Source organism: Collinsella aerofaciens (genome assembly GCF_015561195.1).
GTDB classification, from domain to species: domain Bacteria; phylum Actinomycetota; class Coriobacteriia; order Coriobacteriales; family Coriobacteriaceae; genus Collinsella; species Collinsella aerofaciens_AC.
This window is the reverse complement of the sequence record NZ_JADMSU010000003.1, coordinates 1-115,343: the sequence shown is the minus strand read 5'-3', so window position 1 is coordinate 115,343 and position 115,343 is coordinate 1. Positions and strand designations below refer to the sequence as shown.

Genomic DNA, 115,343 nt, shown 5'->3' with positions numbered 1-115,343 from the left:
AGATGAGCCAGGGGTGCACGTGTCCGCCGGAGATTCCGGTGTGCGTGTGCGGCAACGTGCCGATACTCAAGGTCATCACCCGCAAACCCTTGGTTGCCCAGCCTGATGAGGTTGAGCGCAACCCTCGGGCGAGATCAGCCAAAATCCGCGTGGCGCAGCGTCTGTAGGCGCGACCGCGCGATATTGGACCTCCCGCTCGCACCATAAACGAAGCTTAAACACACTACCAACGTACTCGGGATGGGAGGCGGCATATCATGGGCTACAACACTTCAAGCGCAGCACTCGCCTATGATATGAACGCCATGCCCGCCTATCGTGAGACGCCGCAGGCCCCCGTTGCTCCCCGTGAGCAGCGCACGCCGCGCTTTGATGTCTACACGGGCGCGGGCCGTCAGGCAAACCAGGCGGTAAGCCCGGTTTTCATGAGCGTTCTTAAAACGTTTTGCATCATTGCGGCTATCTTCATGACGATCGGCGTCGCCCGCGTGGCGCTCGCCGGCGTTACGGCCCAGGTGCTCAACAGCAACGCCGAGCTTACCAACACGCTCGAAAAGGCGACCGATGAGAGCTCCGACCTGGAGGTCATGCATTCGGTCTATGGCGCCGACACGCGCATTCGCGACCTTGCGGGCGCTTATGGCATGGTGGAGCCCAGCGAGAGCGTTACACTTGACTTTTCGCAGGATGCAGCCGCGGGCGCCAACGCGACCGCGACCGCTCAGTAGCAAGACGGTAGCTGAGTATGACAAATGACTATCGCCGCGGTTCCGATGGGGGCCGCGGTTCTGGACGTCCCTCGTCGCGGGGACGTTCTGGTTATCAAGGAACGGGTCGGCAATCTTACAACGCCGGGCAGTCCCGTGGCAACGACCCGGCGTCGCGACTTCGCGGCTCGGGCGGCCCTCAAGTGCATAACACCAGGTCGCGCAAGAGTTCATCGACCGAATGGCTCACAGGCACGCCTCTGCCTCGCCGCAAAGCCGTCATGGGCTTCATTGGGCTTGGCTTGGGCTTGGGCGTCTTTCGCCTTGCCGACTATCAAATTGTCGAAGCCGATAAACTGCGCGAGCGTGCCGATGCGCGCCGCCTGCTTGCGCAGACCCTCTATGCCAAACGTGGCACCATCTACGACCGCAACGGTAACGTGCTGGCGTCGTCGGTCGAATGTCGCAACATCGCCGTGAACCCCCCGCTTGTCGAGGATGTTGACAAGACGGTGTCGGCGCTGGTCAAGGCAACTGGAATCGATAAAAAGACCTGCCGCAAGCTCGTTGAGTCCGATGGAACCTGGGTGTATATCAAGCGCCAGGTGGACGAAGACGACGCTGCGGCGCTGGAGAAGAAGAACCTGCCCGGCGTGCTTTTTGAGCAGGCCATGAAGCGCGTATATCCATACGGCAATCTGGCATCGCAGGTGCTGGGTGTAGTGAATGTAGACAACGACGGCTTGACGGGTCTCGAAAAGCAATACAACAAGCTTCTGACCGGCACGAACGGTTCCCTCGTACGCGAGCGCGCGAGGGACGGCAGCTATATCGCGGGCGGTGCCTATAAAAAGGTGGCTGCGGTCGACGGCGTTGATATCGTGACGACGCTCGACGTCAATATCCAGCGTGCGGCCGAGGATGCCCTGGCAGAGGCTGTCGAGAAGACAAAGGCCAAGAACGGCTCGGCGCTGGTCACCGATCCTACGACAGGCGAGATCTTGGCAGCCTGCTCGTATCCGACCTACGACCAGACCAATTTGGAAAACGCCAAGACCGAGGATATGAACCTGCGCCTGGTCACCGACGCCTACGAGCCCGGCTCGGTCTTTAAGACGCTCGTGGCGGGCGCCGGCTTCGACTTGGGTGTCGTGCGGTCGAGTACGTCGTTTGAGGTGCCGGCGAGCATCAAGGTGGGCGACGATACCGTCACCGATGCCGACAAGCGCGACTACGCCATGACCATGGATGTGCGTGAGATGATGCGCCGTTCGTCCAACGTGGGATTTGTCCTGGTGGGGCGCAAGATCGGTGCCGACGACTTTGCCGCCTATGTGGACAAGTGGGGCATCGGTCACAGCTCTGGTGTCGATTTTCCGGGCGAGAGCCTGGGCATCGTCAAGGAACGTGACCAGTATGACGGCGCCACGCTGGGCTCGATGAGCTTTGGACAGGCGCTGTCTGTCTCGCCGATTGAGATCGCACGTGCCGTGGGCGGCATCGCCAACGGCGGCGTGATGATGACCCCGCACTTCTATAAGTCCAGCAAAGGCGACGAGAAGGACTGGGGCGAAGGCGAGCGCGCGATTTCGGAGGACGCCGCATCCCAGGTGGCATCGTGCATGCAGACGGTCGTGTCGGAGGGAACGGGCGTTGGCGGCGCGGTTGACGGCTATGACGTGGCGGGTAAGACCGGTACGGCCGAACGTGCCGACGAGAACGGCGGCTACCTCAAGGAGAACTACATGTCGTCCTTTATGGGCTTTGCACCGGCACAATCGCCCAAGGTGCTGTGCTATATCACGCTCGACGGAACGCCGAGCGGCTCAGATGCCGCTGCGGTGCCGTTCCAGTCCATTATGGCCAACGCGCTCGACGTGCTGGGTATCCCGCACACGAAGTAGGGGGTTACAATCTTTGGGGCGTGGTTTGTTGTCCCATATGAGGGGTGTTCACATGCCCTGCACCACGCATGCGCGGCGCTGGGATACAATACGCCGATAGCATTATTAGGTTTACAGGGGAGCTGCAATGATAGAGATCGCCGTCAACAACCTCGCGGCCGCAACAGGGGCCCGAACCGTGACGGGAGAAGTCGATCGGGTATGCCGCGGGTGCGTTATCGACTCGCGCCAGGTCGAGGAAGGGACGATTTTCGTCGCCTTTCCCGGTGAGAACGTCGACGGCAATGATTTTGCTTCCCGTGCCGTCCAGTCGGGTGCCGGCGCCGTCGTGATGACGCGTGAGCCCGAGGCCGAGCTGGTCTCGCTGGCGCAGGACAAGGGCTGTGCCATCTTGCTGACCGATGATCCCGAGGAGTTTCTGCTGCGTTTGGCGCACGCGTATCGCCTGGAGCTTGGCTGCCTGGTCGTTGGCATTACCGGTTCCATCGGCAAGACGACGACCAAGGACGTTCTCGCCGCTGTGCTCTCCAAGCGCTATCGTGTCTGGGCCACCAAGGGCAATTTCAATAACCTGATCGGCATGCCGCTCACGGTGCTTTCCGCTCCGGCCGATACCGAGGTCCTGGTGCTCGAGATGGGCATGAACCATTTCCACGAGATCGAGCGCCTGTCTCTGTCTGCCAATCCCAACCTTGCCATCGTGAGCAAGATCGGCACCTCTCATATCGGCATTTTGGGCAGCCGCGAGAACATCGCCCGCGCTAAGGCCGAGATCGTACAGGGCATGTGCGCCGCCGGCGACAATTTGCCGCTGCTGGTTTTGGGCGGCGAGGACGACTTTACGCCGTTCATTCGCGATACGTTCGCCCAGCCTGCTGGTATCGACGTGATGCTGGCCGGCGTCTCGGACGATGATGAGGTCCGTGCCCGCGACATTCGCGTTGATGACGAGGGCCGTCCGGTCTTTACGCTCGATTTTGGCCAGGGTGAGACGATCGATACCATGCTTGCCATCCCCGGCGTGCAGTCCGTTCCTAATGCCGTTAAGGCCGCCGCGGTTGCCTATCGCCTGGGCGTGACGCCCGAGCAGATCGATGCTGCCTTTAGGGGTCTCACGATCACCGGACACCGCCAGGAGATCAAGCGCGCCAAGAGCGGTGCACGCGTCATCGATGACTCCTATAACGCCAGTGCCGAATCCATGGCTGCTGGCCTCGATCTGCTGTGCTCGCTTTCGTGCACGGGGTCTCGCTTGGCGATCCTGGGCGAGATGGGCGAGATGGGCGATGAGGCTCCTCGCATGCATGAGCTCGTGGGCGCCTATGCCGCCGCCAAGAAGCTCGACATGCTGGCGTGCGTGGGCGGTGAGCTGGCCCAGCTTATGGCCGATGCCGCACGCATGATGGGCATGGACGAGGACCGCATCCAGGTGTTCTCCGATTATCAGCAGGTGCTCGACCGCATGGGCGGCGCGCTTGAAAAACATGATGTTGTACTGGTCAAGGGTTCCCGCTTTGTTGAGCTCGACCGCTTTGTGGAAGGTGTGTGCTAGCCCATGTTCGGCAATCCCTCGTATCCAACGTATCAGGCTTTTTTGGGGCTTGGCATCGCCGCAGCCATTGCGCTGCTGCTCATGCCGTGGTGGATCAAGCTGCTCAAGGTCGAGGGTATCGGCCAGCAGGTTCGTGCCGACGGCCCCAAGCGTCATTTGGTTAAGCAGGGAACGCCCACCATGGGTGGCGTTGTCATCCTCGTCGCGATCTCGCTGACCTGCCTGCTGATGGGCAAGCTCACCACCGAGCTCGTACTCGTGCTGCTCGCCACGCTGGCGACCGGCGTGCTGGGCCTGATCGACGACCTGACCTCCGTTACGCATGGGCGCTCGCTCGGTCTGACGCCCCATGCCAAGATGATCGGCCTAACCATTATCTGTGTCACCTTTACGGTACTTGCCGTCAACTGGTGCGGTGTCGCCCCCGAGATTCGTTTTCCCGGTGGGTTGACGATCGACCTTGGCGTGCTTTCGACCACCATCTGCGGCTATTCGTTCCCGTGGCTCTATATTGTCTTTTGCTGGCTGATGATTGCCGGTCTTTCTAATGCCGTGAACCTGACCGATGGCCTTGACGGTCTTGCTGGCGGCACCTCCATGATCGCCATGCTCGCCATGGCTGCCATGGCGTTTTTGCATGGAGACGTGAACCTGTCCATCTTCTGCACCGCGTGTGCCGGTGCCTGCTTGGGCTTTCTGTGGTTCAACTGCTATCCGGCGAGCATCTTTATGGGTGATACCGGCTCGCTTGCTCTGGGCGCCGCGTTTGCCTGTACGTCCATCATGACTAACACCGAGGTCGTCTCCCTCATCATCGGCGGCCTGTTTATCGTTGAGACTCTGTCGGTCATGATTCAGGTTGTCTACTTCCACTTTACGCACAAGCGCGTCTTCCTTATGGCGCCCATCCATCATCATTTCGAAAAGAAGGGTTGGGCCGAGACCAAGGTCGTCATCCGTTTTTGGATTATCGCTGCGGCATTTGGTGCCGTTGGCCTTGCTCTGTTCTTCCAGTTGGGATAGTGGTCTTTCATGCCTCTTGCTGATGTCTTTAGCCTGCTCGTTTTGGGTCAGGGCAAATCCGGTCTCGATGTCGCCCGCTGGGCGCTGGCACATCCCGAGCGCGTAAGCGCCGTTACCGTGTATGGCGGCGGCACCTCTGAGCCCAATGACGCCACGCGTGCGCTCGAGGCTGCTGGTGCGTCGTTTGTCTATGGGACCGAACAGGTCGAGGGCGCCTATGACGTATGCGTGACGTGCCCGGGCATCTCGGAGTTCTCGGGCTTCTTTAAGGCCGGACGCGAACATGCCGCTCAGATTATGGGTGAGCCAGAGTTTGCCTATCGTCTGTCGCCCGATAACTGGATTGCCATCACGGGCACCAACGGCAAGACGACCACCACGTCGCTGACTGATTATCTGCTCAAGGCTGCCGGCGAGGCCAGCGTAGCTGTCGGCAACATCGGCGAGCCGCCGGTCAACGAGATTGACGGCCGAGCCCACAACGAGTGGTTTGTGGCTGAGCTCTCGAGCTATCAGATTGCTACGACCACCGAGCTCCACCCTCGTGTGGCTGTGCTGCTCAACATCACTCCCGACCACTTGGGCTGGCATAAGAGCCATAAGAACTATGCGCTTGCCAAGATCAAACTGTTTGACAATATGGTCGATGACGATCTGGTGGTTGTCGACGTCGAAGACGCCGGCATTCACGAGTTTGATGAGTACATCTACACGCCGGGTCGTCGCATCTGCAAGGTTGCCTTTGACGAGCCAAAGGGTGAGGATGTCGCCTTTGTGCGCGATGGCAAGATGATCGTGCGCCTGAAGGGCGTCGAGACCCCGCTCATCGCTACATCCGAGCTCAAGATCTCGGGCCATCACAATGTTATCAATGCCCTGTGCGCTGCCACGGTTGCCCTGGCAGTCGGTGCCGATGTCGATGGTGTCCGCCGCGGTCTGGCCTCGTTCCAGCCGCTCGAGCACCGCGTGGAGCCGTGCGGCGAGATTGACGGAGTGCGCTACGTCAACGATTCCAAGGCGACCAACACCGACGCGGTCGAGAAGGCACTGACGGCATTTCCCGATGACGACGTGATCTTGCTGCTCGGCGGCCACGATAAGGGCACGCCGCTCACGGACTTCGCGCGCGTTGTCATGGATAACGTGCGCTCGGTCGTCTGCTTTGGCGATGCGCGCGAGCGCTTCACCGCCGCTATGGACGAGGCCGATGTCGATGGCGATGTGGATATCGCCCAGGCGGATGACCTACGCGATGCCGTGGACGTTGCCCGTTCGCTGTCGAGCCGTGGCGACGTGATCTTACTTTCTCCTGCCTGCTCTTCGTTCGATGAGTTCTCGGGCTATGAGGAGCGCGGACGCGTGTTTAAGGACTATGTGGCTCAGCTTGCCGCTGCAGCGAAATCGCAAATGGAATAGGGGTTGCCGGTGAGAGAGGAGAGCCCCCGACAAGGTATGAGGAGGCCCGACTCGGACCGTGCTTCCTCGCGGCGCAGCACACCGCGTTCCGGTCGCGGCGGGCAGTCGTTTAGCGAACGCTATATTGCCGGCGTTCCCGCCCGCATCATGCGCCCCCGTTTGATATTCATGGCTTGCCTGTTTACTTTGGTGTGCTTTGGTCTGCTGATGGTGTACTCGGCGTCTTCGGTCGAGGCGCTGCACGAGAATGGCTCGGCGACGTTTTTCCTGGGTCGACAGGCCGCGTTTGCCGTGGTTGGTGTTCTGGCGCTGATTGCCATCGTGCGCGTTTTGCCGGACAGCTGGTTTGGGGAGGATGTGCTTAGGATCTTCCTTATCGGCATGATGTTCTTGCTTCTGCTGGTGTTCTTGGTGGGCAGCGGCAGCCGTGGCGCCACGCGCTGGCTCAACATCGCCGGCATTCAGTTCCAGCCTTCCGAGTTTTTAAAGCCATTTGCCATTGCGTATTCGGCCATCATGCTCGACCGCTTCTTTTCGCCCGGTGGCAACATCAACGAATTCCTTCGCAAGATGGGCATCTACCTGGGCATTTCACTCTTTCTGATCTTTATCCAGCCCGATTTCGGTACCGTTCTGATCATCCTGTTGACCCTCATGTGCATGGCGTTGTTTGCGGGTCTCGACCCCAAATTTATCATCGGCGTGATAATCTTCGGCATTCTCGTGATCGTGATTGCGCTTGTTGCAGAGCCGTACCGTATGGTGCGTATTCAGGTTGCGTTGAACCCTTGGGCCGACGAGTATGGTGACGGCTATCAGGCCACGCTTGCCATCATGGCCTTTGCCTCGGGCGGTCTGTTCGGCCGTGGCATCGGCAACTCAACCATGAAGTACTCGTATCTGCCCGAGGCGCACAATGACTACATCCTGGCCATCATTGGCGAGGAAGTCGGTTTTGTCGGAACCGTGCTGTTCTTCTTGGTGTTTGCGATGCTGATCTACTCGGCGTTTCGCATTGCCGAGCAGGCGACCGATCGTCGGGGCGCGCTCATGGCGTCTGGCTCCGCGGTCATTCTCGCGGTGCAGTTTTTGATCAATGCGCTGGGCATCCTCAACGTGTTTCCCATGACGGGTAAACCGTTGCCGTTTATTAGCTACGGCGGTTCGTCGATTATTGTGTCGCTCATGCTTGCCGGGTTGATCCTGCGCGTTTCGTACGAGAGCGCCCGCCGCGATGAGTATGACCGCCGCCGTGAGAGCTTTGCCGTTATGGACGAGAGCACCGCCGGCGTAGCCCATGTGCGCGGTGAACGACCTTCGCGTAGCGGCTTTACCGTTCTGGATGGTTCTGCATCCGAGCCGGCAGCTCGTCCACGTCCGCGGACGACTCCGCAAGGTCGTCCTCAGCGCCCCAGCCCTCGCAACGCGGGCGGCGGATATAATCGAATCGATTTGAACTCGGACCCGTCGGCGCGTCTGCGCACCGACGACCAGGGACCGCGCGTACGAAGGGACTACCATGACCGATAAAATGACCGTTGCTATTGCAGCCGGCGGCACGGCAGGACACATTAACCCCGCGCTCGCCCTGGCCGAAGAGCTGCGTGACCGTGGCCACCACGTTGTGTTCGTGGGCCAGTCGCGCAAGCTCGAGGGTCGTCTGGTCCCCGAGGCTGGGTTTGATTTTGTGCCCATTACGGTCACGGGCTTCGACCGCTCCCGTCCTTGGACGGCGCTGACCTCGCTGTGGCGTGTCAACAAGGCCAAGCGTGCGCTCGCCAGTCATTTCTCAAAGGTCGGCAAGCCCGATGCCGCCATCGGTTTTGGTGCCTATGTCGAGGTTCCGCTGCTGGGGTGGTGCAAGGGCGCGGGCGTTCCGTATCTGCTGCATGAGCAGAACTCTGTTCCGGGCCTGGCCAACAAGATGATGAACTCCCATGCCGCCCGCGTGTGCATCTCGGTGCCGGCAGCGCGCTCGGTCTTTGAGCGCGAAGGTGACCCTGACCATGTGCTCATGACGGGCAACCCTGTTCGTCGCTCGGTGATCGAGGGCGATCACGCTCGCGGCCGCAAGGCACTTGGCGTTCCCGAGGACGCTACGCTGCTGCTCGTCTTTGGCGGTTCACTTGGCGCCCAGCACCTCAACGAGCGCGTGGTTTCGCTCAAAAACGAGCTGCTTTCGCGCAAGAACCTCTATGTGTTGCATTCGACGGGTGCCGATGGCTTTGAGGACACCGAGTGCGCTTTGGCGCTGACGCCCGAGGAGGCGAAACGTTATCGCGTCCAGCCTTACATCGACAATATGGGCGATATGCTGGCTGCTGCCGATTTGGTGCTCTCGCGTTCGGGCGCATCGAGCGTGGCCGAGATCGCTGCGCTCGCCGTGCCCTCGGTGCTCGTGCCGTATCCGCATGCGACGGCCGACCATCAAACCACCAATGCCCGTTATCTGGTCGACGCCGGGGCCGGCGTGCTCTGCGCCGATGCCGATATCGACGGTTCTGCCTTTGCCGATGAGCTGCTGCACCTGGTCGATGACGCGGCGGCGCGCGACGCCATGCGTCAGGCGGCGCGTGGTCTGGCTCAGGATAGGGCCGCCGCTCTTCTGGCCGATGCGGTAGAGGGTTTGCGTTAGTTAGACGGGATATCGTCGGTCGCCCTCGCGCTGATGCGGTAGGTGCGGTACAGTTAACGGGTTACAGGCAGTGTTTACGCAAGGAGTACACGAGCACATGGCTGATTCCCAGACTGCAACCTCCGCGCCCGAGTTTAAGAGCGCCCACTTTATCGGTATCGGCGGCGCCGGCATGAGCGGCATCGCTCTCGTTCTGCACGAGCGCGGTTATGCCGTTACCGGTTCCGACCTTAAGATGTCACGTTATATCCGCCAGCTTACCCGCGCTGGTGTGAAGGTGTACGTGGGCCATGAGGCCGCCACGATCGACGAGGTCAAGCCCGACGTGGTTGTTGTCTCCACCGCTATTCCGGAGTCCAACCCTGAGCTCGTGCGCGCTCGCGAGCTGGGCATTCCCGTGTGGCCCCGTGCCAAGATGCTCTCTGCTTTGGGCCACGGCTACACTACCGTCGCTGTTGCCGGCACGCATGGCAAGACCACCACGTCTTCGATGTGCGCCACCATGCTCGACCGCATGGGTCTGGATCCGAGCTTCTTGATCGGCGGCATCGTCGAGGGCTATGACACGAACGGCAAGAACGGCTCGGGCGACTACTTTGTCGCCGAGGCCGACGAGTCCGACAGCTCCTTCCTGTTCCTGAACCCCAACGTGGTCATTGTGACCAACGTCGAGGCCGACCATCTCGATCACTACTCGGGTATCGAGGAGATCGAGGCAACTTTCGCCAAATTCATGAGCCTGGTGGGCGAGGACGGCACCGTCATCGTCTGCGGCGAGGACCCGCATCTGGTCGAGCTCGCCAAGTCGACGGGCCGTCACGTGCTTTCCTACGGCTTTGCCGAGAGCAACGACATCGTCTGCGTGCACCCGGATGTCAAGGGCATCCAGAGTGACTTTATCGTTCGCTTTGAGGACGGCACTGAGCACGCTGTGGAGATCAAGAGCAACCCCGGTCGCCACAACATGCTCAACGCCACGGCGGTGCTCACCGTCGCCCATGTCTTGGGCCTTGACATCGACGCCGCCGCCAAGGCGCTCTCGAGCTTTGAGGGCGTCCGCCGTCGCTTTACCCACGTGGGCGATATCGATGGCATCACCGTGGTCGATGATTACGGCCATCACCCCACCGAGATCAAGGCGACGCTTGCTGCCGCTTCGTCGCTGGGCTACAAGCACGTCGACGTCGTGTTCCAGCCGCACCGCTATTCGCGCCTGCAGGCCCTGTGCGACGACTTTGCCGATGCATTTGCCAATGCCGATAAGCTGCTGCTGATTGATGTGTTCTCGGCTGGCGAGATGCCCATTCCGGGTGTCACCTCTAAGATGCTCGCCGATACTGTGCGCGCCAAGCATCCTGGCAAGGAGGTCGTGTACTGCTCCAGCCGTCTTGAGCTCAATCGGGAGCTCGAGCAGATGGTGGGCGAGGGCGACCTGCTGCTCACCATGGGTGCCGGTGACGTTACGACCGTCGGTCCCGAATTTATCGAGTATCTGACTGCCAAGAAAGACGCTTAAGACTAATGGGTCTGTTTAACGCCGTCATGGCGCTCTCGGGCATGATCGACACGGATGTGATCGAGGACGAGCGCCTTGCGCGTCATACGAGCTATCGTATCGGCGGCAAGGCCGACCTCTTTGTGACGTGCCATAGCTATCATGCCCTCCGCCGCGCCGTGGCGGTGCTCGATCGCGAGCAGGTGCCGTGGGTCATCATCGGCAAGGGCTCCAATCTGCTGGTTGCCGATGGCGGTTATCGCGGTGCCGTCATTTCGCTCGGACGTGAGTTTCAGCGCACGGTTGTTGCCGATGACGGTTGTACGCTGACGGTCGGTGCGGGCGTGATGTTTGCGCGCCTGGTCAACGATGCCCTGTCGCGTAGCCTCTCGGGCCTTGAGTTTGCCGTTGGCATTCCTGGTTCGGTCGGCGGTGCGATATCTATGAATGCCGGCACACGGACCGAGTGGATTGGCTCGCTGGTTGAGGATGTCGTAACGTTTGACCCGGCATCCGGTATCAAGCATTATGCGGGGTCCGAGATCACTTGGGGCTACCGCGAATGTAGCCTTCCCCGCAATGAGATCATCCTCGAGTGCGTGCTCAAGCTTAAACCGGCGCCCAAGGCCGACATTCGCGAGCGCATGGAGCGGTACCTGACGAGGCGCAAGCGTACGCAGCCCATGGGACGCGCATCCTGCGGGTCGGTCTTTCGCAATCCGCCCGATGCGAGTGTGGGCAAGCTTATCGAGGATTGTGGATTAAAGGGTTTTTCGATTGGCGGCGCGGAAGTTTCGCCCGTTCACGCTAATTTTATCGTTAATAACGGAACTGCCTCGGCCGATGACGTTGCCGCGGTTATCAGACATGTGCACGGAAAGGTGAGGGAGGCGTATGGCATCGAGCTCAGACCGGAAGTTAAATTCCTCGGCTTCTAGAGCATCGAAACCCACCTTCCGCCGCGCCGGAGGGCGTTCCGGCGCGCCTGCCAAGCCTCAACGCAATACCGTCGCGCACTCTAAGTCTGTCGGGCATGCTCGACAGACCAGTCGACCGGTCGTCGGCTCGCAGCTCGGTAATCGTCCGGCCGCAAAAAAGTCCTCGCGTCCCTCGGTGACGTCAAAGCCTGTTATGGGCGCCAAGCCTGCCCGTCCCATGGCAACTCCCAAGCCCTCGGCGGGAACTAAAGCGGCGCGTCCAGGTCGCACGCTGGGCGCATCGAAACCGCGCTCGCTGACATCGATGCCGGCTACCGCCAAGAAGCCTTCGAGTAAAAAAGGTTTCAACCCGTTATCTTCACTTGGAGCGATGGCAAATAAAACATCAGACGCCGCTTCTGTCGTTACAGGCAAAGGCAAAATCGTGGGCGGTGTTCTGGCCGTCTTGGCCGTGCTCGTCGTCGTTGCCATCGTGGTGATCAACTCTGGACTGTTTACTGCCACTGATATTCAGATTCAAGGCAGCGAGCATGTGACGAAGCACGATGCTATCCAGCTGATCGACTTGCCCGAGGGAACGTCGCTTTTTAACGTCGACCCCGGCCAGATTACCGAGGATCTCAAGCAGAACCCGTGGGTTTCGGGCGTGGATGTCCAGCGCCAGTTTCCCCATACGCTTATCATCACGCCGACGGAGCGTAAAGTTATCGCCATTGCGTATATCAGCTCCGACGACCTTGCCTGGGCTATCGGAGACGATGACACCTGGATCGCCCCGCTGTCGACGTCGGTCGAAGTGGACGACCAGGGCAACGTCATCACGACAGGGCAGGGCTCAAATACCTTGACCGGAATCGATGCCGCGCTGGCGCTCGCCAAGCATTATGGCGCGGTGTTGTTGACTGATGTCTCGGCGGATGTCGCTCCGGTTTCCGGCCAGGCGGTGAACTCCAAAGCCGTTAAGGCCGGCCTGGATTATGTGCGTGGTTTTTCGAGCGAGTTCTTGGGACAAGTCAAGGATATTTCCACGCCTTCGGTCGAAGCCATCTCGGCAAACCTCAATAACGGCATTGAGGTGTCGCTGGGCGATTCGGACGATATCGCCAAGAAGGAACGCGTAGTCACCAAGTTGCTTTCGCAGGTAGAGGGCGTAACGTATATCAATGTGCGCTCTCCGGGCAACTACACATTTAGGAATGCTCCGACCTCGTAGCGCTGGTTGATGCTTTGTTGAGGGGCCATACCACGCCGTTTATCTGGTTTGTTTGGTTTTCACGGTCAATTATTTGACTGATACGTTCATAATGTGCAAACATAATACGGTTTACCTTTGCATTTACTTTCAACCTGAAGGTTAATGTGCGCAGGGGTCGACCCATGCTATGGCTATAACCTTTGTTCGGAGGACCGACATGCACGAGACAGAGATCAACAACTACCTTGCCGTCATTAAGGTGGTCGGCGTCGGCGGCGGCGGTACCAACGCGGTCAATCGAATGATCGAAGAGGGCATCCGCGGCGTCGAGTTTGTCGCCATCAACACCGATGCTCAGGCACTCGCGATCTCTGATGCCGATATCAAGGTGCACATCGGCACCGACCTTACCCGCGGCCTGGGCGCCGGCGCCAACCCCGAGGTTGGCCGCAAGGCTGCCGATGAGTCCCGCGACGACATTGCCGAGGCGCTCGCCGGCGCCGACATGGTGTTTATCACCTGCGGTGAGGGCGGTGGCACCGGTACCGGCGCTGCTCCCATCGTTGCCGATATCGCGATGAACGAGGTCGGCGCACTGACCGTCGCCGTCGTGACCAAGCCCTTCACCTTCGAGGGCCGCAAGCGCAAGAAGAGCGCCGAGGAGGGCATCAAGACCCTTTCCGATTGCGTCGACACCATGATCGTCATCCCTAACGATAAGCTGCTCGACATCGCCGAGAAGAAGACCACCATGCTCGAGGCCTTCGCGATCGCCGATGGCGTTCTTTCTCAGGGCACCCAGGGCATCACCGACCTCATCACCGTCCCCGGTATCATCAACCTGGACTTCGCCGATGTTAAGACCATCATGAAGCAGGCCGGTACCGCCATGATGGGTATCGGTACCTCTTCTGGGGATACACGTGCCGTCGACGCTGCCCAGCAGGCCATCTCCAGCCCGCTGCTCGAGAGCTCCATCGATGGTGCCACGCGCGTGCTGCTCTCCATCGCTGGTTCCAAGGACCTGGGCATCCAGGAGATCAGCGACGCCGCCGACGTTGTCGCCAATGCCGTCGACCCCGAGGCGAACATCATCTTCGGTACCGTTGTCGACGAGTCCCTGGGCGATCAGGTGCGTATCACCGTCATCGCTACGGGCTTCTCCGATTCCAACGTCAACCGTCAGGACGAGCTCTTTGCTGCTCAGCAGTCTCAGAGCAAGGCCGCTGCCTCCGCTGAGCCGCAGCGCACCGCTCCGGCTGCCAGCCCAGCTCAGGCCGCTCCGACCCGCAACGTTGGTGGTACCGAGCTGCCCAACTTTGGCAACGACCAGTTCGAGCTTCCCGACTTCCTGAAGCGCGGTAGCTTCTAGTTCGTTTTTCTCAACGACCTGCAGGGGGTGTGTCCATTTGGATGCACCCCGTTTTGTTTCTCGTTTGTAAACGAAAGCCTCCAATCTCCTTACGTTCCCTTTACGTTTGGTCCCTACCGCTGCGGGTATCCTTTTAGGGAAGTATGACAGCCGTATAAACGCGGACTGCGCGGCGACGCCGCGGTACTTGTGTTATTAGGAGGCTTTAGTATGGCAGCACGTGCGGACAACGTTTCGCGTGTCGACCATGATGGAGTTACGTTGGTGGAGGGCGCGACATCCGATGTCCGTTTTGCCTTTACCGAGCGCACCGGTGGCGTTTCTGAAGATGCGTACTCCTCGCTCAACCTGGGCTCGCATGTAGGCGATGACCCCTTTGCTGTTCAAGAAAATCGTCGTCGAGCGCTCGAAGCTATGGGCGCCACTGAGTGCGAGCATAATCTGCTCGTGCCCAATCAGGTACATGGTGACCATATCGTTACGGTGACTTCGAACGGCGCCGACGATCTTGAGGCTGTTCGCGAGCAGATTGCCGAGGGCTGCGATGCCATCGTCTGTACGGCCCATGACGTGCCCGTGCTGCTCTGCTTTGCCGACTGCGTTCCCGTGGTGCTGGTGGCCCCCGGCGGATTTGCCGTGGTGCACTCCGGTTGGAAGGGCACGATTGCACGTATTTCTGCCAAGGCGTGCCAGGCGCTTTGCGATGCTGCCGGCTGCGATGCGAGCGACGTTTCCGCCTATATCGGCCCCCATATCTTGGCTGACGAATATGAGGTATCCCAGGAACTCATGGATCGCTTTGCCGTCGAGTTCTCTTGCATCGATGCGAGTGCCTCTCGCATGCTCGATCTTTCCGCTGCCATTTGTGAGGCGCTGGTAGATGCCGGTGTGGACGCGGATAATATCGTGGATACCCAGCTTTCGACTGTGCGTCAGAACGACCGCTTTTATTCCTACCGTAACGAGGGCGGCACCTGTGGGCGCCATGCTGCGATCGGCGTGATGCTATGAGAAAGATCGTATCGGTCCTGAGCGCCGCTGTGCTTATGCTTACGCTGTGTGCCTGTTCTTCGGGATCTTCTACCTCTTCCATTACCGTGGCCGGCTCCACGACCTGCCTTCCTATCGCCGAGATTGCGGCAGAGGGCTTTAAGGAGGAGACCGGCATCGACGTGCTCGTTTCCGGTTTGGGCTCTTCCGCTGGCATCGAAGCCGTCAGCGCTGGCACGGCCGATATCGCCAGCTCCTCCCGTGGACTCAATGCCGACGAACAGGATCTGGGCCTGACTCCCATCGTCATTGCCCACGACGGTATCGCGGTCATCGTGAACGAAGGCAACCCCGTCGATAACCTCTCGACCGAGCAGCTCCGCGATATCTATGCCGGCAAGATTACTAATTGGAAAGAGGTCGGTGGCGAGGACCTGAAGATTCAGGTCATCAACCGAGACGAGGCGTCTGGCACGCGTGAGGCCTTCCGCACCATCGTGATGGACGGCACCCCGTTCGATCGCCGGTCCGCCGTTCTTTCGGGCACGGGCCAGGTGCGCGACGTGGTATCTCGTTCGCGCGGTGCCATCGGCTACATTTCGCTGGGCTTCGTCGATAGCCTCAACGCCAAGACCTCGGTCAAGGCCGTCTCGGTCAATCATGTTGAGGCGTCCGAGAAGACGGTCGCGAGCGGCGGCTATCCCATCTCGCGCGACCTTTACTTCTTTGTGAAGGGTGCGCCTTCGCAGCAGGCGCAAGATTACATCGACTACGTGACGTCCGAAAAGATGGACAAGCAGATTCGTGAGGCGGGCTTTATTCCCGTCACCAACGACGAGAAGGGGAGTGAGTAGCATGGAAGCACAGGAAAACTCCCAGACTGAGCAGAATGGTCAGGCGCCCAAGAAGCGCGAGCTGGCGCTCGTATCGCGCAGCACCTATATCAAGGAGAAGGCGCTGCAGTGGATCTTCTTTGCCTGCGCGTTCTTGGCGGTTGTTACCGTCATCCTGATTTTTGTCTTTACCACGTACTCGGCGCTGCCCGTCTTTACCGACATCGGTCTGGCGGATTTCTTTAGCTTTACGTGGGCGCCCTCTGAGGGCCACTACGGCATCGTGTCGCTGCTTGCCGGCTCGGGTCTGGTGACCGTCGGTGCGCTCGCCATGGGTGTGCCCCTGGGCGTGGGCACGGCCGTGTATCTGGTCGAGATCGCCGGCAAGCGCGTACGCAAGCTCATCAGCCCTGCCGTTGACCTGTTGGCCGGCATCCCTTCTATCATCTATGGCTTCTTTGGCATGATCATCATCCGTCCGTTTATCGCGCAGGTGACCGGTGGTCTTGGTTTTGGTGCGCTGACGGCGTGGTTCGTGCTTGCCATCATGATCGTCCCTACCATCACCACGCTCACCATCGATGCCCTCAATTCCATTCCCATGGGTATTCGCGAGGCATCGTATGCCATGGGTGCTACTAAGTGGCAGACCATCTATAAGGTCGTGCTACCTGCCGCCAAGCTGGGTATCGTGGATGCGATCGTGCTGGGTATGGGCCGTGCCATCGGCGAGACCATGGCCGTGCTCATGGTCGTGGGTAACGCCCCGGTTATTCCCGACAGCATTGCGAGCCCCATCTCGACGCTCACGAGCCAGATCGCGCTCGATATGAGCTATTCCTCGGGTCTGCACCGCTCGGCGCTGTTCGGCATGGGCGTGGTCCTGTTTATCATCTCCGCCACGCTGGTGGGCGTCGTCCGTTTGATTTCCAAGAAGAAGAGGGGGTAGGCTATGTCCGATTCCGTTGACACGACGGTCGATACGACCTCGTCGCGCGAGCGCATCAAGCGTGCCCTTTCCCACGGCAAGAAGGGCCGCATCAACAAGGACCTGTCCAACAAGATCATGCTTGGCGTATTCCGCGCGGCTGCCTATATCACCACGCTGGTGCTGGTCGCTATCATCGCCTATGTGGTCATTAACGGCCTGCCGCATATCTCGTTCGACTTTATCTTCGGTTGGCCCCAGGGCGTCAACGCCGAGGGCGGAATTTGGCCCACGATCGTCTCGACCGTCTATGTGACGGCGCTCGCCATGCTTATCTGCACGCCGATTGCTGTGCTGGCAGCCGTCTATCTGGCCGAGTACGCCAAGCAGGGCAAGGTCGTCGAGCTCATTCGCTACGCTGCTGACGCTTTGGCCTCGGTGCCCTCTATCGTTATGGGCCTGTTTGGCTACGCCTTGTTTGTCGAGGCCATGGGTCTGGGCCTTTCGATGGTCTCGGCCGCTCTGGCACTCGCGCTCTTGATGCTTCCCATCGTCATGCGCACCACCGAAGAGGCCATTCGCGCCGTTCCGCGCTATATCCGTTGGGGCGCGTACGGCCTGGGCGCCACCAAGTGGCAGGTCGTCTCCAAGATTGTGCTTCCTTCTGCCTTTGGCCGTATTGCCACGGGCATCGTCCTCGCCATCGGCCGTGCCATTGGCGAGACCGCGGTGGTGCTCTACACCATGGGCCAAGCCATCAATCTGCCTATTTCGCCGCTCGATTCCGGCCGCCCCATGACGGTTCACCTGTACCTGCTTGCCAACGACGGCATCAACATGAACGCAGCCTACGGCACCGCGCTCTTGCTGATGGTGATCATTCTGGCCTTCAACCTGTTTGCGCGCTTCCTGTCGCGCAAGCGTCGCTAGTTAAGGAGTCCCATGTCCGTTTATCAGTCCGCTCCCACGCTGGAGCAAGCGGCCATCACGGCCAAGGATTTCAACTTTTGGTACGGTGACTTTCATGCGCTGACGGGGCTTGACCTCAACATCGCCAAAAACGCCATCACCTCCTTCATTGGCCCTTCGGGCTGCGGCAAGTCGACGTTTTTGCGCTGCATCAACCGCATGAATGATCTGATCGAGGGTACGCGCGTTGAGGGCACCATGACGCTCGACGGCAATGATATCTATGTCGAGGGCGTCGACCCGGTCGATCTCCGTCGTCGCGTGGGCATGATCTTTCAGCAGCCCAACCCGTTTCCCAAATCCATCTACGAGAATGTCGCCTTTGGCCCTCGTCTGCAGGGCGTGACTAGCAAAAGCGACCTCGATGACATCGTGGAAGAATCGCTCAAGCGCGCCAACCTCTGGAAAGAGGTATCCAATCAGCTCAACAAGGATGGTTTGGCGCTCTCGGGCGGTCAGCAGCAGCGTCTGTGCATCGCGCGCGTGCTTGCGGTGCAACCCGATGTTCTCCTGATGGACGAGCCCTGCTCCGCCATCGACCCCACGTCCGTCTCTAAGGTCGAGGATCTGATGGCCGAGCTGGCGCCCGAGATGACGATCATCATCGTCACGCATTCAATGCAGCAGGCAGCTCGTATCAGCGACTACACCGCATTCTTCTTGCAGGAAGTTGCCGGCGAGCCCGCCACGCTCATCGAGTATGGTCAAACCGACGCGATCTTCACCAGTCCGGTGGACTCGCGGACGGAAGACTATATCACCGGCCGCTTTGGCTGATCGGTGCGACTAGTCCCAAGCCGATCGGACCTGGTCCGGTGCGTATTCACTGTGCGGGCGGCATGACCGCACCCAACTGATTGGAGTGAACCATGCGCAAACTGTTTTCCCGTCAGCTCGTCGAGGCCCGTCACGAGATGCTGAGCATCTATGAGGCCGTCGATCTGGCCCTCCACGATGCCGTGAAGGCCTATGTGACCGACGACCGCAAGCTCGCCACCAAGACCAAGAAGCGCACGCTTTCGATTGACGCGCGCTGCGCCAACCTGGAGGCCGTCTGCTACAACCTGATCGCCACGCAGTCACCGGTCGCCTCCGACTTCCGCCTGCTTCAGACGATCATCTACGTCGACTTTAACCTGCAGCGCATGACCGATAAAGTACGTCAGATCTGCCGTGCCACGCGTCATATGATCAAGGCCGACATCTCGCTGCCCAAGGAGCTTGTCGGCACGGTCGAGGCCGAGGCTGAGGCCGTCTACCAGGTGCTGGGCTCTTCGCTTTCTGCGCTCGTCACCAATGACATGTCCATCATCTGCAACCTGGCCGTCGAGGACGAGCCGGTGCACGCCGCCTACGAGAAGTTCTTCCGCACCTTTAACCGTATGGATACGGGCGACTTTATGGACGATGACAGCAACTATGACGACCTGCGCCGCGCCATCATGGTTTCGCGCTACCTCGATCGCATCGCTTCGATTTCCATCGATGCCGCTTGCCGCCTGACCTTCCTTTTGACCGGCCAGCGTATGAACGTCGGCGATATCGCCCGTGTGGACGAGGATGAGCTCGAGAGCATGCGCGTGCCTTCGGGCGAGGGTGTTATCATGAGGCCCGCCGTCGACGCGCGCTACGTTGCCAAGGTGCCCGTTAACGAGGTCAGCGAGGGTCTTCGCTACCTGCTCGATCATCTTGAGGACGAGGACGATGGCGAGGACGACGAGGAGTAAGTAATCCCGTTCGTCGAAAGATTGTAAATACCTAAGTGAGCGCGGCCTTGCACATGCGGGGCCGCGCTCTTGCGTTAGCATGGGACTACTTGTTTGGCTGTCAGCGGAGGCGATTAGCAATGGATAACTATTTGGACTTGATGCGCGCTCGCCGCGAGCAGATTCTGGAACGTTTTTATGCGGCGCTCGATCGCGCGGGCCGCCCCCACGACGCCGCGCGCCTCATTGCCGTGTCCAAGACCGTTGGTGTCGATGAGACCGTTGCCGCCATCCAGGCGGGGTATCGCCATTTTGCCGAGAACCGCCCGCAGGAGCTGGTTCGCAAGCTCACGGGTCTGGCGGAGCATCCGGAGCTGCCCGAGGTGCGCTTCGATATGATCGGCAACCTGCAGACCAATAAGATCAATGCGGTGCTGGGCTCAGCCGAGCTGATTCACTCGGTGGGTTCGCTGCATCTGGCGCAGGCGATCTCGAGCCGTGCTGTCCGCAAGATTGAGGCAGGCGAGCTCGCCGGCCCTCAGCGTGTGCTCATTGAGGTCAATGTGAGTGGTGAGGAGTCGAAGGGAGGCTTTTCGCCCGATGAGATTCGCGCCGCCGCGGGCGAGCTTGCGGAGCTCGAGGGAATTTGCGTGCAGGGGCTTATGACTATGGCGCCCCGGGGGAATAAGGATGTGGCACGCCGCACCTTTGCGGGGCTTCGTGAGCTGAGGGATGAGCTGGAGGCGGCGCATCCCGATTTGAACCTGCCTGAGCTTTCCTGCGGCATGAGCGAGGACTTTGAGCCTGCCCTTGAGGAGGGCTCTACGCTCGTTCGCCTGGGCAGGGTAGTATTTAGCCCGGAGTTTGCAGTAAAATAAGGCTCTGAAGTGCGCACTGATTATCGGGGCGCCTGCACTAAACCGCGAGAGGACACAACCATGGGCTTCCTTGACGAGATTAAAAATAAGATGCACCTGGGCGGCCAGCAGGGTTACGACCAGGGTTATGGCCAGGACGACGACTACGGCTACGATGACGGCTATGACGATGGTTATCAGGGCAACGGCTACAGCGGTGCTTCGGGCGAGGGCTTCTACACCCAAGACGAGCCGAGCAACGGCCTGCTTGGTCAGACGCGCCGTGGTGAAGCTGAGTCGGTTGCCGTGTATACGCGCTCCGGTCAGCTAGTCGGCGATGACTCCCGCCATGCCACGACGTATAACCCGCCTTCGCGCTCGCAGGACAGTGTTGCGAGCGGTTATCGTCCTGGTGCCTATGACACGCCGTCGAGCTACGCCGAGAACACCCGCGCCCGTGCCGCCGCTGCACCCGCGCCTGCATCGAGCGATGCCTCGGCCTATGCGAGCAATATCATCAACGCCACGCCGCAGCTGCCGGCCTATGTCCTGCGCCCCGAGAGCTATGACGACGTGGAGACTGTGGTGCGCCGCGTTCGCACCAAGCAGCCTGTCGCACTGATTTTTGTGGGCGTACGCACCGAAGTTGCCAAGCGCGTCTTGGACTTCTCTTACGGCTTTGCCTGCGGTCTGGGCGCCACGGTCAAGGAGGTAGGCGACCGCGTGTTCATGGTGCTGCCCGCCGGTTGCGAGGTCAAAGATTCCGATCTCAAGAAGCTTCGTGCCGACGGCTACCTTAAGTAAAGACAAGACGAGGAGATTCCCATCAACATCTACACTATCGTCCAGCTGGTCAACACGCTGTTCAACTTCTATTCCACGCTCATTGTCGTCTACTGCTTTATGACGTGGATTCCCATGAAGCAGGGTGGTTTGCTTCAGGATATTGCCGCGGTGCTTGATAGCGTGTGCGGTCCGTGGCTCAACCTGTTCCGTCGTTTCATCCCGCCGATGGGCGGTATCGATTTTTCGCCGGTCGTTGCGATTATTGCGTTGCAGTTGGTGCAGAGGCTGGTTCTGCAGCTTCTTATAGGTATACTCGTGTAGAACTGACTTAGTAACTTACGTCGGGCGTGTAGCGCCGAGGCGATGAAAAAGGAGACTTGTTATGGCTATTACCCCTGCAGACATCCAGGCTCAGACTTTCTCTGAGGCCAAGCGTGGCTACGATCCTGCTGAGGTCGACGTCTTCTTGGAGACGCTGTCCTCCGAGGTTGACGCTATGCTCGCTAAGATCGTCGACCTTAAGGGTCGTCTGACTGCAACCGAGCAGCAGCTTGCCGATGCACAGGCTCAGCTTGCCCAGGCTCAGGATGCCACCGCCCAGGCCGTTCCTGCCGCCCCCGTGGCTGCTCCCGCCCCTGACTTCTCCGCTCAGGAACGCCAGATTTCCGCTGCCCTGATCGCTGCCCAGCAGACCGCTGAGACCATCGTCAACGATGCCAACGAGAACGCTGAGCGTATCCGCAACGAGGCTGACGCTAAGGCCCGCGAGGTTATCCGCCAGGCTCTGACCGAGAAGCAGGCCGAGCTCGAGGAAATCGATCGTCTGAAGGCCTCCCGCGAGGAGTTCAAGGCCGAGTACCTCAAGCTCATCCAGCACTTTATGGACGATGCCCAGAACTCCTTCCCTGCCGACCTCATGGCCTCCACGCCGGTCGGTTCTGCCGCTTCTCCTGCGGTGACTGTTCCCGCCGAGCCGCTGCCCGTCGCTGACCCGGTTGTCCCCGTGGCCGATCCCTTCGCCCCGATCGACAACTTTGCCGCCGACGACCTGGACTAGCATCAGAGCTACAATCTAGTGTCCTTAAGAGGAGCTCGCACCTGCGGGCTCCTTTTTTGTGGCTGTATACGGGTTGGGAAACAAAACGCCGAGCTCTGCATGCGATAGGACAGAACTCGGCGAAGGGCGCGTGGTAAAAGGTAGATTTTAAGGTATGTCTAAAAACTACTTGAGGAGGAAGTTGGAGAGGGGAATGGTGCGGGCCTCGCGATGCTCGGGATCGGCGATGTGGTCGGCGGGATAGCCACAGACGAGCATGTGATAGGGATAGACGCCCTTGGGCAGATTGAACTGCTCCTGTGCCACCTCAGGCTTAAAATGGCATACCCAGCACGTTCCCAGGCCCTGCTCGGTGGCCTCCATCATCATCTGGTCGCACACGATGGACGTATCGATTTCACTGGAATTCATCTGGTCATACGGGCGCACCCAAGCATCATCGGTAACGCTGCAAATAAGGAAGACAAGCGGAGCCCCAAAGATAGACCCATCACGAGCAAACCGAGGCTGACAAGCAGCAGCCTTCTCCAACAGCTCAGGTGTATCCAGCACCATCACACGGGTTGGATGATTATTACAAGCAGAAGGAGCAATCCGCCCCGCCTCAACAATGGCATCCACCACAGCCTGCTCAACAGAACGATCCTCAAACTCGCGACAAGAATACCGAGACCGAGTCAGATCCAAATAAGACATACAAGCCCTCCAACAATTAAAAATCAAACAAACCCAAAGTAACCCAAACAGTACCCAAAACAGCAATCAGCCAAACGCTCATCAAGGGCCAAAGTGTCCGAACGGATACCAAAGGTCCCTTCAGCCAAACCCCCATTGCACCATAACTATCAGTCAAGGTTCCCAATGGTGGTACCTAAGGCGAAGGCCCGACACCTATTTACTTTCGAACGACTCTGCCATGCAGCCGGAGTGAGAAAGCAAATAGGTGCCGGGCCTTCGCCGGTGGGACGGGTGCCCCCAATTAACTGTTCTTCATGACAATCGAATCCACGACATCGGCCACATTCTCACAGCAGTCAGCGCAGTACTCCAGGAAGGCGTACACGTCACGCCAAGCGATGACCTCGAGCGGGTCCTTGCCGTTAACGTGCAGGTTGCGCATGGCGTTGATGTAGAGCTCGTCGGCCTCGGACTCGATGGTGTTGATCTGGATGACCAGCTCGCGCAGGGTCTTGGACTTGCGGTAGTTGGGCAGCTCGACCATCAGGTCCTTCATGGCGCGGCAGGCGTCGGTCACCTTGTGAGCGATGACGATGGCATCGGGGTGGATGCTCTGGATGTTGGTGAAGTAGACGCGCTGCACGACGCCCTCGATACGATCGAGCACGGTGTCGAGCGAGCAGCTCATCAGGTCCAGGTCCTCACGCTCAAGCGGGGTGATAAAGGCGGTGAGCAGGGCGTCCTCAAGCTCATGGTGCTTCTTGTCCGCCGCGTGCTCAATCGCATGCATCTTATCGAGCATATCGTGGATCTGCGCGGGGTCAAAGTTCTCAAAAATCTTGGTGAGCAGCTCTGCGGCCTGGACGGCGAGGTCGGCGCAGGCGACGTAGTTGTCAAAGTAGAACGAATCGGGTTTCTTTGCCATGAGTGGTCCTTTCGAGGCGAAGACGGGTGGGCGAGGTAATGCGGTCCGGATGGACGTTCGGTTTGACTAGAGGAACATCATGAACAGCTTGGCCATGACAAAGCTGATGAGTCCGCAGGCGGGGAAGGTGAAGAACCAGGTGAACATCATGTCCTTGACTACGCCGAAGTTGATGGCCGAAAGGCGCTTGACGGCACCGACACCCATAATGGCGCAGGTCTTGATGTGCGTGGAGGACACGGGGATGCCGGTAAGGGTGGCAAGCAGCAGGTTTGCGGCGCCCGCGAGGTCGGCGGAGAAGCCCTGGTACTTTTCGAGCTTGACCATGCTCTGGCCAACGGACTTGATGATGCGCTCGCCGCCCACGCTGGTGCCGATGCCCATGGTGGCCGAGCACAGCAGCATAATCCAGATGGGGATGCCGGCATCGCCGACGCTCGTCTGGCCGCTGGCAAAGGCCACGCCTAAAAAGAGCACGCCGATGAACTTCTGTCCATCCTGCGCGCCGTGCATAAAGCTCATGGCCGCAGCGCTCGCGATCTGGGCGTATTTAAAGAAGACATTGGCACGTCGCCTGTTGGCGGCGGCGAAAAGAATCGAGACGAGCTTGCACAGGACCCAGCCCATGACAAAGCCCAGGCCGATGGAGAGCGCCAGGCCGTAGATGACCTTCATCCACTCGTGGACGTTGACGCTGCTCGCACCGCCGAGGGCGATGGCGGCACCGGTCAGGCCGGCGATAAGGCTGTGGCTTTGCGAGGTGGGGATGCCAAAACGCGACGCTGTGGCGCCGTAGACGACGATGGAGAACAGCGCCGCGCACAGGCACGCGAGCGCCATGGTGCTGTTTCCGCCAAAGTCGACAATATGGGAGATGGTGTTGGCGACGCTCGCGTTAAAGTGCGTCATGATGAGCACGCCAAGGAAGTTGAATGCGGCACTCATGAGAATAGCGGCGCGGGCGGGCATGCAACGCGTAGTGACGCAGGTCGCGATGGCGTTGGGTGCGTCGGTCCATCCATTGACGAAGATGGCGCCGAGCGCGAGGATCACGGTGACGGCAAGGACTGGGTTCGACACAAGTTGGCCGAGGAAGGTTGAGAACGTTACGTCCATATATGGGCTTTCTCGAAGTTTGCAGGCACGTTACAGAAACATGATAAATCGTATCACCTCCTGCGGGTTTCTTTACCGAGTTCTGATGGGAGCAGTGAATTTTTTGGCACTAAAAATGAATATTAGCCCTGTTGACCGCGGGTGTTCTTTTTGCTAACACACCATGAGGACACGTGCGCGCGCCCCAACACCCCAAAACCACAGTCTGTTCGCTTTACAATATGCAAACATGCGTTCGATAATAGGAGGCATGGAATATCGACAGACAGACGGCAAAACTCGGCGCGTGCACAAGCAGTATGTGGACGTCGTGACCCGCATCCTTGCGGGCGGACAAGTCGTGCCGGTCACCGTCTGCTGGGTCGACGGCCGTTGCTTTACGATCGACGAAATTATCTCGACCACCGGTTTTGGCCTGACGGTTCACGGCATTCGTACGGCAACCTATAAGGTACGTTTTGGCGGGCATGCGACCGAGTTGTATCTGGAGGACCAAACGCGTGAGCGGGCGGATGGCTCGCAGACGCATGTGATGCGTTGGTGGGTATGGGCGTTTGACCGCACGCTTGAGGGCGAGCGCCGCAGGTAAGAGCGCACGGCATTCGGGTACAATGGCAGGGATCTTGTCACCTACGGCGCTGTCGTGGCGCTTTTTGAAAGGACGAAGTATGAACGATATCCAGGGCTATCAGAATGGCCCCATCGAGACCGGCGCAAGCCGCGCCAAGGAGATGTCGCCGCGCGCGTACAATCTCGCCATGTCCGCCCTCATCTTCTTGGGCTTTTGCGCCATGGGCGCTGGCGCCTACTTTACGAGCACTATGTCGTTTGCGCGCATGATGATGAGCGGCGCCGCCCTACCGCTGGTCTTTGGCTCGTTTATTTTAACCATCGTCGGCATGGTCATGATGTCGGCTGCTGCGGGCAAGCAGTCCATGGGTCTGTCCCTTGTGGGCTACGTAATCTTTGCGAGTACCTTTGGCCTGACCGCGTCGTTTGGCCTTGCCAACTACGACCTGCCTACCATTAACACCGCCTTTATCGCCACGGCCGCCATCACCTTTGTCTTTGGTGCGCTGGGCGTGACCTTCCCCAAGTTTTTCCAGCGCGTATATGGCATCGGCTTTGGTATTCTGCTTGCCACCATTTTGGTTGAGATCGTGCTGATGTTTATGGGCGTTTCGCAGACCATCACCGACCTGATCGTGATTGTGGTGTTTGCCGGCTTTATTGGCTACGACACCTATGTGGCCACGACGGTGCCGCCTACGCTGCCCAATGCGGTGCTCATGGCGTCCAATCTGTTCGTGGACATTATCAACGTGTTCCTGCGCATCCTGAACATCCTCGGTCGTCGCGACTAGCGCGGAGGATTGCAGCGTTTCTTGTCGGACGCGGTAAAACGATGTGAAAGGCGGTCCTGCGGGGCCGTCTTTTTTGTACGCGGCGGGGTATCATGGATGAGAAAAAGCCGATGGCGGCAGCGACAGGAAAGGTGACCACTTATGGCAGACGTCGACAACAGGAACCGTAACCGCAGGTCCAACCGAGCGGGTCAGCCCAATCCCAAGCGCGAGGCCCGTGCCAAGGCCGCCGAGCGCCATGTGATGACTGTGTCCGAAGCGTGCGCCAGGGATATCGAGCGTTCGCTTGCTGGTGTTCGCGAGTTTGACGGCATGCCCACCGGCTTTGTCGCGGCGATGAAGGCCAAGGTTCAGACTACTGTGGCCCCCGAAGAGCAGGTCGCCGAGGACGTCGAGAACGCGGAGACTGCCGAGGTCGAGGCAGCGCCCGAGCCCGTCGAGGAGCCTGCCGAGGAAATCGCCGAAGCTGAGTCCGCGCCTGCTGAGGAGCCCGCTCCGGTTCTGCCCGAGGTCACCGTGCTCGATGCCTCCGCCACGCAGGCCATCTTGGACAACGGTCGTGGCTATGCGCAGTTCTGCGACATGGCCGTGCTCGCCTTTGCCTCGTTTACCAATCCGGGCGGCGGCTATATCCAGGGCTACCTGGGCCAGGAGGCGACGCTCTGCGCCGATTCGTACCTGTACAACGTGCTCGACAAGCAGCGCAAGTGGTACGGTGAGAACCGTCGCCGCAACATCAACTGCGAGCTGTACCGCAATCGTGCGCTGGTGGTGCCCGCCGTGCGCTTCGACCGCAACCACGTGCACGCATATGCCGACGTGATCGTGGCCGCCGCGCCCAACGTCAAGCGTGCCCGCCAGGAGTACCGTGTGAGCGACGATGCTCTGCTGGATGCCCTGCGCGACCGCATCCGCTTTGTGCTCGCCATCTGCGACGAGTTGGGTCGCGAGAAGCTCGTGCTGGGCGCATGGGGCTGCGACAACAACGGCTTTGATGCCGAGGCCGTGGCCGAGCTCTTCCGCAAGGAGCTCGCATCGGGCGACTTCAAGGTCAAGCAGGTCTTCTTTGCCGTGCCCTCTACGCGCTGGGACGAGGACTTCGCCAAGTTCGAGCACGTGTTGGCAAACTTCCCCGAGCGCAACGAGGAGTCCTATGCCCAGGTTGCCGCCCGCGCCGCAGCCGCCCGTGCCGCCGAGCAGGCTCAGGCCGCTGCCGAGGATGACGAGGATGACGACGACTGGCACAAGTACCTGTAAACGGTGCGCGTGATGCGATATACCGAGCCGACGGGGGCTGCTCCCGTCGGCTTTTTATTGAGTGGGGAGCTTACGATGAAAAACGTTCTGTGCTTTGGTGACAGCAACACCTATGGCTATGATCCGGCTGGTATGCGCGATGGCACCGCGGTGCGCTATGCGCAGGATGTGCGCTGGTGCGGCGTGGCCCAACGTGACTTAGGCGAGGGCTGGCATGTAATTGAAGAAGGCCTCAACGGCCGCACGACGGTACGTGACGATATGTGCCATCTGGACACCAATCTTAACGGCATCCGCGCGCTGCCGATGCTGCTCGAGGCTCATAAGCCGCTGGATGCGATCGTTATTATGCTGGGAACTAACGATTGCAAGACGGTCTTTAACGTGACAGCTTCCGATATCGCCCGTGGCGCCATGGCGCTGATTCGCGCCGTCCGCGCGTTTCCGTGGACCGACGCTGCGCCTTGCCCGCGCATCCTGCTGATGGCTCCTATCAAGATCAAGCCGCAGATCGCCGATGTGTATATGACTGACTTTGACGAGCATTCCGTTGAGGCATCTGAGCATTTTGGCGAGTACTATGCGCACGTGGCCGAGCAGTTTGGCTGCGACTTTTTGAATGCCGCCGAGTTTGCCGAGCCGGGCGATATCGACTATCTGCATATGATGCCCGAAAGCCACGAGAGCCTGGGTCACGCCGTGGCAGCCAAGCTCCAAGAGATGCTCGGTGAGTAGCGCGACCCCAAGCCACCGCAAAGGGGACAGGCACCTTTGCGGTGGTTTTGCCCGGGTAAACGAACGGATTGGCTGCCATATGGGCATGGACGAGCTCATCGACCTCTTTGCCGAGGGCGATGAGCTCGTCTCCAATACCGCTTTTGAGGATTTGGATCTTGCCTACGACGTGGCGAACGGCGCGACCTTCGATGGCGTCGTGTTCCGATCTTGCGAGTTCGATAGCGTTGACTGGAGCGGCTCGACGTTTCGCGACGTGGTGTTTCGCGGTTGCCGCTTTATCCGCTGCAACATGGAAGGCTGCTGGCTCAGCCGCTGCGACTTCGTTGACTGCTCGGCACCGGGACTCAACTTGCTCAAGGCGCGCCTGTCGAGCGTGTCGTTTGGATCGTGCGATTTGAGCTACGCAAATCTTTCGGAGGGGCGTATTGGCCCTATGACAGCATGCGATACGCGTCTGAGCGAGGCAGCGCTTCAGGGTGCCAAGCTGGGTCAGATACGCCTGGATGGCTGTGACCTGACGCGTATGGATGTGTTTAAGACGTCGCTTTCCGGCGTGGATGTATCGCGTTGTACATTCGCGGCGCCCGTTGTTTCGGGCGATTACCATGAGCTGCGTGGCCTGACGGTCAATGCCGAGCAGGCGCTGGCACTCTCGGGTTTGTTGGGAATTCAACTCGCCGACGACTAGACGCCCCAGCCCTTTGCTCGACCGCTATCTAAAATCAAACCGTCGCAACATCCGATGATTTTTCGCGTTTGCACGATTTTCATCGAATGTTGCGACGGTTTTTGGTGCAAGGGAGCCTGTCTCTTTTTGGCAGGTTACTGGCTATTTAGTACTGCCACATGTGGTTGACAGGGCCGGAGCCTTTGCCCATGTTCAGGCCGGCGGCCAGAGCGCCTGTCAGGTATGCCTTGCCCGCATTGACGGCGTCGGCAAGATCCATGCCCTGGGCCAGCGCGCAGGCGATGGCGGACGAGAGCGTGCAGCCGGTGCCGTGTGTGTTGCCGGTCTCGATGCGCTTGTGGCGGAACCACGTGGTGAGTGGATCTCCAAGATGGTTGCCCTCGTCATCGAGTGGCGCGGGTTCGGCCAGTACATCGTTGGCCTCGTTGACAAGATGCCCACCCTTAACGAGGGAAGCGCAACCAAAGCGGCGGGTGAGGAGCATGGCAGCATTTTGCTGCGTGCGCTCGGAGTCGACCTCGTAGTCGAGCAGGGCCATGGCCTCGGGAATATTGGGCGTGATGACCGTTGCCAACGGGAACAGGCGGCGGGTGAGTGCCTCGGAGGCATCCTCGGCAATCAAGCGCGCACCCGAGGTGGCGACCATAACGGGGTCGACGACCACGTTCGTTGCGTGCCACGCGCTCAGGCGGTCGGCGATGACTTCGATAATCTCGACAGAGGAGACCATGCCGATCTTGACGGCGCTGGGGCGGATATCGTCAAATACGGCGTCGATCTGCGCAGCGACGATATCAGGGGAGATATTCTGCACGGCGGTGACGCCCAGTGTGTTTTGCGCTGTGATGGCGGTGATGGCCGTCTCGGCATACAGACGGTGCGCCGTGATGGTCTTGATGTCGGCCTGAATGCCGGCACCACCGCTGGAATCGGATCCTGCGATGGATAGAACGGCAGGTACCTTACTGCGATCCATGTTCGCTCCCTTGTTCGGTCGGATTCAAATGGGTCTTTAAGCCTGCATTATAAAGTTGCCCGGGCCAGCTGTATGCCGATCCCGGGCGGGTAGTGCAATCTTTACGCAAATGCAAGCAAATGTTCACATGTCAACAATTGACGAACACCTTGTGGCCGTTTGTGGCTCCGGTGACGAGTTAGTCCTCCATGCCGAGGTCGATCGTCGTGCCTTCGAACACTTTGTTGACGGTACGGACGGCGCACATCTTGCCACACATGGTGCAGGTGCCCTCGGTGGCGGCGGGGGATTCCTCGTAGCGCTTCTTACCGGTGACCGGGTCGAGAGCACACTCCCACATGGCATCCCAGTCGAGTTTGCGGCGTGCCTGGCCCATGTGGTCGTCGGCGTCGCGCGCGTGCGGCACCTTCTTGGCGATGTCGGCGGCGTGCGCGGCGATCTTGGTAGCCATGAGGCCATCGAGCACGTCCTGGGCGTTGGGCAGGCACAGGTGCTCGGCCGGCGTCACGTAGCACAGGAAGTCGGCGCCGGAGCTGGCGGAGATGGCGCCACCGATGGCGGCGGTAATATGGTCGTAGCCCACGCCGATATCGGTCACCAGCGGCCCCAGCACATAGAACGGTGCGTTGTGGCACAGGCGCTTTTGCAGCTTCATGTTGGCGGCGATCTCATCGAGCGCCATGTGGCCCGGGCCCTCGACCATGACCTGGACGCCAGCTGCCCAAGCGCGCTTGCACAGCTTGCCCAGCTCAATCATCTCGGCGGTCTCGGTAGCGTCGTTGGAGTCGTAGAGGCAGCCCGGGCGGCAGGAGTCGCCGAGCGAAATCGTCACGTCGTACTCGTGGCAGATCTCGAGCACCTCGTCAAAATACTCGTAGAAGGGGTTCTCGTTGCCGGTGACCTCCATCCAGCCAAACAGCAGCGAGCCGCCGCGGCTGACGATGTTCATAAGGCGGCCGGTCTCCTTAAAGGTCTTGGTGACCGACTTGTTGATGCCGCAGTGGATGGTCATAAAGTCCACGCCGTCTTCGGCGTGTGCGCGCACGACCTCAAACAGATCGTCCTTGGTAAGCTTGACCAGCGGCTTTTCCATGTAGCCGATGGCGTCGTACATCGGCACCGTGCCCACCATGAGCGGCGTCTCGTCGATGAGCTGCTGGCGGAACTGGCGCGTCTTGCCCGAGTTGGAGAGATCCATGATGGCGTCGGCACCGTAGTCCTCGGCGATCTTGACTTTCTTCCACTCCTCGGCGGCATCGGCCTTATCGCCCGAGATGCCCAGGTTTACGTTGACCTTGGTGGACAGGCCCTCGCCGACACCAAAGGCGCGCATACCCTTTTTGATGTGCACGATGTTGGCGGGAATGGCGATGCGGCCATCGGCCACGCGCTCGCGGATGTATTCGGGGTCACGATGCTCGCGCTCGGCGACCTCCTTCATCTGCGGCGTGATTTGCCCGGCGCGGGCGAAGTCGATTTGCGTGACGAGCTTGGGCTCGGTCTGTGTGCTCATTGGCACGGCTCCCTTCGTTGGCATTACCCATATCAGGTTTGCGGGTCAGGGCGGGCGCGCCCAATCTCAGCCTGCCGTCTTGTCCTGCAAGCTCCCCGTTATGTCATGGGCTCAAGTATAGCCTGAATGGGTACGATTGGGCCAACGAGCGTGCCTGTGGGGAGGCGAACATGGAAGACAAGCATCTATATCGAGAGACGCAATGGGATGTATCGGCCGAGGAAAGCCGTGCGCACCATGGCCTTGTCGCGATTGGTTTTGCGGTGCTTGCCGTGCTGGTGATTGCCTTTTGTATTTGGACGTTTGGGGGTCGCGGCGGCGCTGCCTGGGAGTTTGAGGCCGACGATGCTCTGCCGATCATGACGGTGAAGGTTACGGGCGGCAATACCGTTGCCGCGCCGGGCGACTATTGGTATCCGCGCGATGAGTTTGTGCAACTGCAGCTGAGCGGTGGGTCTATTCCAGGTGTGGAAATCGAACGTGTGACCTTCGATGCGTCGCTCAAAACGCTCACGGTGAAGCTCAAAGATCAAGGAGATGTGCCCACGACCATGGATATCGCCCTGACGGAATGGCGTCTGGAGCCTCCGTCGGGCGTCAAGGTGTCCGAGGTGGAGCACGTTAAGATTACCTACCAAGATGGCTCGACGAGCGAGATCGCAAAGGCCGATGGCTTGGCGGAGTAACGGGGGGGGTGGAAACGGCGGGCCTATTGTGCCTGCGCGTTCATGAAAACCAGGGTGTTTTCGTCTGAAAGCTCGGGGATGTGACGATAGCCGATGTTGAATGCGGTAAGTCCGCTTGCATCCTCGAGCTCGTTTTCTGCCATCCACCGCACCATGGAACCGCGCGCCTTTTTGCTGGCGGTCGACCGTTGGATGGGCTTCCCGTTGCGGATACCCTCGCCAAAAAGGCATGTGACGGCCGTGGCGTCGCCCGCGAGATGGGGCAGAACGGCTTTGGCATACTCTACGCTGGCGAGGTTGACGATCGTGGTGTTTGAGCCTGCCGGGGCGATAGCCCGCGCGAGTTTGTCGCTCCAAAACGCGTAGAGGTCTGGGGCATCGTCAACGGCGAGCTTCGCGCCCATTTCCAGCCGATACGGTTCGACGGCATGAAAGGGGCGTACGCATCCGTAAAGGCCCGAGAGGATCCACAGATGGTCTTGCAGCCATGCGAGCTGCGCGGAATCCATCACCTCGGGCGCCATGCTCTGGTATTGAATGCCGTGATAGGACATGACGGCAGGGGAGAGGTGACGGGCGAGTGCGGGATTGTCGAGATCGCCGTTTTCCAAGATGGGCCCGAACTCATGCAGGGTGTTGAGGCAAGGCCCCAGCAGTTTGTCGCTCACGTTCCATAGCGCCTGCAGACCGCCGCTGCCTTCATTCCGCTCGATATCTAGCAGTGCGCGGTGGAGGCGAGCCGTTTCGTGCACAAAAGGTGGAATGCCCAGGACTTCAAAAGCATCCCTGGCCGCGCGCATTTGCTTGGCGGGCGAAATGATGACCTGCAGCATGGACTCTCCTCTGCCAAAAGGGAAGTTGCGGTGGAATACGGTCTGTTTTGGCCGGTTATGGGCCAGTTTGGTCCGTATTTCACCGCAACTGATGAAGGGTTGGTTAGGCGCGCTCGAGGAAGGCCTTGTAGCCGCGGTAGGCCTCGTAGACATCGGCCTTGTTGGCGACCTCCCACAGGGCGTGCATGGACAGGACGGCAACACCGGAGTCGATGACGTTCATGCCGTACTTGGCCATGATGTAGGCGATGGTGCCGCCGCCGCCCGCGTTGACGCGACCGAGCTCACAGGTCTGGAAGTCCACGCCGGCCTCGTCCATGATGTCGCGGATGAGGGCCACGTACTCGGCGTCGGCGTCGTTGGAGCCGCCCTTGCCGCGGCTGCCCGTGTACTTGTTAAAGCACAGGCCGCGACCCATGAAGGCTGCGTTCTTGGTCTCGAACTTGCCGGCGTAGCCCGGGTCGAAGCCGGCGGACACGTCAGAAGAGAGCATGCGGCTGCGGGCGAGTGCGCGGCGCAGGGCCAGCGGGCTGTCCTCGCCGGCAAGCGTCATGATCTCGGCGACGGTGTTCTCGAAGAAGCGGCTCGTCATGCCGGTGGCGCCCACGGAACCGATTTCCTCCTTGTCGACGATGAGCGTGATGCTCGTGCGCTCCACGTTGGCGACGTTGATCTGGGCGAGCATGGAGGGGTAGGCGCAGACGCGGTCGTCGTGGCCATAGCCCAGGATCATGGAGCGGTCGAGGCCCATGTCGCGGGCCGGGCCAGCGGGCACGACCTCGATCTCGGCGGAGAGGAAGTCCTCCTCCTCGACGTCGTACTGCTCCTTGAGGATATCCAGGAACATCTGCTTGACGGGCTCCTTGGGGGCATCCTTGTCGTCCTCGTCAAACTTGACGGGGCGGCCGCCCACGATCACGTCGAGGATCTCGGCGTCGACAGCGTCCTTGGCGGGCTTGGACATCTGCTCGCTCGAGAGGTGGATCAGCAGGTCGGAGATGGTAAAGACCGGGTCGTCCGCCTTGTCGCCGATGTTGATGTCGACGGTGGTGCCGTCCTTTTTGCAGATGACGCCCACGAGCGCGAGCGGGGAGGCCACCCAGTGGTAGCTCTTGACGCCACCGTAGTAGTGTGTGTCGAGGTAGGCCATGTCGCCGGCCTCGAAGGCGGGATTCTGCTTAAGGTCCAGGCGCGGCGAGTCCACGTGGGCGCCAAGGATGTTAAAGCCCTGCTTGAGCGGGGCGGTGCCCAGGTTGACGAGCATAAGGTCCTTGCCGTGGTTGGCGGCGTACACCTTGTCGCCTGCCTTGAGCTCGCGGCCCTCGGCAATCACGGTCTCCAGGTCGACGTATCCTGCCTCCTCGGCCATCTTGATGCCGGTCTTGACACACAGGCGCTCGGTCTTGTTCTCGCTCAAAAACTGCTTATAGCCGCGGCAAAGCTCCTCGAGCTCCTCGATTTGCTGTGGCGTGTACTTTTTCCATGCGCAGGGACGCTCCATGACGCAGGCTCCTTTCGGATCGATCGTACTGGTTGATGTACCGTGAGCCATCGTATCACGCGCGGGCCCGCGGCGGCAGGGAAGCCTGATGTGCGGTGGCCGTGGGGCGGGGAGCGTGTAAACTGGTGTGAGCAAACTGTGCCCAGCCCAAAGCGAGGTATTCAATATGTCTGACAAGCGCCGTACCTTTGCCGTCATCGACGGCAACTCGCTCATGCATCGCGCCTTCCACGCCGTGCCGCCGACCATGAACGCGCCGGACGGTCGCCCCACCAACGCGATCTTTGGTTTTCTGAACATGTTCCTCAAGATGATCGATGCCTTTAACCCCGACGGTGTGGTCGTGGCGTTTGATAAAGGCAAGCCGCGCGTGCGCATGGAGATGCTGCCGCAGTATAAGGCGCAGCGCCCGCCCATGGACCCCGATTTGCACGCGCAGTTTCCGATGATCAAGGAGCTGCTCGGTGCGCTCAATGTGCCGATTCTGCAGTCTGAGGGCTGGGAAGGCGACGATATCCTGGGAACCATGGCGCGCCTGGGTGAGCAGGCCGGCTGCGACATGCTGCTGGTGACCGGCGACCGCGACATGTATCAGCTCGTGACCGAGCACGTCAACGTGGTCTCGACCCGCAAGGGCCTGTCCGACGTGGCGATCATGACGCCCGAGAGCGTGGACGATCTGTATCACGGCATCACGCCGGCGCTCGTGCCCGACTTTTATGGCCTGAAGGGCGATACGTCGGACAACATTCCCGGCGTACCGGGTATTGGCCCCAAAAAGGCAAGCGCGCTCATCGCGCAGTACGGCAGCCTGGACGAAGTCATCGCGCATGCCGACGAGGTCAAGGGCAAGATGGGCGAGAACCTGCGCGCACACATCGACGATGCCCTGCTGAGCCGCAAGGTCGCAACCATCCGCACCGATGCGCCCGTTGAGCTCGATTTTGAGGCGACGTCCTTCCCGGCGTTTTCTGCCGATGAGGTGTCCGCAGCACTGGGTACGCTCGGCATCACCGCCATGCAGAACCGTTTCTTGGCACTGATCGGTGACGAGGGTGGCGCTGCTGCCGCTGCTAGCACGTTTGAGATGCCCACGATTGAGCGCACCGCTGCCGGCGATGCCGAGGCGCTTGCTGCCGTGGCGTCCGAGGTTGCCCGTGCGATCGAGGCAGGCGAGTGGGTCGCCGCCGTGGTGGACGACGACAAGGAAGAGGGCGCGCTTTTTGGCCTGACGCGCACGCTTTGGCTGGCGACGTCTAAGGGGCTGCTTGCGTTCGAGGAGGGTGACGGCGGTGCTGCGGCTGAGGTTGAGGGCTTCAACTTCGTCCACGGCGTGATTGCCGGCGTGCTCGCGCGTCTGTTTATGGAGGGCCGTGTGACGAGCCCGGATATGAAGGCGCTCCTGCATGAGCTTTCGCCCATCGATTCTTCCGAGCCCGAGCTCATGGACCCGTTGTCAGTCGATTCCACGCGCATCTTCGACACCGTGGTCGCGGCCTACCTGTTGGATTCCGACCGCTCCGAGTTTGACGAGGCGTATCTTGCCGATACGTATCTGCAGATGGCACTGCCTGCGGCGCGCGGCGCTGAGGGTACCGGCGAGGACGCTCCTGCGCCCGCCGCTCGCACGGCGGCCTTGACGCTGGCGCTGGTCGCACCGCTGCGTGACCGCATGGCCCGCGAGAACGCCGCCAACGTGTTCGATGGGATCGAGATGCCGCTCGTGCCGGTGCTTGCCAAGATGGAGCGCGCGGGCATGCTCGTGGACCCCGACCGCCTGCACAGTCTGTCCGAGGGACTTGCTACCCAGATCACTGAGGTCGAGCGCAGCATTCGTGACCTGGCGGGTGACGAGACCTTTAACATCGGCAGCCCCATGCAGCTCTCGCACGTGCTGTTTGATGTTATGGGGCTTCCGACCAAGGGCCTAAAAAAGACCAAGCGCGGCTATTATTCGACCAACGCCAAGGTACTGAGCGACCTTGCCCGCGACCACGAGATCGTGCGCCTGATTTTGGACTGGCGTGAGAAGTCCAAGATTAAGTCGACCTATCTGGACACGCTAGGTCCGCTGCGCCGTGGTGACGGGCGTGTGCACACCACGTACAACCAGACCATCACCGCGACGGGGCGCCTGTCTTCGAGCGACCCCAATCTGCAGAACATCCCGACGCGCTCGGAGCTGGGCCGTACCGTCAAGACGGCGTTTTCGGCAGGCGAGGGCAGCGTCTTTTTGGCGGTGGACTACTCGCAGATCGAGCTGCGTCTGCTGGCGCATCTTTCGGGCGACGAGCACCTGGTACGCGCCTTCAACGAGGGCGAGGACTTCCATGCCGAGACGGCCGCGCGCGTGTTTGGCGTGCCGGTGTCCGAGGTAACGCCCGACCTGCGCAGCCGCGCCAAGGCCGTGAACTTTGGCATCGTGTACGGTCAGCAGGCCTACGGTCTGTCGCAGTCACTGCACATCTCGATGGTCGAGGCGCGCGACATGATCGACCGCTACTACGAGGCCTACCCGGGTGTGCGTACGTTCCTCGACAACGTGGTGGTGCGTGCCAAGCAGACGGGCTACGCCGAGACCATGTACGGCCGCCGGCGTCATATTCCGGAGCTCAAGGCCAAAAATCCGCAGCTCCGCGGCTTTGGCGAACGCACGGCCATGAACCACCCCATGCAAGGAACCGCAGCAGACATCATCAAGATCGCGATGGCCCGCGTAAGCCGCCGCCTGGAAGAAGAGGGCTTTGCCGCCCACATGATCCTGCAAGTACACGACGAACTTGACTTTGAGTGTCCCGTCGACGAAGTCGAGCGCCTCACCGCCATGGTCCGCGACGTCATGGAACACGTAGTAGACCTTCGCGTACCGTTGATCGCCGAAGCCAGCACCGGCATAACCTGGGCCGACGCGAAATAGGGAAGCACTCCGTAAGGCAAGCTCGCCCAAGACGCAAGCCCTCACATACTTAAGATTTGGGACAAACACTACTGATTAATTTGTCCCACAGTAACCAAAACAGAGGGGAGCCCCTTCCAACAAGGAGCTCCCCTCTGCTCAAATCATTTCAGCTAAGTATCTAGACGCCAAGACGCCATCCAGGCGGCAGACAAGTAAACCTAGGACCTGGCCGGGCGAGGCGGGTAAGTTTTTCGTAGATTCCGCACGAGCCGGAAAGCACTTAATGTGCTTTCCGAGCGAGCCCAGGACCTGACCGAACGAAAAACTTACCCGCCTCGCCCGGCCAGGTCCGACAAGCTACGTTAACGAGCCGCCAAGATGGCGTCGATGAGCGTCAGTACGCCCCCGTCGTTGTTGCTCGGAATGCGCCACTTGGCGTGCGCGTTCATGTGCTCCTCGGCATTGTCCACGATAAAGCTATGCCCGACGCGCTCCAGCATGGGGATGTCGTTGTACGTATCGCCCACGGCAGCGGCGTCGGCGATATCGATGTCCAGGCGCTCGCAGAGATGAGCCACGCCCGACCCCTTGTCGACGCCCAGATTCATAAAGTCGATCCACTCGCGGCCCGCATTGGTGACGTAGAGTCGGTCCGAGAATGCCGGGTTGTAGTCCTCGCGAAACGCCGGCTCGGCATCGTAGGCGGGGAAAAAGATTGAGATCTTATTGGACTCGATATCAAGGCCCTCAAAGCTGTCGACGTAGTTGATTGTGTTGTAGTAGACGCTGATCTCGTCGTGGTACTGATGGTCGCGGGCGAGCACATAGAACTCGTCGTAGCAGCACAGGACGGGAACGGCGCGCGGGTCCTCCGAGGCACGAGCGAGCACCTGCTGATACAGCGCCACATCGATGTTGCTCTTATAGATATAACTGCCGCGATAGATGACGCAGGCTCCGTTGTCGGGACAAAAAGCAAGGCGGTTCTTAATGCTCTCGAACATTTCCTCGAGTTTGGGGGCAGGGCGTCCGCTGGCGGGGCAGAATACAATGCCTGCGTCGGCGAGCTTGTCCAGGCGCTCATCAAGACCCTGTGGCAACACGCGCTCGTCGGTGAGTAGCGTCTTGTCCATGTCGACGGCGAGAATCTTAATGTTTCCGATATTGGTGTCCGATTCGTAAATTTGCATAAAAGCGCGCCTTTCGTTTCGAAATTGTTTCAGACGTTATAACCATCAACCAGTAACTGAGCGTATTTTCGCAGGAATGGAGCGCGTTTGCACTCCAATTCACAAACTAATGAAAAAACTTTTCAGAATTTTGAATTTGTCGCTTGCGCAGTGTGCACTTTAGCGTAATATAGCGACCATCGAAAACGGAGACGGAAAAACAACCGCTTACCGAGGAAAAGGTACCGTTTACGATATTAGAATTGCGCCCGGCGATAGGTGAAAGGAGAGGCAGATGCAGTTCGTAAAGATCATCACTACTGCAGACAATGCCATCCGACGCCAGCGCGCAATTTCCCGACGACGATAACAATCGTCTCTGTCCCCATGGGGCGAATTGCCTCAACAGAGTCATTTTGAGGTCGTTGGGTTTTAGCACGATATTGCTGCATGTTTCTAGGGCATGTATGTGCTGATTTTTGCTATTTAACCTGATATTGCACGGTATTCGACCTTGAAATGACTTGCAACTGACCGATGTTCTAACTAGCTACCAAGGGCGAAAGGAAACAGCCATGAGCAAGGAAAAAGTCGTTCTCGCATATTCCGGTGGTCTTGATACATCCGTATGTGTCAAGTGGCTCCAGGACGAGAAGAATCTCGATGTCGTTTGCGTCTGCGGCAACGTGGGCCAGGAGGAGACCGGCCTGGATGCCAAGAAGCAGAAGGCGCTCGACCTGGGCGTTCTTGATTGCCAGGTGCTCGACCTGCGTGACGAGTTCTCCGATGAGTTCCTGACCAAAGCCATCGCCGCAAACTCCATGTACGAGAACAAGTATCCGCTGCTCTCCGCCCTGTCTCGCCCGCTGCTTGCCAAGAAGCTTGTTGAGGTCGCCCACGAGTTTGGCGCGACCTACGTCGCCCACGGCTGCACCGGCAAGGGTAACGACCAGGTCCGTTTTGAGGCCGCCGTCAAGGCCCTCGACCCCGAGCTCAAGGTGATCGCCCCGGTTCGCGAGTGGGACCTGAAGTGCCGTCCCGACGAGGTCGCCTACGCCCACGCCCACAACGTGCCGGTTCCCGAGGGTGCCAACGACAACCCCTACTCCATCGACGACAACCTGTGGGGTCGTGCCATTGAGTGCGGCCACCTGGAGGATCCCTGGAACGAGCCGCTCGACGACGCTTGGGTTATGACCAAGAACCCCGAGGACACGCCGGACACTCCGACCTACACCGAGATTGAGTTTGAGGCCGGCAAGCCTGTCGCCGTCGACGGCAAGAAGATGAAGCTCTCCGAGATCGTCATCGCCCTCAACAAGATCTCCGGCGACAATGGCTTTGGCCGTCTCGATCTGGTCGAGGATCGCCTGGTGGGCCTTAAGAGCCGCGAGTGCTACGAGGTTCCCGGCGCCCTGACGCTCATCACCGCCCACAAGGCGCTCGAGGACATCTGCGTCGAGGGCGACCTGCTCAAGACCAAGATCAAGCTCGAGCAGGATTGGGCCACCGCCGTGTACAACGGCCAGTGGTACAGCCCGCTCAAAAACGCGCTCGATGCCTTTATGGCCGATACCCAGAAGTTCGTGACCGGCACTGTCCGTCTGAAGTTCTTTAAGGGCAACTGCCATGTCGTCGGCCGCAAGAGCCCCTTCAGCCTCTACGACTACGGTCTGGCTACCTACGACCGCGACACCACGTTTGACGAGAAGGCCAGCGCCGGCTTTATCGAGATCGATACGCTGTCGCTCAAGACGTGGGCTAAGGTCCAGGGTCCCAGCTCTGCTGCCGCCCAGGCTTAAGGGCCCTTTCCTTGGTATCCGCGCGGCCCATCCGCGTGATACATAACGGGCGCACGGGGTCCCTACCTTTCGTTATGCTTGCTGACACTTCTTAACATCGGTGGCCCCTACGTTCCGCCCGCATATATGACGTCGCATCTGCGGCTGAGTCCGAGCCCCGCCGGGGTTGTCCGGCGGGGCTCCTTCTATCAATTTGGCGGCTCTGTGCCTATATATATGAGGAGTATTCATTATGTTCAATGCTATCGCGCATGCTTTACTTGCCCTCGCGCCCGAGTTCGATGCTGCAAGGGTCGAGGACGTCCCTATGAGCCTGAAGGCCTGGATCGATGGTTCGCAGGGCAACATCCGGAGGGAGACGTTGGGCGCCAAGTGCATGGCGCGTCACTTCTTTGCAAATTAGCTATATGGCTTCGCACATGGTGGGGAATATGCAAAACTAGCGGTTGAGAAATCGCTTTAGCGACAGGGCGCATTGCTTTGGGCGCTTGTTTTGGGATTTGATGAAAGGGGACGGTTCCATGGCTCTTTGGGGCGGTCGTTTTGAGGCGGGAGTGGCCGAGGTCACGCAGGAGTTTGGCGCGTCGCTGCCGGTCGACAAACATCTCTATAAGCAGGATATCGCCGGTTCTAAGGCGCATGCCAAGATGCTGGCGGCCCAGGGCATCATCAGCGCCGAGGACGAGCAGGCGATTGCTGAGGGCCTGACCGGAATCGAACAGGATATCGATGCCGGCAACTTCACCTTCGATATCAACGATGAGGACATTCATATGTCCATCGAGAGCGAGCTGACGCGTCGCATTGGCGAGGCCGGTAAACGCTTGCATACCGGGCGTTCGCGCAACGACCAGGTGGCGACCGATACGCGCCTGGGCGTCAAGGCGCTGGCCAAGGAGCTCATGGAGGCCAATCTTGAGTTGCGCCATGTGCTGGTGGATGCGGCCAAGAAGTACGACAAGGTGATTCTGCCGGGTTACACGCACATGCAGCATGCTCAGCCCGTGCTGCTGTCACATCATCTGCTGGCGTATTCCTGGATGTTCGCGCGCGACTTTACGCGCCTGAAGGCCGCCTTTGATGCCGCCGACAACTGCCCGCTGGGTGCTGCCGCGCTTGCCGGTACGAGCTATCCGCTCGATCGCCAGATGACGGCTGCCGAGCTTGGCTTTGCGGGTGTGATTCCCAACTCGCTCGATGCGGTTTCCGACCGTGATTTCCTGCTCGATCTGCATTACGCCGGCTCCGTCATGGCCATGCACCTGTCGCGTCTTTCCGAGGAGATCGTGTTGTGGTCGAGCTCCGAGTTTGGCTTTATTACGCTTTCCGACTCGTACTCCACCGGCTCGTCCATCATGCCGCAGAAGAAGAACCCCGACTTTGCCGAGCTTATCCGCGGCAAGAGCGGCCGTGTGTATGGCAACCTGGTGCAGCTGCTTGTGACCATGAAGGGCCTGCCGCTGGCCTATAACAAGGACTTGCAGGAGGACAAGGAGGGCGCGCTCGATACCGCCCACACGCTCATGCAGTGCCTGTCGGTTATGGCCGGTATGATTTCGACTTGGACCGTCAACGAGGATGCCATGGCGCGCGAGTGCGGTGTGGGTCATCTTGCCGCCACCGATGTTGCCGATTACCTGGCCAAGCGTGGCCTGCCGTTCCGTGAGGCGCATGCCGTGGTGGGCCATCTGGTCCTGATGTGTGAGAAGCGCGGCTGCAATCTTGAGGACCTGCCGTTTGAGGTGTTCCAGGAGGCAAGCCCGCTCTTTGAGCGCGATATTACCGAGGCGCTCGACATCCCGTCGATTGTCGCCGCGCGCACGACCGAGGGCGGTACCGCCCCTGCCGCTGTTGCCGTGCAGCTGCAGCGTGCCGAGGCACAACTCGTTGCCGACGAAGGTGTGTTTGGCTCGTTGACCAAGGTCGTCGAGATGGGCCACGGAGCTAATTAGCTTATAGGATGCGTCTGTCTGGTGCGTTTATCATATCTTGCCTTTACGGGTGCTCGCTACGGTGGGTGCCCGTTTTGTTATAGGGAAGGAAGGAGCTTGTCGAGAACTTTTGTAGGACCTTTGGGCAGGTTGTGAAGGGGATACGTTTGCGGGTGGCAACCGACCGTCTGATCTGTTCGATGCGGTTGATGGGCGGTCGGATGGTACTCTAGTCGGGCTTCGGAACAGAAGTGACACATATGGAGCGCTTCAATTAATAATAACGCTTCAATAAACGGCTTTTTGTTTAACTGCAGCTAGAACTCTGTTACGATGCAGTCCAGGCGGGTGCCGGAATGGGACTTGGGCACGCGCGAACCTACTTGAAAGGCTACCTTATGGCTATCGAGAAGACCTTCATCATGATTAAGCCCGACGCTGTGCGCGATCGCAAGATCGGCGAGATCGTTGCTCGCATTGAGCGCAGCGGCCTTGTCATCGAGCGCATGGAGATGACCACGCTCGAGCGCGCTACCGTTGAGGAGCACTACGCCCATCTGGCCGACAAACCCTTCTTTGGCGGTCTGTGCGACTTTATGACGAGCGGTCCGGTCGTCAAGATGGTTGTTTCCGGTCTTTCCGCCGTCTCCAAGATGCGCACCCTTATGGGCGCCACCAACCCGCTTGATGCTGCTCCTGGCACCATCCGCGGTGACTTCGCCGTCGATGTCAACGCCAACGTGATTCACGGCTCCGACTGCCTGGAGAACGCCGAGATCGAGATCAAGCGCTTCTTTGGCTAAACCAGCTTTGACTCCTTAAAGCTGTTAGCGTGTGGCTTGGGCGCCGCGGAACTCCATCCGCGGCGCCCTTTTTATCCCAACAGGTTTTTGGTAAACGCTCACAAATCTACTAAAGAGCCCCCGCCTGGAATGTGCGTGCATTCCAGGCGGGGGCTGTCGTTAGCGTATGGCGTTGTAAGTCTTTAGGCCTCGTCGACGACCTTGAGACCGCGGGTCTGGTCGATCTCGTTGAGGAGGTTGACGCGACGCTCGTGGCGGCCACCCTCAAACTCGGCGTCGAGCCACTCGTCGACGATCATCTTGGCGAGCTCGGAACCCACGACGCGAGCGCCAAAGGCGAGCACGTTGGTGTTGTTGTGCATGCGCGAGAGCTTGGCGCTGAAGGGCTCGGAGCACACGACGGCGCGTACGCCCTCGACCTTGTTGGCGGCAAGGCTAATGCCGACGCCGGTACCGCAGATCAGGATACCCAGGTCGACGTCACCGTTGGCTACGGCCTTGCCCACCTTGTAGCCGGCGATGGGGTAATCGAAGCTCTCGGAGGTGTCGGTGCCAAAGTTGACGACCTCGCAGCCGCGCTCCTTCAGGTGCTCGGAAATGATGTTCTTGAGCTCGACGGCGGCGTGGTCGTTACCGATACCGATCTTCATGGATGGTTCCTCTCTGGTCCGTGCGGTGGATTTGCTAAAGGTTTTACCGCGTTCGACTGCATGATAGCGCGTCTTTGGCTTAAACACTCGGGCTTTTTTTGGTCAAACGCTTTAGCAACAACAAGCATCAACTCATCACTAAAAATGCCGTCAATTTGCTTCTGGCGGCCGTCTGCCGGAACTCGTCTTGCGGTTTTTGGCTCCTTGTTATCAAATGGAGAAGTTGATTACTTGCAAGAGCAACCCGTTATGTATGTAGGAGATGTCCATGCCTACCGATTCCCTTCGTGATGCCGCGTTTTGCGATGTTTTGAACCGCGAGCTTGTCTGTGCGCTCGGCTGCACCGAGCCTATTGCCGTTGCCTATGCAGCGGCGTTGGCGAGCCAGACGCTCGGTTGCGAACCCGATCATATGGACGTTGCCTGCTCGGGCAACATCATCAAGAACGTTAAGAGCGTGACCGTGCCCAACTCGGGCGGTATGCACGGTATTGAAGCTGCGGCCGTGCTGGGTGCCGTGGGCGGCGACGCCAAGAGCGCGCTCGAGGTGCTCGAGAGCGTTAACGACGAAGATCGTGCTCGCGTGACCGAGCTCCTCGCCGATGCCGGTTACTGCGACGTGTCGCTTGTCGAGGGTGTGTCCAACCTCTACATCAAGGTGACCGCCACGGCCGGGGGCCATACCGCGGTCGTCGAGATTACCGACCACCACACCAATGTCACGTGCCATACGCTCGACGGTATTCCGGTGTGCGGCAAGTCGGCGGGGGAGTGCGCCGCCTGCGCCGAGCGCGTGGTGGCTGAGCGTGCGGCGGATAAGGCCGACGCGCCCATGTCGATTGAGTCCATCATCGACTTTATCGAGGGCGGCGACATTGAGGGCGCCCGCGCTGCCGTTGAGCGTCAGATTGAGCTGAACGGCGCGATCAGTGCCGAGGGCCTCGCGCACGCTTGGGGCGCCGAGGTGGGCCGTACGCTGCTGGGTGCTCGTGCCGATGACGTCGCCTGCCGTGCCCGTGCCCGTGCGGCCGCCGGGTCCGACGCCCGCATGAACGGTTGCGCGCTGCCGGTCGCCATTGTGTGCGGCTCGGGCAATCAAGGCATTACCTGCGCATTGCCCGTCATGGAGTATGCCGAGTACCTGCGTTGCGACCACGAGCGCCTGGTGCGCGCCGTGATGCTGTCCGATCTTATCGCCGTGCATATCAAGAGCTATATTGGTGCGCTCTCGGCGTTTTGCGGTGCTATTTGCGCCGCGTGCGGCGCCGGCGCTGCGATTACCTGGCTGTGCGGCGGCACGCGCGAGCAGATTGGCGCGACGGTTTCGAACACGCTCGGTAACGTTGGCGGCATCGTGTGCGATGGCGCCAAGGCGAGCTGTGCCGCCAAGATTTCGGCTGCCGTCGATGCGGCGATTCTGGGACATGATATGGCCATGCAGGGTCGCGGCTTCCGTGCCGGCGAGGGCCTGATCCAGGATACCGTCGAGCAGACAATCGCCAGCATGGGCTATGTGGGCCGTGTGGGCATGAAGGATACTGACGTCGAGATCCTCAACATCATGATTGGCAAAACTCGAGTTTGTTAGTTACGCGGTTTTACCAAACCGCGTAGCTAGCCGACGCTGCAAACGCCCCTAAGCGAGCAATCTGACGTTCAATCGTCGGTCGCGTACCGAAGTACGCTTCCCTCCTCTTTCACGTCACCTTGCTCGCTTAGGGGCGTTTTCGCTGACTTATGCTCAACCTACGGCGCTTTTTTGTTTGGGGCACTCATTGGGGACAGACTTAAATGAGTAGTCGTTGGGGACGTTCTTGTTTGACTAGTTTTTTAGAACGTCCCCAACGACTAACCCTTACGACAGTTCGTCGGCTACTTGGTGTTCGTAGAAGGCTTCGACTACCGCGTTGAAGTCGCGGGCGAAGTCTTCCATGGTTCCTCGCCAGGTGGCTCGGCCGGGTTTTCCCTGACCAACATAGGCAGTCTGAATGCCGCAGGCGGGGCTGGGGAAGTCACGCTTGGGGTCGTTGCCCACCATAAGGACCTCGTGCGGCTCGAGCCCCATCACCTGAAGCTGCTCTAGATAGTAGGTGGCATCGGGCTTGCAACGGGTGGTGTTTCCCATGTGCGTGACGAGCTCAAAGGGGGCGTCGGCCAGGTCGCCCCAACCCATGCGGCACTCGATGGCCCCCTGCGGAAAGCTGGGGTTGGTGAAGAGCGCGCAGCGCAGCCCTGCGTCCTGTACGGCCTGAAGCGCGGCGTGTGCGCCCGGCATGGCGTGGGCGTTGATGACGTCGTCATTCTTATGCGGAAGAACTTCGCGGTCGTAGTAGGTAAATGCCTCGTAGATGATAGGATCGGAGAGGCAGATGCCGCACCTGCGTTCGACCTCGGTGCGGTAAAACTCAAGATTGGTGCGGTTGTCCGTGCCGCTTCGGCGGTTGGCGTTGAGGTCGACCAGGATGGTGCCGAGGCGTGCCATCGTGCCACCGCGGCTGCGGCGCCCGATATCCGCGAGCATCGACGAGACATCCTTAAAATAGCGAAGGATGAACGCGTTGAGGTTGATGCTAAGAAGCGTCTCGTCCATATCGAAAACGACTGCTTTGAGCACGCGGGCACCTTTCTCGAAAAATCGTTCCAGAATCGTTGGTTCCGGATACTTTACCCCAAAGCCGTATGCCTAACGGTCTATCGTCAACTTACGGAGACGGTCGTCCACAAGATTGCGAAAAAGTCTCCATACGAGTAAAAAATCGCAGTTCGCGCTTGAAATCAAAGTAATTTCCCCGTAATCTATACGAACGTGATTGCATAAGCGTCACATTAGTATCTGTCGGCTCCCGAGTGTTCCTAAACGTTGTGTGCTTGTCGCACCCTTCTGTAGGTCCTAGCAATCGGGGCCCCGTAGTTCGAAAGGGGTCCACCTTTGAGTGAGATTCAGAACTCGTCCATTTTCTCTCTTGACGATGTCAACGAGGAGGAGATGAACAACCTCATCGACGGTACGATTACCGACTTTGATGAGGGCGATCTCGTTAACGGCACTGTCGTTAAGATCGAGCATGACGAGGTGCTCGTTGACATCGGATTCAAGTCCGAGGGCGTTATCCCGGTCCGCGAGCTGTCCATCCGCAAGGACGCTAACCCTGCAGACATCGTTGCACTCGGTGATCCCATCGAGGCCCTGGTTCTCCAGAAGGAGGACAAGGACGGTCGTCTGGTCCTCTCCAAGAAGCGTGCTGAGTACGAGCGTGCTTGGAACCGCATCGAGGAGAAGTTCAACTCCGGCGAGAACGTCGAGGGCGAGGTTATCGAGGTCGTCAAGGGCGGCCTGATCCTCGACATCGGCCTGCGTGGCTTCCTGCCCGCTTCCCTCGTCGACCTCCGTCGTGTCAAGGACCTCACCTCCTACATGGGCACCCGCATCGAGGCCCGCGTCATCGAGATGGACCGCAACCGCAACAACGTTGTCCTCTCCCGTCGCGTCGTGCTCGAGGAGTCCCGTAAGGCCGAGCGCTCTGAGATCCTGTCCAAGCTCAAGTCTGGCATGCGTCTCCAGGGCACCGTTTCCTCCATCGTCGACTTTGGCGCCTTCGTCGATCTCGGCGGTATCGACGGCCTCATCCACATCTCCGAGCTCTCCTGGAACCACGTCAACCATCCTTCCGAGGTTGTCAAGGTCGGCCAGGAGGTCGAGGTCGAGGTTCTCGACGTCGATCTCAACCGCGAGCGCATCTCCCTGGGTCTCAAGCAGACCACCGAGGATCCGTGGCGCGCACTGGTCAAGAAGTACCCCGTCGGTGCTATCGTCGAGGGCACTGTGACCAAGCTTGTCCCGTTCGGCGCTTTCGTCGACCTGGGCGAGGGCATCGAGGGCCTGGTGCACATCTCCGAGATGGCCAACAAGCACGTCGATCAGCCTTCTCAGGTCACCCACGTGGGCGACAAGGTTCAGGTCAAGGTCATGGAGATCGACCTCGACCGTCGTCGTATCTCCCTGTCCATGAAGTCCGCTGCTGAGACTCTGGGCGTCGAGATCGAGGTTACTCCGCTGCCTTCCGAGAAGAAGGACGAGGAGACCGACGCCGAGTAAATCGGTTTGACGATCACTTGTTTTAAGGGATCCGTCCGCAATGGACGGATCCCTTTTTGCATTTGGCGCCGAGATACGCGATGTCGTCCGTGCACGATGCTGCCCGTGCTGTTCACAGGCTATTTGGTTGTCGGTGCATGAAAAAAATGCCGACATCCCGCCTCGAGGAGGAGGCGGGAACGCACCGAGTAGACGGAGGGGTGCGGAGCGCGGTCGTGTCTCGACTGACGACGTTGCCCATCGACGGGACTATTGTAGCGCATGGGTGGTTCTTGGTTTATCGTGCGAGCTCTTGCGTTGTGCCATTGCGTGCGCTGGCGGTGTGCTACACTCTTGCACTGCTGAGTGGGCCAGACGGTCGCGCGATGTGCTGCTTGCAGCACGCGTGAGGAAAGTCCGGGCTCCAGAGGGCGGGATGCCGGCTAACGGCCGGGCGGAGTGATCCGACGGAAAGCGCCGCAGAAAAGAAGACTCCCACCTGCGCCGCAAGGCGTAAAGGGAAAAGCTGAAACGGTGGTGTAAGAGACCACCAGCGTCGTGGCAACACGGCGGCTTGGCAAGCCCCATCCGGAGCAAGCGCGAATAGGAACGCTATGGGCCGGCCCGGTCCGCGTTCGGGTAGCGTGCGTGGAGCTGCGCGGTAACGTGCAGACAAGATAAATGACCGTTCACGACAGAACCCGGCTTATAGGCCCACTCAGCTTTCTTGTTGACGCTGCGACGACGTCAGCTGGCCGATTTGGCGCTCATTCGTCGGTCGCCGCCATAAGGCGTGCTCCCTCCTCTTTCGGGCTAAATCGACTCAGCTGACGCCTTCTCGCTGTCTTTACCTGGTCATCGGCAGCCTCATTTTTGTTGCGCTCTCGTCTTCCAAGGCACTTTGCTCGCGCTGACGGGTTCTCGCTTTCGTTGACGGAATCATCGGCGTTGCCATTCTTTTTACAAGGGTTATCGTATTATTGAGGCTGTTTGTTGCTTTGCTTGTTGTTGAGGGGCTTTGTTGGACAGCTATTTTACTCTGCAATCGAATATTGAGGCTTCGGGCGAGTTTGTGGATCGCAAGAGCCGGTTTATTGCCCAGCTGGTCCATATTGAGTCTGAGGATGAGGCGAATGCCTTTATCGAGATGATTCGCAAGCGTCATTACGACGCTCGACACAATGTTCCCGCGTGGATTTTGGTCGATGGACGCGAGCGCCAGAGCGATGATGGCGAGCCGAGCCGCACGAGCGGAATGCCGACGCTCGAGGTACTGCGCGGTGCGGGACTTAAAAACGTATGCTGTGTTGTGACGCGCTATTTTGGTGGTACGTTGTTGGGGCCGGGCGGCCTGGTTCGCGCCTATACTGCGGCGACGCAGGCGGCGGTGGCTGCGGCTCAGGAAGCCGGGCAGATCGTTGAGATGACGAGCGTCGTGCCGGTTGATGTGCGTGTGGCCTATCCGCAATACGAGCAGGTGCTTCGCTTGGCGCAGGATTCGGGTGCCAAGGTTTCGGATACTGATTACGCGGATGCCGTGACGATTCATTTGGTGTTTAAAGCGGGGGAGCAGGAGCCGTTTTGCGCTAAGATGTGCGAGCTTATGGCGGGGCGCGAGGAGATTGAGGTCGGCGCTCCCGAGTTTGCGGAGTTCTAACGACGACGGCCGGCGTGCTTTTGGATGAATCCCAAGCGCGCCGGCCGTCGTTTTATGTTGCCGCCGTTTACTCGGCGAGCTGCTTTAGCACATCGCAGGCGATGTCGACGGCGTCGTCGATGCAGCCGGGGCAGCTGCGGAGCGGACCCTGGTCTGAGCCGATGCCCTTGAGCGTGCCGCAGACGGTCGTGGTGTTCTTCTCGCCAAAGCGCTTGGCAATCTCGCGCGACAGCTTGTAGGTCTGGCCCTTGGTCTTGGGGTTCTCCATACCGTCGCTCATCACAAAGCCCATGATGGCCACGGCGCCCGAGATGGCGCCGCAGGTCTCGGTCATGCCGCCCATGCCGGCGCCAAAGCCCTCGGTGAGGGTAAAGGCGATCTGGGGGTCGAGCCCCACAGTGGGCGCGAGCGTGCAAGCGACAGCCTGGGCGCAGTTAAAGCCGCGGGCGTGGTACTCGGCAGCCTGAGCCTGGCAGGCGGCAGTGTTGAGCTGGGTGGTATCGATCTGCTTCATCGTTGTCTCCTTGTTCATGGTGTACCCGCCTATGGTACCCTTGCCGGCGCATTCGCTTATCGAGACCGCAGTGCATATCTCATTGTTTTTCGCCATCGAACACTTTCTTAAGATTTGGGACAAATAAACCTGATTAATTTGTCCTATAACCTATCGGCGGGATGGGTTGAGAGGGGTACGGGGTAGCGGTATCGTGAACCGGATAAAAACAAAACCCAAGTAAGGGAGTTGGATATGTGCGAGCAGACTATCGGTACCACGTGCGTTCAGGGCGGCTATCATCCGGGCGATGCGGAGCCGCGCCAGGTGCCCATCTACCAGTCCACCACATGGAAATACGACACGTCCGAGCACATGGGCAAGCTGTTTGACCTGGAGGAGTCGGGCTACTTCTACAGCCGTCTGCAGAATCCCACGTGCGATCTGGTTGCCGCCAAGATCTGCGAGATGGAGGGCGGCACCGCTGCGATGCTCACGAGTTCGGGCATGGCCGCGAACTTCCTCGCGATCTTTAACGTGGCCGGTGCCGGTGATCACGTGGTCGCGAGCTCTGCTATCTACGGCGGTACGTATAACCTGCTCGCCCACACCATGGGCCGCATGGGCGTGACTTGCACGTTCGTCGCCCCCGACTGCACCGATGAGGAGCTGGAGGCAGCCTTTGAGCCCAATACCAAGCTCGTCTTTGGCGAGACGATTGCCAACCCTGCCCTCGCCGTGCTCGACATTGAGCGCTTTGCCAAGGCCGCGCATGACCACGGCGTGCCGCTGATGGTCGACAACACCTTCCCGACGCCCGTGATGTGCCGTCCCTTTGAGTGGGGCGCCGACATCGTCACGCACTCCACCACCAAGTACATGGATGGACATGCTGCCTACCTGGGCGGCGTGATCGTTGACCACGGCCAGTTTGACTGGATGGCCCATGCGGATAAGTTCCCGGGTCTCACCACGCCCGACGAGAGCTACCACGGCGTGACGTATGCCGAGAAGTTCGGTCGCGAGGGTGCCTTCATTACCAAGGCCACCGCGCAGCTCATGCGTGACCTCGGCCCCATGCAGAACCCGCAGGCGGCTTTCTTCCTGAACAGCTCGCTCGAGAGCCTGCATGTACGCATGCCGCGTCATTGTGAGAACGGCCTGGCCGTTGCCAAGTTCCTGCAGAGCCATCCCAAGGTGCGCTTTGTAAGCTATCCGGGCCTGGAGGGCGATAAGTACTATGACCTGGCTCAGAAGTACATGCCCAACGGTACCTGCGGCGTTGTGAGCTTTGGCTTTAACGGTGGTCGCGCGGCGGCCGAGACCTTTATGAAGAGCCTTAAGCTCGCCCAGATCGCCACGCATGTGGCAGACGCCCGCACCTGCTGCCTGCATCCCGCTAACGCCACGCATCGCCAGATGAACGATGAGGAGCTCATCGCCTGCGGCATCTCCGCCGACATGGTGCGCCTGTCGTGCGGCCTCGAGGACACGGCCGATCTGATTGCCGACCTTGAGCAGGCGCTCGAGCAGTGCTAGGCTAGCCTTCGCACAAGTCGCCGATGCTGACAGAAAGCTTCGGCGGCCTTTCGTTCCGATTCCGTAGGCGGGACCCCAATCGCGACTGTTCGCAGGCGATTGGGGCCCCGTTTTTGCGTTGCGCCACTCGAAAGGATGGATATGGAGAAAACTGCAGAGCAGCTGCGCCGCGAGCGCATTGCCCTTGAGGGCGACACCCATGGCAAGAACAAATGGGCGATTCTGTTTACCGTGCTCATCATGACGTTTATGGTGTGTCTGGATTCGACCGTCGTGACCGTGGCGTTGCCCGCGATGCAAAAGGAGCTGGGCGTGGGCCTCGATCGCATTCAGCTGGTGAGCTCGGTGTATCTGCTTGCGACATGCGTGGCTATGTTGCCGTTTGGCCGTCTGGGCGACGTGCGCGGCAAGGTGAATGTGTTCCAGCTGGGCGTCATCGTCTTTTCGGTCGGTTCGCTGCTGTGCGGCCTTTCGGCCTCGCTCGAGGTTCTTATCCTGGCACGCATTGTTCAGGGCGTCGGTTGCGCGGCGGCCATGGCTAACAACATGGGTATCATCACCGAGTCGTTTCCGGCGCGCGAGCGCGGTCGTGCCATGGGTATTCTCGCGACCTTCGTGGCCCTCGGCATGATGTGCGGCCCCGTGCTCGGCGGCATGCTGGTGGCGAACTTTCCCTGGGAGAGCATCTTCCTCATCAACCTGCCCATTGGCGTCATCTCGTTTATCGTGGGGCTCTATACGCTACCGCATGTTAAGCCTGAGGCCGGCGAGCGCCCCATGTCCCTGATCGAGGCTGCTCGTCGCTGCTTTGCAAATTCGGCCTTCACCATCAACCTTGCCTGCATGCTCATCGTGTTCGTTGGTATTGGCGCATCCGAGTTTATCCTGCCGTTCTATTTTCAGGATGCCCACGGCTTTGGTTCCGACATCTCCGGACTGCTCTTTTTGGCACTGCCGATGGTAAATGCCTTTATCGGCCCGCTTTCGGGTACGGTTTCCGACCGTGTTGGCTGCGAGGGCCCCACGGCCGTGGGCCTGGGCGTGTACGTGTGCGGCCTCTTTGCGGTGAGCACGCTCGACGAGCGCTCTTCGATCCCTGTCATCGTGTGCTGCGTCGCATTTATGTCGCTCGGTACGTCGATTTTCCAAAGCCCTAACAACTCCCTGTATATGGGTTCGGCCCCGCGCGAGGCGCTCGGTTTTGCGGGCAGCTTGGGCAGTTTGGCGCGCTACGCTGGCATGGCATTCGGCATTACGGTGGCGTCGCATATCCTGTATGGGCAGATGAGCGTGGCGATGGGCGAGGCCGTAACCAGTTTCGTTGCAGGCCGTCCGGATGTATTCCTATTCGGTTTTCGCTCGGTGTTCTACGTGCTTATGGCTGTGGCCGCTGTGGGTTTTGCGCTCGCCATGGTGCGTTTGGTGAGGATGCGCGCCCGCCATTAGCGTGTTGGGAGGCTGCCTGCCACGTATTCGCGCCGTCCCAAAAAGACTGGTTTGTGGTGCGATGCGGCTTGTGGGACAGGCGGGGGTCGGTCCGTGGTAGACTATCGAACAACGTTTATTAATCGCGCGGTATCGTTGCCGCGAGAAGGGGTTGCGCCATGCAGGAGCTTGAGGATCGTATTCGCCATGACGGCATCGTAAAGGCCGGTAACGTCCTTAAGGTTGATGCCTTCCTCAACCACCAGTGCGACGTTGAGCTGTTCGACCACATGGGCGCCGAGTGGGCCCGTCTGTTCAAGAATGTCGAGATCAACAAGATCCTGACGATTGAGGCTTCGGGCATTGGTATGGCTTGCATTGCAGCCCAGCACTTTGGCGGCGTGCCGGTGGTCTTTGCCAAGAAGGCCCAGTCCATTAACCTCGACGGCGAGCAGTATGCCACGACCATCTACTCCTTTACCAAGCAGAAGGAGTACCCGGTCATCGTTGGCAAGCGTTTCTTGTCCGAGGGCGACAAGGTCCTGATCATCGACGACTTCTTGGCCAACGGCTGCGCGCTCGAGGGTCTTATCAAGATCTGCGAGGCTGCGGGTGCCGAGGTGTCCGGTATTGGCATTGCGGTGGAGAAGGGCTTCCAGGGCGGCGGTGATAAGCTCCGCGAGCGCGGCTTCCGCGTTGAGAGCCTGGCCCGTATCGCCGATATGGACTGCGAGACCGGCGAGATCACCTTCGCCTAAGCGCGCAACACAAGCGATTGGTATGCGATGTGACAAAGGGACCGTCCCTTTGTCACATTTTTTGTATGAGGGGAGGTGTTGATATGGATGAGAACAAGATGGGATGGCGCGAATATGCGCGCTATGCCGAGATGTCGGTCGAGGAGTTGGCGCGCGATTGCGAGGTGCAGGTGTTTCGCGCGACGGGTCCGGGCGGGCAGGGCGTCAACACGACGGACTCGGCGGTGCGTATGAAGCATGGGCCCACGGGGATTGTTGTGACGGCGCGCGAGAGCCGTAGTCAGTTTCAGAATCGCGCGAGCTGCCTGCGTAAGCTGCGCGCTGAGCTGGAGCGTCGCGGGCGTCCACCGCGCCGACGCGTAAAGACCAAGGTGCCTCAGCGCTCGCGCCAGCGCAGGCTCAATGACAAGCACTTCAACGCGATTAAAAAGGCCAACCGTCGCAAGCCGGGGAGCGACGAGTAGCCGATTGTTTCGCTGGTCTTGCTAGCGGGTGGGGCGCCAGACCTGGAGGGCGTCGGCGAGGACGTCGACCTCGATGCGCGAGGCGACAACGGGCTCACCGTCGGCTTGGATGGGGTAGTCGGGCTCCTCAAAGGTGAACTCGGCATGGCGGCAGCGGCGCATGCGAATCGGCGGCAGTTTGGTATGGTGGCCGTCTTTGGCCGAAAGGAACATGGGCAGGGCAACCGCGCGTGGGACGGGGCCGCAGGCGTAGCAGACGTCGAGTATGCCGTCGCAGGGATCGGCATCGGGACAGATGCGATAGCCCGAGCCATAGGTGGGGCCCAGCTGAATTGCCATGATGATCGCCCTCACACGCTCGGCGGGCGCGCCGTCAAAGCTGACTGTCATGGGGTAGTTGCGATAGCGCAGACCAAACTGCTCAAGTCCCGAGAGGGTGTAGAGCGGCGCGCCTGTCAAGCCGGTCTTTTTGCGCAGCTCGGTGGTGCCCAGGCCGATGGCGGCATCGATGCCGACCGAGAGCGTCTGGTCGTAGTACTCAACGGTAGCCTCGCCGCTGCCGCTCGCAGGGCTCCACGAGCGAATGCGTCCGATATCCTGACGCTGCAGCTCGCAGGTGAGCAGCGCGCCAAAATCCTTGCCGGAGAAATCGTCGATGCCGAGCGTCTGGGCAAAATCGTTTCCGGAGCCCACGGGCAGGACGGCAAGAGCGGGGCGGGCGTCCTCCTTTTGCGTCATAAGCCCGTTGACGACCTCGTGAATCACGCCGTCGCCGCCAAGGGCGATAACGGTGCGATAGCCCTGAGTCTGCGCGGCCAGCTCCTTGGCGTGTCCCATACGCTCGGTCAACACCAGGTCAAACTGGGATGCGCGTGCAGTCATGTCCAAAAAGCGTTGCAGGCGCTCGGCAACTTCGCGTGCCGCGCCCGACTGGGCGGCTGGGTTGGCGATGATGAGCGTGCGACCAAAATCAGTTGCGTGCATGGGGCGACTCCCGGCGTGTGACATGACAGTGCGGTCGCGTTCAGGTTGAATTGCCCCCGATTGTGGCTGCACGGCGATTATTACATCTACTCTATCAGGTCGTTGTGGCGCTCGATAGCATCCGCTACCGTACCGCCCTCATCCACAATAAGCGAACGGCGCTTGGGCGAGATAATGCGCTGGGCGGGGTACACGCCGCGGTGTCCGCCGGTTAGGTAGCTGATAAAGGCCACGATGACAAAGAACCCGGCGGCCGTGCCGTGGAACAGGTCGATGGCCATCATGCAGGTGGTGATGGGCACGTTGAGGCCGGCGCAGAATACGCCGAGCATGCCGAGAGCCGCCAGAAAACTGGGGTCAAGCCCAGTAAGGCAACCGATCCAGCCACCGAGTGCCGCACCGATGCCAAACAGGGGCGTGACCTCGCCGCCTTGGAAGCCCGCGCCCAGGGTAAGCGCTGTGACGACCAACTTGATGGCTGCGTCCGCCAGGGTGGTGTTGCCTGCAAATCCGGCGCCGGAAAGCCACGTGGAAAGGCCGGCGTAGTCCCAGGCGTCGAGGAGGGCATAGGCGGCCAAAACCACGAGTGCGCCTATGAGTGCGCGGACGAGGTAATTGGTGATAAAGCGATCGTACAGGCTTTTGACGGTTCGAACCGACCAGGCAAAGAGGCGTGCCGTCAGGCCGAAGAAAATGGCGCTGATAACAACGATAACGACCGTTTTGGGCGTCATGGCGGGAACGTTGGCGATGACATTCGCCTCGTACTCGGTTCCCAAGGCAAGCGACGTAAAGTAGCCGGTAAACGAGGCGACGAGGCAGTAGATGCCCGCGGTGTAGTCGATCTTGCCGATAAAGCACATCTCCATGCCAAAGAAAGCTCCGGCAAGGGGCGAACCGAATACGGCGCCAAAGGCCGACGAGATGCCGGCGAGCATGAGGTCGTGGTGGTCATGCTTTTTGAGGTGGGCGAGGCTCGAGATGTTGCTGGCGATGGTGCCGCCAATCTGCACCGCAGCTCCCTCGCGACCGGCCGACCCGCCCGTTAGGTGCGTGAGCGTGGAGCAGACGAAGGTGAGAACGGCCATGCGCATATGGATGAGGCGTGTGCCCAGAGCGGAGTCGATGACCAGGTTGTTACCGCGTTTGGCGGCAAGGCCGTGGTTTTTGTACACCCATGCGGTGGCAACGCCCACAACGGGAAGCAAGGCGTAGACCCACGCGTGGTGCTCGCGATAGCCGGTCGCGATATTCAGCGAGGTCAAAAACGCCCAGGCGGCAACGCCCATGGCGAGCGAGACGATGACGACGAGTGTGAGCAACTTGGCGCTCGCGAGTAGGTTGCGGGCGTTGCGGCGCGTGTCGGCGGCCAAGAGATGCTCGGAGCGGGTGAGCTGATGCCTGCCGGCCATGATGACGTCGTTCAGGGAGAAAAAGCCGCCGTCGTCGAGCGACTGAGAATGATCCTGCGCTTCGTTTGCGCTTTCGGGTTTGTCGGTAAAAGTCATACGTTCCTCTTTTGGGTTGCAACACGAGCATTATAAAACGCGGTAAACGCGACGAGCCGGTGGGTTGGTTTTGGTTTTGTTTCGCGGCTTGCGGCCGACAGATGTATTTGCGGGTACAGGCCAAGTCGCGGTCGCGCGTCGAGGGATTATACTGAGAGAAACATAAAGAATCGGCGCTTTTGTTGCGCGCCGCAGCATGCTAGAGGTGTATATGGCTGAGAAACTCATTCCGTTGGAGGACGCGCAGGCGATCGTCTTGTCGCACGTGAATCGCACCGAAGTCGTCGAGATTCCCGTGTGGCAGGCCGCCGGTCTTCCCTTGGCAGAGGATGCGGTGGCCGATATCGACATCTCGCCGTTTGCCAACAGCGCTATGGACGGATATGCCGTGCGCTCGGCGGACTTGGCGCAGGCATCTGGCGAGGCGCCGGTGACGCTCGACGTTATCGGACACGAGGCTGCGGGTCATGTGTTTGAGGGCACAATCGGCGCGGGCGAGACGGTCCGCATCATGACGGGCGCGCCGGTACCCGAAGGTGCCGATGCCGTGGTGAAATACGAGATCGTCGACGTGCTCGATGTCGACGGCAACGAGGGCTCGCGTGTGAGGTTCTCGGCGCCTGCCAAGGTAGGGGAGAACGTTCGCTCTGCCGCCGAGGAGGCCCATGCCGGCGACGTTGTGATGCACGCCGGCGAGGTCGTGGCTCCGGCGGGCGCTGGTCTGCTGGCAAGCGCCGGATACGCGAGCGTGAAGGTGCACGCTGCCCCGCGTGTGGGCATCATCTCGCTGGGCACGGAACTGGTCGCACCGGGTGAGCTGCCGGCGCGCGGGCAGATTCGCGACTCCAACTCGTCGGCGTTGATGGCCGAAGCGCTCGATGCAGGAGCCGAGCCCGTGTTCTACGGCATTGCGCCCGATGATGAGCAGGCAATTGCCGAGCTCGTGCATCGCGCCGTGCAGGAATGCGATTTTGTCATTACGAGCGGCGGCGCCTCTGCGGGCGATTACGACTATGTGACGGCGCTGGTCAGGCGCGAGGGCGAGGTGCTGTTCGATCGCATCTCGATGCGTCCCGGCAAGGCCATCACGTTTGGCCTGCTTGGAGGCAAGCCGTATTTGGGGCTTTCGGGCAATCCCGCGGCGGCGTATGTGGGCTTTGAGATGCTCGCCCGTCCGGCGATCCGCAAGATGCGCGGCTTTGCCGAGGGTGCGCGTCCCGTACAGCAGGCGATATTGACGCATGGCGTGAAGAAGCGCCAGCATCGCCGCTTCTTCGATCGCGCTACGGTTTCGCACGACCCCGAGACCGGTGAGCTGTTGGTGACCGAGGCCAAGACGCAGAATTCGGCACTGCTCGGCACGATGCAGCGGGCCAACTGCCTGCTGCGTATTGACGAAGGTCCGTGCGAGCTTGCGGCTGGCAATGTCGTGGACGTTGTTCGCGTCGATCTGCCCGAGGGAACGGTGCTATAGGAGGAAGACTATGGAGTTGAAGATATCGATCGTGACGTGTTCGGACACGCGCGATCTTGCGCAGGACGAGGCTGGAACCGCACTCGAGGAACTTATCGAGGCGCAGAGCTGGACGGTCGCCTCACATGTGGTTGTGCGCGACGACGTCAGCGAGATTGGTGATGCCATTGTGGAAGCCGCCGATGAGTGCCACGCCAATGTCGTGCTCACCTGCGGCGGCACGGGGCTTTCGATGCGCGATGTGACGCCCGAGGCGACGCGTGCCGTCTGCGACCGCGATGTGCCGGGTATTGCAGAGGCAATCCGTGCATACTCCATGACCAAGACGCGCCGCGCCATGCTCTCGCGCGCTATTTGCATGCAACGAGGTCATACACTTGTCGTAAACTTTCCCGGTTCTACGAAGGCCGCCCGCGAAAGCTGGGAGGCCGTGAGCGATCAGCTGGAGCATGCGGCTCAGATGACAGCGGGCGGCGGACATACCAACTAAGCGGTTTACCTGCGGCGGGGCGATCTGAACGGCTGCTCCGCCTTTTATTTGCGCCCAAGGGGACGGCATTCTGTAGGCATGCCTGAAACTATATTCTCAGACGAGAATAAATTCTCATAATCATTATTCGCGAGGAAGTATAATCTAATTACAGAATAAAGCCCGCGGCGGGGTGCCCGGGTGTAGTGTCCGAAAGGGTTGAACATGTTCGATATGGTTTCTCGTCGTGGATTCGTCTCGCTTTCTGCTGTCGCCGCTGCCGGCCTTGGCCTTGCCGGCTGCTCCGGCAACAAGACGGCTGAGCCGGTCGGGTCCGATGCCGGTTCTGCTAAGGCATCTTCCAAGAAAGCTGTCGAGCTGCAGGTCTTTGCCGCCAACTCGCTCGAGAAGGCCCTGCCCGAGGTTCAGAAGCTCTACACCGAGCAGACCGGTACCACCTTTGCCGACACGCAGTTTAAAGCGTCCGGCGACCTCGTTGAGCAGATGCGTGCCGGTGCCACGGTCGACGTGCTCATTACCGCTTCCAAGGGCACCATGGATGACGCTGAGACTGCCGAGCTCGTCGATGCCGATACGCGCGAGGACATGTTCGTGAACGACCTCGTGATCGTCCGCGCCGAGGGCTCTGACACCAAGGTCGAGGCCATTGCCGACGTCGCGAACCTAGATGGCAAGATCGCCATCGGCGACGCCAAGACCGTTCCCGCCGGCAAGTACGCCAACCAGGCGCTGGCTTCTGTGGGCCTCTACACCGGCACTGAGGGCGACGACGGCGAGTACGCGCCCGAGATTGCCGATAAGGTCGCGCTGGCCGATAAGGTCGGCACCGCTGCGTCTTACGTCTCTACGGGTGACTGCGTTGCGGGCTTTGTCTACAGCTCCGACATCTTCCGCTACGACGGCATCGAGGAGGCCTTTGTGTGCCCCGAGGATTCGCACAAGCCCATCGTGTATCCGGGTGCCGTTGCCGAGAGCTCCGAGCACGCCGACGAGGCCAAGGCGTTTATCGACTTCTGTCTGACCAACAAGAAGGCTCAGAAGATTTGGGCTAAGTACGGCTTTGAGCTTTCCGAGTAGTGCGGCTTGGCGCGATAATTCCATCGTTTTGTGTTTCACTCCGTCCTTGTATTCGCTTGGAGCTTTTCGTGCTTAATAGTTTCCGCATGCTTGTCGCCTGTGCTTTGACCTTCGCGCTTTGCTGGGTGCCGGGATTTGCGTTTGCTGGGGACTCTGAGGACGGGGTCCAGGTTGCTGCGACCGCTCATGGGCTTTCCTATGGGATCGAGGGTTTTGAGCGGTTGGCCAAGGGGACCGCTCGTGCCATGGAGGGCCAGCCTGAGGGCTACCGGTTTCCCGTTGATGAGGACGTGGACCTTGTAGTGGCGCCTGCTGCCGATCGCGTTGTGGTGTGGATATCGCCCAAGGCGGTCGAGAAGTATGGATTGGATCCGCAGGACAACGAGTGCGTATCGGGTCTCAAGGCCCTCGTCTGTGAGCTCGACAGCGCAAACTCCATGGGAGGTGCGCAGCTGGGGGACGTTGATCTTCCTTGGTATGTCACGGCGGAAACAACGTTTGATGCCGGTGGGTATACCTATGGCTTTGATGTGCGTGGTGCGGATGGGGACCGCTATGTGGTGATTGCATCGGCCTCGGGTGATGCCAAGGGCGGCGCGCGTTGGCTTGATAGCGCTCAAATGGTAGAGGCATCGTCTGTCGCGTTGCGGGATGAGCAGGGGCCCTTGACCTCTCTGGCTTCCTTTTTGGACGACATCGACTATCGCCCGTTTTGGGTGTCCATTAAAACGAGCGGCCTTGCCCTGCTGATCTCCTTTGCGCTGGGCCTGTTCGCCGCGTGGAAGACTATGGGTACCTCGAGTCGCATCAAGGGCCTGCTCGATTCGGTCTTTACGATTCCTATGGTGCTGCCGCCCACGGTCTGCGGCTTTCTGCTCCTCATGCTGTTTGGCCGCTCGACCGGTGTCGGCCAATGGCTCATCGCGCACGGCATCTCGATCGTCTTTACCTGGCCCGCGGCGGTTATTTCGGCCGTCGTTGTGTCGTTTCCCCTGGTCTACCGCACGGCACTCGGTGCCTTTGAGAGCCTCGACACGCAGATGCTCGATGCCGCCCGAACCCTGGGATGGTCCGAGTGTCGCATCTTTACCAAGCTTATGATGCCGCTCGGCTGGCCCTCGATTGCCGCCGGCACGGTGCTCGCCTTTGCCCGCGCGATGGGTGAGTTTGGCTGCACCCTGTTCTTTGCGGGCAACTACGCCGGCATTACGCAGACCATCCCCATCGCCATCTACTTTGAGTGGATGGGCGGCAATACCTCGGTGGCCCTTTTTTGGGTCGCCGTCGTGATCGTGTTTAGCTTTCTGGTCATCCTGTTCATTAACATGTACACCGCGCATTCGCAAAAGTATCGCGAGCGGGGCCTTTCCCGTGCGGAGCGCAAGCAGGCCAAAGAGCTCGCCGGACAGGGCGATTCGCTCGATCCGGTGGGCGGCGATGCCTTGCGTATCGATCGCGAAGCACTGGCCGAGCTCATGCGCGATGATGCCGCTTTGCAGAGAGGTCGATAGGCCATGTCGCTCGTTTTGGATATCAAAAAGCGCTATCCCGAGTTTATGCTCGACATGCAGCTCGAGGCCGGCGAGGAACGCGTGGCACTGCTGGGTGCCTCGGGTTGCGGTAAGAGCTGCACGCTGCGCTGCATTGCCGGTGTGGAGACGCCCGACGAGGGCAAGATCATCGTCAACGGCGTGACCTTTTTTGACTCGGCGGCGGGCATCAACCTGTCACCCCAGGAGCGCAAGTGTGCCCTGCTCTTCCAAAACTACCAGCTATTCCCCAACATGACGGTGGCCGATAACGTATGCGCCGGCGTAAAGGATGCGGGCGACGCCGCGGCACGCAAAAAGCTCGCCGAGCGCTATCTGGGCATTTTCGGTCTGGCCGATTTTGCCGACCGCTATCCCGCGCGTCTCTCGGGCGGCCAGCAGCAACGCGTGGCGCTTGCGCGCATGGTGGCGGCGCATCCGGGCATCTTTATGTTCGATGAGCCCATGAGCGCGCTCGACGCGTATCTTAAGAGCGCGCTCGAACAGAACATGCTCGACCTGTTCGATGTGTGCAACCGCACCGTGCTCTACGTGAGCCACGACATCGACGAGGCGTGCCGTCTGTGCGAGCGCATCTGTGTGATGCACGATGGGCATGTTGAGGAGGTCGGCTCCGTCGAGGATGTGGTCCGCCGTCCGCAGACGCTGGCGGCGCTGCGCTTGACGGGCTGCAAGAACACAAGCCGTGCGCGCAAGATTGGGCCCCAGGAGGTCGAGGCCCTCGATTGGGGCATGACCTTCAACGTGGGCCGTGAGGTTCCCGATAACGTGGCGTACCTTGGTATTCGCGCAAGTTACTTCCATGTTGACAACCGTGCTGAGCGGGGCCGCAACAGCTATGATTTGCACGTGGCCCGTGTGAGCGATTCGCGCTTTGAGCGGCTGGTGCTGTTGGATGTGCCGCGTGCCGATGCGCCGACGCGCCTGCAGTGGAAGGTCAACAAAGTGCGCATGCCTGTCGACGAGCTGCCGCAAGCAGGCGAGACGCTGCGCATGCATTTTGATGCCAGCAGGATCCATTTGGTTTGTCGATAGCGCCGGGTAATGCCGTCGGGGAATATAAGCCTCGGCGGCTTTGTCTTGCCGTTCGCCGAATGAAGGATGACAAACTCTTATCAATCAAGATAATTATTTATTAAACGACGGCACACGAGGCTGTCGTACGAATGTCAACGGTGTTCGCAGGGGCGATGACCGTTGATATAGTTGACCTCGACTGGTTAAGGAGGGTGCGCACATGCCGCAGACGACATACATTCGCCGCGTTGCCGCGCGCGCCCAGCATATGGCTCGGAGTCGCATATGAGCAGGTATGTTCACGGCTCCGGGAGAGACGACGCACAACTAAATCATCGACCGCAAAGCAGGTTCCCTAAAATTCCGGGTTTGAGCACGGCCGGGCAATCGCCGTCCGTCGTGCATCGATACCGCTGTTATCCGTTTTTGGTTCGAGAGGGGAACCGTTATGGCTGAAGAATTCGATTTTCATCCGATGTGGGAGAGCCTCGGCATGAATCTTGCCGACCACGATATGCTGCTGGGCGCCGTGGGCCAGATGTACGGGGACATGTTCCTGTCGCAGAACAACCGCCCCAAGTCCACGTCCTACTTGGACTTTGTGGCCACCAACATCCATAGCGGCCGCATTAAGGAGATGCTCGACAAGAAGGAGGCTGGCGAGGCCACCAAAATCGTGGGCTCGTTCTGCGTGTACGTGCCCGAGGAGATCGTGCTTGCCTGTGACGGCATTCCCGTTGGTCTGTGCTCGGGTGCCGATTGGGCAACGGACAAGGTCGAGGAGCACTTGCCGCGCAACACTTGTCCGCTTATCAAGAGCTTTGCCGGCTTTAAGCTGGGTGAGGTCTGCCCCTACATCGAGTCGAGTGACTTGGTGGTAGGCGAGAACACCTGTGATGGCAAGAAGAAGGCCTACGAGTTTTTTGCCACGCAAAAGAACATGTACGTCATGGATATTCCCAACGTGCACGACGAGTCGACGCTCGTGACCTGGAAGGCCGAGGTTAAAAAGCTCGCCGCCAAGATTGAGGAAGAGTGTGGCGTCACGATTACGCCTGAGCGTCTGAAGGCCGCCATCCGCGCCGTCAATGAGAAGCGTCGCGCCCTGCAGCGCCTCGCTGCCACGCGCGCTGCCGATCCAGCGCCCATTAGCGGTCTCGACAGCCTGCTGACCGTTCAGGCCGCCTTTATGGACGACACGCCGCGTCTGACCGGAGCCATCAACGATATGGCGGCCGAGTGTGAGCAGCGTGTCGAGGCCGGAGAGGGCGTGGCGCCCAAGGGAACCAAGCGCATCCTGTACACCGGCACGCCCATGGCTGTGCCCAACTGGAAGCTGTTCAACCTCATCGAGAAGGCCGGCGGCGTTGTGGTGGGCGAGGAGTCCTGCACGGGTTCGCGCTATTACAAGGACTTGGTCGATGAGTCCGGTGAGACGGTTGACGAGATGCTCGATGCTATCGCCGAGCGCTACTTTAAGATCAACTGTGCCGTCTTTACGCCCAACGATCAGCGTATGAAGGACATTGTTCAGATGGCCAAGGACCTGCATGCCGACGGCATTGTCGACGTGGCTCTGCAGTTCTGCACGCTCTACGAGATGGAGTCGTTTGCCGTGGAGAAGGCCGCCGAGGAGGCCGGCATTCCGTTTATGCACATCACGACCGACTACGCCGGCGAGGATGCAGGCCAACTGCAGACCAGGATCGAGGCTTTCTTGGAAACCATTTAGGACTATCCGTCCCGGCGGCTTCCCCAGGCACCCGATCTTGCCGTTCAAACCGTCGCTTGCGTACCAGAAGTACGCGGCGCTCCTCTTTCACGGCAACCTCGGACCCTGGGAAAGCCGTTTCCTTGGTTGGTTAAAAGGTTTGTTAAGGAGTTATATGTCGGAAAATATTGAGCAGCCGTTGCCGTGCACGTTTGAGGAGTTCAACGAGCAGCGCAAGGCGGCGTTTATTCGCGTCAAAGATTACAAACAGGCCGGCAATCGCCTGGTCGGCTTTTTGTGCAGCTATACGCCGCTCGAGATTATCGATGCCGCGGGGGCTGCGAGCGTGGCGCTGTGCGGCACGTCCGACGAGGTGATTCCCGAGGCCGAGAAGGTGCTGCCGGCAAACCTCTGCCCGCTCATCAAGTCGACCTACGGCTTTGCCTACTCGCAAAAGTGCCCGTTTACGTACTTCAGCGACATGATCATCGGTGAGACCACCTGCGACGGCAAGAAGAAGATGTACGAACTGCTCAACGAGCTCAAGCGTACGTACATTCTGCACCTGCCACAGAGCCGCGATCGTGCCTATGAGCGTGAGGGCTGGTACGAGGAGTGCCGCATGCTCAAGGAGGAGCTCGAGGGCTTCTACGGCATCACGATTACCGACGACGACCTGCGCGCCGCCGTCCGTCGTCGCAATCGCCTGCGCGCCGCCCAGCTCGAGATGTTCGCCCTGCAGGCCAACCGGCCGGCGGCCATGAGCGGCGTCGACCTGATGAGCACTATGTTCGCCGGTACGTTCAGCTTTGATATCGAGGCCTATACGCAGCAGCTTGAGCAAAAGGTCGCCAAGCTGCGCGAGGCCTACGAGGCTGGCGAGCGTCCCATTGCGGCGGATGCCAAGCGCATCCTGATCACCGGCTGCCCGGTGGGCGGCGTGATCAACAAGGTCGGCCGCACCATCGAGTCCAACGGCGGCGTGGTCGTGTGCATGGACGATTGCTCGGGCGAGCGCACGGCGGCCATGATGATCGACCCGGACGCGCCCGACATCCTGCGCGCCATCGCCGACCGCTACCTGGACATCAACTGCTCGGTCATGACGCCCAACGACGGCCGTATGGAGAACACGCTGGCCATGTGCGAGAAGTATCACGTCGACGGCGTGGTTGAAAACGTGCTCCAGGCGTGTCATACCTTTAACGTGGAGAGTGCGCGCATGCAGGAGGCCGTTGAAGGCGCGGGCATTCCGTACATGAAGATCGAGACCGACTACAGCAACGGCGACATGGGCCAGATCGAGACGCGCATCGCCGCCTTTATCGAGACCCTGTAGGACAAATGCGGCAAAGGGATAGCTGCTTTGCCGCATAGAAGGAGGATGCCGTGGTTGGCATTGGTATCGACATTGGCTCGACGGCCGCGAAGGCTGCGGTGGTGGAGACAGACAACGCCATTGCGTGGACCTGCGTCATGCCGACGGGGTATTCGTCGGTCGATGCGGCCGAGCGCCTACGCGGTGAGCTCGCCGCAGCCGGCTATGACGTGACGGGCGACGATGTTCGTGTGGTCGCGACTGGCTACGGCCGTGTCGCGGTGCCCTATGCCAACAAGGTGGTGACCGAGATCACCTGCCACGGTGTCGGTGCCGTGCGTCTGTTTGGCGATCACGGCACCGTGATTGACGTAGGTGGCCAGGACACCAAGGTCATTCAGCTTAAAAGTGGCCGCGTGGCCAAGTTCGCCATGAACGACAAGTGCGCCGCCGGCACGGGGCGCTTTCTGGAGATCATGGCCGACCGCCTGGGCATTACCCAGCAGCAGATGGCAGACCTCGCCCGCACCGGCGAGCCTACCAAGATTTCCAGCATGTGCACCGTGTTTGCCGAAAGCGAGGTTATCAGCCTGATCGGTCGCGGTGAGCCGCGCGAGAACATTGCACGTGGCGTGATCGACAGCGTGGTCTCGCGCGTGGCGACCATGGCCGGGCAGGCCGCGGGCGCCCCGTACTACCTGACCGGCGGCCTGTGCGAGAACGCCTTCGTGGTGGAGCGGTTGGGCGAGCTACTGGGGTCGCCGGTGACCACCTCGCCCCAGGCTCGCTTTGCTGGAGCGATCGGCGCGGCTGTCCGCGCCGCCGCCTTGGCCTAGGGGTGTACCGCGACATGCGCATCCTCAATATCTCGGCGCAAAAACCAGATAGTACCGGCAGCGGCACCTACCTTGCCGCGCTCGTGCGCGACCAGATCGAGACGGGGCATCGCGCCGCCGTGCTTTGCGGCGCGGCACCGGGTGATACCCAAGGCGAGCTGGACCGGCGTGCTGCCGTGTTTGCCGTACCGTTCGAGTCGCCCGAGCTGCCGTTTCCCATCTGCGGTATGTCCGATGTCATGCCCTATCCCTCCACACGCTATCGTGACCTGACGCCTTCGATGCTCAAGGCATTTGAGCGGGCATTTGCTGCTGCAATCGATCGGGCGGTGGCTGAGTTTCGGCCCAATCTGGTGCTCTGCCATCACCTGTATCTGGTGACCGCATTGGCGCGCGAGTGCGTCCGGGGCGTGCCGGTTGTTGCCGTGTGCCATTCGACAGACCTGCGCCAGCTGCGTTCGCATGCGCTCGAGCGCGATCGCATCGTAAGCGCGGTTCGTCGGCTCGATGCCGTCTTTGCGCTCCATGCTGAGCAGGCTGAGCAGATTGGCCTGGCGTGCGGCGTCGATGCCGATCGCATCCACGTGATTGGGACGGGCTACGACCATCGCGTCTTCTGCCGCGACGCAAGCGTGGCGAGGCGGCCGGGGTCGCTTGTGTACGTGGGCAAGATTTGCTTTAAAAAGGGCGTCGAGTCGCTGGTTCGAGCCGTGTCATTGCCGATTGACGATGGCGTCCGCCCATCTGGCTTGGTACTTGTGGGCGGCCGCGGGGACGATGCCGAGTACGCGCGCATCGAGCGCTTGACCGCGGCCTCGGATGTGCCGGTGACGCTGGCGGGGCGCCTGGATAGCGATGGGCTCGTGCGTGCCTACCGCAGTTCCGACGTCTTTGTGCTGCCTTCGTTTTACGAGGGTCTGCCGCTCGTGACGATTGAGGCCCTCGCGTGCGGCTGCAAAGTTGTGGCGACCGATTTGCCCGGCGTTCGTCCCTGGATGGAGGCGATGCTTCCCGGTGCTCCCGTGACGTGGGTGGCGTCGCCGCGTATGACGGATGTCGACACGCCCGTGGCGGCCGACCTTCCGTTGTTTGAGCGCGCACTGGCAGATGCTATCGCGCAGGCGCTTGCGGCGCCGCCTTCGACGTTCGAGCCGTTGGCGGTCTCTTGGGAAGCGTGCCTGGCGCGTATACTTAAAGTCGTTGATTCGTTGGAAGGGGGTTCGTATGGCTAAGGACACCATGAGGCTCACGTCTATGACCGCCGCGAGCGGTTGAGCCGCTAAGTTGGCTCCCGGAGCCCTCGCCCAGGTCTTGGGCGGCTTACCCAATGTGCATAACGACAACCTGCTCGTGGGGTTCGATACCTCCGACGATGCGAGTATCTTCCGCGTTGGCGATAATTTGGGCCTCGTGCAGTCCATCGACTTCTTCCCACCGATGGTCGACGACCCGTTCCTGTTTGGCCAGATCGCGGCGGCAAACTCGCTGTCGGACATATACGCCATGGGCGGACGGCCGAGCCATGCCATGAACCTCCTGTGCATCCCCAGTTGCCTGGGCGTTGAGGCTGCCGGGCAGATTCTGGCGGGCGGCGCCGACAAGTGCGTCGAGGCGGGTTGCTCCATCGCGGGCGGCCACACCATCAACGACGACGAGCCCAAGTACGGCTTGTCCGTGAGCGGCTTTGTCGCGCTCGACCGCATGCTCGCCAACAGCGGCGCGCGCGTGGGCGATGCGTTGCTGCTGACCAAGGCGATCGGCTCGGGCATCATCACCACGGCCATTAAGGGCGAGCTCATCGAACAGGACGAGGCTGGCCCGATGTTCGAGTCGATGCGTACCCTCAACGAGGCCCCGATTCGCCTGGCCGAGGGACTCGAGCTTCACGGCTGCACCGATGTCACGGGCTTTGGCCTGATCGGGCATGCGTGCGAGATGGCCGAGGGCTCGGGCGTGCAGATTGAGCTTGCGTCGGGGGCGGTGCCGCTCTTTGACCAGGTGCTCGATATGGCGCGTCTGGGCATTATCCCTGCCGGCGCCTACCGCAACCAGGATTTCTTTGGATCGCGTGTGGCGGCTGACGATGACCTGGAGCCGGGCATGTTGGATTCACTGTACGATCCACAGACCTCGGGCGGTCTGCTTATTGCGGCGCCCGCAGCGGATGTAGATGAGCTTGCGCGTCGTCTGCATGCCGAGGATCGCATCGCCGCCACAATCGGCCGCGTGTGCGAGCCGGTGCCGGACGGTCCTGCCGTTCGCGTTGTTCGTTAACGGTTCGTTTATTCAACTTTCACTCGTTCTTGATTGATTCATTCGAAAGGAAAAACTATGTCTACCAAAATTGAAGTCAATGCCATGGGCGATGCCTGCCCGCTGCCCGTCGTCAAGACGCTCAAAGCTCTGAAGCAGCTTGATGGCGAGGGTGCTGTGGTGACCTCGGTCGACAACGAGACCGCCGTCAAGAACATCTCCAAGATGGCGCAGGAGAAGGGCTGCACGGCCTCGGTCGAGAAGGTTTCTGACGCCGAGTGGCACGTGACCGTGGCGACCTCTGGCGCCGTTGCCGTGGTCGATCCCGAGCAGGATGGCGCTGCCTTCTGTGATGCCAGCGCCGGCAAGGGCCAGCTGGTCGTTTCCGTCTACACCGATTGCATGGGCCGCGGCGACGACGAGCTGGGCCACAAGCTCATGAAGGCCTTTATCTTTGCCGTGACACAGCAGGAGGAGCTGCCCGCCACGATGCTGTTCTACAACGGTGGCGCCAAGCTCACCGTCGAGGGCTCGCCGGTGCTCGATGACCTGAAGGGCCTGGCGGAGCAGGGTGTCGAGATTCTCACCTGCGGCACCTGCCTCGATCACTTTGGCATTAAGGACCAGCTCGCGGTGGGCGAGGTCACGAACATGTACGTGATCGTGGAGAAGATGGAACAGGCCGTGCGCGTCGTGCGCCCGTAGCGTATTGGTTGGAGTTGCCATGAGGGAGAAGCGCCCGGCGCTTGTCATCACGTTTCCCACCACGGCGGCCGCCATGGGCTGCGAGTCCCTGTGCGTCGAGCGCGGCCTTCCCGGGCGAACGATTCCCGTGCCCGGGGAGGTCGCTGCCGGCTGCGGCCTGGCGTGGAAGGCGTTGCCTGCCGATGAGGAGCTGCTGCGCAGCGAGCTTACCGCGGTGGGCGTTCCTACCGAGGGCTATACCGTGATTGATATGTGGGAGGTCGTGCGATGATCTACCTGGATAACGCGGCGACGACCATGCACAAGCCTCAGACGGTCATCGATGCCGTGACGCAGGCGATGTGCTCGCTCGGCAATGCCGGGCGCGGTGCCACGTCGGGTGCCCTCGATGCCGCTCGTACGATTCACGCTTGCCGTGCCAAGCTCGCGCGCCTTTTGGGCTGCCCGAGGGCGGACCATGTGTGCTTTACGCCCAACTCCACGGCGGCGCTCAACACCGCCATCAATGGCGTGGTGCGTCCCGGTGACCGCGTGGTTACGACGGTGCTTGAGCACAACTCGGTGCTGCGTCCGCTCAATCGCTTGGCGATGGAGCAGGGTGTGACGGTTGAGCATGCGGGCTGCGACGCGAACGGCGCGCTCGACTACGACGAGCTCGAGCGGCTGGTCACGCCCGGTACGCGTGCCGTGGTGGTGACGCATGCCTCTAATGTGACCGGCAACGCGGTCGACATTGCGCGCGTGGCGGCCTTGGCACATGCCGCGGGTGCGCTTGTGATCGTCGATGCCTCGCAGTCTGCCGGTACGGCGCATATCGATATGCAGGCCATGGGGCTCGACGTGGTGTGCTTTACCGGCCACAAGGGGCTCATGGGCCCGCAGGGCACCGGCGGCCTGGCCGTGGCAGAGGGCATTGACGTGGCGCCCTGGGCCATGGGCGGCACGGGCGTGCACAGCTTCGATGCGTTGCAGCCCATGGAGTGGCCCACGCGGCTCGAGGCGGGCACGCTCAACGGTCACGGCATCGCGGGCCTTTCCGCAGGCCTTGGTTTTATCGAGGCACAGGGTGGAGTTGAAGCGATTGCGACTCACGAACGCGCCCTGGCCGATCGCTTTCTCGCCGGTGTTCGTGAGATTCCGGAAATCAAACTCTACGGTGCCTTCGACCAGTCAGCACGCTCGGCGATCGTCTCACTCAACGTGGGTGATATCGACTCTGCCGAGATTTCGGACGCGCTCATGCAGGGGTGGGGGATTGCTACGCGCCCCGGTGCCCATTGTGCCCCGCTCATGCACTGTGCGCTGGGAACCGAGCGCCAGGGCGTGGTTCGGTTCTCGTTTGGTTACTTCAACACGGCCGAGGAAGTCGACATGGCGATTGAGGCTCTGCGCGATTTGAGCTGCGATTAGACCAACCTTTTGCGCCCTTAGATAAACCGTTTACGCTACCTTCCCGCATTGTCGCTTATACAGGGTAATGTGAAATGATGGCCCACACTGGGACTCTGTATCTTTGCGAATTGCGGGAAGGTTCCTATGAACAGGATCACTGCTGCCCTCTATAGGTTTTTAGTCGTCTATCTTTCGGTCGCGATGGTCGTGACCTCGATACCCCTTGCTCCCAGCACAGCCTATGCCGATGATGCCGGGGCGGTCGCCGTCGAGAGCGAGGCCCAAGAGACCGACTCGGGCTCCGATACCGATGCGGTCGATGAATCATCACCTTCGGACGAAAGCGCTTCATCCGCGTCTTCCGACCAAGAGAATAATACGCAGGACGACTCATCCAGCGCGGCATCCGACGCCCCCGGGACGAGCCTAGCGCAGGACCTCATAAGTGCTGCGACCGATTTCGATGCTGCTAAGAGCTCGCCTGCAACGTCAGAGTCCCCGTCCGACGACAGCGAAGTCGATGCCCTCACGTACGAGCCAACGGTCTACGAGTATGCCAAGTTCATGCCGAACTACTACCTGTATCCGTGCGATGCGGACGGAAATGTAACGGTAGAGATTGATGAGAACAACCCGCGCGAGAACTCCGTCGACGGTCGGATGGTAACGAATTTGATTATCGATTACAGGACGGATTTAGTCGACGTACAGCTCTGCGCCGACTCGACCAATCTGCGCTCAGTGCGCTTTGAGAACAGCTCAATTTCTAAAATCGGAACACACGCCTTCTATAACTGCCCGAACCTCATCGATATCAGCCTTTCCGGTATGACTATCGGTCACATCGGAAAAGAGGCATTCTATGGCTGCAAGTCGCTTACGAGTTTGAACATCAACGAGGTTGCCACCATTGGCTCTATGGGCGACTCCGCGTTTGCCGAGAGTGGACTGGTGTCCACGGGACTCGATAAGGTTGTTGGCCTCACGTCGATTCCTCTCATGGCCTACGACGGCTGCAAGGCTCTAACCGATACTGGCCTGGATAAGAATACCTCCATCACATCAATCGGAGTCGATGCGTTCAGAAACTGCTCGTGCCTTGCGACGACGGGACTCGAGAGCAATACGACGATCGAGACGCTCCGCGAAGGTTGTTTCTCTGGGACCAATATGAGCGGTGGGCTGACGCTGCCCCTTTATTCCAAGATCGAGGAACTGCCGAGTCGTGCGTTCTATGGCTCTAAGCTTGAAACTGTGTACTTTGGATGCGACCATGTGGTGCTCATTAATTCCACCACGTTCCCCAAGCAAAACATGACTGTCATGGTCCCTGCCAAGATGGTTTCGCAATACGCAAGCGGTCGCCCCAAAGAGGTTTGGGAGAGTTGCAATGGCAGCCTGCCCGTCCCCGTGGGCAAGATGCTTCAAAAGATTAAGGTCTCGCGCGATCCCGACAAGATGGCCTATCGGCAGGGCGACACCATTTCGCTCAAGGGCATGAGTGTCACGTTTCAATATCCTCATTCGACGATGGATAGCGACTACGAAGCCCTCATAAAGGAAGAACTCGGCGAATACCTTACGGCGACTCCCTGCGACGGCGACGTCTTCGATGGCTCGATGGACGGAGAGCCCATACAGCTGGTGTATGACGATGGCTACACGCGCCTTGTCGCGTACAGCAAGGGCAACCTGCAGCAGGCGGCCTGCGAGTATGCCAAGCTCATGCCCAACTACTATCTGTATCCGTGCGACGCAAACGGAAATCTTACGGTAGAAATCGATGAAAACAACCCGCGCGAGAACTCTGTCGATGGTCGAATGGTAACGAATTTGATTGTCGATTACGGGGTTGATGAAGTCGACGCGCAGCTCTGCGCCGACTCTACCAATCTGCGCTCAGTGCGCTTTGAGAATAGCTCCATTTCCAAAATCGGATTGCACGCCTTCTATAACTGCCCGAATCTCACCGATATCAGCCTGTCCGGTATGACCATCGGCACCATCGGAAAAGAGGCGTTCTATGGCTGCGAGTCGCTTGCGAGCCTGAACATCAGCGAGACTACTACCATTGGCTCGATGGGCTATGCCGCGTTTGCCGACAGTGGGCTGGTGTCGACGGGACTCGACAAGGTCGTTGGCCTCACGTCGATTCCCGACAGCGCCTACGAAGGCTGCAAGGCTCTGACCGATACCGGCCTGGCCAAGAATGCCTCCATTACATCGATTGGCGTTTGCGCGTTCAGGTTCTGCTCGAACCTTGCTACCACCGGGCTCGAGAGCAACACAACGATCGAAACGCTTGGCCACACCTGCTTCTACGGCACCGACTTGAACGGCGGGCTGACGCTGCCATATAACTCCAAGATCGAGGAATTGCCGGAAAAGGCGTTTTATAGCACCAACCTCGAGACCGTGTTCTTTGGGTGCAACCATGCGGTGCTCATTAATACCGACACGTTCCCCAAGCGCAACATGACCGTCATGGTCCCTGCCAAGATGATTCCGAAGTACAGCAAGGGAGAGCCCAAGGCTGTTTGGGAGAGGTGCAACGGCTGTCTACCCGTCCCGGTGGGCAAGGTGCTCAAGAACGTTGAGATCTCCTGCGATCCCAACAACATGACCTATGAGCCGGGGGACACCATTTCGCTCGAGGGCATGAGCATCGAGCTCGATTACCCGCATTCTGTTTCGATTTGGAACTACGAAGCCCTCATAAAGGAAGAACTGGGTGAGTACCTAACGGCGACTCCGTGCGACGGTGACGTCTTCGATGAGTCGATGGACGGACAACCCGTAAAGCTCGTGTATGACGATGGCTATTCACATTTTGAAACCCAGACCAAGGGCACGCTACAGCTTAAGAAGCCTGAGCCGACGTCGTTCCAGATCTCCTATGCCCAAACGATCGATAAAGGCGAACGCAAGCTGATGGACGGCGTTGAGCTGCCCGATGTTTCCGGCGTGACGACGATCGATTCGGGCACCGAGGTCACGCTCGATGCCGGTGCTTTGGGGATGCTCAACGACAACCTTACCTTTAAGGGCTGGTATGACACCAAGTCCGGCAAGTACATCTCCAAAGAGACGGTCTGCACGTTTACGCCGGATAAGGATCTGTCCCTGGAGGCTCGCTTTAAGCTCAAGGACTATGCGGTGCACATCAACGATGCGCAGGCGACCGACTCGTCGCAGGACTATGCGCACCTGAGTGTTACCGCTCAAAACTGCTATCGCAATGCCGGCGAGACGGTTGAGGTTTCCGCCGTCACGGATAACGCGCTGTTCCTGGGCTGGTATCTGGGTGAGGGCGGTGACGCCTACGCCGTGAGCGATCAACTCGACTTTACCTATACGGTGAACGAGGCGGACGCGACTGTGTCCGAGGATAAGAGCGACTCCAAGATCGAGATCACTCCGCGCTACTGCGCTCCGCAGGCGAGCGTGGTCCTGAGTGTGGACGGGGTCGATGAGAACGGGCAGCCGCTCGGACAGTTCCTTTCCACCGGTCTGTACGGCATCGGGTCACGCGTAACGGTCGTAGCGGTCCCGTTACCCGGCTATGTGTTTGACTACGCGACCGATGCCCTCGGCAACGTTGTCTTTACCGGCGACGATGGTCCGTCCTATACGTTTGTGCTCGAGGGGGATGTGCAGTACACCGCGCATTTCCGTGAGGCGACTGGCCCCGACGAGTCACTCGCGGCGCTGAAGGCCGCGCTCATCGCCGCGATTACGGCTGCGGCCGTTCTCGCTACCATGTATGGCTTGGGCGAGATTGTCGACCCCATCGCGGCCGACGCGGTGATTGAGATCGGTATGGCCGACAACATTGAGGATGTTGCCGCTGTGGGCACCAAGGTGCTCAAGGAGATTAAGGACATCATCGACGACCACAAGAAGCCCAAGCCTCATGGCGACCATAAGATTGAGATTATTGCCACCGCGCAGCCCGAGGTGGGCGGCGTCGTTACCGGCGGCGGTATCCACTATGAGGGGACGGTCGCCACGCTCGAGGCTGTCGCAAATCCCGGCTATCGCTTCGTATGTTGGAAAGAGAACGGCGTCGAGGTCTCGACATCTCCTCTCAAGACGATGACGATCACGGACCTGACGCCCGAGGTCGTAAAAATGACGGCCGTTTTCGAGAAAAAAGTCGAGATTACGGCGGTTGCCGAAGCCGACGGTATTCAGGCCGATTTTTCGACAGGCTGCACCGCAAGCCCTGTAAAGCAGAGCATTACGCGTGGCGACCAGGCTATGGTCACCGCGAGCGAGGGTCCTGACTATGCCTTTGTGGGATGGTTTGAGGATGGCATCGAGGTTTCGCCCGAGCGTACGTATATCTTCAAGGCCGAGGTCGACCGCCATCTGGTTGCACGCTTCCGCAAGGCGGACAAGACTATCCTGGTGAATACCGATCCCTTCGACAGCGCCGAGGTGCTGTGCGATGGCGTGCTGGTTGTGGATGGCAAGGTTCGCGCGAAGGATGGCGATATCCTTACGTTTACGATGCGGCCCAAGGTGCGCCCCGATAATCCGGAGAAAACGTACCGGTTTGTGGAATGGCGAGAAACCGATGCGCAGGGCATCACGATTGCCAACAAGCAGGAAGTTTGCGAATACCGCGTTAACGGCAATGCCCGAATTGAGGCCGTAATGGACGGCAGAGATACGCATACCGTGCGTGCCGAGGCCGACCCGCTCGAGGGCGGTACCGTTACGCTGAAGCGCGGCGAGACTGCTGGCATGGTGCTCGAGGTTCCCGAAGGTGAGCGCGTGACCGCGGAGGCCACCCCATCCGAGGGCTATATCTTTGACGGCTGGTATCTGAGCAACGGCGGCTCGGATGCCACCTCGACTCTGGTTTCGAGCGATCGCTCCTATACCTTTGAGCCCATTACCGACTGCGTGGTCCAGGCGAAGTTTACGCGTGCCTGCAAGGTGGACGTTGTCGTTGAGCCGGCCGCGGCCATGGCGGGCAAATATATGGTGCACGGTGAGGGCTACTGCATGAAGGGCGAGCCTGCCACGCTGAGCATTGAGCTCACGGCGGAGGCGAGCAAACAATTTACCTTTAAGGGCTGGTACGACGCCAAGACGGACCTGCTTTTGGGCACCGACCCCAGCTACCTTGAGTTCTATCCCGAGGACGTGGAATGCACCGTGCGCGCGGTGTTTGAGGAAAACACGTATACCGTGACGGCGAAGGCAAAAAAGACCTTTGTGGAGCGCGGTACGGTTGAGATCGAGGGCCACCCGGGGGCGTCTTCTGTTACCTGCGGATACGGCGATACGGTGATGCTCAAGGCAAAGGCCAACGACGGCTATCGTTTTGACCATTGGAAGGACGGCTCCGGTAAGGAGTACGAATCTGCCGAGCTAGTCGTTAAGGTCACCAAGAGCGATACCTATACCGCGATCTTTACCGACTCAAAGCCCGAGGTCATGGTCACGGCCGATTCATGGCTCGGCGGTACCGTGACGTGCAATGGGACCGTGGTGAAGCCTGCGACCGATAAGTTCAAATTTGGGGAGACCCTTCATCTGACGGCCAAGGCTCGTCCTGGCTATTTGTTCTGGGGTTGGTACGTCAACGGGCGCCTGAAGAGCCTTAAGCACGAGACCACGTTGGTTGCCAAAGCTCGCGGCAAAACCGGGCACTGCGTCATTACCGCAGCCTTTGTGCCTATCGATACCGTCTGCGTGCCCCTCGCCGATCCTGCGGAGGGTGGCACCGTCAAGGCGAGCCGAATCCTTGCCGACCGCGGCGCGGAGGTTGCCCTGAAGGCGACGCCCAATCCCGGTTACGTCTTTACTGGTTGGTATACGGCCGACGGCACGTTTGAGTCTGCCGATGCGGAGTTCACCTGCCACCAGGAGCGCAGCCATGTGCACGTCGCTCGCTTTATGGCAAAAAGCTATGAAGTCGACGCCACGGCGGTAGTCGATTCCGGCACCGGTTCGCTGGTCGAATCGAGCGTCGTCGGCTGGGTCGAGGGTACAGGTACCGTTGAGGCGGGGCATGCCGCCACGCTGACCGCGCATGCGCTTTCGGGCTATGCGTTTGAGTATTGGGCCGATGCCTCGGGCGCCGTGGTAAGCCGCGACACCACCTATCACGTGGCGCCGACGTCTGACACGGCGCTCCAGGCCGTGTTCTCGGCAAAACAATATACGGTGGACGTCTCGTGCGAGGAGAGCATGGGCACGGTCGAGGGCGCGGGGTCGTATGCCGCCGGACAGGTCGCAACCGTGCGTGCGGTTGCCGCCGAGGATACGGCTTTTGTGGGCTGGTTCCAGAATGGCACGTGCGTGAGCTCCAAGAAAACCTATCGATTCACCGTGCGTGAGGACACGTCGCTCTATGCCGTCTTTGCCTCGGGTTCGTATGTCGTACATACCGTTGCCTCGCCTGCCGAGGGCGGAGCCGTGAGCGGCTTTGGTGGCTATGAGCCTGGCGACCGCGCAACGCTTCGTGCGATCGCCAACACCGGGTATTCGTTTGCGGGTTGGACGGACGACAAGGGCGAGACAGTCAGCGAGAACGCCGACTATACCGTTAAGGTCGCGGGTGACGCCACCTATACGGCGACCTTTACGCCTAAGTCCTATCAGGTCGTTTTGAGCGCGAGTGACGATAGCGTTAGCACCCTGAGCGGCGAGGGCTCCTATCAATTCGGTGATACGGTCGAACTCAACGCTACGCCTATGGGAACCAAACGTTTTGTCGGCTGGTATGTCCTGGATGCCGAGGGCAATAAGTCGCTGCTGAGCTGCGACGCCCATTGCTGGGTTAAGCTCGACAAGGATATGGTCGAGGGGCTCGAGGACGATGCGTTGGAGCTCCAGGCCGTGTTTGCCGATCCGTACGAGGTGATTGTTGCGGGCGAGGTCGTGGTGAAGGACAAGGCTTCGAATAGGGGCTGCCGTGTTACGGGCAGCGGTAGCTTTGCCGTGGGCGATCAGGTGGAGCTGACCGCTGTTGCCGGTATGGGCTATCGCTTTGTGGGCTGGAGCACCGACAAGGAGGGCACCTCGATTGTCGAGACCGCGACGACCCTCGATGTGACCGCCGCGCAAGACATAACGTACTGCGCGCAGTTCGAATCCGATGGACAGGTGACCATTACCGTCACTGGCTCGTCCATCTTCCGCGGTACGGCCCTTCTGGTCGACGGCATTCCTGCCGGTAGCAGGTCCTACGACAGGGGCGACATGTTTATGGCCATCGCGATCCCGTGGAAGAAGTACCACTTCTCGCATTGGGTCGACGATGCGGGTGTCACGGTGAGCTACAGCGCGTTCTATATCGGTACCGCAAAGGAGAATAAGCAGCTTACGGCCGTGTTCTACGAGACGGGCTGCGATGTTCAGGTCGCTACGTATCCCAAGGACGCGGGCTTTAGCATGGTTGCGCTTGGTACCGGCGGCTCCTACCACTCCGCGGCGATTATGTTTACCGTGCCGCATAAGGGTTGGAAGTTTAAATACTGGGTCGACGAGAACGGCATGCCTGTGGGATTTACGCCGGTGATCAACCGCGTAGTGTTTGGCAACCGTACTTTTACGGCCGTTTATGAGCGGGCGTCGATGACGGTTACAGCGGTGGATTCGCGTCAGGGCGGACACGTCGATGGTTCCTCCGAGGACGAATCTCTGGGCTATGCCGTGACCAACGAAGTCGAGAACGGTGAGTCCACGACCCTGACTGCCGTTCCCGATGCGGGCTATGTGTTTGATGGGTGGTATGCACGCAATGACGACGGGTCGTTGGGCGATGAGCCGCTGAGCACGGATGCTACCTGGACGTTTGTCCCCGAGGACAACATGACCGTCGAGGCGCGCTTTGCGGAGGCGCCTAAGTACAAGGTGACGGCCCGAGCGGTCAACGGATCGGTTGATCCGGAGTCTGCTTTGGTCGCTACGGATGGCAAGGTGACGCTTTCGGCGACGTCCGATGAAGGCTGCTACCTGACGCGCGTGACCGTTGCCGAAGAGGCCGGTGATGGCGGTTCGGCCGGCAATGCCTATGACCTTGATATTTCTGACTACAAGGGTGGGGCGTACGAGGTCACACTGAGTGGCGTGAGTGCTCCGCAGCAGGTCACGTTTGAATTCGCGAAGGCTGCGGCTCCGGAGGTGCTCGCTCAGCCGCAGGATGCGAGCGCTTACGAGGGCGATCCGGTTGAGCTTTCGGTCGCCGCCGAGGCGGGACGCAACGTTCGCGTCCATGCGGCCGTGTCTTCTGGATCCGCTGCAGACGTCAAGCTGAGCTACCAGTGGTATCGCGTGTCTGACGATGGCGGCAAGGCGGTGGCGCTGAAGAGCGAGACGGGGGAGACTCTTTCGATCGCCCAGCTCGACAGCGACGGCGAAGGCGAGTACTTCTGCCGCATTACGCAGAACTACCTGGGCACGGTGATAAAGACGGATACCGAACATGCGAAGGCATCCATCGTGCCCCGAGAAGCACTTGTGTTTAACGGGCGCGTGCTGCCGGCGGCGACCGCTCACGATGAGTACCGTGCAGATATTGCCGGCGCTACGGGCGGCAAGGCACCGTATGCGTACAACTTGGATGATGTTGAGGTTCCTGAGGGCATGCAGCTGACGCTGGCAGATGACGGATCGGGCGCCTTGGTGCTCTCGGGCGTGCCTGCGGCTACGGGCGTGCGTCGCTTCAAGATTAGGTGCACCGATGACCTGGGCAACAAGTGCGATGCGCACTTCGCGCTGCTCGTGAAGGCGAAGGAAGCCCCGCTTGCATTTGAGGGCCAGACCTTTACCTACAACGCGACGGCGCAGGCACCGGAGCTTTTGGGCGTGCCCGAGGGTTGCGAGGACGATGTCAAACTGACCTATGTTGGCACGGGCGACACACATTACTCGTCGGATCAGGCGCCGGTGGATGCCGGCACGTATCGTGTGGTGGCGACGCTCGATGCCCAGGGATATGTCGGTAATGCCTCCTGTGACTTCACGATCGAGAAGGCCCCGGTCGATATTTCGATCGAGACGTCTGATGTGACATACGATGGCGCACGACACGGTGCGGCGGTTGCGGTTGCCAGCCTTGATGCGTCTGCCTATTCCGTTACCTATCGCGGTATAGATGGAACGTCCTATGGTCCGACGGCGCTGGAGCCGTGCGACAGTGGCAACTACCGCGTCACGGTTACGGTGACTGACCCCAACTATCAGGGTAAACAGTCCGCCGAGTTCTCGATTGCAAAGGCAAGCCAGGCCATTACGGGAACGACGAGCTATTCGAGTGTTTACGGTGGAGACCCCATTGTGTTTAACAACGTCGCCCAGACTCCCGTGACGTTTGAGCTGGTTGATTTCGATGACGATGCGAGCCCGGTTTCGATTAAGGGACGCTGCGCGACGGTGAAGGCTGCCGGTACGGCACGTGTTGTCGCCCATGCCCAGGCGTCTCGAAACTATCTTGCCGCCGAGGACGTCGAGTTGACGGTTTCTGTTGCTCCTGCCCAGTTGCTGGTGAAGGTCGACGATGCCGAGCGCTTTGAGGGCCAGGAAAATCCCGAGTTTACCTCCAGCTTGGTGAGCCGTTGCGACACCTCGGACGTTAAGGTTACGTACTTCTGCTCGGCGAATAAGAAATCGCCGGCGGGTGAGTACCAGATCGACGCGGCGGTCGCCGATCCGAACTTTGATGTCGCGGTCAAGCCCGGAACGCTGACGGTGAAGAAGAAGCCCGAGCACTACAAGGTGACGGCGAAGGCAGTCAACGGTTCGGTCGACAATGCTTTGGTTTCGGTTGTTGAGGGCGGGGACGCGATCCTCTCGGCGACGCCCGACGAGGGCTGCTACCTCGAACGCGTGACGGTCGTGCAGGCCGGCTCGGATGCGACCGTTGACCTCGACATTTCTGATTACAAGGGCGGGGCGTACGAGGTCACGCTGAGCGATGTCACCGCATCGCAGGAGGTCACGTTCGAGTTTGCGAAGGCGGACGCTCCGCGTGTGGTCGCGCAGCCGCAGGACGTGAGCGTCCATGGGGGCGATTCGGCTGTGCTCTCGGTTGCGGCCGAGGCAGGCAAGAACGTCGCCGACCACGCGGCCTCGTCCACGGGTTGCGCTGCCGAGGTTGAGCTTTCCTACCAGTGGTTCCGCATGGCGAATGGCAAGGCCGTGGCGCTCGATGGCGAGACGGGGGAGACGCTCTCGCTCGCGGATCTCGATGACGAGAAAGCCGGCGAGTACTTCTGCCGCATCACTCAACGCTACCTTGGTACTGAGAAGCAAGCGGACAGTGATTGTGCCGCCGTTTCCGTCGTGCCGTGGGACACCCTTGTGTTTAACGGCGACCTGCTGCCGGCAGCGAGCGCGCACGGCACGTACCTCGCAACGATTGCCGGGGCCGCGGGCGGCAAGGCTCCGTACGAGTACGCATGGGATAAGACGAAGCTCCCCGACGGGCTCAAGCTCTCCCGTACTTCGGGCGGCCTGACGCTCTCGGGCATCCCGTCCAAGACGGGCGTTTCCGCCTTTGATATCACGTGCAGGGATGCTCGTGGCGAGGCCATGACCGCCCGCTTTGCGCTCGTTGTCCAGGCAAAGCACGTAAAGCTATCGTTCACGGATGGCGACTTTACCTTTAATGGCGCGTCGCAGGCGCCCGAAGTTTCCGGTGCCCCTAAGGTCTGCAAGGGCGACCTTAGGGTCTGGTACTTCGGTACCGGAAGTACGCAATATTCCTCGACGGAGGCCCCGACCGATGCCGGCACGTACCGCGCTGTCGTCACGCTGCGCAGCCACGGCTACATCGGTGCCGCTACCTGCCAGTTCGAGATCGCTCCGGCAAAGCTCAAGGTGAAGGTTGACGACGCCGAGCGCTTCGAGGGAGAGGCGAACCCAGCGTTTACCTCGAGCCTGGAGAGTGCGGTTGACACTTCGCGTGTGAAGGTCGAGTACTCCTGCGATGCCGATGAGAGCTCTCCTGCTGGCGAGTACCAGATCGGCGCGACGGTCGCCGACCCGAACTTCGATGTCGAGGTCGTGCCCGGAACGCTGACGGTGAAAAAGAAGCGGGAGCCCGTCGATCCCGACCCGGTGGTTCCGGATCCGGACAATCCGGACCCCGATCAGCCTGATCCGGATCCCAACCCCGACCCGGATCCTAACCCTGAACCTGATAATCCTGATCCGGGCCCCAAGCCGGATCCCGATAATCCCGACCCTGATAACCCCGAGCCTGATAACCCGGACAAGCCCGAGCGCTTTGAGGTGACGGCAAAGGCGGTCAACGGTTCGGTCGACAACGCTTCCGTTACCGTTGATGCCGGCGGCGACGTGACGCTCTCGGCGATGCCCGACGAGGGCTGCTTCCTCGAGCGGGTGACGGTCACGGAAGCCGGCTCGGACAAGGCCATCGATCTCGATATCTCCGACTATGAGGGCGGAGCGTACGAGGTCACGGTGAGTGACGTCACCGCGTCGCACGAGATTACGTTCGAGTTCGCGAAAGCGGACGCTCCGAAGGTGATCGCGCAGCCACAGGACGCGAGTGCCCACGAGGGCGATGCTGCCGTGCTCTCGGTTGCTGCCGAGGCGGGCAAGGGCGTCCTCGACCACGCGTCCTCGTCCACGGGTTCCGCCGCCGATGTCGAACTTTCCTATCAGTGGTTCCACATGGTGGGCGGCGAGGCCGTGGCGCTCGAGGGCGAGACGGGGGAGACGTTTCTCATCGAGGGCCTCAATGAGGATTGCGGCGGCGAGTATTTCTGCCGCGTCACTCAGCGCTACCTTGGTACCGAGGCGCAGGTGGAAAGCGATCGTGCCGTCGTTTCCGTTGTGCCCCGGGATGCCCTTGTGTTCAACGGCGGTCTGCTGCCGGTCGCACGTGCGCATAGCACGTATCGCGCGACGATTGCGGGTGCAGCGGGTGGCGAAGCTCTGTATGAGTACACGTGGGACGACGCTAAGCTCCCCGACGGGTTTAAGCTCACCCGCACGGCGGGCGGTCTGACGCTCTCGGGCACCCCGTCCAAGGCCGGGGTGTCTACCTTTGACATCACATGCAAGGACGCTCATGGCAAGACCGTGACCGCACACTTCATTCTGGTCGTTCAGGCGAAGCGGGTCGAGCTTGCATTTGATGGCGGCAACTTCGTCTATAGCGGTGATGCTCAATCGCCTAAGATCACGGGGGTTCCCAAGGCCTGCGAAGGTGACCTGAGGGTCAGGTATTACGGGACGGGCGGCACGCACTATTCGTCGAGTGAGGCCCCGACCGATGCCGGCACGTATCGCGCCGTTGCCACGCTGCGAAGCAACGGGTATATCGGCGCCGCCTCGCGCAAGTTCAAGATTGCGCCGGCGAAGCTTAAGGTGAAGGTCGACGATGTTGAACGCTTCGAGGGAGAGATGAATCCCGCCTTTACCTCGAGCCTAAAGAGCTCGGCTGATACCTCGGGCTTGAAGGTCGAGTACTCCTGCGTCGCCGATGAGAGTTCCCCGGCGGGCGAGTACCAGATCGGGGCGACGGTCGCCGACCCGAACTTCGATGTCACGGTTGAGCCCGGTACGCTGACGGTGAAGAAGAAGCAGGAGCCTGTCGACCCGGACCCGGTGGTTCCCGATCCGGACAAGCCCGATGGACCCGATCCGGACAAGCCGGACCCGGATAACCCGGATAAGCCTGAGCCTGACAACCCGAGCAAGCCAGAGCCGGAAAAGCCCGGAACGCCCGATTCCGACCAGCCGGATTCAAAGGATCCGACAAAACCCGGTAGTTCGGATGACTCCGCAGCTGATAAGGCAAAGGCATCGGGCGCGGAAAACTCCGGCAAGAAGGAATCTTCCAAGTCGAGCGTTCAGCAGCTCGCCGACACGGGCGATCGTGCGCCATTGGCCGTCGCCGTCGCTGCAGGCGCCGTTGCGCTTGTCGCGCTGGGACTCGAGCTGCTGCGTCGCCGTCGCTCGGACGCGTAACGGCTCAAAAGGGGCGGCTAGATTGAAGCTTTGCGCGATTTAGTCTGCTAAAGCGTATATACTTGCGGGACGGGTATTTTGCCCGTCCCGTTTTTGTTTCAACCCGAAAGGTGTGCCTATGGCCTCATCCGCACCGCGCGGTCTGCGCTCCGACCATGTCGTCACCGTCGGCATCGCCCTGTTCTCGATGCTCTTTGGTGCCGGTAACCTTATTATTCCGCCGCTGCTGGCGCTGCAGGCAGGTTCTGCCACGCCGGTCGCCATGCTTGGCTTTCTCGTTGCCGCCATCGGCCTGCCCGTCATGGGCTTTATCGCCGTGGCGCTTGCCGGCACGGCGCGTGAGCTTGCCAGCCGCGTGCACCCCAAGTTTGGCGAGTTCTTTGTTGCGGCAGTATATCTGGCCATCGGCCCGTGCCTTGCCATTCCGCGTACAAGCTCCACGGCGTTTGAGATGCTGGTACCGTTGCTGCCCGAGGGTGTCTCGCTCGGCACGGCGCGTCTGGTGTTCGCCGTCGGTTTCTTTGTCGTCGCGTTTGCGCTCACACTGCGCCCGGGTGTTATCACACACGTGCTCGGCCGCATTACGGGCCCCGCGCTCATCGCGCTCATCGTGCTGGTTGTGGGTGCTGCCGTGATCTCGCCGCTGGGACCGGCTGCTGCCCCGCAAGCTCCCTATGATGCCGGTGCTGCGGTCCAAGGCTTCTTGACCGGCTACCAGACCATGGACCTGCTTGCATCGCTCGCCTTCGGCATCATCATCGCCGAGACCATTCACGAGTTGGGCGTGACCGACGACAAACGCGTCGCTTTTGAAATTTCGCGCTCCGGTGTGATAGCCGGCGTGCTCATGGCCATCATCTATTGCGGCTTGGCCCTTGCCGGTATGCAGCTCGGCACCGTGATGCCCGACGCCACCAACGGCGCTGCCATCCTTGCTCGCTCGGCCTCCATGCACTTTGGCCTCGCCGGCACGGTTGTGGTGTTTGCGATTTTCTTCCTCGCCTGCATGAACGTGTGCATCGGCCTTATCAGCTGCTGCTCGCGCTACTTCTGCGAGACGTATGTGGTCGAAGGGGGAGCGGAGGCCTCCGAGGAGGCAATGCGCCGCCCCTTCGCGATCCTCGCCTTCGTGTTCGCGGCGTTTTCGTGTGTGCTTTCCAACGTGGGCCTCGACGTGATCCTTATGTTCTCGGTGCCCTTGCTCAACGCCCTGTACCCCGTTGCCATTGTGCTGGTGCTTATGGGCCTGGTCCACGGCTTTTGCGACGCTCATCCGCAGGTGTGGGTCTGGGTCGGCGGCGTCGTTGCTGTGCAGAGTGTGATCACTTCGGTCCGCGATGCGTTCTTTGCGGGCACGTGGCTGCCGTTTGATGCACTACCCCTGGCAGACATCGGTGCCGCGTGGGCGCCGGTCGCCGCAGTTGCCTTTGTGATCGGTCTGCTCCACAGCAAGTTTGTCGCACATTCGAGGAACTAGGGTTTCTGCGCTTGCACGGGCGGGGAGTCTCCCCTATAATTTCCTTCGCTTTGGGACACGCAAGGTTTAGACCTTAGCTGCTCAACACCTTCGGGACGTGGCGCAGTTTGGTAGCGCGCCTGCTTTGGGAGCAGGATGTCGCAGGTTCAAATCCTGTCGTCCCGACCATATCTTGCGGGCGTAGTTCAATGGTAGAACCCCAGCCTTCCAAGCTGATGACGCGGGTTCGATTCCCGTCGCCCGCTCCATAAGAATTGTTTTAACGGCTTTGGTTTCCTTTGGGGACCAGAGCTGTTTTCGTTTACGCGCCGGGCGACGGGAATCGAACCCGCCAGGGTGCGAAGCTGAGAAAATGCGTGAGCATTTTCCAGCGCAGCACGCAAGGGCCGAAGGTCCGCAGCGAAACAAGGATTTGCGAAGCAAATCCTTGGACTTCCCGTCGCCCGCTCCATAAGATAGACGAATGGCTCTGCTTCCTTTTGGGATCAGAGCTGTTTTCATTTACGCGCCGGGCGACGGGAATCGAACCCGCTCCGCGCCCACCTAAGTTGCGGTTAAATACGGACTGTCTTTTGGCTTTTGCGAACCCATTGAAGTCCGGGGTAGTTAATTTGGGACGGGGCTTTTTGACTACTCTAGCGATCGGCTGGGAAATGTGGTCAAAAAAGCCCTGCCCCAAAATGACTGGTCTGGTGTTGAGCCACGAAAGCGGCCCATCTACTACGTTTAGCCCGCAGGGGTCGACCATAGCAGCAGTTTCGGAAAATCGGCAAGCCGTCTACCAGCTGTTTTGATATTTCGGATTTCTGTATGGTCGAGGGTAATCGGTTAAACGTAGTAGATGGGCCCATTTCGTGGCGAACAGTAGGATTCGCGGTCCAAGGCTGCCAGTTTCGGATGGCCAACCTGGAAGTTGCGGTGACTTAATTTCTGAAAAGCGCGAATAAGCCTAATCTAGGAACTATTTCACCGCAACTTAGGAGGGGATGGGGTTAGCTGCGGGGGCGGTGGCGGAGCTTGTCGATGGTGGAGTCGATGCTGCGGCTGCGGGCTTCGGCTGCGGTTTGGCGCTTGCGGCGGTAATCGATCATGCCTTGGATGATGGGTTTGCCAAAGCTCACGACATCATCGTTGTAGATAGCGGTTCGGGCTGCGAGGAGGCAGTCGGTAAAGTCCATATGCGTTTTGCCGAACAGTTTGATAGCAAGGGCGATAACGGTGGGCTCGTCGACCATGACGTCATCGAGCAGCCTTTTCATGGCCGCAGCAATCTCAACGCGGGGAACCTTATAGACGTCGCGCAGCGTGACCACGACGCGCGTGATGATCTCGGGGTAGACGCGAGCGGTGCGCGTGGCGATGACCTTGGCGGCGCGCGGTGACAGGACCTCGTCGTCGTCAAGCAGGTAGCGTAGGATAACGGTCTCGTCGATGATGGTGCTACTCATGGATATCTACTTCCTCGGGACCCAAAATCGAATCGTCGCTTTCTGTAGCAAGGTATTCAATCCAGGCGTTGCGCTCCTCGGAGCGGCGATTGGGGTCCCCATATGCTTTAAGCGATCCATAGGCGGCGGTGCCGTCCTTTGAACGCACGGCGACCGGCTGAAAGGGAAGCTTGCGCATCAAAATGCTCTGCGCGACAAAAAGACGTACGGCCTCGGCGAGCGATGTGCCCATGGCGTCGTAGAGACGCTCGGCATGCTGCTTGTCTTCCTCGCGAATGCGCACCTGCAGGATGGCTCGTTTTTGAGTCGATGACATCACTGGCCTCCCTTAATGAGCGTGCAATATGGATGATTAAATACGGCATGTGCTGATGATAGCCAATCCTATAACCACTACTTTATTGCACCAGAGTAATTGAGTGCGATCAACATTACAAACGTACTACATCCTGCATAAGCGAGCGTGAAATCTTTCTTGAGCGTACGCGTGTAATACACTTATCTTTATAGCTACCCAAGAATAATCCTAACCAGCCCAAACCCCTGCAATACACACGTATTGCAGGGGTTACGCTCAAGTTTACCCCCTGCAACTGCGTATATTCAACCTGTATACCGTTGGAGATAATCTACCGAGTGCCTGTTTCGCCGCATGCATTCGATACGTCGATGCCAGGCCACGGGCGGCTTGGGGCAACGTCGACAGGGTCTCTCCGACATGGGATTCAGGAGGGAGTGAACAACATGGGCAATAAACGAGTCGTAGCCGATTCCTCGCGCTGCATTGGGTGCCAAACCTGTATGGCGGCGTGCATCGAGGCGCATGACATCCCCGGCGACATCGCCGCGCCGCGCCTGCGCGTGACGCGTACGTACGAGATCTCCGCACCGGTGGCGTGTCACCACTGCGAGGACGCTCCATGCGCCAAGGCCTGTCCCACGGGCGCCTTGTTCTTTGATCCAAAGAACCATCGCATCGGTGTTAACGAGGACAACTGCATCGGCTGCAAGAGCTGCGTCATGGCCTGCCCCTTTGGCGCCGTGAGCGTGGCGACCACGCAGGTCCCCGTCTTGATGGGCGACGTGCGCGTGGGTTCGCAGACCAAGAGCTTCGTGCTCAAGTGCGACCTGTGCGTGGACCGTCCCGGTGGCCCGGCGTGTGCCGAGGCGTGCCCGACTAAGGGCCTCACCCTGGTAGACGAGGAGCGCCTGGCGGAACTGACCGCCGAGCGTGCCCGCGCCACCATCGAAAACGAGGCGTAGGCGGGCGGCCATACAGGCCCGACGATTGTCAAACACGTACCGATTAATCGGTAGCAGAGAAAGGAAGGAGGGTGTCATGGAGAAGCATAAAGTGATCTGCCCGTACTGCGGTGCCGGTTGCCAGTTTAACCTCTTGGTCCAAAACGGCCAGGTCGTGGGTACCGAACCGCTCAACGGCATCACCAATCAGGGCGAGCTGTGCCTTAAGGGCATGAGCGGCTACGACTTCATCAACGACACCAAGATCTTGACTCCTCGCGTACTGCACCCGATGATCCGCCGCACCAAGGGCGCGGATCTTGAGCGCGTAAGCTGGGACGAGGCACTGGATTTCACCGCATCTAAGATGCAGGCCATAATTGACGAATATGGTCCTAACGCTGTCATGACCACCGGCTCTTCGCGAGGCGGCGGCAATGAGGCGAACTACGTCATGCAGAAGTTTACGCGTGCGTGCATCGGCACCCACAGCGTGGACAACTGCGCCCGTACTTGACACGGCCCTACTGTCCTCGGTCTGATGGACACGGTTGGTTCAGGTTGCATGTCATGCTCCATCCCCGGTATGGAGGATGCGGGCTGCATTTTCCTCTTCGGCTATAACCCTGCCGATTCGCACCCCATCGTCGCAAGGCGTATCGTGCGAGCCAAAGAAAAGGGTTGCAAGATCATCGTCGCCGACCCGCGCCATATCGAAACTGCGCGTATCGCCGATATCTACCTTCCGATCAAGAACGGTTGCAATGTCGCGTTCCTCAACGCCTTTGCCAACTGCTTGGTCAACGATGGCCTCTACGACAAGGAATTCGTCGCCGAGCATACGAACGGCTTTGACGAGTGGTGGGAGACCATCAAGAACTACACTCCCGAATCCGTACAGGACATCACGGGTGTCGAGCCCGCGCTGATCCACCAAGCTGCCGAGATGTACGCCACGGCGAAGCCCTCTGCCATCATTGGCTGGGGCATGGGCGTATGCCAGCAGAAGCAGAACCTGAAGACGGTGCACACCATCGCCTCCATCGCCTGCGTTGCCGGCCAGATCGGCAAACCCAACTCCGGCCTCGCGCCCGTGCGCGGCCAGAATAACGTCCAGGGCTCCTGCGATATGGGCATGCTGCCCAACCTGTACCCTGGCTACCAGAAAGTCACCGACCCGGCTGTGCGTGCCAAGTTTGCCAAGGCCTGGGGCGTGCCCGAGGAAAAACTCCCCTTGGAGGAGGGCTACAAGCTCACCGATCTGGGTCACCTGGTCGACGAGGGCAAGGTGCACTGCTTCTACAACTACGGCGAGGACCCGGTCCAGACCGAGCCCGATTCGGCCGGTATGCGCAAGACGCTCTCCGAGCTGGATCTGTTCATTTGCCAGGACATCTTTATGACGCAGACGACCATGCTCGCCGACGTCATCCTGCCTGCCACCTCTTGGGGCGAGCACGAGGGTGTCTTTACCGCGTCCGACCGTAGCTTCCAGCACTTTGACGCGGCCGTTCCGCCCAAGGGCGAGTGCCGCCACGACTGGGAGATCTTCGCGGACCTGTCCACGCGCATGGGCTACCCCATGCACTACGACAACACCGAGCAGATCTGGAACGAGTGCATTAGCCTGTGCCCCAACTTTGTGGGCGCAACCTACGAGAAGATGGCCCCCGAGGGCGGTTACGCCCAGTGGCCGGTCAAGAGCACTGATGTGAACGACCACGGTACGGCCGACATGTTCGCTGGTGGCAAGTTCACCACCAAGGACGGTCGCGCCAACCTGATGGCGCACGACTGGGAGGCGCCCTCCGAGCTTCCCGACGATGAGTACCCGCTCATCCTGTGCACCGTCCGCGAGGTCGGCCACTACAGCTGCCGCTCGATGACCGGCAACTGCAAGACGCTGGCGTTGCTTGCCGACGAGCCCGGCTTTGTCCGCATGAATCCCGCGGACGCCCAGGCGCGCGGTATCAAGAACGGCGACATCGTCTCGATTCACAGCCGCCGCGGCCAGGTATACAGCCGCGCCGACGTGAGCGACCGTATCAACAAGGGCACGGTCTACATGACCTACCAGTGGTGGATCGGCAAGTGCAACGAGCTGACCATGCACAAGGTCGACCCGGTCTCGCACACGCCCGAGGACAAGTTCTCCGCCTGCCAGGTCGATCCAATTGCCGACCAGGTCTGGGCCGAGGGCGAAGTCGAGCGTCAGTACACCGAGCTCAAGCAGGCTCTGGTGGACGCCGCCGCTCCCCAGGACGTTGAGCCCAGCGCCGCCAAGTTCGACGACGAGACACACGTGAATCAAATCGTGTAGTCCCGTTCTCGTTGGCTTTTTGGGCCGGGCGTCCCGTACGTTCGGGAGCCCGGCCCGTTATTTTGAAAGGAAGTGGGGATGAACCGCTTCATCGACATCAACCCGGAGAGGTGCATCGGCTGCGGAACATGCCAGTCCGCCTGTGCCGACGCCCACCGGATGCAGGGTCTTCAGGATATGCCGCGCCTGGCGCTCGTGAAGACCGGCGGTATTTCGGCCGCCCTTGCCTGCCACCATTGCGAGGGTGCCCCCTGCGCCGAGGTCTGCCCGGTGAATGCCATCGAGCACGATGGCGATCGCATCCACGTCAAGGAGCAGGAGTGCATCGGGTGCAGGCTGTGCGCCATCGCGTGCCCCTTCGGAGCCATCCATCCCGATGGCACGTCTATCGCCGGTGTCGCAGGCATGTGCGACCCGACGCCTTCGTATCCTAAGTCCCTGAGCAGCCTGCTTACATGGGCTCCCGGCCAGTACACCTGCGCTGTCAAGTGCGACCTGTGCGCCTTCGATCCGGACGGCCCGCATTGCGTGGCGGCGTGCCCCACCAAGGCGCTGACCGTCATGGGCGGCGCGGCCGATCGTGAGCTCGACGAGGCCAAGCGCCTGCGCTCGATCGAAAACGGTCCGGCCGTCGACGTTACCGCTGTGGCCCAGGGTCTGTCCGAGAAAGCAGAAGGGAGCGTAAACAATGGATAGCATGACGCTGTTTATCGCATCGCTTGCCGTCTCGTGCATCGGTGCGCTCGCCTCGGTTCTGCTGATCAAGGCCGATAACGCCGCCAAGACCGCCGGCTGCCTTGTCGGCGCCGTCGCCGCGGTGCTTTCGTTTGTGGCCGGTATCCAGGCCGTGCTGGGCGATGTCATGTCGGTCGACACCATCGTGTTCTTCCCGTTTGCCCATTTCCAGCTGCTGCTCAATCAGCTGTCCGGCCTGTTCGTGGCGCTCATCTCGGTGCTCGCGTTTGCCGGTTCGATCTACGGTCTCAACTACTTTGATGAGTATCCGGGCAAAAAGGGCCGCGCCGGCTTCTTCTTTAACACCTTCGTGGCGTCTATGATGCTCGTCATCACCGCCGACAACGTGTTCTGGTTCCTGGTCGCCTTTGAGCTCATGTCGTTGACCTCGTACTTCCTGGTCGTGATCGAGGAGAACGAGAACTCCATCCATGGCGGTTGGCTCTACTTTGTGATCGCGCACGTAGGCTTTGTGCTCATCATGGCGAGCTTCCTCACCATGACCAACTTCGCCGGCGGCTCGTTTGCCTTTGCGGATTTCCGCGCCACGCAGTTTAGCCCCGCGGTCGCATCCGTGTGCTTCGTGCTCGCCTTCTTTGGCTTTGGCGCCAAGGCCGGTATCATCCCGCTGCACGGCTGGCTGCCCAAGGCACATCCCGAGGCGCCGTCCAACGTGAGTGCCCTCATGTCCGGCGGCATGATCAAGATCGGTATCTTCGGCATCCTCAAGGTGGGCCTCGACCTGCTCTCCGCCTCGGGCGTTCAGGTCTGGTGGGGCCTTATGGTCATGGTCTTCGGTGCTATCTCGTCGGTCCTCGGCGTGGCCTTCGCCCTGCAGGAGCATGACATCAAGCGCCTGCTGGCCTATCACTCCGTTGAGAACATCGGCATCATTCTGCTCGGCGTCGGCGCCTCCATGGCCGCCATGGCGCTCAATTCGGTCGGCATCGCCGTCCTGGCTCTGATGGCCGCCCTCTACCACACGTTTAACCACGCGATGTTTAAGGGCGAGCTGTTCTTGGGCGCCGGTGCGCTGCTGTACTCCACGGGTACGCGCAATATGGAGAAGATGGGCGGCCTGTTCCGTCGTATGCCGGCAACGGCCGTCTGCTTCCTGGTTGGCGCGCTTGCCATCTCGGCTATCCCGCCCTTCAACGGCTTTGTGTCCGAGTGGTTTACCTACCAGTCGCTGTTTAACGCCGCCATGCAGGGCGACAAGGCCGTCATGATCGTGGCCGTGTTCGCTGCCGTTGCGCTCGCCATTACCGGCGCGCTGGCCGTCACGTGCTTCGTCAAGGCCTATGGCGTCTCCTTTGCCTCCGCGCCCCGCTCCGAGGCCGCGGCCAATGCCAAGGAGGTTCCCGCCCCCATGGTGTTTGCGCAGGGCCTGCTCGCGGCCATCTGCGTCGTGCTGGGCATTGGCGCTCCCGTGATCGCGCCCGTGCTGGTCGATGTCGCCGCGTCCGTGCTGCATCCGTACGGTGGCGTGTTTGCCGCCGAGGGCATGGAGCTCATGAACCAGTACTCCGGCGCTGCCACCTCCACGCCCGCGATTGCTCTTGCGCTCGTGGTGCTTGTCGGCCTTGCCTGCGGTTATCGCAAGCTCAAGACCGTCGGCAAGGTGCAGAAGTCCCAGCCGTGGGCATGCGGCTATGCTCCCAACGAACACATGCCCGTCGTGGCCACGACTTTTGCCTCCGAGGTGTCCTGGTTTATGCAGCCGCTCTACACGCTGCGTGACCGCTGCACGGCCGTTTGCTGGTCCATCGCACACTTCTTCCAGAAGCTTACCGGTGTGGCCGAGGCTGTGGAGCCCGTACCCGACAAGGTTCTCGTCGATGCCCCGCATAAGGGTGTCGAGAAGCTCGCCGACCTCGCGACTAAGCTCGAGGGTGGCAACTACAGCATCTATATCTGCTACATCGTCGCGGCACTCGTGGTGTTCCTCGTGCTCGCCGTGCAAATGGGTTAAGGAGGGGAGAGCATGAACAACATCGTACTTGCCGTTCTGCAGGGCGTGGTCGTTATGGCCGTCGCGCCGTTCTTCTCCGGTCTCGGTCGCGTGATCCGCGCCAAGATGCACAACCGTCGCGGCCCCAGCATCATGCAGGACTACCGCGACCTGGCTAAGCTCTTTGCGCGCCCCGAGTCCCAGAGCGAGGACGCGAGCTTTGCGCTGCGCATTATGCCGCCGCTGTTCTTCGCCGTCGCCTTTATGCTCGCGATGGGCCTGCCGCTCTTTACGGCACAAAGCCCCATCCCGGTCTTTGGTGACGCCATCACCATCATGTATAGCCTGGCGCTCGCCCGCTTCTTCTTCGCCCTCTGCGGTGTGGATTCGTCCAACGCCTACGCCGGCATCGGCGGCGTCCGCGAGCTGCTCATGAGCGTGCTCATCGAGCCGTCCATGCTGCTGGCGCTGTTTGCCGCGGCCCTGGTGTGCGGCTCCACCGATATCGCCACCATGGGTCAGCACATCATGACGGGCGCCATCGACGCGCCGGTCGCCGTGATCCTCGCCGGCATCGCCTTTGCGATCGCCTGCTATATGGAGCTCGGCAAGCTGCCGTTTGATCAGGCCGAGGCCGAGCAGGAGCTTCAGGAAGGTCCGCTCGCCGAGCTATCCGGACCGTCGCTTGCGATGGCCAAGCTCGCCATGTCCATGAAGCAGGTTCTGGTCGTCGCCTGGTTCTGCGCGATCTTCGTCCCCTGGGGCGAGCCCGCGACCGTGGGCGCCGCCGCCGTTCTGGGCGCAGTCATCTTCCTGGTGAAGTGCCTGATCGACTTTGTCGTATGTGGCGTGATCGAGAACTCCTGCTCGCGCTCGCGCTTTAAGGTGCTTGGCAATCAGACCTGGGCCGTCGTGGGCATCGCCGTTCTGGCGTTTGTCTTCGTGGTCGTCGGCGTGTAGGAGAAGGGAGAAACAATGTCATTTGCAGTCAGTCTGTCCCTTCTCAGCTTGGTCGCTATCGCGGCCCCGATGGTGGCCTCGGTGCTCGTCGCCCTGTTCCCCCGTCCGTACGCCAAGTGGTTCAGCGTTTTGGGTGCCGCCGTCTCGACGGTCTGCACCATCGCCCTCGCCGCGAATTTCGCTGGCGCCGGCATGCCCGACACGCAGGTCCCCCTGATCTCGTTTGGGCAGACCCTCGTCATGGGATTCACCTTCGATCGCATGAGCACGCTGCTCGCGCCCGCCTTTGTGGGTATCGGCCTGCTTGTCGTGATCTATTCGATCCCCTATATGAGCGAGAATAACCGTGAGCATCCCGACGCGCCGCGTCGTCGCTTCTACGCGTACCTCGCGACCTTCATCGGCGCCATGGCCGGCCTCGTGTACAGTTCGACCCTTTTGGGCCAGCTCGTGTTCTTTGAGATCACGGGTGCGTGCTCTTGGGGCCTCATTAGCTACTACATGACGCCTACGGCCAAGAAGGCCGGCATGAAGGCCCTGATCATCACGCATATCGGTGCGCTCGGCCTGTATCTGGGCGCCGCCATCGTGTTTGCCCACACCGGCACCTTCGCCATTACCGCGATTGCCGGCCTCGACGCCAAGCTCAAGGCTATCGTCCTTTTGCTCGTGCTGTTTGCGGCCTGGGCAAAGTCTGCTCAGGTCCCCATGTACATGTGGCTGCCTTCGGCCATGGAGGCGCCGACGCCTGTGTCGGCCTACCTGCATGGCGCCTCGATGGTCAAGGTCGGCGTGTGCGTGTTCGCGCGTGCGCTCGTCTCTGCCGGCGAGGTTCCCGAGATCGTGGGCTGGGTTGCCATTGTCGATGCCATGGTCACCATGCTTTTTGGTTTCCTGATGTACCTTCCGCAAAAGGATATGAAGCGTCTGCTGGCCTTCTCCACGATCGCCCAGCTCTCCTATGTGTTCTTTGGTCTGGGCCTTTCGGTCTTTGGCAGCCAGCTGGCCTTTGATGGCGCCGTGTGCCACATCTTTAACCACGCTTTCGCCAAGACGCTGTTCTTCCTGATCGCCGGTTCGTTCTCCTTTACGCTCGGCACGCGTATGCTGCCCAAGCTTCGCGGCATCGTAAAGAAGTACCCGATCTCGGGCGTGGGCTTTGGTGTTGCGGCACTCGCCATTGCCGGCGTGCCTCCCATGAACACGTTCTTCTCGAAGTTCCAGATCATCGCCGGCGGCTTTTCTGTGGGTGCCGGCAACGTCGCGATCCTGGTGCTCGTGTGCATCATGGTTGCAGAGACCGTCGCCACCTTTGCCTGGTTCCTTAAGTGGATGGGCTATTGCCTGCCCGGCGAGCCGAGCGAAGAGGTCGCTGCGGGAGCCCCGCTTCCCCGTGCGATGGCGTTCGTGTTCATCGTGCTCATCATCATGGTCATCGTCAGCGGCCCGCTTTCGGCCAGCTGGATCGGTTAGGAGGTAGAACGACATGGGTTATTCGATCGTCAACATCCTTGGCGGCCTTCTGATCGTCACGTCCACCATGGTGGTCGTCTCCAAGAACATCAAACATGCTATTCGCTGGTATGCGGTGCAGTCGCTGGTGCTCGTGGGACTGCTCGCCACACTCGGTGCCACTACCGGTGCGCAGGAGCTGCTTATGTGGGCTGGATCTGCCTTTATCACCAAGGTCGTCCTGGTCCCTTATATCCTCAACCGCGCATACAAGAAGATGGGCGAGCCGAGCGACGCATCGCTCAAGGCCGGCCTTAAGCCCGCGTGGGCCATTTGCATCATCGCCGTCGAGGTCGCGATTTGCTTTGCCGTCGTGACGCAGATCAGCCTGCCCACGGCCGAGGTCGCAACGCCTGCGCTCGCCATTAGCTTCGCTCACTTCTTTGTGGGCCTCACCTGCATCATTTCGCAGCGCAACATCATGAAGCAGATCTTTGGATACTGCCTTATGGAAAACGGCAGCCATGTGACGCTCGCGCTTTTGGCCCCCAGCGCTCCCGAGATCATCGAGATCGGTATCGCTACCGACGCCATCTTTGCCGTCATCATCATGTCCATCGTCGTGCGTCGCATTTGGGACGACTCCCACTCGCTCGATGCGCGCGACCTGTCCGAGCTGAGGGGGTAGTCCATGGAAACGTTGATTCTCGCCCTGCTCGCGACTCCTTTGGTGTTCTCGCTGGTCATGGCGTTTTTGCCCAAGAACACGTCCTATAACGTGTTTGCCGGTCTCAACCTGGTCTCCGTCGCAGCCGTCCTGGTGCTGTCGATTATGACGGCCGGTGACGTCCTTATGAGCGGCGACACCGCGAGCGCTCTTGGCCTGTGGTTCCACCTCGATTCGCTGGGCGCCATCTTTGTGCTGCTCATCGGCTTTATCGGTTTTCTTACGGGGCTGTTCTCGCTGCCCTATGTAAAGGCCGATATCGAGGAGGGCTCCATGCCCGCCGAGCGCGCCAAGCAGTATTTTGCGCTGTTTAGCCTGTTTGTGTTCACCATGCTGCTCGCGTGCCTGTCCAACAACATGATCCTTACGTGGGCCGCCGTGGAGGCAACCACGCTTTCCACCGTGTTCCTCGTGGGTATCTACAAGAACAAGACGGCCCTCGAGGCTTCTTGGAAGTATGCGATGGTCTGCACCGCCGGCGTGGCCTTCGGCCTGTTCGGTACGCTGCTGATCTACGCCAACGCCGCCGACGTGATTCCCAATGCCCACGAGGCCGCATTCCTGTCGTGCGTGCTGCCGTATGCCGACCAGTTCGACCCGACGCTCATGCGCCTCGCCTTTGCGTTTATCGTGATCGGCTTTGGCACCAAGGCCGGCCTGTTCCCCATGCACACGTGGCTGCCCGATGCCCACTCCCAGGCCCCGAGCCCTGTCTCGGCCCTGCTCTCGGGCGTGCTGCTTAAGTGCGCCATGCTTGTGATCATGCGCTTCTACGGCTTTACCATCCAGGCCGTGGGCGCCGAGTATCCGCAACTTTTGCTGCTGATCGTCGGCACGCTGTCCATTTTGGTGGCGGCACTCTCGATGTTTCGCCAGGACGACCTCAAGCGCCGCTTTGCGTACTCGTCTGTGGAGAACGTGGGCGTTATCGCCCTGTGCCTGGGTATCGGTGGCCCGCTGGGTATCGCCGCGGCCCTGCTGCACTGCGTGTTCCACGGCTTTACCAAGACGCTTGCCTTCTGCGTGTCCGGCAACATCCAGCACGACTTTGGCACGCGTAGCCTGGCCAAGATCCAGGGCGTCGTCGAGGTTGCCCCTGCAACCGCCGCGCTCGCCATCCTGGCGCTGCTCGGCCTTGCCGCCTTCCCGCCCTTTGGCATGTTTATCTCCGAGTTCCTGACTTTTGTCGCCGGTGTTACCGCCGGTCCCATGTGGCTGGTCGTCGTGGTCGCCCTCGGTCTTACCGTGGCCATCTCTGCGCTCACCCGCATCGCACTCAAGTCGGTATTCGGCCATGCGCCCCAGGGCATGGGCAAGCATGAGGCCCCGGCGCTCATGCTTATCCCCGAAATCATCCTGGCTGTCATGATCTTGTGGTTTGGCATCGCCACCCCGCTGCCTCTCGTGCACGGTGTGGAGACCGCGACCGGCATCGTGCTCGAGCAGAGCACCGAGGAACTTCACGCGACGCCGATGTACCGCGCTGTGTTCGGTACCGAGACCGCTCAGAGCGAGGTGGAGTAACGAATGATTGAAACTGAGAACAAGGTGTATGCCCGCCGCTGCGAGAGCCATGTCGAGGCCCTGCGCCGCGCCGTTCCGGGCTGCATCGAGAAGGTCGAGTGGCAGTGCGAGGACCAGCTGACGATTACCGTCAAGCAGGACAAGCTACCCGAGGCCGTCCACTACCTGTATTACGAGCGCTACGGCTGGATTCCCGTGATCGTCGGCAACGATGAGCGCAGCCTGTGCGGCCGCTACGCCGTGTACTACGTCATCTCCATGGAGGGGGAGGACCCCGGCTGGGTGACCGTGCGCACCGAGGTCGATCCCGCCAAGATGACATTCCCGTCCGTGACGCCGTTCGTCCCCGCCTGCGTGTGGGGCGAGCGCGAGCTGCGCGACATGTTCGGCCTGATTCCCGAGGGTCTGCCCGATCGTCGTCGCCTGGTGCTGCCCGATGACTGGCCCAGCGGCCTATACCCGCTGCGCAAGGACTCCATGGACTACCGTTTCCGTCCCGCTCCCGCGAGCGACATGGAAAACTACGAGTTCTTGGCCGATACCAAGGGCAAGGAGACCACACTCGTCCCCATGGGCCCGTTGCACATTACCTCCGACGAGCCCGGCCACTTCCGCCTGTTCGTTGAGGGCGAGACGATCGTCGACGCCGACTACCGTCTGTTCTATGTGCACCGCGGCATGGAGAAGGTTGCCGAGACGCGCCTGAACTATGACGCCGTGACGTTCCTCGCCGACCGCATCTGCGGCATCTGCGGCTGCGCCCACTCGGTGGCCTATGCCGAGGCCGTCGAGCGCGCTCAGGGCATTCATGTTCCGCCGCGCGCCCAGTACATCCGCGCCATCATGCTCGAGGTCGAGCGTCTGCACTCGCATCTGCTCAACATTGGCCTGGCGTCGCACTACACGGGCTTCGACTCCGGCTTCCAGCAGTTCTTCCGCGTCCGCGAGAAGTCCATGGACCTGGCCGAGAAGCTCTCTGGTCACCGCAAGACCTACGGTCTCAACGTGATCGGCGGCGTGCGTCGCGACATTTTGGCCGAGCAGAAGCTCTCCACGCTCACGACCATCCACCAGCTGCGCTCCGAGGTTCAGGAGCTCGTCGACGTCTTGCTCTCGACGCCCAACTTTATTGAGCGTACGAGCGGCATCGGCATCTTGGACCGCAAGATCGCCCGCGATTTCTCGCCGGTCGGCCCGCTTATGCGTGGCTCGGGCTATGCCCGCGACGTGCGCTTTGACCATCCCTTCGACGGCTACGCCGATCCGGACGTCCAAAAGATGCACGCCGCCACGGCCGACACCTGCGATGCCTTCGGCCGTACCGCCGTTCGCATCCAGGAGGTCTACGATTCAATCGACATGATCGAGACCATGCTCGAGAACTGCCCGTCGGGCCCCATCCTCACTACGGATTGGGAGTACACCCCGCACAAGTACGCCATCGGCGCCACCGAGGCGCCGCGCGGCGAGGACGTGCACTGGGCGATGCTCGGCAACAACCAGAAGTGCTACCGCTGGCGCGCCAAGGCCGCCACGTACAGCAACTGGCCGGTCCTGCGCTACATGTTCCGCGGCAACACCGTGGGCGACGCGGCGCTGATTGTCGGCTCGCTCGACCCGTGCTACTCCTGCACCGACCGCGTGACGGTGACCGACGTCGCCGCCAAGCGCGACCATGTGCTCGACAAGGAGCAGTTCGAGAACGTCTGGCGCGACAAGTCGCCGCTTGCGGGCGAGGGCGCCATGGCCGCTCCGCTCGATGAGGAGGCGCTCTAATATGCTGAAGCTTTGGAAGGTCAACGCCAAGGCCGGCGACGCGACGGTCAAGTACCCGTTTGCGCCGTTTCCCACTAACAAGGACATGCGCGGCAAGCCCGAGCACAACGCGGAGCTGTGCATCGCCTGCGGTGCCTGCGGCGTGGCGTGCCCGGCCGATGCCATTCGCATGGACCCCGACCTTGCGGCCGATACCATCACCTGGTCGATCGACTACGGTCGCTGCATCTTTTGCGGCCGCTGTGAGGAAGCCTGCCCCATGGAGTCCATCAAGCTCACCGAGGAGTTTGAGCTGGCCGTCATGAGCAAGGACGACCTCACCAGTAAGAGCGTCTATACGCTCGAGCACTGCTCGCGTTGCGGCAAGCCGTTTGCCCCGCACAAGGAGATCGACTACACCAAGCGCCTGCTGCAAAAGGCCGGCGGCATGGAGGCCGAGCAGGCCGCCCGTACCGTCGGTATGTGCCAGGAGTGCAAGCGCGAACTCGACGCTCTGCGCGCCGCCTCGGCCGTAAAGACCGGCAACGCTGCTGGCATGGCTGCCAACGAGACGCTTGCGTCCGGCGAGCCCCAGGGCCCCGGCATGGAGTATCTGGGCGGCCACGGCGTGAACCCGGAGTATATCGACCGCGAGCTCAACCCCGATGCGCCCGAGATCCCCGCCGGTCCTGCGCCGGTCGAGGGCATCATCATGGATTTTGATACGAAGGAGGAGTAACCATGGCCGAACCCACGCTTTTGCCCGAGCGGCTTCAGTACCGCCCGACCAAGATCGAGCTCGACGAGAGCATCGAGAAGGCCAAGGCGACCCTTCTTAAGAAAATCAAGCGCTCGGTGTACGTCTACCGTGTCGACTGCGGCGGCTGCAACGGCTGCGAGATCGAGATCTTCGGTTCCATCACGCCCGTCTTCGACGTCGAGCGCTTTGGCATCAAGGTCGTGCCCTCGCCCCGTCACGCCGACGTGCTGCTGTACACCGGCGCCGTGACGCGAGCCATGCGCATGCCGGCCCTGCGCGCCTTTGAGGCCGCACCCGATCCCAAGATTGTGGTGTCCTATGGCGCGTGCGGCTGCACCGGCGGCATCTTCTACGACAACTACTGCGTCTGGGGCGGCACCGACAAGATTTTGCCGGTCGATGTCTACATCCCCGGCTGCCCGCCCAGCCCCGCGCAGACCATCTACGGCTTTGCCATGGCGCTCGGTCTGCTGGACCAAAAGCTCCATGCCGAGACCACGGTGGAGGTCGCCGGCGAGCAGGCCGATATCCTGCACCCCGGCGTGCCGTACAAACTGCGCGTTGCCATCGAGCGCGAGGCTCGCGCCATGAGCGGCTACCGTTACGGCCGTGACCTGGCCAACGAGTTTATGGATACGCTCGAGGGCGCACCCAAGGGCGATATCCGCGGTGCCATGGCGCTGCTCATCGACAAGCAGGACGATCCGCGCCGCGTCGAGGTGTACTCGGCGCTGCAGGATCTGGTGCTGGCCGGAGGTCGCTAGATGGAGCTCACGGACCGCTCTGGTTACTTTGCGGGGCCCGGCATGCTCGGCGGCTCTTTTGGCGATGCCTCACGCGCAAGCGACGAGGCTGCCGAGGGCGTCGCCGACCCCTGCCTGGGCCATGCGCCCGACCAGGTGGTCTTCTACGAGCTCACGCGTAAGTTTGTGGAGACCGAGGAAGACGTTCCCCAGGAGGCCTGCGATGTGCTGTATTACACGCTCGCCGTGGGCCACCACACCGGCGTGCTCGACTGCTTTGAGCCGCGCCTGTCGGTGCCGGTGGATGTGTTCTATTCGCTCGTCGACGCGTTGCCGGAGGGGGAGGCCAAAACCAAGTTTGAGGCCATCCGCTCCTTCGGCGAGTGCCAGCTCGACAAGGCGGCGGTGCCGTCACTGCTCGAGGCCTGTGATGCGCTGCTCGACGAGCGCGGTTTTCGCGGGTCGGCCAAGGCCGGCATCTCGGTGTTCGACGACGACTTTGGCCTGCATGCCCAGCAGGTCGCGTTTCTGATGAAGTTCCGCGATCTGGTGGAGCGCGTGCGCGATGTGTCGGGCGTGTATCTGACGGGAAGGTTGCAGTAATGGGTCGCGTTGTGGATGGACGTGTGAACGGCGCCCCGTTTGCGGGTATCGTGCTCACGGCGGGAAGCGTGCTGCGTGCCGACGATGCCGCCGGCCCCGTGCTCTCCAAAAAGATGGAGGACGCACCCATCGCCGGTTGGTACACGATCGACGGCGGCCAAACGCCCGAGGACGACATCATCGAGGTCAAGCGCGAGCGCCCGCCGCGTTTGGTTCTGGTCGATGCCGCCGACATGGCGCTGCCCGTCGGGTCCATCCGCTTGCTCGACAAGCGCGATGTGGCCCGCAAGTCGATGTTCACCACGCATTCGCTTCCTTTGTCGATTCTGATCGAGGAAATCGAGCAATCGTGCGATGATATCGTCTTCGTTGGGATTCAGCCGGGCGACACGGAGTTCTACAACCCCATGTCCCCGGAAGTCTTTGACGCCGTCGACGCCGTGTACGACGCCGTGGTCGCCAACGACTTTTCCCACTTTGTCCGCTTGGGGCAAGAGCAATAGGAGCGCTTGTCCCTGCTGATTAGGAAAGAAGTGATTGACATGGCAGATTCCAAGGCAGAATATCCCGCTCCCGATTGCCTGGCGCCCGCCGCGATCGAGGCCAAGACCGAGGCCGCCGGCGTGACCAAGGCCAACCTGCCGGTCGCAAAGGCCTTTCTGTTGGCAATGTTCGCCGGTGCGTTTATTGCCTTCGGCGGCCTGTTCTTTACCGTGTTCTTGAGCGATAGCACGCTGGGCTGGGGCGCCCAGCGCGTCGTGGGCGGCCTGTGCTTTTGCCTGGGCCTGGTGCTCGTGCTGGTGTGCGGCGCCGAGCTGTTCACCGGCAACTCGCTTATGGTCTGCGCGCTCAAGAGCAAAAAGATCACCCTGGCTCAGATGCTCAAGGCTTGGATTGTCGTATGGGTCGGTAACTTTGTCGGTGCCCTGTTCATCGTCTTTTTGGTGTACATGGCCGGCATTTACAAGCTCAACGGCGAGGCAGTCGCCAATTCCATGGTGAGCGTCGCCGCCGGCAAGGTGACGATCGACTGGGTGACGATCTTCTTCCGCGGCATCCTGTGCAACATCTTTGTGTGCCTGGCTGTGTGGATCGGTACCGCCGGCAAGACCGTGGCCGATAAGGTCGTGGGCATTTTGCTGCCGATCGCTGCTTTTGTGGCCTGCGGTTTTGAGCACTGTGTTGCCAATATGTACTTTTTGCCCATGGGTGCCGTGATGCATGCATGCGGCTATGGTGCCGACGTCGCCGGCGCCGATGCGCTCAACGCCGCGGGCATTGCGTTTAACCTGTCCGCCGCCACGCTGGGCAACATTGTGGGCGGTGCGGTTCTGGTCGCGCTCGGCTACTGGTTTATCTACGCCAAGAAGTCCGAGGCGTAAGATATCGTCTGTTTGACGTTAGGCCTCCCGCGGGGCGTTGCCGTGCGGGAGGCTTTTTGGGTCTGGGGCCCGTTGCCGGTCTTTTGGCCTGTTGTGTTTGGCTGATGAAAGGGGTAATCGAGATGGCATCTGCTGTGAAGCGTGACGGTCGCGCCGTGGTGACCACATGCGGGGGATGCTATGCCGATTGCGCCTTTGCGGCCCATGTCGAGGATGGGCGTGTGGTGGCCGAGTTGCCGGTGCCGGGGCATCCATGCGCGGCGCGTGCCCTGTGCGCCCGCGGGCGCCATCGCCTGGTCATGCCGTTTGACGAGCGCGATCGCATTGTGCACCCCATGCGCCGACGAGCTGATGGCTCGGGGTTCGATGCGATTTCGTGGGATGAGGCGTTCGCGCAGATCGCTGCGCGCCTTGAGGGGATTGTCGACGGGCATGGTCCGCGCGCGCTGGGCATGACGCTCGGCGTGCCCTCGTTCGACCGCTACTGGGCATATCGCTTTATGCATGCGCTGGGCTCCCCCAACGTGTATGGTGCCGACGGTGCCTGCGAGGTAAGCCGACTTACCGGTTGGGAGCACAGCCTGGGCTACAGCCCCGCCTCCGACCTTGCGCATACCGACTGCATCATGTACCTTGGGCGTTCCTTGGTGGATTCGTCGACGACGGGGGCCGTTGATGCGCTCAACGATGCGCGTCGGCGCGGGGCGAAGATCATCGTGGTTGACCCCCGGCGCAGCGGTTCGGCTGCTATTGCCGACCGCTGGCTGCGCGTGCGCCCGGGCTGCGACTTGGCGTTACTGCTGGGTATTGTCCATGTGTTGATTGCCGAGGACCTGTACGACCGCGAGTTCGTTGCCCGCTATACCACAGGCTTTGACGAGCTGGCGCAGGCGGCCCGTGCTTGGACGCCCGAGTGGGCCGAGTCGATGTGCGACGTGCCGGCCGCAGAGATTGTCGCCACGGCGCGCGATCTCGCTGCCGCCGCGCCTGCTGCCGTGGTGGACGCCGGCTTTCATGGCGGCATTGGCATCGCGTATGCCAATAGCACCCAGACTGCGCGCGCGATTTGTCTGGTCGATGTGCTGCTGGGCTGCATCGGACACGCGGGCGGTGCCCTCAACCCGCCCACGCCGCTTGCGTTGGGCGATTTGGACCCTGCGTGTTTCGCGACGCCGTCGATGCCACGTGAGCCCAAGTTGGGGTCCGAGCGCTATCCACTGGTCGATCCGGTTCGCGGCCTGTGCACGACCATCGGTCAGTCGATTCTTGCCGGCGATTTGCGTGGACTCATCGTCTATGCCAGTAACCCCGGTGCGGGCTATGGCAATGCGCAGGCTTGGTTGAGTATTTTGCGGCAGCTCGACTTGCTCGTGACGATTGATATTCGCTGGTCCGAGACAGCGCGCGCTTCCGACTTCGTGCTGCCCGATGTGACGTATCTGGAGGCCGACCGCGGCGTGGGAACGGTGGCGGGCGTCAACGATGCGCGCGTGTTCTACCGCAACGCTGTGCTGCCCGTGCAGCATGACGACACACGTCCCGGTCGGGAGATTTTTGCCGGTCTTGCGCAGGCTTGTGGCGTGGGCGAGTACTTCCAGTTTACGTCTGACGATCTGGCGGCTGCCCAGGTGGCGCCTTTTGGGATCAATCTGGACGAGCTCAAGGAGCGCGGCTGGGCCGACACGGGTGTTGCGTTGCCGTCGCGTACGGGCGAGCCGGCGATTCCCTTGGATGGCGGCATAATTGCGCTGGCAAGCGACGTATGGGAACGAGCCGGCCTGGGTCGTGTACCCAACTGGATCGCTCCCATGGTGGAGCCTGGCCCGGGGATGTTTCGCCTCATTAGCGGCAACCGTCCCTTTGAGTCGCATACCTCGCGAAGGCTTGCAGCCCAAGGTGCCGCTGAGGCTGGGTCGGACCTGGATGCCGTGCAGATGAATGCCGATGCTGCTGCGCACATGGGCATCGCCGACGGCGAGATCGTCGAACTCGTGAGCGATATGGGCCGCGACCGCGTGCGTGTGGAGACGACGCCGTATCTGCATCCGGCGTGCATCTTCACCTCGGCCGCCCCCGGTGGGCGTTCGTTTGACGCCGATGCCGGTGGCGCTCAAGGCTTGGGCGTGGGCCCGCTCGACCATACGCCGTTGCGTTGGGACCCGTTGACGGGTGCCGCGCTCACCCAGGAAAACGCCGTTCGCGTGGAAAAGATCGCGGCGTGCGGGGATAATGACGAGTAATTGACTCAGTTGATGTATTCGACTGATCCACGTTTCTTTTGAAAGGCCGCACATGAGCGATAGCCAGAACATGTCCGATGAGGTGCGCGCCCGCCTGCGCGCCATTCCTTCCGTCAACGAGCTGCTTGCCGAGTGGCCGGTGGTGAAGGCTGCGGGGGAGACCTGCGACGCGGTGGTGCATGCCGCCGTGACGGCTGAGCTCGACGAGGAGCGCGCCGCGATTCGTGCCGGTGCCGCCCCGCGTTCCAAGCGCGAGCTGGCCTCGGCCATCGAGTGGCGTGCGCATCGCTCCGCACTGCCGAGCCTGCGCCCAGCCGTCAACGCCACGGGTGTGGTCATCCATACCAATCTGGGCCGCGCCCCGCTCGCGGAGTCGGCGGCAAAGGCCGTGGCCGAGGTTGCGCGCGGGTATAGCACGCTCGAGTACAGCGTCGACACCTGTTCGCGCGGGTCGCGCAAGGAACACGCCGCGCAACTGATCCGCTCGCTCACCGGTGCCGAGGACGCGCTGGTCGTCAACAACAATGCCGCCGCGGTGCTGCTGGTGCTGGCGACTCATGCCGCGGGCAAAGAGGTCATCGTGAGCCGTGGTGAGCTCGTCGAGATCGGTGGCAGCTTCCGTATTCCTGACGTCATGGCGGCCTCGGGCGCCAAACTCGTCGAGGTCGGCGCCACCAACCGCACGCATTTGGGCGACTACGAGCGCGCCATCACGCCCGAAACGGCCATGATCCTGAAGGTCCATCCCTCCAACTATCGTATCGAGGGTTTTCACGAGGAGGTTGGTTCTCGGGAGCTTGCGGCGCTTGCTCACAAGCATGGCCTGCTGTTCTACGAGGACCAGGGGTCGGGCGCGCTGTTGCCCGACGACATCTTGGTGCGCGGCGGCGAAGAAACCACGCCAGCTTCGGTCGCGGCAGGACTCGATATCGTGTCGTGCTCGGGCGATAAGCTGCTGGGCGCGGCGCAGGCGGGCATTATCATGGGCCGCCGCGATCTGGTCCAGGCCTGTGGGTCGCATCCGCTTATGCGCGCCCTGCGCCCGGGCAAGTTGGCGCTCACGGCGCTCGAGGCCACACTGCGCATCTACATGGACGGCGCCGACGTGGCACACCGTGATATTCCGGTGCTCAGCATGCTTACGCTGCCGCGGGCTCACCTGGAGCGTCGTGCCCGCAAGCTGCGCGATCGTATGGCCGCCGGGCTCGATAAGGCCGGTTGCCCGTGCGCCGTGCAGGTGGAGATCGTTGAGGAATCGTCGACCCCCGGTGGCGGCTCGCTGCCTACCGTCGAGCTGCCCACGATGTGCGTTGCCGTGCGTCTTGTTGACGCGCGCCTGACGGTCGATGCGCTCAAGCGCTCGCTTGTCCAGGACTTCGACACGCCGGTCGTCACGCGAACCTCGCACGATCGCATTTTGTTTGACGTCCGTACGCTCGTGGGCGACCGCGATATCGAGACGGCGGCGTCGACGCTTGCCGCATGCGTTGAGAAGGCGATTGCTCGATGAGTGAGGTTCAGGCGCTGGTGGAGTGCCCCGTTATCGTTGGCACGGCGGGCCACGTCGACCACGGTAAGTCGGCGCTGATCGAGGCACTGACCGGCAAGAATCCCGACCGTCTGGAGGTTGAGCGCCGTCGCGGCATGACCGTTGAGCTGGGCTTTGGCGAGCTGACGCTGCCGAGTGGCAAGATTGTTGGCCTGGTCGACGTGCCGGGCCATGCGCATTACCTGCGCGCCATGGTGCAGGGTGCCACGGGTATCGACGTGGCCGTGCTGGTGGTTTCGGCCGTCGAGGGCGTGATGCCGCAGACCCGCGAGCACGTGCACGTGCTGGAGCTGCTGGGCGTCACGCATATGGTGGTGGCGCTGACTATGTGTGACCTGGCCGATGCCGAGATGACCGAGCTTGCCGAGCTCGATGTCGATGACTTTTTGTCGGGTACCGTGTTTGCCGACGCGCCGATCGTGCCCGTGTCGTCCAAGACCGGCGCGGGGATCGATGACCTGCTGGCTGCGCTCGACGAGCAGGTTGCCGCTTGCTGGGATGCCTGCCGTGCCCGTGCCGAGGCCACCGATGCCGCGCCGCGCCTGCCCATCGACCGCTGCTTTACGATCAAGGGCGCAGGCACCGTGGTGACGGGAACGTTGCACGATGCGCCGGTTGCGGTGGGCGACGAGCTGATGGCTTTGCCGTCGCGTACGGTCTGTCGCGTGCGCGGGATTCAGGTGCATGGCGATACGCAGCGCGCGCTGCCTGGACAGCGCGTGGCGCTCAACCTGGTTGGCGACGGCGTCGCGGCACTTGACCGCGGCGAGATGCTGGGCGTGGCGGACCGTTTTGGTCAGACGTTGCGCTTTATGATGACGTTTACGTATTTGGGTCGCGAGGGAGCCAAGCCGCGTGTGCTCGAGTCGGGTGCGCGTGTGCACGTGATGGCGGGTACGGCAGAGGTCGTCGGCCGCATCATGCTTTTGGAGGGCGAGGCCCCCATGGCGGTGGGCGAGACCCGTACCGTGCAGGTGCGCCTGGAGGAGCCGCTGCCGCTGCGTGCCGGAGACCATGCCGTGGTGCTGTCGTATTCGCCCGTTATGCTCATCGGCGGCGGGCGCGTGCTGCTTGCGCGCTGCCGTCGCTCGCGCGAGCTTTCTGCCGGCGAGAGCGCACTGCTTGCGGCGCTCGAGTCCGGCGATATCGCGGGCGGTGTGGGCGCTTGGCTGGCGTTGCGGACGCTGCCGGTTAAGGCGATTGATGTTGCCGAGGCTTTGGATCTTGGTGTCGGCGAGGTCGATGCCGCACTGCGCGGGTTGGTGGCGCAGGGCTCCGTTCGCAAGCTTGTCGTGGGTGATGCGGGCCTCTTGGCGGACGCCGTGGTGCTCGACGCCGCGATGGATGCCCTGGCGGCGACCCTGTCAGCCATGCACGCGGCGGCTCCCAAGGAGACGGGCTTTACGCCTGGCGCCGTTGCCCATGCTGCGTGGCCTGCCGCTGATGAAGGCGTTGCCGCGGCCCTGATTTACGAGGGCTGCTCGCGCGGCGTGTGTGCCTCCGAGGGCGCCGAGGTGTTCGACCCGCACTCCGCTGCCGCTGCGGCGCGTGTGGTGCGCGAGGCCTGCGAACGTATCGTTGCCTTGCTGGACGAAGCCGGCCTCGATGCACCGGCGCTTCCCGAGGTGGGCGAACGGCTGCAGCTCGGCCGCGACACCATGACGCGAGCCCTGCGCGAGCTTTCGCTCAACCGCTCGATCGTTAAGGTCGAGCGCGACGTTGCCCTGTCCGCCGCCGCCGAGGCCCATGCGCGTGATGTCGTCGCAGCGGCCATCGCCGATGCCGGCGGCGCTGCCACCACGAGCGTGCTGCGCGAGGCGCTGGGCGTGTCGCGCAAACGTGCCATCAGCATCTTGGAGCACCTGGATGCTGTGCGCTTTACAGTGCTCGACAAGGAGGCCGGCGGCCTGAGGTCCCTACGCTAGATTGACTGCTCGGTTTGGTAAAATACCGCCGCACTTGGGAACGGATGGGCTCCGGTGGGCTCCGCGGTCCTCAAAACCGTTGCGAGGCGTGCAAAACGTCTTGGATGTGTTCGATTCACATACGTTCCCGCCATATGCTACCAGCGCTTTTGTGCTCGCGGTCTTGCTGCGTGCCGCAAAGGCGCTGTTTTGTTTTTGCACGAGCTTTTCGTAGCGCCGCCATTTCGGCGGCTGTATTTAGCTTCGTGCACTGGGTTTCGAGCATGCCGATGGAGGTGTTTTGCCGTATGACTACCGTAAGACGTGCCGATCTTTCTTGTGTTATCCAGGCGGGCGGGCTGTCCTCGCGCATGGGCTGCGATAAGGCGCGCATGGCGTTTTGCGGCGAGCCTCTCATCGAGCGCGTGCTGGGTCGGCTGGCGCCAGTTGCCGGCGAGTTGGTCGTGACGACTTCGCGTCCCAGCGAGCTTGCCTACCTTGAGGAGCACACGTTTGGCGGCCTGGTGCCGCGTGTGGTGGCGGATCTTGAAGGATCGGCGGGCGCCATGCGCGGCATCGCGAGCTCGTTGGCTGCGGCTCGGCTGCCTCTCGTGGCGATCGTTGCCTGCGATATGCCGTTTGTCTCGCCGGAACTCATCGGCGCGCTTGCCGATCGTGTTGAGGCCGAGGCGCTCGACGTGTGCGTGCCGCGCGAGGAGCGGGGGATTGAGCCGCTTTGCGCCGTCTGGCGCCGTGACGCGTGTGCGCCGGTTGCCCAAGAGCTGCTCGCCTGCGACCGCCAGCGCATTCGCTGCCTGATCAATCGCGTTCAGGCTGGTTATATGGATGAGCCGCAGATCGTTAAGGCCGCCGGCTCCACGCTCTGCTTCGAGAACGTCAATACGCCCGAGGAGTTTGCGGCGGCCGAGTTACTCGCCTAGACGATGGGAGTTGCCATGTCTCACGATATTTGCCCCGATACCGGGGAACCTTGCACTTGTGACGGATCCGAACCCTGTACCTGCGGTTGTGGTGGCTGTGGACATACCGAGGAAGAGGAAGCGGCCGCCGCGGCGTATCGCGAGGCACACCGCGAAGGCCCGTCCGGTGATGCCCTCGACCACGAACGCAAGATCATCGTATCGTTCGACAGCACCTTCGATGTGATGGAATGCGAGCAGCTGTGCCTGGATGCCGGCGTGCCCGGGCGCATTATGCCTTTGCCCGGCTCCATTACCGCAGGTTGCGGCCTGTGCTGGGCCATGCCGTTCTCGGGCGATGCGCTCGCCGCCTTCCGCGCTGCCACCGAAGGCCGCATAACCCCCACCGACTACCATCAGCTCGTCCTTTAACCACCAACACCACCACATTGGGGACAGGCACCTTTGTGGTGGTTTGGAACACGTGGACGAAACAGGTTTGAAACACGGGTTTTGCACGTCAGGTGCTCAAAAACGCTTCTACCTGCATCGTAATCAAAACGAAACATCTGCTCGTTGTCTTATGCGAAACTTTGCTGCAACAGTGCGATATTATCCATACTCGATAAAGTTCGCGGCGCATAGGGTGCCGCGACCGACATTTTTCGTTTCCCATCATTGGAGGAAGCATGAGCTACACGCAGAAAGTTCTCGACGAGCTCAAGGCCCGCTATCCCGAGCAGCCTGAGTTCATCCAGGCCGCGACCGAGATCCTCGGCACCATCCAGCCGGCGCTCGACGCCCACCCCGAGTACGAGGAGGCCGCCCTGCTTGAGCGCCTCGTCGAGCCCGAGCGAATCGTTATGTTCCGTGTTCCCTGGGTCGACGACCAGGGCAAGGTCCAGGTCAACCGCGGTTACCGCGTCGAGTTCAACTCTGCCATTGGACCCTACAAGGGCGGCCTGCGCTTTAACCCGACGGTCACCCTGGGTATGCTCAAGTTCCTGGGCCTGGAGCAGATCCTCAAGAACAGCCTGACCACCCTTCCCATGGGCGGCGGCAAGGGCGGCTCCGACTTTGACCCCAAGGGCAAGTCCAACAACGAGATCATGCACTTCTGCCAGTCCTTCATGACCGAGCTCTATCGCCACATTGGCCCCAACACCGACGTTCCTGCCGGCGACCTGGGCGTTGGCGGCCGCGAGGTTGCCTACATGTTCGGTCAGTACAAGCGCCTGACCAACGAGTGGACCGGTGTCCTTACCGGCAAGGGCCTCTCCTTTGGCGGCTCGCTCGCCCGTACCGAGGCCACCGGCTACGGCCTGGTCTACTTTGTGGACGAGTACCTCAAGAGCCGCGGCGAGTCCTTCGAGGGCAAGAACGTCGTCGTTCACGGCTCCGGTAACGTCGCCATCTACGCGGTTCAGAAGGTCGCCCAGCTCGGCGGCAAGGTGCTGGCCTGCTCCGACACCCACGGCTGGGTCGAGGACCCCGACGGCATCGACTACACCGTGCTCGAGCATGTCTACAACAAGAAGCGCTCCGGCCACGACAAGGGTGTTACGCTCGCCATGTACGTTGACGAGAAGCCCAACGCCGTGTGGCACGAGGGTGACGGCCGCGGCGTGTGGCAGCTGCCTTGCGACATCGCGCTGCCCTGCGCTCGCGAGAACACGCTGCTGCTCGAGGACGCCCAGGCACTCGTCGCCAACGGCTGCAAGGTGGTCGGCGAGGGCGCGAACATGCCCACGACCATCGAGGCCACGACCTACTTCCAGGAGAACGGCGTCGCCTTTATGCCCGGTAAGGCTGCCAACGCCGGCGGCGTGCTCGTGTCCGGCCTGGAGATGAGCCAGAACGCCGAGCACCTGTCCTGGACCTTCGAGGAGGTCGACGGCAAGCTCGAGCAGCTCATGCGCGGCATGTTCCACAACGTGGACGACACCGCCAAGGAGTACGGCGAGGAGGGCAACTTCGTCATGGGCGCCAACATCGCCGGCTTCCTGAAGGTCGCCGACGCCATGCTCGCCCAGGGCGTCTGCTAAATCTTCGCTCGATATAGCATCGCAGAAGGCTCCCAGTCATCTTGGCTGGGAGCCTTTTTTGATCCGCATGCGACGGAGGAAAACGGTTCATTTTGTCCCGACACGAGCTATGCCCCCTCGTTTGGTACACTTAAAGGCACTGGACAAGTGAAGAGATGGGGGAGAACGTGCTCAAGTTCGGTACCTACGTCCGTGTTGGAAACGCGGCCGAAGCCTATGAGCTCTTACAGAAGAACCGCAACAACAAGATTGTGGGCGGCGGCATCTGGATGCGTCTGGGTTCGCGTCGTGTGGCGACGGCGATTGACCTTTCGGCCTGCGGACTCGATCAGATCGAGGAGACCGAGACCGAGTTTCGCATCGGTGCCATGTGTACCCTGCGCCAGCTCGAGCGCCATGCCGAGCTCAACGCGCTTGTCAACAATGTCTTTGAGTTCGCCGTCCACGACATCGTGGGCGTGCAGCTGCGCAATACCGCCACGGTGGGCGGCAGCATCTACGGCCGCTTTGGCTTCTCGGACGTTCTCTCGGCGTTCCTGGCGCTCGATTCGTATGTTGAGCTGACGGGCGCCGGCCGCGTGCCGCTCGCCGAGTTCGTGCGGATGGGTTACGTGCGCGACGTGATCGAGCATGTCGTGGTCGTCAAGCACGATTACCGCGCGAGCTATGAGGCCGTGCGCAAGGCTGCGACCGACTTCCCCTCGTTGAACGTCACCGCCGCCTGGTGGGACAACACCTGGCACGTCACCGTGGGCGCCCGCCCGCTGCGCGCGACCCTGCTGCAGGGCGAGGCGTGCGGCCTTACCAACGAGCATCCTTCCGAGGACGAGCTGCGCGCCCTGGCCGTGTCCGTACGCGCGTTGAGCTACGGCACCAACCTGTGGGGCTCGGCCGACTACCGCCGCCGCATCTCGGCCCCGCTCGCCATCCAGGCCGTGCGCCGTGCCGCCGGCATCGAGCTTTCTGCCGCGCTTGCCCGCGAGCTCGAGACCGTGCAGACCCCTAAGTTTGCCACGGACGAGTATTCCTGCCGCCGCGTGCCCGGCGTCGATTCTAGCGAGGTGCGCTAATGGCTGCCAAACTCATCGATCTTTCCTTTACGCTCAACGGCCGTAAGGTCAAGGTTCAGATTGCCCCCGACACCATGCTCTTTGCACTGTTGCGCGAGCAGGGCTGTGCGTCGGTGCGCTGCGCCTGCGAGACCACCAACTGCGGCCTGTGCACGGTGTGGCTCGACGGCGACCCGGTGCTGAGCTGCTCGGTTCCCGCCGCGCGCATCGAGGGCCGCTCCATCACCACGCTCGAGGGCCTCAAAGCCGAGTCCGAGGCGCTTGCCCGTGCGATGGCTGCCGAAGGCGCCGAGCAGTGCGGTTTTTGCGCCCCCGGCCTCATCATGAACGTGCTGGCGCTTGCACGCGCCGCCAAGGAGGACCCGAGCCTCGTCGCCACGCGCGAGGAACTCTCACGCCAGCTCGCCGGCAACCTCTGCCGTTGCAGCGGCTATGAGAGCCAGCTGCGCGCCATCGTCCGCTTTCTTAACGAGTCCGGCGTGCATGTGGGCTTTGAGATGCCCGAGCTGCCGGTCAACGACACCAGCTGCGACGGTGTCTCGTACAAGCAGATCACCCATAAGCAGCCCAAGAAGGACTCGAAGGCGCTGCTCGAGGGTCGTCCCGTCTACACAGGCGACATGGTGCCCGCCGGCGCGCTCATCGTTAAGCTCAAGCGCAGCCCGTATGCGCGTGCCAAGATTCGCTCCATCGATACGTCGCGTGCCCTGAAGGTGCCCGGCGTCGTGGGCGTCTACACCTACGAGGACGTGCCCCAGCGCCGCTTTACCATCGCCGGCCAGAGCTACCCGCAGCCGAGCCCCTACGACCGCCTGATCCTCGAGAACCTCGTGCGCTATCAAAACGAGGAGGTGGCGATCGTCGCCGCCGAGACCGAGGAGGCCGCCGACAAGGCGCTCAAGCTCATCAAGGTCGACTATGAGGTGCTCGAGCCGCTGCTTGACTTTACCCAGGCGCTCGATAATGACATCGTGGTCCACCCCGAGGGCGACGTGACCTTTATGTTCCCGCAGGGCGGCGACGTCCCGCGCAACTTGGTATGCAGCGGCACGAGCGACTTTGGCGACTTGGACGAGGCCTTCGCCCAGAGCGACATCGTCTTTGAGCGCACCTACACCAGCCAGGCCACGCAGACCGCGCCCATGGAGACCTTCCGCGCCTTCGCGACAACCGACGCGTTCGGCCGCATCTCGGTGACCACTTCCACGCAGGTGCCCTTCCATGTGCGCCGCATGGTCGCGCAGTCGCTCGACATTCCGCAGTCGCAGGTGCAGGTCATTAAACCGCGCATCGGCGGCGGCTTTGGCTCCAAGCAGACGGGCTGCTGCGAGATCTTCGTTGCGTTTGTGACGCAGCAGACCGGCCGTCCGAGCTACTGCTGCTACACCCGTGAGGAGACCATCACTGCGGGCAACTCGCGCCACCAGATGCAGATGACCGTTAAACTGGGCGCCATGAACGACGGCACCATCACGGCTATCGATCTGCACACGCTGTCCAATGCCGGCGCGTACGGCGAACACGCCACCACGACGATCGGCCTATCGGGCCACAAGAGCCTGCCCATCTACAACCATGTGAAGGCGAGCCGCTTTAGCTGGGACGCCGTCTACACCAATACCAACCGCGGCGGCGCGTATCGCGGCTACGGTGCCACCCAGGGCCAGTTTGCCGTGGAGAGTGCCGTCAACGAGCTCGCCGACATGCTGCACATGGACCCGGCCGACCTGCGCCTTAAGAACATCGTGCGCGAGGGCGAGATCATGCCGCAGTACTACAACGAGAAGCTCAACGCCTGCGCGCTCGACCGCTGTCTGCTGCGCGCGATGGACATGCTCGGTTGGCGCGACAAGCCGCTGGCCGTGGACCTGGGCGACCGCGTACGCGCCCTGGGTTGCGCGCTCACCATGCAGGGCTCGGGCATCTCCAACGTCGACATCGCCGGCATCGACATGCGCCTGGAAGAGGACGGCTTCATTACCATCGGCACCGGCGCCACCGATAACGGCATGGGCGTCGACACGATCCTGGCGCAGATTGCCGCCGAGGAGCTGGGCGTGGAGAGCTCGCTGATCGTGGTGCGCGGCGTGGACACCGACGTGTCGCCGTTCGACGCCGGCTCGTACGCGAGCTCGGGCACGTACGTGACGGGTCTGGCAGCCAAGAACGCCGCGACCGAGCTGCGCGATAAGATCTGCGCTAAGGCCGCCCAGATGTGGGACGTGGACGCCGCCGATGTGGTCTTTGATGGTCAGTATGTGCGCTTGTCCGACGAGCGTGCCGCGCGCGAGCAGAACCGCTACCTCACGCTGCGCGACTTTGCCAACCTGTGCGTCAAGAACATCGCGGGCGGCGACGCGCTCACCTCGCATGCCTCTGCCTGCCTGCCCGTTTCGCCTCCGCCGTTTATGGCCGGTATTGCCGAGGTCGAGGTCGACAAGGCCACCGGCAAGGTGACCGTGGTGGACTACGCGGCGGCTGTGGACTGCGGTACCGTGATCAACGAGGCGCTCGCGCGCGTCCAGGCCGAGGGCGGCATTGCCCAGGGTATCGGTCACGCGCTCTACGAGATCGTCGAGCACGACGACCGCGGTCGCCTGCGCACCGGCAACTTTATGAGCTACAAGCTGCCCACGCGTCTGGATATCGGCAGCATTCGCGTGGCCTTTGAGCCGAGCTACGAGCCGACGGGCCCGTTTGGCGCCAAGTCGATCGGCGAGGTTGTCATCAACACGCCGCTCGCCGCCGTGGCCTCGGCCGTGGCGCACGCCACCGGCCACCAGGTTCGCTCGCTGCCGATCACGCCCGAGAAGGCCCTGCTGGGGGAGTAGACGAGGCGCCGCTGCTCTTTGCCGAGCCTGGGGAAACCGCATCCCGCTTTTCGTCCGAATTGCGGGATGCGGGGTAGCTAATTTGGGACGGGGCTTTTTTAGCTACCCCCACAAGCGGGGTAGCTAA

General features: G+C 60.9%; 91 protein-coding genes, 3 tRNA genes, 1 other RNA gene, 2 pseudogenes and 1 riboswitch (1 of these 98 running past the window's edge). Of the genes and pseudogenes, 82 read left to right on the top strand and 15 right to left on the bottom strand.

The window, feature by feature from the left end; genetic code table 11:
• From rsmH to I2H81_RS04420, 22 genes are all read left to right on the top strand, one after another.
• On the top strand, positions 1-167 hold the final stretch of the coding sequence (gene rsmH / locus I2H81_RS04525; protein ID WP_006234266.1) for a 16S rRNA (cytosine(1402)-N(4))-methyltransferase RsmH. Its footprint begins 799 nt before the window's first position; only the last 167 of its 966 coding nucleotides appear in the window; the start codon falls outside the window, past its left edge; it ends in the stop codon at positions 165-167.
• Positions 168-257: 90 nt separating this feature from the next.
• Positions 258-728: a hypothetical protein gene (locus I2H81_RS04520; RefSeq protein ID WP_022094483.1), complete on the top strand. Its 471-nt coding sequence runs from the start codon at positions 258-260 to the stop codon at positions 726-728.
• Positions 729-910: 182 nt separating this feature from the next.
• A complete protein-coding gene (locus I2H81_RS04515; protein ID WP_324253204.1) occupies positions 911-2,611 on the top strand; it encodes a peptidoglycan D,D-transpeptidase FtsI family protein in 1,701 nt (566 codons plus the stop codon).
• A 127-nt stretch (positions 2,612-2,738) separates the two neighbouring features.
• On the top strand, positions 2,739-4,163 hold the full coding sequence (locus tag I2H81_RS04510) for a UDP-N-acetylmuramoyl-tripeptide--D-alanyl-D-alanine ligase (protein WP_195644711.1): 1,425 nt from the start codon (positions 2,739-2,741) through the stop codon (positions 4,161-4,163).
• A 3-nt stretch (positions 4,164-4,166) separates the two neighbouring features.
• The gene (mraY, locus tag I2H81_RS04505; protein ID WP_089571579.1) at positions 4,167-5,186 is read left to right on the top strand and encodes a phospho-N-acetylmuramoyl-pentapeptide-transferase; all 1,020 of its coding nucleotides are present in this window, start codon (positions 4,167-4,169) and stop codon (positions 5,184-5,186) included.
• Between the two features lie 9 nt (positions 5,187-5,195).
• The gene (gene murD / locus I2H81_RS04500; RefSeq protein WP_099431526.1) at positions 5,196-6,602 is read left to right on the top strand and encodes a UDP-N-acetylmuramoyl-L-alanine--D-glutamate ligase; all 1,407 of its coding nucleotides are present in this window, start codon (positions 5,196-5,198) and stop codon (positions 6,600-6,602) included.
• 36 nt (positions 6,603-6,638) lie between these two features.
• A complete protein-coding gene (gene ftsW / locus I2H81_RS04495; RefSeq protein WP_195644710.1) occupies positions 6,639-8,132 on the top strand; it encodes a putative lipid II flippase FtsW in 1,494 nt (497 codons plus the stop codon).
• The gene (gene murG, locus I2H81_RS04490) at positions 8,122-9,237 is read left to right on the top strand and encodes an undecaprenyldiphospho-muramoylpentapeptide beta-N-acetylglucosaminyltransferase (RefSeq protein ID WP_195644709.1); all 1,116 of its coding nucleotides are present in this window, start codon (positions 8,122-8,124) and stop codon (positions 9,235-9,237) included. Before ftsW ends, murG begins: the two co-directional genes overlap by 11 nt.
• 97 nt (positions 9,238-9,334) lie before the next feature.
• Positions 9,335-10,753 (top strand): UDP-N-acetylmuramate--L-alanine ligase, encoded by a 1,419-nt coding sequence (gene murC, locus I2H81_RS04485; RefSeq protein WP_195644708.1) that lies wholly within the window; start codon positions 9,335-9,337, stop codon positions 10,751-10,753.
• Positions 10,754-10,758: 5 nt separating this feature from the next.
• Positions 10,759-11,670 (top strand): UDP-N-acetylmuramate dehydrogenase, encoded by a 912-nt coding sequence (murB, locus tag I2H81_RS04480; RefSeq protein WP_006234257.1) that lies wholly within the window; start codon positions 10,759-10,761, stop codon positions 11,668-11,670.
• 424 nt (positions 11,671-12,094) lie between these two features.
• Positions 12,095-12,883, top strand: coding sequence for a cell division protein FtsQ/DivIB (locus I2H81_RS04475; RefSeq protein ID WP_271817474.1), 789 nt, complete (start codon positions 12,095-12,097; stop codon positions 12,881-12,883).
• A 199-nt stretch (positions 12,884-13,082) separates the two neighbouring features.
• A complete protein-coding gene (gene ftsZ / locus I2H81_RS04470; RefSeq protein ID WP_055251674.1) occupies positions 13,083-14,237 on the top strand; it encodes a cell division protein FtsZ in 1,155 nt (384 codons plus the stop codon).
• Positions 14,238-14,447: 210 nt separating this feature from the next.
• Positions 14,448-15,248: a polyphenol oxidase family protein gene (locus I2H81_RS04465; protein WP_195644706.1), complete on the top strand. Its 801-nt coding sequence runs from the start codon at positions 14,448-14,450 to the stop codon at positions 15,246-15,248.
• Entirely contained in the window at positions 15,245-16,081 is an 837-nt protein-coding gene (locus tag I2H81_RS04460; RefSeq protein WP_195644705.1) for a phosphate ABC transporter substrate-binding protein, read from the top strand. Before I2H81_RS04465 ends, I2H81_RS04460 begins: the two co-directional genes overlap by 4 nt.
• A 1-nt stretch (position 16,082) precedes the next feature.
• Complete coding sequence (pstC, locus tag I2H81_RS04455; RefSeq protein WP_195644704.1) at positions 16,083-17,009, top strand: phosphate ABC transporter permease subunit PstC; 927 nt, start codon at positions 16,083-16,085, stop codon at positions 17,007-17,009.
• Positions 17,010-17,012: 3 nt separating this feature from the next.
• A complete protein-coding gene (gene pstA / locus I2H81_RS04450) occupies positions 17,013-17,918 on the top strand; it encodes a phosphate ABC transporter permease PstA (RefSeq protein ID WP_117800726.1) in 906 nt (301 codons plus the stop codon).
• Positions 17,919-17,930: 12 nt separating this feature from the next.
• Positions 17,931-18,734: a phosphate ABC transporter ATP-binding protein PstB gene (gene pstB / locus I2H81_RS04445; protein WP_117758727.1), complete on the top strand. Its 804-nt coding sequence runs from the start codon at positions 17,931-17,933 to the stop codon at positions 18,732-18,734.
• A gap of 92 nt (positions 18,735-18,826) precedes the next feature.
• Entirely contained in the window at positions 18,827-19,684 is an 858-nt protein-coding gene (locus I2H81_RS04440; protein ID WP_195644703.1) for a phosphate signaling complex PhoU family protein, read from the top strand.
• A 119-nt stretch (positions 19,685-19,803) separates the two neighbouring features.
• Positions 19,804-20,541, top strand: a complete 738-nt coding sequence (locus I2H81_RS04435) for a YggS family pyridoxal phosphate-dependent enzyme (protein WP_089571590.1) — start codon at positions 19,804-19,806, stop codon at positions 20,539-20,541.
• 60 nt (positions 20,542-20,601) lie between these two features.
• Positions 20,602-21,324, top strand: coding sequence for a cell division protein SepF (locus I2H81_RS04430; RefSeq protein WP_195644702.1), 723 nt, complete (start codon positions 20,602-20,604; stop codon positions 21,322-21,324).
• A gap of 15 nt (positions 21,325-21,339) precedes the next feature.
• On the top strand, positions 21,340-21,627 hold the full coding sequence (locus I2H81_RS04425; protein WP_040358293.1) for a YggT family protein: 288 nt from the start codon (positions 21,340-21,342) through the stop codon (positions 21,625-21,627).
• 61 nt (positions 21,628-21,688) lie between these two features.
• Positions 21,689-22,363 (top strand): DivIVA domain-containing protein, encoded by a 675-nt coding sequence (locus I2H81_RS04420; RefSeq protein ID WP_006234242.1) that lies wholly within the window; start codon positions 21,689-21,691, stop codon positions 22,361-22,363.
• Between the two features lie 165 nt (positions 22,364-22,528).
• Here I2H81_RS04420 and I2H81_RS04415 read toward each other — a convergent pair whose 3' ends face one another.
• The 3 genes from I2H81_RS04415 to I2H81_RS04405 all read right to left on the bottom strand — a co-directional run bounded on the left by I2H81_RS04415 (position 22,529) and on the right by I2H81_RS04405 (position 25,082).
• Positions 22,529-23,059, bottom strand: coding sequence for a nitroreductase family protein (locus tag I2H81_RS04415; protein ID WP_195644701.1), 531 nt, complete (start codon positions 23,057-23,059; stop codon positions 22,529-22,531).
• Positions 23,060-23,342: 283 nt separating this feature from the next.
• Positions 23,343-23,966, bottom strand: a complete 624-nt coding sequence (locus tag I2H81_RS04410) for a DUF47 domain-containing protein (RefSeq protein ID WP_055309822.1) — start codon at positions 23,964-23,966, stop codon at positions 23,343-23,345.
• Between the two features lie 66 nt (positions 23,967-24,032).
• Positions 24,033-25,082 (bottom strand): inorganic phosphate transporter, encoded by a 1,050-nt coding sequence (locus I2H81_RS04405; RefSeq protein ID WP_117584218.1) that lies wholly within the window; start codon positions 25,080-25,082, stop codon positions 24,033-24,035.
• Positions 25,083-25,332: 250 nt separating this feature from the next.
• Between I2H81_RS04405 and I2H81_RS04400 the strand changes: the two genes are divergently transcribed.
• From I2H81_RS04400 to I2H81_RS04380, 5 genes are all read left to right on the top strand, one after another.
• Positions 25,333-25,671: a hypothetical protein gene (locus I2H81_RS04400; protein ID WP_118256758.1), complete on the top strand. Its 339-nt coding sequence runs from the start codon at positions 25,333-25,335 to the stop codon at positions 25,669-25,671.
• 79 nt (positions 25,672-25,750) lie between these two features.
• Complete coding sequence (locus I2H81_RS04395) at positions 25,751-26,446, top strand: Bax inhibitor-1 family protein (RefSeq protein WP_195644700.1); 696 nt, start codon at positions 25,751-25,753, stop codon at positions 26,444-26,446.
• A gap of 141 nt (positions 26,447-26,587) precedes the next feature.
• Positions 26,588-27,703 (top strand): TIGR02452 family protein, encoded by a 1,116-nt coding sequence (locus I2H81_RS04390; protein WP_195644699.1) that lies wholly within the window; start codon positions 26,588-26,590, stop codon positions 27,701-27,703.
• 75 nt (positions 27,704-27,778) lie between these two features.
• Entirely contained in the window at positions 27,779-28,438 is a 660-nt protein-coding gene (locus I2H81_RS04385; protein ID WP_006234232.1) for an SGNH/GDSL hydrolase family protein, read from the top strand.
• Between the two features lie 85 nt (positions 28,439-28,523).
• On the top strand, positions 28,524-29,129 hold the full coding sequence (locus I2H81_RS04380) for a pentapeptide repeat-containing protein (protein ID WP_229108066.1): 606 nt from the start codon (positions 28,524-28,526) through the stop codon (positions 29,127-29,129).
• Between the two features lie 145 nt (positions 29,130-29,274).
• Here the strand turns inward: I2H81_RS04380 and thiD are convergent, their stop codons facing one another.
• The gene (gene thiD, locus I2H81_RS04375) at positions 29,275-30,105 is read right to left on the bottom strand and encodes a bifunctional hydroxymethylpyrimidine kinase/phosphomethylpyrimidine kinase (protein ID WP_195644697.1); all 831 of its coding nucleotides are present in this window, start codon (positions 30,103-30,105) and stop codon (positions 29,275-29,277) included.
• Between the two features lie 178 nt (positions 30,106-30,283).
• The gene (gene thiC / locus I2H81_RS04370; RefSeq protein ID WP_195644696.1) at positions 30,284-31,618 is read right to left on the bottom strand and encodes a phosphomethylpyrimidine synthase ThiC; all 1,335 of its coding nucleotides are present in this window, start codon (positions 31,616-31,618) and stop codon (positions 30,284-30,286) included.
• Positions 31,610-31,726, bottom strand: a riboswitch (TPP riboswitch). Its footprint overlaps the gene before it by 9 nt.
• A gap of 62 nt (positions 31,727-31,788) precedes the next feature.
• Between thiC and I2H81_RS04365 the strand changes: the two genes are divergently transcribed.
• Positions 31,789-32,304 carry a hypothetical protein gene (locus I2H81_RS04365; protein WP_195644695.1) on the top strand — a complete coding sequence of 172 codons (516 nt, stop codon included), beginning with the start codon at positions 31,789-31,791 and terminating at the stop codon, positions 32,302-32,304.
• A 23-nt stretch (positions 32,305-32,327) separates the two neighbouring features.
• Here the strand turns inward: I2H81_RS04365 and I2H81_RS04360 are convergent, their stop codons facing one another.
• Both I2H81_RS04360 and I2H81_RS04355 read right to left on the bottom strand, forming a co-directional pair.
• Positions 32,328-33,137, bottom strand: a complete 810-nt coding sequence (locus I2H81_RS04360) for a YaaA family protein (protein WP_195644694.1) — start codon at positions 33,135-33,137, stop codon at positions 32,328-32,330.
• A 103-nt stretch (positions 33,138-33,240) separates the two neighbouring features.
• Positions 33,241-34,638, bottom strand: coding sequence for an aminopeptidase (locus I2H81_RS04355; RefSeq protein ID WP_195644693.1), 1,398 nt, complete (start codon positions 34,636-34,638; stop codon positions 33,241-33,243).
• Between the two features lie 166 nt (positions 34,639-34,804).
• Between I2H81_RS04355 and polA the strand changes: the two genes are divergently transcribed.
• Positions 34,805-37,555, top strand: coding sequence for a DNA polymerase I (gene polA / locus I2H81_RS04350; RefSeq protein WP_195644692.1), 2,751 nt, complete (start codon positions 34,805-34,807; stop codon positions 37,553-37,555).
• Between the two features lie 344 nt (positions 37,556-37,899).
• On the opposite strand, the gene I2H81_RS04345 is transcribed toward polA, so the two are convergent.
• Positions 37,900-38,727, bottom strand: coding sequence for a Cof-type HAD-IIB family hydrolase (locus tag I2H81_RS04345; RefSeq protein ID WP_195644691.1), 828 nt, complete (start codon positions 38,725-38,727; stop codon positions 37,900-37,902).
• 554 nt (positions 38,728-39,281) lie between these two features.
• On the opposite strand from I2H81_RS04345, the gene I2H81_RS04340 reads away from it, so the two are divergent.
• From I2H81_RS04340 to ndk, 4 genes are all read left to right on the top strand, one after another.
• Positions 39,282-40,508 carry an argininosuccinate synthase gene (locus tag I2H81_RS04340; RefSeq protein WP_035138001.1) on the top strand — a complete coding sequence of 409 codons (1,227 nt, stop codon included), beginning with the start codon at positions 39,282-39,284 and terminating at the stop codon, positions 40,506-40,508.
• Between the two features lie 232 nt (positions 40,509-40,740).
• Positions 40,741-40,911, top strand: coding sequence for a hypothetical protein (locus I2H81_RS04335; protein WP_158550218.1), 171 nt, complete (start codon positions 40,741-40,743; stop codon positions 40,909-40,911).
• Between the two features lie 118 nt (positions 40,912-41,029).
• Positions 41,030-42,460 carry an argininosuccinate lyase gene (argH, locus tag I2H81_RS04330; protein WP_195232051.1) on the top strand — a complete coding sequence of 477 codons (1,431 nt, stop codon included), beginning with the start codon at positions 41,030-41,032 and terminating at the stop codon, positions 42,458-42,460.
• 377 nt (positions 42,461-42,837) lie between these two features.
• Positions 42,838-43,242 (top strand): nucleoside-diphosphate kinase, encoded by a 405-nt coding sequence (ndk, locus tag I2H81_RS04325; protein WP_055251725.1) that lies wholly within the window; start codon positions 42,838-42,840, stop codon positions 43,240-43,242.
• A gap of 182 nt (positions 43,243-43,424) precedes the next feature.
• Here the strand turns inward: ndk and rpiB are convergent, their stop codons facing one another.
• A complete protein-coding gene (gene rpiB, locus I2H81_RS04320; RefSeq protein ID WP_055251633.1) occupies positions 43,425-43,892 on the bottom strand; it encodes a ribose 5-phosphate isomerase B in 468 nt (155 codons plus the stop codon).
• A 268-nt stretch (positions 43,893-44,160) separates the two neighbouring features.
• Between rpiB and I2H81_RS04315 the strand changes: the two genes are divergently transcribed.
• On the top strand, positions 44,161-45,480 hold the full coding sequence (locus tag I2H81_RS04315; RefSeq protein WP_195644690.1) for an L-cysteine desulfidase family protein: 1,320 nt from the start codon (positions 44,161-44,163) through the stop codon (positions 45,478-45,480).
• Positions 45,481-45,747: 267 nt separating this feature from the next.
• Here I2H81_RS04315 and I2H81_RS04310 read toward each other — a convergent pair whose 3' ends face one another.
• Positions 45,748-46,506 (bottom strand): HAD family hydrolase, encoded by a 759-nt coding sequence (locus I2H81_RS04310; protein ID WP_195644689.1) that lies wholly within the window; start codon positions 46,504-46,506, stop codon positions 45,748-45,750.
• 315 nt (positions 46,507-46,821) lie between these two features.
• Between I2H81_RS04310 and rpsA the strand changes: the two genes are divergently transcribed.
• The 3 genes from rpsA to I2H81_RS04295 all read left to right on the top strand — a co-directional run bounded on the left by rpsA (position 46,822) and on the right by I2H81_RS04295 (position 49,624).
• Complete coding sequence (gene rpsA, locus I2H81_RS04305) at positions 46,822-47,988, top strand: 30S ribosomal protein S1 (protein ID WP_022095232.1); 1,167 nt, start codon at positions 46,822-46,824, stop codon at positions 47,986-47,988.
• Positions 47,989-48,330: 342 nt separating this feature from the next.
• Positions 48,331-48,692: RNase P RNA component class A (rnpB, locus tag I2H81_RS04300), an RNA gene on the top strand.
• Between the two features lie 293 nt (positions 48,693-48,985).
• Positions 48,986-49,624: a YigZ family protein gene (locus I2H81_RS04295; protein WP_195644688.1), complete on the top strand. Its 639-nt coding sequence runs from the start codon at positions 48,986-48,988 to the stop codon at positions 49,622-49,624.
• 67 nt (positions 49,625-49,691) lie between these two features.
• Here the strand turns inward: I2H81_RS04295 and I2H81_RS04290 are convergent, their stop codons facing one another.
• Positions 49,692-50,138 (bottom strand): C-GCAxxG-C-C family protein, encoded by a 447-nt coding sequence (locus I2H81_RS04290; protein ID WP_195644687.1) that lies wholly within the window; start codon positions 50,136-50,138, stop codon positions 49,692-49,694.
• 234 nt (positions 50,139-50,372) lie between these two features.
• Here I2H81_RS04290 and I2H81_RS04285 point away from each other — a divergent pair, with 234 nt between their 5' ends.
• The 4 genes and pseudogenes from I2H81_RS04285 to I2H81_RS04270 form a co-directional block, all read left to right on the top strand.
• On the top strand, positions 50,373-51,656 hold the full coding sequence (locus I2H81_RS04285; RefSeq protein WP_117629414.1) for an O-acetylhomoserine aminocarboxypropyltransferase/cysteine synthase family protein: 1,284 nt from the start codon (positions 50,373-50,375) through the stop codon (positions 51,654-51,656).
• Positions 51,657-51,797: 141 nt separating this feature from the next.
• The gene (locus tag I2H81_RS04280; RefSeq protein WP_195644686.1) at positions 51,798-53,102 is read left to right on the top strand and encodes an MFS transporter; all 1,305 of its coding nucleotides are present in this window, start codon (positions 51,798-51,800) and stop codon (positions 53,100-53,102) included.
• Positions 53,103-53,260: 158 nt separating this feature from the next.
• Positions 53,261-53,839, top strand: a complete 579-nt coding sequence (locus I2H81_RS04275; protein ID WP_117639195.1) for a xanthine phosphoribosyltransferase — start codon at positions 53,261-53,263, stop codon at positions 53,837-53,839.
• Positions 53,840-53,991: 152 nt separating this feature from the next.
• A pseudogene (locus tag I2H81_RS04270) lies at positions 53,992-54,303 on the top strand (peptide chain release factor-like protein); the annotation flags it as partial.
• A gap of 21 nt (positions 54,304-54,324) precedes the next feature.
• Here the strand turns inward: I2H81_RS04270 and I2H81_RS04265 are convergent.
• Both I2H81_RS04265 and I2H81_RS04260 read right to left on the bottom strand, forming a co-directional pair.
• A complete protein-coding gene (locus I2H81_RS04265; protein WP_195644685.1) occupies positions 54,325-55,287 on the bottom strand; it encodes a diacylglycerol/lipid kinase family protein in 963 nt (320 codons plus the stop codon).
• 86 nt (positions 55,288-55,373) lie between these two features.
• Positions 55,374-56,795, bottom strand: coding sequence for a chloride channel protein (locus I2H81_RS04260; RefSeq protein ID WP_195644684.1), 1,422 nt, complete (start codon positions 56,793-56,795; stop codon positions 55,374-55,376).
• A 211-nt stretch (positions 56,796-57,006) separates the two neighbouring features.
• Between I2H81_RS04260 and I2H81_RS04255 the strand changes: the two genes are divergently transcribed.
• The 17 genes from I2H81_RS04255 (at position 57,007) to I2H81_RS04175 (ending at position 85,303) form a co-directional block, all read left to right on the top strand.
• A complete protein-coding gene (locus tag I2H81_RS04255) occupies positions 57,007-58,269 on the top strand; it encodes a molybdopterin molybdotransferase MoeA (RefSeq protein ID WP_195644683.1) in 1,263 nt (420 codons plus the stop codon).
• 10 nt (positions 58,270-58,279) lie between these two features.
• A complete protein-coding gene (locus I2H81_RS04250) occupies positions 58,280-58,759 on the top strand; it encodes a MogA/MoaB family molybdenum cofactor biosynthesis protein (RefSeq protein ID WP_195644682.1) in 480 nt (159 codons plus the stop codon).
• Positions 58,760-58,963: 204 nt separating this feature from the next.
• The gene (gene modA, locus I2H81_RS04245; RefSeq protein ID WP_195644681.1) at positions 58,964-59,836 is read left to right on the top strand and encodes a molybdate ABC transporter substrate-binding protein; all 873 of its coding nucleotides are present in this window, start codon (positions 58,964-58,966) and stop codon (positions 59,834-59,836) included.
• Positions 59,837-59,904: 68 nt separating this feature from the next.
• Positions 59,905-61,347, top strand: a complete 1,443-nt coding sequence (gene modB, locus I2H81_RS04240; RefSeq protein ID WP_271817473.1) for a molybdate ABC transporter permease subunit — start codon at positions 59,905-59,907, stop codon at positions 61,345-61,347.
• A gap of 3 nt (positions 61,348-61,350) precedes the next feature.
• The gene (locus I2H81_RS04235; RefSeq protein ID WP_195644680.1) at positions 61,351-62,421 is read left to right on the top strand and encodes a sulfate/molybdate ABC transporter ATP-binding protein; all 1,071 of its coding nucleotides are present in this window, start codon (positions 61,351-61,353) and stop codon (positions 62,419-62,421) included.
• 430 nt (positions 62,422-62,851) lie between these two features.
• Positions 62,852-64,135, top strand: coding sequence for a double-cubane-cluster-containing anaerobic reductase (locus I2H81_RS04230; protein WP_195644679.1), 1,284 nt, complete (start codon positions 62,852-62,854; stop codon positions 64,133-64,135).
• 154 nt (positions 64,136-64,289) lie between these two features.
• Positions 64,290-65,453, top strand: coding sequence for a double-cubane-cluster-containing anaerobic reductase (locus tag I2H81_RS04225; protein WP_195644678.1), 1,164 nt, complete (start codon positions 64,290-64,292; stop codon positions 65,451-65,453).
• Between the two features lie 50 nt (positions 65,454-65,503).
• Positions 65,504-66,268, top strand: a complete 765-nt coding sequence (locus I2H81_RS04220) for an acyl-CoA dehydratase activase (RefSeq protein ID WP_195644677.1) — start codon at positions 65,504-65,506, stop codon at positions 66,266-66,268.
• 14 nt (positions 66,269-66,282) lie between these two features.
• The gene (locus I2H81_RS04215) at positions 66,283-67,500 is read left to right on the top strand and encodes a glycosyltransferase family 4 protein (RefSeq protein WP_195644676.1); all 1,218 of its coding nucleotides are present in this window, start codon (positions 66,283-66,285) and stop codon (positions 67,498-67,500) included.
• A complete protein-coding gene (selD, locus tag I2H81_RS04210) occupies positions 67,493-68,542 on the top strand; it encodes a selenide, water dikinase SelD (RefSeq protein ID WP_411266926.1) in 1,050 nt (349 codons plus the stop codon). The genes I2H81_RS04215 and selD overlap by 8 nt, the downstream gene beginning before the upstream one ends.
• A gap of 57 nt (positions 68,543-68,599) precedes the next feature.
• Positions 68,600-69,226, top strand: coding sequence for a sulfurtransferase-like selenium metabolism protein YedF (yedF, locus tag I2H81_RS04205; protein WP_195644674.1), 627 nt, complete (start codon positions 68,600-68,602; stop codon positions 69,224-69,226).
• Between the two features lie 19 nt (positions 69,227-69,245).
• A complete protein-coding gene (locus I2H81_RS04200) occupies positions 69,246-69,497 on the top strand; it encodes a DUF3343 domain-containing protein (RefSeq protein WP_195644673.1) in 252 nt (83 codons plus the stop codon).
• Positions 69,494-70,636: an aminotransferase class V-fold PLP-dependent enzyme gene (locus I2H81_RS04195; protein WP_195644672.1), complete on the top strand. Its 1,143-nt coding sequence runs from the start codon at positions 69,494-69,496 to the stop codon at positions 70,634-70,636. Before I2H81_RS04200 ends, I2H81_RS04195 begins: the two co-directional genes overlap by 4 nt.
• A 126-nt stretch (positions 70,637-70,762) precedes the next feature.
• Positions 70,763-83,578: an InlB B-repeat-containing protein gene (locus I2H81_RS04190; RefSeq protein WP_195644671.1), complete on the top strand. Its 12,816-nt coding sequence runs from the start codon at positions 70,763-70,765 to the stop codon at positions 83,576-83,578.
• Positions 83,579-83,696: 118 nt separating this feature from the next.
• The gene (gene brnQ, locus I2H81_RS04185) at positions 83,697-85,055 is read left to right on the top strand and encodes a branched-chain amino acid transport system II carrier protein (protein WP_195644670.1); all 1,359 of its coding nucleotides are present in this window, start codon (positions 83,697-83,699) and stop codon (positions 85,053-85,055) included.
• Positions 85,056-85,146: 91 nt separating this feature from the next.
• Positions 85,147-85,223, top strand: a tRNA-Pro gene (locus I2H81_RS04180).
• 6 nt (positions 85,224-85,229) lie between these two features.
• Positions 85,230-85,303: transfer RNA gene (locus tag I2H81_RS04175), tRNA-Gly, on the top strand.
• Positions 85,304-86,047: 744 nt separating this feature from the next.
• On the opposite strand, the gene I2H81_RS04170 is transcribed toward I2H81_RS04175, so the two are convergent.
• Positions 86,048-86,503, bottom strand: a complete 456-nt coding sequence (locus I2H81_RS04170) for a PIN domain-containing protein (RefSeq protein ID WP_195644669.1) — start codon at positions 86,501-86,503, stop codon at positions 86,048-86,050.
• Positions 86,496-86,819 (bottom strand): type II toxin-antitoxin system RelB/DinJ family antitoxin, encoded by a 324-nt coding sequence (locus tag I2H81_RS04165; RefSeq protein ID WP_117765829.1) that lies wholly within the window; start codon positions 86,817-86,819, stop codon positions 86,496-86,498. The genes I2H81_RS04170 and I2H81_RS04165 overlap by 8 nt, the downstream gene beginning before the upstream one ends.
• A gap of 428 nt (positions 86,820-87,247) precedes the next feature.
• On the opposite strand from I2H81_RS04165, the gene I2H81_RS04160 reads away from it, so the two are divergent.
• From I2H81_RS04160 to I2H81_RS04050, 24 genes and pseudogenes are all read left to right on the top strand, one after another.
• Positions 87,248-87,766: a 4Fe-4S dicluster domain-containing protein gene (locus tag I2H81_RS04160; protein WP_195644668.1), complete on the top strand. Its 519-nt coding sequence runs from the start codon at positions 87,248-87,250 to the stop codon at positions 87,764-87,766.
• Positions 87,767-87,842: 76 nt separating this feature from the next.
• Positions 87,843-90,065 carry a formate dehydrogenase subunit alpha gene (gene fdhF, locus I2H81_RS04155; RefSeq protein ID WP_195644667.1) on the top strand — a complete coding sequence of 741 codons (2,223 nt, stop codon included), beginning with the start codon at positions 87,843-87,845 and terminating at the stop codon, positions 90,063-90,065.
• Positions 90,066-90,143: 78 nt separating this feature from the next.
• Positions 90,144-90,761: a 4Fe-4S dicluster domain-containing protein gene (locus I2H81_RS04150; RefSeq protein ID WP_195644666.1), complete on the top strand. Its 618-nt coding sequence runs from the start codon at positions 90,144-90,146 to the stop codon at positions 90,759-90,761.
• On the top strand, positions 90,754-92,772 hold the full coding sequence (gene hyfB / locus I2H81_RS04145) for a hydrogenase 4 subunit B (RefSeq protein ID WP_195644665.1): 2,019 nt from the start codon (positions 90,754-90,756) through the stop codon (positions 92,770-92,772). The genes I2H81_RS04150 and hyfB overlap by 8 nt, the downstream gene beginning before the upstream one ends.
• 12 nt (positions 92,773-92,784) lie before the next feature.
• Positions 92,785-93,711, top strand: coding sequence for a respiratory chain complex I subunit 1 family protein (locus I2H81_RS04140; RefSeq protein ID WP_022095201.1), 927 nt, complete (start codon positions 92,785-92,787; stop codon positions 93,709-93,711).
• Positions 93,712-93,726: 15 nt separating this feature from the next.
• Complete coding sequence (locus tag I2H81_RS04135; protein ID WP_229108065.1) at positions 93,727-95,184, top strand: hydrogenase 4 subunit D; 1,458 nt, start codon at positions 93,727-93,729, stop codon at positions 95,182-95,184.
• Positions 95,185-95,197: 13 nt separating this feature from the next.
• Positions 95,198-95,851, top strand: a complete 654-nt coding sequence (gene hyfE / locus I2H81_RS04130) for a hydrogenase 4 membrane subunit (RefSeq protein WP_195644664.1) — start codon at positions 95,198-95,200, stop codon at positions 95,849-95,851.
• Positions 95,852-95,854: 3 nt separating this feature from the next.
• A complete protein-coding gene (locus tag I2H81_RS04125; protein ID WP_195644663.1) occupies positions 95,855-97,414 on the top strand; it encodes a hydrogenase 4 subunit F in 1,560 nt (519 codons plus the stop codon).
• A 3-nt stretch (positions 97,415-97,417) separates the two neighbouring features.
• On the top strand, positions 97,418-99,190 hold the full coding sequence (locus tag I2H81_RS04120; RefSeq protein WP_195644662.1) for a hydrogenase large subunit: 1,773 nt from the start codon (positions 97,418-97,420) through the stop codon (positions 99,188-99,190).
• Position 99,191: 1 nt separating this feature from the next.
• Complete coding sequence (locus tag I2H81_RS04115) at positions 99,192-99,908, top strand: formate hydrogenlyase complex iron-sulfur subunit (RefSeq protein WP_195644661.1); 717 nt, start codon at positions 99,192-99,194, stop codon at positions 99,906-99,908.
• Positions 99,909-99,910: 2 nt separating this feature from the next.
• Positions 99,911-100,693: an NADH-quinone oxidoreductase subunit B family protein gene (locus tag I2H81_RS04110; protein WP_195644660.1), complete on the top strand. Its 783-nt coding sequence runs from the start codon at positions 99,911-99,913 to the stop codon at positions 100,691-100,693.
• Positions 100,694-101,275, top strand: coding sequence for a formate hydrogenlyase maturation HycH family protein (locus I2H81_RS04105; protein ID WP_099431578.1), 582 nt, complete (start codon positions 100,694-100,696; stop codon positions 101,273-101,275). It begins immediately after the preceding gene.
• Positions 101,275-101,778, top strand: a complete 504-nt coding sequence (gene hycI, locus I2H81_RS04100) for a hydrogenase maturation peptidase HycI (RefSeq protein ID WP_195644659.1) — start codon at positions 101,275-101,277, stop codon at positions 101,776-101,778. Before I2H81_RS04105 ends, hycI begins: the two co-directional genes overlap by 1 nt.
• Before the next feature lie 39 nt (positions 101,779-101,817).
• The gene (locus I2H81_RS04095; RefSeq protein ID WP_195644658.1) at positions 101,818-102,657 is read left to right on the top strand and encodes a formate/nitrite transporter family protein; all 840 of its coding nucleotides are present in this window, start codon (positions 101,818-101,820) and stop codon (positions 102,655-102,657) included.
• A 122-nt stretch (positions 102,658-102,779) separates the two neighbouring features.
• Positions 102,780-104,897: a molybdopterin-containing oxidoreductase family protein gene (locus I2H81_RS04090; RefSeq protein ID WP_195644657.1), complete on the top strand. Its 2,118-nt coding sequence runs from the start codon at positions 102,780-102,782 to the stop codon at positions 104,895-104,897.
• Between the two features lie 52 nt (positions 104,898-104,949).
• Positions 104,950-106,407 carry an L-seryl-tRNA(Sec) selenium transferase gene (gene selA / locus I2H81_RS04085; RefSeq protein WP_229108064.1) on the top strand — a complete coding sequence of 486 codons (1,458 nt, stop codon included), beginning with the start codon at positions 104,950-104,952 and terminating at the stop codon, positions 106,405-106,407.
• Positions 106,404-108,371: a selenocysteine-specific translation elongation factor gene (gene selB, locus I2H81_RS04080; RefSeq protein ID WP_195644656.1), complete on the top strand. Its 1,968-nt coding sequence runs from the start codon at positions 106,404-106,406 to the stop codon at positions 108,369-108,371. The genes selA and selB overlap by 4 nt, the downstream gene beginning before the upstream one ends.
• Before the next feature lie 36 nt (positions 108,372-108,407).
• Positions 108,408-108,504, top strand: a tRNA-Sec gene (locus I2H81_RS04075).
• A gap of 154 nt (positions 108,505-108,658) precedes the next feature.
• Positions 108,659-109,291 (top strand): molybdenum cofactor guanylyltransferase, encoded by a 633-nt coding sequence (gene mobA / locus I2H81_RS04070; RefSeq protein WP_195644655.1) that lies wholly within the window; start codon positions 108,659-108,661, stop codon positions 109,289-109,291.
• Between the two features lie 15 nt (positions 109,292-109,306).
• The gene (locus I2H81_RS04065) at positions 109,307-109,702 is read left to right on the top strand and encodes a DUF3343 domain-containing protein (protein WP_195644654.1); all 396 of its coding nucleotides are present in this window, start codon (positions 109,307-109,309) and stop codon (positions 109,700-109,702) included.
• A gap of 257 nt (positions 109,703-109,959) precedes the next feature.
• Positions 109,960-111,315 carry an NADP-specific glutamate dehydrogenase gene (gdhA, locus tag I2H81_RS04060; RefSeq protein WP_148332129.1) on the top strand — a complete coding sequence of 452 codons (1,356 nt, stop codon included), beginning with the start codon at positions 109,960-109,962 and terminating at the stop codon, positions 111,313-111,315.
• A gap of 167 nt (positions 111,316-111,482) precedes the next feature.
• A complete protein-coding gene (locus tag I2H81_RS04055; RefSeq protein WP_271817472.1) occupies positions 111,483-112,385 on the top strand; it encodes an FAD binding domain-containing protein in 903 nt (300 codons plus the stop codon).
• A pseudogene (locus I2H81_RS10605) lies at positions 112,385-112,828 on the top strand ((2Fe-2S)-binding protein); the annotation flags it as partial. The gene I2H81_RS04055 and the pseudogene I2H81_RS10605, both read left to right, overlap by 1 nt.
• Before the next feature lie 177 nt (positions 112,829-113,005).
• Positions 113,006-115,216, top strand: coding sequence for a xanthine dehydrogenase family protein molybdopterin-binding subunit (locus I2H81_RS04050; protein ID WP_411266929.1), 2,211 nt, complete (start codon positions 113,006-113,008; stop codon positions 115,214-115,216).
• Positions 115,217-115,343 lie beyond the last annotated feature (127 nt).

Coding starts and splice junctions, on each gene's coding strand:
- I2H81_RS04520 (WP_022094483.1), top strand. CDS start 258: ATGGGCTACAACACTTCAAGCGCAGCACTCGCCTATGATATGAACGCC.
- I2H81_RS04510 (WP_195644711.1), top strand. CDS start 2,739: ATGATAGAGATCGCCGTCAACAACCTCGCGGCCGCAACAGGGGCCCGA.
- mraY (WP_089571579.1), top strand. CDS start 4,167: ATGTTCGGCAATCCCTCGTATCCAACGTATCAGGCTTTTTTGGGGCTT.
- murD (WP_099431526.1), top strand. CDS start 5,196: ATGCCTCTTGCTGATGTCTTTAGCCTGCTCGTTTTGGGTCAGGGCAAA.
- ftsW (WP_195644710.1), top strand. CDS start 6,639: ATGAGGAGGCCCGACTCGGACCGTGCTTCCTCGCGGCGCAGCACACCG.
- murG (WP_195644709.1), top strand. CDS start 8,122: ATGACCGATAAAATGACCGTTGCTATTGCAGCCGGCGGCACGGCAGGA.
- murC (WP_195644708.1), top strand. CDS start 9,335: ATGGCTGATTCCCAGACTGCAACCTCCGCGCCCGAGTTTAAGAGCGCC.
- murB (WP_006234257.1), top strand. CDS start 10,759: ATGGGTCTGTTTAACGCCGTCATGGCGCTCTCGGGCATGATCGACACG.
- ftsZ (WP_055251674.1), top strand. CDS start 13,083: ATGCACGAGACAGAGATCAACAACTACCTTGCCGTCATTAAGGTGGTC.
- I2H81_RS04465 (WP_195644706.1), top strand. CDS start 14,448: ATGGCAGCACGTGCGGACAACGTTTCGCGTGTCGACCATGATGGAGTT.
- I2H81_RS04460 (WP_195644705.1), top strand. CDS start 15,245: ATGAGAAAGATCGTATCGGTCCTGAGCGCCGCTGTGCTTATGCTTACG.
- pstC (WP_195644704.1), top strand. CDS start 16,083: ATGGAAGCACAGGAAAACTCCCAGACTGAGCAGAATGGTCAGGCGCCC.
- pstA (WP_117800726.1), top strand. CDS start 17,013: ATGTCCGATTCCGTTGACACGACGGTCGATACGACCTCGTCGCGCGAG.
- pstB (WP_117758727.1), top strand. CDS start 17,931: ATGTCCGTTTATCAGTCCGCTCCCACGCTGGAGCAAGCGGCCATCACG.
- I2H81_RS04440 (WP_195644703.1), top strand. CDS start 18,827: ATGCGCAAACTGTTTTCCCGTCAGCTCGTCGAGGCCCGTCACGAGATG.
- I2H81_RS04435 (WP_089571590.1), top strand. CDS start 19,804: ATGGATAACTATTTGGACTTGATGCGCGCTCGCCGCGAGCAGATTCTG.
- I2H81_RS04430 (WP_195644702.1), top strand. CDS start 20,602: ATGGGCTTCCTTGACGAGATTAAAAATAAGATGCACCTGGGCGGCCAG.
- I2H81_RS04420 (WP_006234242.1), top strand. CDS start 21,689: ATGGCTATTACCCCTGCAGACATCCAGGCTCAGACTTTCTCTGAGGCC.
- I2H81_RS04415 (WP_195644701.1), bottom strand. CDS start 23,059: ATGTCTTATTTGGATCTGACTCGGTCTCGGTATTCTTGTCGCGAGTTT.
- I2H81_RS04410 (WP_055309822.1), bottom strand. CDS start 23,966: ATGGCAAAGAAACCCGATTCGTTCTACTTTGACAACTACGTCGCCTGC.
- I2H81_RS04405 (WP_117584218.1), bottom strand. CDS start 25,082: ATGGACGTAACGTTCTCAACCTTCCTCGGCCAACTTGTGTCGAACCCA.
- I2H81_RS04400 (WP_118256758.1), top strand. CDS start 25,333: ATGGAATATCGACAGACAGACGGCAAAACTCGGCGCGTGCACAAGCAG.
- I2H81_RS04395 (WP_195644700.1), top strand. CDS start 25,751: ATGAACGATATCCAGGGCTATCAGAATGGCCCCATCGAGACCGGCGCA.
- I2H81_RS04390 (WP_195644699.1), top strand. CDS start 26,588: ATGGCAGACGTCGACAACAGGAACCGTAACCGCAGGTCCAACCGAGCG.
- I2H81_RS04385 (WP_006234232.1), top strand. CDS start 27,779: ATGAAAAACGTTCTGTGCTTTGGTGACAGCAACACCTATGGCTATGAT.
- I2H81_RS04380 (WP_229108066.1), top strand. CDS start 28,524: ATGGACGAGCTCATCGACCTCTTTGCCGAGGGCGATGAGCTCGTCTCC.
- thiD (WP_195644697.1), bottom strand. CDS start 30,105: ATGGATCGCAGTAAGGTACCTGCCGTTCTATCCATCGCAGGATCCGAT.
- thiC (WP_195644696.1), bottom strand. CDS start 31,618: ATGAGCACACAGACCGAGCCCAAGCTCGTCACGCAAATCGACTTCGCC.
- I2H81_RS04365 (WP_195644695.1), top strand. CDS start 31,789: ATGGAAGACAAGCATCTATATCGAGAGACGCAATGGGATGTATCGGCC.
- I2H81_RS04360 (WP_195644694.1), bottom strand. CDS start 33,137: ATGCTGCAGGTCATCATTTCGCCCGCCAAGCAAATGCGCGCGGCCAGG.
- I2H81_RS04355 (WP_195644693.1), bottom strand. CDS start 34,638: ATGGAGCGTCCCTGCGCATGGAAAAAGTACACGCCACAGCAAATCGAG.
- polA (WP_195644692.1), top strand. CDS start 34,805: ATGTCTGACAAGCGCCGTACCTTTGCCGTCATCGACGGCAACTCGCTC.
- I2H81_RS04345 (WP_195644691.1), bottom strand. CDS start 38,727: ATGCAAATTTACGAATCGGACACCAATATCGGAAACATTAAGATTCTC.
- I2H81_RS04340 (WP_035138001.1), top strand. CDS start 39,282: ATGAGCAAGGAAAAAGTCGTTCTCGCATATTCCGGTGGTCTTGATACA.
- I2H81_RS04335 (WP_158550218.1), top strand. CDS start 40,741: ATGTTCAATGCTATCGCGCATGCTTTACTTGCCCTCGCGCCCGAGTTC.
- argH (WP_195232051.1), top strand. CDS start 41,030: ATGGCTCTTTGGGGCGGTCGTTTTGAGGCGGGAGTGGCCGAGGTCACG.
- ndk (WP_055251725.1), top strand. CDS start 42,838: ATGGCTATCGAGAAGACCTTCATCATGATTAAGCCCGACGCTGTGCGC.
- rpiB (WP_055251633.1), bottom strand. CDS start 43,892: ATGAAGATCGGTATCGGTAACGACCACGCCGCCGTCGAGCTCAAGAAC.
- I2H81_RS04315 (WP_195644690.1), top strand. CDS start 44,161: ATGCCTACCGATTCCCTTCGTGATGCCGCGTTTTGCGATGTTTTGAAC.
- I2H81_RS04290 (WP_195644687.1), bottom strand. CDS start 50,138: ATGAAGCAGATCGATACCACCCAGCTCAACACTGCCGCCTGCCAGGCT.
- I2H81_RS04285 (WP_117629414.1), top strand. CDS start 50,373: ATGTGCGAGCAGACTATCGGTACCACGTGCGTTCAGGGCGGCTATCAT.
- I2H81_RS04280 (WP_195644686.1), top strand. CDS start 51,798: ATGGAGAAAACTGCAGAGCAGCTGCGCCGCGAGCGCATTGCCCTTGAG.
- I2H81_RS04275 (WP_117639195.1), top strand. CDS start 53,261: ATGCAGGAGCTTGAGGATCGTATTCGCCATGACGGCATCGTAAAGGCC.
- I2H81_RS04265 (WP_195644685.1), bottom strand. CDS start 55,287: ATGCACGCAACTGATTTTGGTCGCACGCTCATCATCGCCAACCCAGCC.
- I2H81_RS04260 (WP_195644684.1), bottom strand. CDS start 56,795: ATGACTTTTACCGACAAACCCGAAAGCGCAAACGAAGCGCAGGATCAT.
- I2H81_RS04255 (WP_195644683.1), top strand. CDS start 57,007: ATGGCTGAGAAACTCATTCCGTTGGAGGACGCGCAGGCGATCGTCTTG.
- I2H81_RS04250 (WP_195644682.1), top strand. CDS start 58,280: ATGGAGTTGAAGATATCGATCGTGACGTGTTCGGACACGCGCGATCTT.
- modA (WP_195644681.1), top strand. CDS start 58,964: ATGTTCGATATGGTTTCTCGTCGTGGATTCGTCTCGCTTTCTGCTGTC.
- I2H81_RS04235 (WP_195644680.1), top strand. CDS start 61,351: ATGTCGCTCGTTTTGGATATCAAAAAGCGCTATCCCGAGTTTATGCTC.
- I2H81_RS04230 (WP_195644679.1), top strand. CDS start 62,852: ATGGCTGAAGAATTCGATTTTCATCCGATGTGGGAGAGCCTCGGCATG.
- I2H81_RS04225 (WP_195644678.1), top strand. CDS start 64,290: ATGTCGGAAAATATTGAGCAGCCGTTGCCGTGCACGTTTGAGGAGTTC.
- I2H81_RS04215 (WP_195644676.1), top strand. CDS start 66,283: ATGCGCATCCTCAATATCTCGGCGCAAAAACCAGATAGTACCGGCAGC.
- yedF (WP_195644674.1), top strand. CDS start 68,600: ATGTCTACCAAAATTGAAGTCAATGCCATGGGCGATGCCTGCCCGCTG.
- I2H81_RS04200 (WP_195644673.1), top strand. CDS start 69,246: ATGAGGGAGAAGCGCCCGGCGCTTGTCATCACGTTTCCCACCACGGCG.
- I2H81_RS04195 (WP_195644672.1), top strand. CDS start 69,494: ATGATCTACCTGGATAACGCGGCGACGACCATGCACAAGCCTCAGACG.
- I2H81_RS04190 (WP_195644671.1), top strand. CDS start 70,763: ATGAACAGGATCACTGCTGCCCTCTATAGGTTTTTAGTCGTCTATCTT.
- brnQ (WP_195644670.1), top strand. CDS start 83,697: ATGGCCTCATCCGCACCGCGCGGTCTGCGCTCCGACCATGTCGTCACC.
- I2H81_RS04170 (WP_195644669.1), bottom strand. CDS start 86,503: ATGAGTAGCACCATCATCGACGAGACCGTTATCCTACGCTACCTGCTT.
- I2H81_RS04165 (WP_117765829.1), bottom strand. CDS start 86,819: ATGTCATCGACTCAAAAACGAGCCATCCTGCAGGTGCGCATTCGCGAG.
- I2H81_RS04160 (WP_195644668.1), top strand. CDS start 87,248: ATGGGCAATAAACGAGTCGTAGCCGATTCCTCGCGCTGCATTGGGTGC.
- I2H81_RS04150 (WP_195644666.1), top strand. CDS start 90,144: ATGAACCGCTTCATCGACATCAACCCGGAGAGGTGCATCGGCTGCGGA.
- hyfB (WP_195644665.1), top strand. CDS start 90,754: ATGGATAGCATGACGCTGTTTATCGCATCGCTTGCCGTCTCGTGCATC.
- I2H81_RS04140 (WP_022095201.1), top strand. CDS start 92,785: ATGAACAACATCGTACTTGCCGTTCTGCAGGGCGTGGTCGTTATGGCC.
- I2H81_RS04135 (WP_229108065.1), top strand. CDS start 93,727: ATGTCATTTGCAGTCAGTCTGTCCCTTCTCAGCTTGGTCGCTATCGCG.
- hyfE (WP_195644664.1), top strand. CDS start 95,198: ATGGGTTATTCGATCGTCAACATCCTTGGCGGCCTTCTGATCGTCACG.
- I2H81_RS04125 (WP_195644663.1), top strand. CDS start 95,855: ATGGAAACGTTGATTCTCGCCCTGCTCGCGACTCCTTTGGTGTTCTCG.
- I2H81_RS04120 (WP_195644662.1), top strand. CDS start 97,418: ATGATTGAAACTGAGAACAAGGTGTATGCCCGCCGCTGCGAGAGCCAT.
- I2H81_RS04115 (WP_195644661.1), top strand. CDS start 99,192: ATGCTGAAGCTTTGGAAGGTCAACGCCAAGGCCGGCGACGCGACGGTC.
- I2H81_RS04110 (WP_195644660.1), top strand. CDS start 99,911: ATGGCCGAACCCACGCTTTTGCCCGAGCGGCTTCAGTACCGCCCGACC.
- I2H81_RS04105 (WP_099431578.1), top strand. CDS start 100,694: ATGGAGCTCACGGACCGCTCTGGTTACTTTGCGGGGCCCGGCATGCTC.
- hycI (WP_195644659.1), top strand. CDS start 101,275: ATGGGTCGCGTTGTGGATGGACGTGTGAACGGCGCCCCGTTTGCGGGT.
- I2H81_RS04095 (WP_195644658.1), top strand. CDS start 101,818: ATGGCAGATTCCAAGGCAGAATATCCCGCTCCCGATTGCCTGGCGCCC.
- I2H81_RS04090 (WP_195644657.1), top strand. CDS start 102,780: ATGGCATCTGCTGTGAAGCGTGACGGTCGCGCCGTGGTGACCACATGC.
- selA (WP_229108064.1), top strand. CDS start 104,950: ATGAGCGATAGCCAGAACATGTCCGATGAGGTGCGCGCCCGCCTGCGC.
- selB (WP_195644656.1), top strand. CDS start 106,404: ATGAGTGAGGTTCAGGCGCTGGTGGAGTGCCCCGTTATCGTTGGCACG.
- mobA (WP_195644655.1), top strand. CDS start 108,659: ATGACTACCGTAAGACGTGCCGATCTTTCTTGTGTTATCCAGGCGGGC.
- I2H81_RS04065 (WP_195644654.1), top strand. CDS start 109,307: ATGTCTCACGATATTTGCCCCGATACCGGGGAACCTTGCACTTGTGAC.
- gdhA (WP_148332129.1), top strand. CDS start 109,960: ATGAGCTACACGCAGAAAGTTCTCGACGAGCTCAAGGCCCGCTATCCC.
- I2H81_RS04050 (WP_411266929.1), top strand. CDS start 113,006: ATGGTGCCCGCCGGCGCGCTCATCGTTAAGCTCAAGCGCAGCCCGTAT.